97 protein-coding genes (1 of these 97 only partly in view) are annotated in these 102008 nt (G+C 67.8%); 56 read left to right on the top strand and 41 right to left on the bottom strand.

The annotated features are described in order from the left end of the window. Positions 1-59: 59 nt before the first annotated feature. The 3 genes from B2G71_RS06645 to B2G71_RS06635 all read left to right on the top strand — a co-directional run bounded on the left by B2G71_RS06645 (position 60) and on the right by B2G71_RS06635 (position 2498). A complete protein-coding gene (locus B2G71_RS06645; RefSeq protein ID WP_098104923.1) occupies positions 60-1094 on the top strand; it encodes a phosphoribosylglycinamide synthetase in 1035 nt (344 codons plus the stop codon). Beyond that, a complete protein-coding gene (locus tag B2G71_RS06640) occupies positions 1091-1882 on the top strand; it encodes an NTP transferase domain-containing protein (RefSeq protein ID WP_098104922.1) in 792 nt (263 codons plus the stop codon). Before B2G71_RS06645 ends, B2G71_RS06640 begins: the two co-directional genes overlap by 4 nt. Positions 1883-1982: 100 nt before the next feature. Next, positions 1983-2498 (top strand): GNAT family N-acetyltransferase, encoded by a 516-nt coding sequence (locus B2G71_RS06635; protein ID WP_098104921.1) that lies wholly within the window; start codon positions 1983-1985, stop codon positions 2496-2498. 63 nt (positions 2499-2561) lie between these two features. Here B2G71_RS06635 and B2G71_RS06630 read toward each other — a convergent pair whose 3' ends face one another. After that, positions 2562-3515: a hypothetical protein gene (locus tag B2G71_RS06630; protein WP_098104920.1), complete on the bottom strand. Its 954-nt coding sequence runs from the start codon at positions 3513-3515 to the stop codon at positions 2562-2564. Between the two features lie 292 nt (positions 3516-3807). Here B2G71_RS06630 and B2G71_RS06625 point away from each other — a divergent pair, with 292 nt between their 5' ends. Beyond that, positions 3808-3990, top strand: a complete 183-nt coding sequence (locus B2G71_RS06625) for a DUF465 domain-containing protein (RefSeq protein WP_098104919.1) — start codon at positions 3808-3810, stop codon at positions 3988-3990. A gap of 35 nt (positions 3991-4025) precedes the next feature. Further along, positions 4026-5024 carry a TerC family protein gene (locus B2G71_RS06620; RefSeq protein WP_098104918.1) on the top strand — a complete coding sequence of 333 codons (999 nt, stop codon included), beginning with the start codon at positions 4026-4028 and terminating at the stop codon, positions 5022-5024. A 1-nt stretch (position 5025) separates the two neighbouring features. On the opposite strand, the gene B2G71_RS06615 is transcribed toward B2G71_RS06620, so the two are convergent. Next, positions 5026-6351 (bottom strand): DUF2254 domain-containing protein, encoded by a 1326-nt coding sequence (locus tag B2G71_RS06615; RefSeq protein ID WP_098104917.1) that lies wholly within the window; start codon positions 6349-6351, stop codon positions 5026-5028. A 93-nt stretch (positions 6352-6444) separates the two neighbouring features. Here B2G71_RS06615 and B2G71_RS06610 point away from each other — a divergent pair, with 93 nt between their 5' ends. After that, positions 6445-7341 (top strand): DMT family transporter, encoded by an 897-nt coding sequence (locus tag B2G71_RS06610; protein ID WP_098104916.1) that lies wholly within the window; start codon positions 6445-6447, stop codon positions 7339-7341. Here B2G71_RS06610 and B2G71_RS06605 read toward each other — a convergent pair. Further along, entirely contained in the window at positions 7338-9455 is a 2118-nt protein-coding gene (locus B2G71_RS06605; protein WP_240530027.1) for a prolyl oligopeptidase family serine peptidase, read from the bottom strand. The two genes, B2G71_RS06610 and B2G71_RS06605, sit on opposite strands and share 4 nt — an antisense overlap. 90 nt (positions 9456-9545) lie before the next feature. On the opposite strand from B2G71_RS06605, the gene B2G71_RS06600 reads away from it, so the two are divergent. Further along, a complete protein-coding gene (locus B2G71_RS06600; protein WP_098104914.1) occupies positions 9546-10094 on the top strand; it encodes a pseudouridine synthase in 549 nt (182 codons plus the stop codon). 120 nt (positions 10095-10214) lie between these two features. On the opposite strand, the gene B2G71_RS06595 is transcribed toward B2G71_RS06600, so the two are convergent. After that, positions 10215-12707, bottom strand: a complete 2493-nt coding sequence (locus B2G71_RS06595) for a TonB-dependent receptor (protein WP_098104913.1) — start codon at positions 12705-12707, stop codon at positions 10215-10217. Between the two features lie 326 nt (positions 12708-13033). On the opposite strand from B2G71_RS06595, the gene B2G71_RS06590 reads away from it, so the two are divergent. Next, entirely contained in the window at positions 13034-13861 is an 828-nt protein-coding gene (locus B2G71_RS06590) for a phytanoyl-CoA dioxygenase family protein (RefSeq protein WP_098104912.1), read from the top strand. Between the two features lie 24 nt (positions 13862-13885). On the opposite strand, the gene B2G71_RS06585 is transcribed toward B2G71_RS06590, so the two are convergent. The 3 genes from B2G71_RS06585 to B2G71_RS06575 form a co-directional block, all read right to left on the bottom strand. Further along, on the bottom strand, positions 13886-14863 hold the full coding sequence (locus tag B2G71_RS06585; RefSeq protein ID WP_098104911.1) for an enoyl-CoA hydratase/isomerase family protein: 978 nt from the start codon (positions 14861-14863) through the stop codon (positions 13886-13888). Between the two features lie 100 nt (positions 14864-14963). Continuing rightward, a complete protein-coding gene (locus B2G71_RS06580) occupies positions 14964-15515 on the bottom strand; it encodes a carboxymuconolactone decarboxylase family protein (protein WP_168176286.1) in 552 nt (183 codons plus the stop codon). 193 nt (positions 15516-15708) lie between these two features. Then, positions 15709-16545, bottom strand: a complete 837-nt coding sequence (locus B2G71_RS06575) for a glucose 1-dehydrogenase (protein ID WP_098104909.1) — start codon at positions 16543-16545, stop codon at positions 15709-15711. A gap of 157 nt (positions 16546-16702) precedes the next feature. On the opposite strand from B2G71_RS06575, the gene B2G71_RS06570 reads away from it, so the two are divergent. From B2G71_RS06570 to B2G71_RS06540, 7 genes are read left to right on the top strand one after another with little or no spacing between them, the layout of a single operon-like run. Then, on the top strand, positions 16703-17671 hold the full coding sequence (locus B2G71_RS06570; RefSeq protein WP_098104908.1) for an aldo/keto reductase: 969 nt from the start codon (positions 16703-16705) through the stop codon (positions 17669-17671). A gap of 8 nt (positions 17672-17679) precedes the next feature. After that, positions 17680-18528: an alpha/beta fold hydrolase gene (locus B2G71_RS06565; RefSeq protein ID WP_240530026.1), complete on the top strand. Its 849-nt coding sequence runs from the start codon at positions 17680-17682 to the stop codon at positions 18526-18528. Between the two features lie 32 nt (positions 18529-18560). After that, complete coding sequence (locus tag B2G71_RS06560; RefSeq protein WP_098104906.1) at positions 18561-19841, top strand: amidohydrolase family protein; 1281 nt, start codon at positions 18561-18563, stop codon at positions 19839-19841. After that, positions 19838-20368 carry a VOC family protein gene (locus B2G71_RS06555; protein ID WP_098104905.1) on the top strand — a complete coding sequence of 177 codons (531 nt, stop codon included), beginning with the start codon at positions 19838-19840 and terminating at the stop codon, positions 20366-20368. Before B2G71_RS06560 ends, B2G71_RS06555 begins: the two co-directional genes overlap by 4 nt. A 10-nt stretch (positions 20369-20378) precedes the next feature. Next, positions 20379-20732, top strand: a complete 354-nt coding sequence (locus tag B2G71_RS06550; RefSeq protein ID WP_098104904.1) for a hypothetical protein — start codon at positions 20379-20381, stop codon at positions 20730-20732. Between the two features lie 16 nt (positions 20733-20748). Then, the gene (locus B2G71_RS06545; protein ID WP_098104903.1) at positions 20749-21990 is read left to right on the top strand and encodes an SRPBCC family protein; all 1242 of its coding nucleotides are present in this window, start codon (positions 20749-20751) and stop codon (positions 21988-21990) included. Positions 21991-22010: 20 nt separating this feature from the next. Continuing rightward, on the top strand, positions 22011-22835 hold the full coding sequence (locus tag B2G71_RS06540) for a phytanoyl-CoA dioxygenase family protein (RefSeq protein ID WP_098104902.1): 825 nt from the start codon (positions 22011-22013) through the stop codon (positions 22833-22835). A 55-nt stretch (positions 22836-22890) separates the two neighbouring features. Here the strand turns inward: B2G71_RS06540 and B2G71_RS06535 are convergent, their stop codons facing one another. The 5 genes from B2G71_RS06535 to B2G71_RS06515 all read right to left on the bottom strand — a co-directional run bounded on the left by B2G71_RS06535 (position 22891) and on the right by B2G71_RS06515 (position 29019). Then, on the bottom strand, positions 22891-23193 hold the full coding sequence (locus B2G71_RS06535; RefSeq protein ID WP_098104901.1) for a hypothetical protein: 303 nt from the start codon (positions 23191-23193) through the stop codon (positions 22891-22893). 1 nt (position 23194) lies between these two features. Then, positions 23195-26104 carry a pitrilysin family protein gene (locus B2G71_RS06530; protein ID WP_098104900.1) on the bottom strand — a complete coding sequence of 970 codons (2910 nt, stop codon included), beginning with the start codon at positions 26102-26104 and terminating at the stop codon, positions 23195-23197. A 96-nt stretch (positions 26105-26200) separates the two neighbouring features. Then, on the bottom strand, positions 26201-26656 hold the full coding sequence (locus B2G71_RS06525; protein ID WP_098104899.1) for a nuclear transport factor 2 family protein: 456 nt from the start codon (positions 26654-26656) through the stop codon (positions 26201-26203). 114 nt (positions 26657-26770) lie between these two features. Continuing rightward, positions 26771-28270 (bottom strand): glycine betaine ABC transporter substrate-binding protein, encoded by a 1500-nt coding sequence (locus tag B2G71_RS06520; RefSeq protein WP_098104898.1) that lies wholly within the window; start codon positions 28268-28270, stop codon positions 26771-26773. Further along, positions 28267-29019, bottom strand: coding sequence for an ATP-binding cassette domain-containing protein (locus B2G71_RS06515; protein ID WP_240530025.1), 753 nt, complete (start codon positions 29017-29019; stop codon positions 28267-28269). Before B2G71_RS06515 ends, B2G71_RS06520 begins: the two co-directional genes overlap by 4 nt. A gap of 209 nt (positions 29020-29228) precedes the next feature. Here B2G71_RS06515 and clpB point away from each other — a divergent pair, with 209 nt between their 5' ends. Continuing rightward, complete coding sequence (gene clpB, locus B2G71_RS06510; RefSeq protein WP_098104896.1) at positions 29229-31808, top strand: ATP-dependent chaperone ClpB; 2580 nt, start codon at positions 29229-29231, stop codon at positions 31806-31808. A 168-nt stretch (positions 31809-31976) separates the two neighbouring features. Here the strand turns inward: clpB and B2G71_RS06505 are convergent, their stop codons facing one another. Then, positions 31977-32735 (bottom strand): SIMPL domain-containing protein, encoded by a 759-nt coding sequence (locus B2G71_RS06505; protein ID WP_098104895.1) that lies wholly within the window; start codon positions 32733-32735, stop codon positions 31977-31979. A 97-nt stretch (positions 32736-32832) separates the two neighbouring features. On the opposite strand from B2G71_RS06505, the gene B2G71_RS06500 reads away from it, so the two are divergent. Continuing rightward, entirely contained in the window at positions 32833-33252 is a 420-nt protein-coding gene (locus tag B2G71_RS06500) for a VOC family protein (protein ID WP_098104894.1), read from the top strand. A 39-nt stretch (positions 33253-33291) separates the two neighbouring features. Here the strand turns inward: B2G71_RS06500 and nhaA are convergent, their stop codons facing one another. After that, positions 33292-34533: a Na+/H+ antiporter NhaA gene (nhaA, locus tag B2G71_RS06495; RefSeq protein ID WP_098104893.1), complete on the bottom strand. Its 1242-nt coding sequence runs from the start codon at positions 34531-34533 to the stop codon at positions 33292-33294. Between the two features lie 104 nt (positions 34534-34637). On the opposite strand from nhaA, the gene B2G71_RS06490 reads away from it, so the two are divergent. The 5 genes from B2G71_RS06490 to B2G71_RS06470 all read left to right on the top strand — a co-directional run bounded on the left by B2G71_RS06490 (position 34638) and on the right by B2G71_RS06470 (position 40674). Then, positions 34638-36095 (top strand): glycosyl transferase family protein, encoded by a 1458-nt coding sequence (locus tag B2G71_RS06490; RefSeq protein WP_240530024.1) that lies wholly within the window; start codon positions 34638-34640, stop codon positions 36093-36095. Beyond that, the gene (locus B2G71_RS06485) at positions 36092-37198 is read left to right on the top strand and encodes a hypothetical protein (protein ID WP_098104978.1); all 1107 of its coding nucleotides are present in this window, start codon (positions 36092-36094) and stop codon (positions 37196-37198) included. Before B2G71_RS06490 ends, B2G71_RS06485 begins: the two co-directional genes overlap by 4 nt. A gap of 47 nt (positions 37199-37245) precedes the next feature. Further along, positions 37246-38160, top strand: a complete 915-nt coding sequence (locus B2G71_RS06480) for a sulfite exporter TauE/SafE family protein (protein WP_098104892.1) — start codon at positions 37246-37248, stop codon at positions 38158-38160. Continuing rightward, positions 38157-38909 carry a TIGR02186 family protein gene (locus tag B2G71_RS06475; protein ID WP_098104891.1) on the top strand — a complete coding sequence of 251 codons (753 nt, stop codon included), beginning with the start codon at positions 38157-38159 and terminating at the stop codon, positions 38907-38909. Before B2G71_RS06480 ends, B2G71_RS06475 begins: the two co-directional genes overlap by 4 nt. Positions 38910-38982: 73 nt before the next feature. Further along, positions 38983-40674: an ATP-binding protein gene (locus B2G71_RS06470; RefSeq protein ID WP_098104890.1), complete on the top strand. Its 1692-nt coding sequence runs from the start codon at positions 38983-38985 to the stop codon at positions 40672-40674. 16 nt (positions 40675-40690) lie between these two features. Here B2G71_RS06470 and B2G71_RS06465 read toward each other — a convergent pair whose 3' ends face one another. The 3 genes from B2G71_RS06465 to B2G71_RS06455 form a co-directional block, all read right to left on the bottom strand. After that, complete coding sequence (locus B2G71_RS06465; protein ID WP_098104889.1) at positions 40691-42151, bottom strand: MATE family efflux transporter; 1461 nt, start codon at positions 42149-42151, stop codon at positions 40691-40693. Further along, positions 42148-42882: a 7-carboxy-7-deazaguanine synthase QueE gene (locus B2G71_RS06460; protein WP_098104977.1), complete on the bottom strand. Its 735-nt coding sequence runs from the start codon at positions 42880-42882 to the stop codon at positions 42148-42150. Before B2G71_RS06460 ends, B2G71_RS06465 begins: the two co-directional genes overlap by 4 nt. Positions 42883-43056: 174 nt before the next feature. Beyond that, on the bottom strand, positions 43057-45897 hold the full coding sequence (locus tag B2G71_RS06455; protein ID WP_098104888.1) for a valine--tRNA ligase: 2841 nt from the start codon (positions 45895-45897) through the stop codon (positions 43057-43059). A 140-nt stretch (positions 45898-46037) separates the two neighbouring features. Here B2G71_RS06455 and B2G71_RS06450 point away from each other — a divergent pair, with 140 nt between their 5' ends. The 4 genes from B2G71_RS06450 to B2G71_RS06435 are packed head-to-tail and all read left to right on the top strand — an operon-like array spanning position 46038 to position 49566. Next, the gene (locus tag B2G71_RS06450; RefSeq protein WP_098104887.1) at positions 46038-47153 is read left to right on the top strand and encodes an MlaE family lipid ABC transporter permease subunit; all 1116 of its coding nucleotides are present in this window, start codon (positions 46038-46040) and stop codon (positions 47151-47153) included. Beyond that, positions 47150-47983 (top strand): ABC transporter ATP-binding protein, encoded by an 834-nt coding sequence (locus tag B2G71_RS06445; RefSeq protein WP_098104886.1) that lies wholly within the window; start codon positions 47150-47152, stop codon positions 47981-47983. The genes B2G71_RS06450 and B2G71_RS06445 overlap by 4 nt, the downstream gene beginning before the upstream one ends. A 9-nt stretch (positions 47984-47992) precedes the next feature. Beyond that, positions 47993-48931, top strand: coding sequence for an MlaD family protein (locus tag B2G71_RS06440; protein WP_098104885.1), 939 nt, complete (start codon positions 47993-47995; stop codon positions 48929-48931). Positions 48932-48966: 35 nt separating this feature from the next. After that, positions 48967-49566 carry an ABC-type transport auxiliary lipoprotein family protein gene (locus B2G71_RS06435; RefSeq protein ID WP_098104884.1) on the top strand — a complete coding sequence of 200 codons (600 nt, stop codon included), beginning with the start codon at positions 48967-48969 and terminating at the stop codon, positions 49564-49566. A 53-nt stretch (positions 49567-49619) separates the two neighbouring features. On the opposite strand, the gene B2G71_RS06430 is transcribed toward B2G71_RS06435, so the two are convergent. The 7 genes from B2G71_RS06430 to crcB are packed head-to-tail and all read right to left on the bottom strand — an operon-like array spanning position 49620 to position 54118. Continuing rightward, on the bottom strand, positions 49620-50354 hold the full coding sequence (locus tag B2G71_RS06430) for a hypothetical protein (protein WP_098104883.1): 735 nt from the start codon (positions 50352-50354) through the stop codon (positions 49620-49622). Next, on the bottom strand, positions 50351-51049 hold the full coding sequence (locus tag B2G71_RS06425; protein ID WP_098104882.1) for an ATP12 family protein: 699 nt from the start codon (positions 51047-51049) through the stop codon (positions 50351-50353). The genes B2G71_RS06430 and B2G71_RS06425 overlap by 4 nt, the downstream gene beginning before the upstream one ends. Continuing rightward, positions 51046-51249 (bottom strand): hypothetical protein, encoded by a 204-nt coding sequence (locus B2G71_RS06420; protein ID WP_098104881.1) that lies wholly within the window; start codon positions 51247-51249, stop codon positions 51046-51048. Before B2G71_RS06420 ends, B2G71_RS06425 begins: the two co-directional genes overlap by 4 nt. Beyond that, complete coding sequence (locus tag B2G71_RS06415) at positions 51246-51896, bottom strand: HAD-IA family hydrolase (protein ID WP_098104880.1); 651 nt, start codon at positions 51894-51896, stop codon at positions 51246-51248. Before B2G71_RS06415 ends, B2G71_RS06420 begins: the two co-directional genes overlap by 4 nt. Before the next feature lie 4 nt (positions 51897-51900). Next, positions 51901-52503, bottom strand: coding sequence for an FMN-binding negative transcriptional regulator (locus B2G71_RS06410; protein WP_098104879.1), 603 nt, complete (start codon positions 52501-52503; stop codon positions 51901-51903). Then, the gene (locus B2G71_RS06405; protein ID WP_098104878.1) at positions 52503-53714 is read right to left on the bottom strand and encodes an RluA family pseudouridine synthase; all 1212 of its coding nucleotides are present in this window, start codon (positions 53712-53714) and stop codon (positions 52503-52505) included. Before B2G71_RS06405 ends, B2G71_RS06410 begins: the two co-directional genes overlap by 1 nt. Continuing rightward, positions 53711-54118 (bottom strand): fluoride efflux transporter CrcB, encoded by a 408-nt coding sequence (crcB, locus tag B2G71_RS06400; RefSeq protein ID WP_098104877.1) that lies wholly within the window; start codon positions 54116-54118, stop codon positions 53711-53713. Before crcB ends, B2G71_RS06405 begins: the two co-directional genes overlap by 4 nt. A 249-nt stretch (positions 54119-54367) precedes the next feature. Here crcB and rpsU point away from each other — a divergent pair, with 249 nt between their 5' ends. The 10 genes from rpsU to B2G71_RS06350 all read left to right on the top strand — a co-directional run bounded on the left by rpsU (position 54368) and on the right by B2G71_RS06350 (position 62337). Continuing rightward, entirely contained in the window at positions 54368-54574 is a 207-nt protein-coding gene (gene rpsU / locus B2G71_RS06395; protein WP_098104876.1) for a 30S ribosomal protein S21, read from the top strand. A 132-nt stretch (positions 54575-54706) separates the two neighbouring features. Beyond that, positions 54707-55234, top strand: a complete 528-nt coding sequence (locus tag B2G71_RS06390) for an FKBP-type peptidyl-prolyl cis-trans isomerase (protein WP_098104875.1) — start codon at positions 54707-54709, stop codon at positions 55232-55234. 194 nt (positions 55235-55428) lie between these two features. Further along, a complete protein-coding gene (locus B2G71_RS06385) occupies positions 55429-55722 on the top strand; it encodes a hypothetical protein (protein WP_098104874.1) in 294 nt (97 codons plus the stop codon). A 109-nt stretch (positions 55723-55831) separates the two neighbouring features. After that, entirely contained in the window at positions 55832-56134 is a 303-nt protein-coding gene (gene gatC, locus B2G71_RS06380) for an Asp-tRNA(Asn)/Glu-tRNA(Gln) amidotransferase subunit GatC (protein ID WP_098104873.1), read from the top strand. 169 nt (positions 56135-56303) lie between these two features. Continuing rightward, on the top strand, positions 56304-57791 hold the full coding sequence (gene gatA, locus B2G71_RS06375) for an Asp-tRNA(Asn)/Glu-tRNA(Gln) amidotransferase subunit GatA (protein WP_098104872.1): 1488 nt from the start codon (positions 56304-56306) through the stop codon (positions 57789-57791). A 1-nt stretch (position 57792) separates the two neighbouring features. Continuing rightward, positions 57793-58254 carry a purine permease gene (locus B2G71_RS23705; RefSeq protein WP_141521513.1) on the top strand — a complete coding sequence of 154 codons (462 nt, stop codon included), beginning with the start codon at positions 57793-57795 and terminating at the stop codon, positions 58252-58254. A 36-nt stretch (positions 58255-58290) separates the two neighbouring features. Next, a complete protein-coding gene (locus tag B2G71_RS06365; RefSeq protein WP_206049320.1) occupies positions 58291-58629 on the top strand; it encodes a HigA family addiction module antitoxin in 339 nt (112 codons plus the stop codon). After that, positions 58626-60122, top strand: coding sequence for an Asp-tRNA(Asn)/Glu-tRNA(Gln) amidotransferase subunit GatB (gene gatB / locus B2G71_RS06360; protein WP_098104869.1), 1497 nt, complete (start codon positions 58626-58628; stop codon positions 60120-60122). The genes B2G71_RS06365 and gatB overlap by 4 nt, the downstream gene beginning before the upstream one ends. Before the next feature lie 62 nt (positions 60123-60184). Next, positions 60185-61006 (top strand): 4,5-DOPA dioxygenase extradiol, encoded by an 822-nt coding sequence (gene ygiD, locus B2G71_RS06355; RefSeq protein WP_098104868.1) that lies wholly within the window; start codon positions 60185-60187, stop codon positions 61004-61006. 536 nt (positions 61007-61542) lie between these two features. After that, positions 61543-62337 (top strand): GntR family transcriptional regulator, encoded by a 795-nt coding sequence (locus tag B2G71_RS06350; protein ID WP_168176285.1) that lies wholly within the window; start codon positions 61543-61545, stop codon positions 62335-62337. A 19-nt stretch (positions 62338-62356) separates the two neighbouring features. Here B2G71_RS06350 and B2G71_RS06345 read toward each other — a convergent pair whose 3' ends face one another. From B2G71_RS06345 to B2G71_RS06335, 3 genes are read right to left on the bottom strand one after another with little or no spacing between them, the layout of a single operon-like run. After that, positions 62357-62761 (bottom strand): nuclear transport factor 2 family protein, encoded by a 405-nt coding sequence (locus tag B2G71_RS06345; RefSeq protein WP_098104866.1) that lies wholly within the window; start codon positions 62759-62761, stop codon positions 62357-62359. A 22-nt stretch (positions 62762-62783) separates the two neighbouring features. Next, positions 62784-64943, bottom strand: a complete 2160-nt coding sequence (locus B2G71_RS06340) for a molybdopterin dinucleotide binding domain-containing protein (protein WP_098104865.1) — start codon at positions 64941-64943, stop codon at positions 62784-62786. A gap of 6 nt (positions 64944-64949) precedes the next feature. Beyond that, positions 64950-65549 (bottom strand): hypothetical protein, encoded by a 600-nt coding sequence (locus tag B2G71_RS06335; protein WP_098104864.1) that lies wholly within the window; start codon positions 65547-65549, stop codon positions 64950-64952. Positions 65550-66251: 702 nt separating this feature from the next. Between B2G71_RS06335 and B2G71_RS06330 the strand changes: the two genes are divergently transcribed. The 4 genes from B2G71_RS06330 (at position 66252) to B2G71_RS06315 (ending at position 70695) form a co-directional block, all read left to right on the top strand. Beyond that, entirely contained in the window at positions 66252-68648 is a 2397-nt protein-coding gene (locus B2G71_RS06330; RefSeq protein WP_168176284.1) for a TonB-dependent receptor, read from the top strand. Positions 68649-68730: 82 nt separating this feature from the next. Then, positions 68731-69252 (top strand): nuclear transport factor 2 family protein, encoded by a 522-nt coding sequence (locus B2G71_RS06325; protein WP_168176283.1) that lies wholly within the window; start codon positions 68731-68733, stop codon positions 69250-69252. A 7-nt stretch (positions 69253-69259) separates the two neighbouring features. Further along, positions 69260-70135 carry an SDR family NAD(P)-dependent oxidoreductase gene (locus tag B2G71_RS06320; RefSeq protein WP_098104861.1) on the top strand — a complete coding sequence of 292 codons (876 nt, stop codon included), beginning with the start codon at positions 69260-69262 and terminating at the stop codon, positions 70133-70135. Next, positions 70132-70695 (top strand): nuclear transport factor 2 family protein, encoded by a 564-nt coding sequence (locus B2G71_RS06315; protein WP_168176282.1) that lies wholly within the window; start codon positions 70132-70134, stop codon positions 70693-70695. The genes B2G71_RS06320 and B2G71_RS06315 overlap by 4 nt, the downstream gene beginning before the upstream one ends. Positions 70696-70707: 12 nt before the next feature. Here the strand turns inward: B2G71_RS06315 and B2G71_RS06310 are convergent, their stop codons facing one another. From B2G71_RS06310 to B2G71_RS06280, 7 genes are all read right to left on the bottom strand, one after another. Beyond that, a complete protein-coding gene (locus B2G71_RS06310; RefSeq protein ID WP_098104859.1) occupies positions 70708-71931 on the bottom strand; it encodes an MFS transporter in 1224 nt (407 codons plus the stop codon). 54 nt (positions 71932-71985) lie between these two features. Continuing rightward, entirely contained in the window at positions 71986-72747 is a 762-nt protein-coding gene (locus B2G71_RS06305; RefSeq protein WP_098104858.1) for an SDR family oxidoreductase, read from the bottom strand. Then, entirely contained in the window at positions 72744-73658 is a 915-nt protein-coding gene (locus tag B2G71_RS06300) for a nuclear transport factor 2 family protein (RefSeq protein WP_098104857.1), read from the bottom strand. Before B2G71_RS06300 ends, B2G71_RS06305 begins: the two co-directional genes overlap by 4 nt. A 41-nt stretch (positions 73659-73699) precedes the next feature. Beyond that, positions 73700-75490 carry a thiamine pyrophosphate-binding protein gene (locus tag B2G71_RS06295; protein WP_098104856.1) on the bottom strand — a complete coding sequence of 597 codons (1791 nt, stop codon included), beginning with the start codon at positions 75488-75490 and terminating at the stop codon, positions 73700-73702. A gap of 50 nt (positions 75491-75540) precedes the next feature. After that, the gene (locus B2G71_RS06290; RefSeq protein ID WP_098104855.1) at positions 75541-75951 is read right to left on the bottom strand and encodes a PaaI family thioesterase; all 411 of its coding nucleotides are present in this window, start codon (positions 75949-75951) and stop codon (positions 75541-75543) included. Between the two features lie 12 nt (positions 75952-75963). Next, positions 75964-76395: a PaaI family thioesterase gene (locus tag B2G71_RS06285; RefSeq protein ID WP_168176281.1), complete on the bottom strand. Its 432-nt coding sequence runs from the start codon at positions 76393-76395 to the stop codon at positions 75964-75966. 61 nt (positions 76396-76456) lie between these two features. Continuing rightward, positions 76457-77263: an IclR family transcriptional regulator gene (locus B2G71_RS06280; RefSeq protein ID WP_098104853.1), complete on the bottom strand. Its 807-nt coding sequence runs from the start codon at positions 77261-77263 to the stop codon at positions 76457-76459. 260 nt (positions 77264-77523) lie between these two features. Here B2G71_RS06280 and B2G71_RS06275 point away from each other — a divergent pair, with 260 nt between their 5' ends. The 5 genes from B2G71_RS06275 (at position 77524) to B2G71_RS06255 (ending at position 81941) form a co-directional block, all read left to right on the top strand. Continuing rightward, positions 77524-78696, top strand: coding sequence for an LLM class flavin-dependent oxidoreductase (locus tag B2G71_RS06275; protein ID WP_098104852.1), 1173 nt, complete (start codon positions 77524-77526; stop codon positions 78694-78696). A gap of 25 nt (positions 78697-78721) precedes the next feature. Next, positions 78722-79192 carry a VOC family protein gene (locus B2G71_RS06270; protein WP_098104851.1) on the top strand — a complete coding sequence of 157 codons (471 nt, stop codon included), beginning with the start codon at positions 78722-78724 and terminating at the stop codon, positions 79190-79192. 29 nt (positions 79193-79221) lie between these two features. Continuing rightward, entirely contained in the window at positions 79222-80799 is a 1578-nt protein-coding gene (locus B2G71_RS06265) for an AMP-binding protein (protein ID WP_098104850.1), read from the top strand. Between the two features lie 10 nt (positions 80800-80809). Next, positions 80810-81553 (top strand): enoyl-CoA hydratase/isomerase family protein, encoded by a 744-nt coding sequence (locus B2G71_RS06260; protein ID WP_098104849.1) that lies wholly within the window; start codon positions 80810-80812, stop codon positions 81551-81553. Positions 81554-81641: 88 nt separating this feature from the next. After that, positions 81642-81941: an antibiotic biosynthesis monooxygenase gene (locus tag B2G71_RS06255; RefSeq protein WP_098104848.1), complete on the top strand. Its 300-nt coding sequence runs from the start codon at positions 81642-81644 to the stop codon at positions 81939-81941. A 22-nt stretch (positions 81942-81963) separates the two neighbouring features. Here B2G71_RS06255 and B2G71_RS06250 read toward each other — a convergent pair whose 3' ends face one another. Next, positions 81964-82593: a carboxymuconolactone decarboxylase family protein gene (locus B2G71_RS06250; protein ID WP_098104847.1), complete on the bottom strand. Its 630-nt coding sequence runs from the start codon at positions 82591-82593 to the stop codon at positions 81964-81966. Between the two features lie 92 nt (positions 82594-82685). On the opposite strand from B2G71_RS06250, the gene B2G71_RS06245 reads away from it, so the two are divergent. Continuing rightward, a complete protein-coding gene (locus B2G71_RS06245) occupies positions 82686-83621 on the top strand; it encodes an aldo/keto reductase (protein ID WP_098104976.1) in 936 nt (311 codons plus the stop codon). An 8-nt stretch (positions 83622-83629) separates the two neighbouring features. On the opposite strand, the gene B2G71_RS06240 is transcribed toward B2G71_RS06245, so the two are convergent. Continuing rightward, a complete protein-coding gene (locus tag B2G71_RS06240) occupies positions 83630-84220 on the bottom strand; it encodes a septal ring lytic transglycosylase RlpA family protein (RefSeq protein WP_098104846.1) in 591 nt (196 codons plus the stop codon). Between the two features lie 89 nt (positions 84221-84309). Between B2G71_RS06240 and B2G71_RS06235 the strand changes: the two genes are divergently transcribed. From B2G71_RS06235 to B2G71_RS23695, 6 genes are all read left to right on the top strand, one after another. Continuing rightward, the gene (locus B2G71_RS06235; protein WP_141521512.1) at positions 84310-84930 is read left to right on the top strand and encodes a hypothetical protein; all 621 of its coding nucleotides are present in this window, start codon (positions 84310-84312) and stop codon (positions 84928-84930) included. A gap of 88 nt (positions 84931-85018) precedes the next feature. Next, positions 85019-87976, top strand: coding sequence for an excinuclease ABC subunit UvrA (gene uvrA, locus B2G71_RS06230; protein ID WP_098104844.1), 2958 nt, complete (start codon positions 85019-85021; stop codon positions 87974-87976). Between the two features lie 43 nt (positions 87977-88019). Then, a complete protein-coding gene (locus B2G71_RS06225; RefSeq protein WP_098104843.1) occupies positions 88020-89000 on the top strand; it encodes a sulfotransferase in 981 nt (326 codons plus the stop codon). A gap of 222 nt (positions 89001-89222) precedes the next feature. Next, positions 89223-89534 carry a GIY-YIG nuclease family protein gene (locus tag B2G71_RS06220; protein ID WP_098104975.1) on the top strand — a complete coding sequence of 104 codons (312 nt, stop codon included), beginning with the start codon at positions 89223-89225 and terminating at the stop codon, positions 89532-89534. 437 nt (positions 89535-89971) lie between these two features. Then, complete coding sequence (locus B2G71_RS23700; protein WP_141521511.1) at positions 89972-91009, top strand: hypothetical protein; 1038 nt, start codon at positions 89972-89974, stop codon at positions 91007-91009. 241 nt (positions 91010-91250) lie between these two features. Next, the gene (locus B2G71_RS23695) at positions 91251-91691 is read left to right on the top strand and encodes a CHRD domain-containing protein (RefSeq protein WP_168176280.1); all 441 of its coding nucleotides are present in this window, start codon (positions 91251-91253) and stop codon (positions 91689-91691) included. Between the two features lie 89 nt (positions 91692-91780). On the opposite strand, the gene B2G71_RS06210 is transcribed toward B2G71_RS23695, so the two are convergent. The 3 genes from B2G71_RS06210 to B2G71_RS06200 form a co-directional block, all read right to left on the bottom strand. Beyond that, positions 91781-93058, bottom strand: coding sequence for a sensor domain-containing diguanylate cyclase (locus B2G71_RS06210; RefSeq protein WP_098104841.1), 1278 nt, complete (start codon positions 93056-93058; stop codon positions 91781-91783). Positions 93059-93468: 410 nt separating this feature from the next. Continuing rightward, positions 93469-94617 (bottom strand): GGDEF domain-containing protein, encoded by a 1149-nt coding sequence (locus tag B2G71_RS06205; protein ID WP_098104840.1) that lies wholly within the window; start codon positions 94615-94617, stop codon positions 93469-93471. 60 nt (positions 94618-94677) lie between these two features. Further along, on the bottom strand, positions 94678-95148 hold the full coding sequence (locus B2G71_RS06200; protein WP_098104839.1) for an Lrp/AsnC ligand binding domain-containing protein: 471 nt from the start codon (positions 95146-95148) through the stop codon (positions 94678-94680). A 99-nt stretch (positions 95149-95247) separates the two neighbouring features. Here B2G71_RS06200 and putA point away from each other — a divergent pair, with 99 nt between their 5' ends. Next, entirely contained in the window at positions 95248-98835 is a 3588-nt protein-coding gene (putA, locus tag B2G71_RS06195) for a bifunctional proline dehydrogenase/L-glutamate gamma-semialdehyde dehydrogenase PutA (protein ID WP_098104838.1), read from the top strand. Between the two features lie 42 nt (positions 98836-98877). Here the strand turns inward: putA and B2G71_RS06190 are convergent, their stop codons facing one another. After that, complete coding sequence (locus B2G71_RS06190; protein WP_098104837.1) at positions 98878-99765, bottom strand: TauD/TfdA family dioxygenase; 888 nt, start codon at positions 99763-99765, stop codon at positions 98878-98880. A gap of 283 nt (positions 99766-100048) precedes the next feature. On the opposite strand from B2G71_RS06190, the gene B2G71_RS06185 reads away from it, so the two are divergent. The 3 genes from B2G71_RS06185 (at position 100049) to B2G71_RS06175 (ending at position 101428) form a co-directional block, all read left to right on the top strand. Beyond that, on the top strand, positions 100049-100318 hold the full coding sequence (locus B2G71_RS06185; protein ID WP_098104836.1) for a GlsB/YeaQ/YmgE family stress response membrane protein: 270 nt from the start codon (positions 100049-100051) through the stop codon (positions 100316-100318). Between the two features lie 51 nt (positions 100319-100369). Next, positions 100370-100624, top strand: coding sequence for a hypothetical protein (locus B2G71_RS06180; protein ID WP_098104835.1), 255 nt, complete (start codon positions 100370-100372; stop codon positions 100622-100624). Between the two features lie 201 nt (positions 100625-100825). Further along, on the top strand, positions 100826-101428 hold the full coding sequence (locus B2G71_RS06175; RefSeq protein ID WP_098104834.1) for a superoxide dismutase: 603 nt from the start codon (positions 100826-100828) through the stop codon (positions 101426-101428). A 111-nt stretch (positions 101429-101539) separates the two neighbouring features. Here B2G71_RS06175 and B2G71_RS06170 read toward each other — a convergent pair whose 3' ends face one another. Further along, positions 101540-102008 carry the end of a DUF5694 domain-containing protein gene (locus B2G71_RS06170; protein WP_098104833.1) on the bottom strand. It continues 620 nt past the right edge of the window, so 469 of the gene's 1089 nt are visible here — the last part of the coding sequence; its start codon lies off the right edge, out of view — the gene reads right to left on this strand; its stop codon occupies positions 101540-101542.

Genomic DNA, 102008 nt, shown 5'->3' with positions numbered 1-102008 from the left:
CAGGTTGCTCATGCTCAGTCTCCTTGCGGAGCCTGAATCATATCGCCGCCTGGCAATCAATGGGTCCTGAGCCTAGCCGTATCGCCCGGATTCCCGAAGCCGCGAAGGCGCAGCTGCGGGTCCTGTTCATTGCCAAGCACGTATTCTGGCAAGGCGGGTTGCACCACGAGGACGGCAACCACGCGGCCTATCATTGCGAGATGCGCGAGGCGCTCGAATCGATCGGCCTCGACCGGCTCGAACTGGCGGACAGCTATGACGCGCTCTTCGCCGATCCGGGCTGCGACTTCGTGTTCCCGCTGCTCAATCGCGGCGGCTTCCTCAATTCGGAGATGCTGCTGCCGCTGCTGGCGACCCGCCTCGGCATCCCCTATCTCGGCGCCACGCCGATCCTGCGCGGCCTTTCTGACGACAAGCATCTGGCCAAGCTCGAAGCGCGGTCGCGCGGCGTGCCGACCGCGCCCTGGGCGGTCTATCGCCGCGGCGCGCCGGTTCTGCCCGAAGGGTGCCCCGAGGCCGAACGACTGGTGATCAAGCCCAATGCCTCCTCGGCGAGCTGGGGCGTGCGCGACGCGGGTGACTGGGCCGGCACGCGCCGCGCGGTCGAGGAAATCCACGAGGAAGGTCACGACGCCATCGTCGAGCCATTCCTGGAGGGCAGCGACGTGGAGGTTCCGGTGATCACCTGCGGCGGCATGCCCTCGATCCTGCCGATGATGCTGTTCGAACAGGCCGATCCGGCGCATTTGCGCACGTATTCGGAAAAGCGCGATCTCGTGGCGCGAGAGGACAAGTACCGGCTCGTCCCCTTCGAGGGCGAGCAGGGGGCGGACATCATCGCCGCGCACACGCGGGCGATGGCGGGCGCGTTCTTTCCGTTCGATTATGGCCGGTTTGAATTCCGTTTCGACGAGCGCACCGGCTCGCTGCACTTTCTCGAGGTCAACCTGAACTGCAACCTGTGGTCGCAAAAGGTCTTCGGCCGGTCCGCCGCGCGGCTCGGCTGGACCCATGCCGACCTCATCGAGACCATTCTGTGCGAAAGCCTGCAGCGGCAGGGCGTGATACAGGCGGAGGAATTGCTGGCGGCATGAGTTCGGGGGGCAAGTTTCGCGCGGTCGTGCTGGCAGGGCAACGCAAGGGAGTGATCAACCCCCTGGCGATGCGGTTCGGCACGACCAGCAAATGCCTCATTCCCATCAATGGCCGCCCACTGATCGAATACGTCCTGGCGACGCTGGGGAACCATCCGCTGATCGAGGAGATCGCGGTCTCGATCGACGGCGATTCCGCGCAGGCCGTTGGCGAGGCCGCCGCGCGAGCGGGCGGCAAGGTCAAGGTGCGGCTCGTAGAGGCGCGCGACAACCTGGCCGACAGCGCCATCGCCGGCGCCGAGGGCGCGGCGGGCCCGATCCTCTTCACCACCGGCGACAACGTGCTGCTGGCGCCGTCCTCGATCGACGTCATCGCCAATGCGCTGGCGAGCGCGGAAGTGGTCATCGCCATGGCGCGCAAGGAATCGGTGCTCGCCGCGCATCCCGAGGCGCAGCGGCGCTTCTACGAGTTCTCCGACGGCGCCTATTCGAACTGCAACCTCTATGCAGTGAACGGACAAGGCGCGCTCAAGGCCGCCGAAGTGTTCCGCGAGGGCGGCCAATTCGCGAAAAACCCGGCGCGGATCGCCAATGCCTTCGGCATCGGCAACGTGCTGCTGATGCGCGCGAAGCTCGTTTCGCTCGAGGCGGCGATCAAGCGCGTGGGCAAGCGCATCGGCGTCAAGATCATCCCGGTCATCCTCGCCGACGGCTCGCAGGCGATCGACGTCGACAACGACCGCACGTACGGCGTGACCGAAGAGCTTCTCGCGCGCCGCGGCGCTTAGGCCGCTGGCGGCAATTAAGCGGTTTTGCTTGTTTTCGATCAACGCCGGGTACGCAAATCGGCTATAGGGGAGCCGTCAATTCTCTCGAAGGAGTCCGATCATGAACCTCTCCGAACTCAAGCCGCTCGAAACGCGTTCGGGCATCGAGCTCGATGTCAGGCCCGCTCGCGAGGAAGACGAAGCCGCGCTCGCCGCGTTCTTCGACCGCGTCAGCGACGAGGATCGGCGCTTCCGCTTTTTCGCGGCCGGCGAGCATGTCAGCCACGACCAGCTCGCGCCGCTTGTCCACGCCGACCACTTCCGCTCGGAGAGCTACGTCGTGCTCAATCGCGCGACCGGGGAGATCGTCGCTTCGGGCCTGCTCGCCTGCGACGGCCCGCTCGACACCGCCGAAGTCGCCATCTCGGTCTGCAAGAGCCATCGCGGCAAAGGTATCGGCTGGGCACTGCTCGACCTGCTCGCCGAGGAAGCCCGCACGCGCGGCGTGCGCCGCGTGCTTTCGATCGAGGACCGTGAGAACCACGCGACGATCGAGCTGGAACGCGAAAAGGGATTCGTCGCCGAAGCCTTCGAGGGCGATCCCTCGCTGGTGGTGCTCTCCAAGACGTTCCGGTAGTGGCACGCGGGCGAAGCGCATCCGCGCTTCGCCTGTCGAGCGATCGGGCCCGGGTTTGGCGCCTCAGCGCTTTTCGTACTTGACGAGGCCCGCGCCCAGCCGGTTGGCGCCAAGGTTCACCTTGTCCTGCGACCAGTCGGCGACGAACACGCTGCGTCGGTCGACTCCGGGCGCGAAGCGCGCGTCGTTGTCGTCGATCAGCAGGCCGTTCGAGGTGTTACGGATCGTCTCGGCGCCCACCGCGATGAAGGCCGAGTAGTTTTCCTTGTCCTTGCCCTGGACGAACCAATTGTGCTCGATCTTGCCGACCGATCCCGCGGGCAGGTCGATCATGTAGTTGGTTGCGCGGCCCGCCGAATCGTCGAAGCTGCAGTTGAACACGCCCACGCGCGCCGCCCGGCTCTTGAGGTAGTGGCCGCCGCGTCCGGCTTCGAAACGTGAACGGGTGACCGTCAGCGCGCCGTAGTCGCCGATGTAGATCGAATGCGCACAGCCGCCGCCGCCCTCGCAGGTGCCGAGCCGGGTGAACGTGGACTTGTCGACGGCGATCGTCGCGTTCGGGTCCTCACCCGCGAGAATGCCCTGCTCGCTGTCGCGGAACCAGCTCTGGGTGACCGCGAGATTGCCTTTCTCGAGGCGGATGCCCGCGCCGTTCTTGTCGGGCACGCGCATGTTGGCAAAGACCATGCCCTCGATCCTGGCGCTGTTGCCACGCAGCACCAGCGCCGCCTTGTCCTCGCAGGTGACGCCGTCGAGCACGCTGCGTCCCGGCACCGCCGCGACGTAAGTCACCGAGCCTGCGTTCTGCACCGCGCAATCGGCAAAGCGCATCGGCGCGAAGCGGATCGTGCCGGTTCCGCCGCCGATCGCGTCCACCGCTTCTTGCAGACGAGTGTAGCTGCGGCCCGTCTCGACCCAGGTGTAGGACGCTTGGCCAGGCTGCTGGGCGATGCCGGAGACGTGGAGGCCGGCCGCGAGCGCGGCGGCACCGATGGCGAGGGTGAGAGCGCGTTTCATGGTTTAGGCCTAGCACCGGCCGGTTAACCAACCGCGAATCTCCCAAATCGCTTGAAACCCTTTGCCAAGATGCGCATTATGGGGATGCGGGCCGGGCCCCTCTGGCGCGGCGCTTTCGTTTCCTGGGGAGAAATCCCGCGCGAAACTGGCGCCACGTGATGTCGGACCGCATCGGATGAGACCGATGCGCCGGCGTACGGGTTGCCCTGGAAAACCAAACCGGCCCCGGAACCCCGAGCGCCCGGCTCTTCCGATCGAACCATACGACACCTGTTCGATAGGGAGCTTTACAATGACCGACCGCTTCTTCCGCTTGCTCGAGCGTCTGCAGAGGACCGACGGCCTGCTGCGCCGCATCGAGGCAAGCCGCACCGGCAATCCGCTGCTGGTCGCGCGGCTGCGGCGCCACAAGCAGGCGCTGCGCGCGCGCCTTTCCCGCCTCCAGGCCTATCCCCCGGCGCTTCCGGGCCTTTGAGCGCCGGTGCCTGACTTGGATGCGAGGGTAATCCCATGGAATTCCTGACCGCCGACATGCTCGGCACGCCGGCTTGGTTCTGGCTGGCCTTCGCCGCGATCGTCCTCCTGCTCACGGCGTTCGACCTTGGCGTCCTTCACAAGGAGGACAAGGCGATGGGCATCCGCGAGTCGCTAAGGCTCTCGGTCTTCTACATCGCCATCGCCATGGTCTTCGGCGCGTGGGTCTGGGCCGAGAAGGGCGGGACCGCCGCGAGCGAGTACTACACCGGCTATTTCATCGAGAAGGCGCTCTCGATCGACAACGTCTTCGTCATCTCGATGATCTTCGGCTACTTCGCGATCCAGCCCAAGTACCAGTACCGCGCCCTGCTGTGGGGCATCCTCGCGGTGATCGTGCTGCGCGGCCTGATGATCGCGGGCGGCGCTGCGCTCGTCGCGCAGGCGCATTGGGTGCTCTACATCTTCGCCGCGTTCCTCGTCTTCACCGGGGTGAAGATGCTGTTCACCAGCGACCACGATCCCGACATCGGCAACAATCCCGCGATCCGCTGGATCTCGCGGCACATGCGCGTGACCAAGCAGCATCACGGCCAGCGCTTCCTCGTGAAAGTGCCCGACGAGAAGACCGGCGCGATGGTCTGGGCGGCGACGCCGCTGCTGCTCGCGCTGGTCGTCATCAACCTGGCCGATCTCGTCTTCGCGGTGGACTCGGTGCCGGCGATCTTCGCGATCACGACCGACACCTTCATCGTCTACACGTCGAACATCATGGCGATCCTCGGTTTGCGCGCGCTCTACTTCGCGCTGGCCGCGATGGTGCACCGCTTCGAGTACCTCAAGTATGCGCTGGCGCTGGTGCTGGTGTTCATCGGTGCGAAGATCCTGATCTCGGACTTCGTGCTGCAGACGAAGTTTCCGCCGCTCGTCAGCCTCGCGGTGACGCTGGTGCTGATCGCGGGTGGGGTGGTCTGGTCGTTGTGGAAGACGAGGGGCGAGGGTGTGCAGGGCGGCTCGCCCGGCCCCACCGCTTGAGTCAGGTGCTCGCCTCTGGGAACGCCGTGCGATAGCGTGCCCGCACGTCGTCGAGATCGGGACCGGCGAGCGAGAGGCCGGCCTGCTCGATGAACCGCGCCGCCTCGCGGCGCACCAGCTCGTGGCGCGCCTCGCCCTCGACCGAGCCGGCGGCGGCGCACAGCGAATCGAGCGTCACCAGCGCCGCCAGCCGATTGCTGGCAAGCGCCGACCGCGCCGCGCCGAAGCCGCGTTCGAGGTAATGGGCGAAACCGTCGCGCAGCGGAAAGACGCGGCGCTCCTCGCCCTGCGGTTCCGCCTCGCGATTGACGAGCGAGCGACGGCCCAGCGCGATCGTCGCGGCGCTCAGCCAGTGCACGGCGGTGATCGCGGTGAACGGGTCGTTGATCCCGGGTGAAAGCGCCCGCAGCGCGATCTCGACGAGTTCGTCGATCGGAAATTCGATGTCCTGCTCGGGCGTGCGCGAGGCGCCGACGGCGAAGCAGTCCGCCACCGCGTCGCGCGCCTCGTCGGGCAGATCGCCGGTGTCGGCGCCAGCAAGCGGCTTGCCCGGATAGATGAAGTCGCCGGTGCGCACGCGCAGCCAGAGCCGGATCGAATGCTCCTTCGCGGCCGAGCGCAACCCGTCGAAGTCGATTACGCGGACATAGCCGGTGCGGCGTGCGTCGATATGCGCGCCCACCGAAGGCTCGTGCCCCGCCGGCTCGGCCTCGCCCTCTTCGGGAAAGCGCCGGGGAATCGCATCGATCACGCCGCCGCCGATCTGCTCGATCACGGTGTTGATACGGATGCTGGAGGGGATGTGGTGAAGGAAGTAGACCAGCACCGCGACCGCGACGATCATCAGCCCAAAGGCGACGAGCAGCGACAACTGCGGCACGAAGCCCGGCGCGCTGGTGGCGGTCGCGTCGGCCACGAAGAGCGAGGCCTCGTCCTCCGACCGTACCGCGCGCAGCACCGTGATCGAATAGACGAACGTGCCGATGAAGGTCGCGAGGCTGAGCTGGTTGCCCTTGTCCTCCATGAAGTTCGTCAGGATGCGTGGGCCGTATGTGCCGCTGGCATAGGCGACCGCCGCGATCGTGATCGAGAACACGGTCGAGGCGACGCCGATCATCGAGCCCGCGAGCACCGTCAGCATGTTGCTCGCGCCGTCGGGCCGCGCCGGGCTGATCGCCGACCACGCGCTGAGCGACTGCGCCGCGCCGATCCGGTCGACGTGGACCAGCAGCAACGCGAGCAGCAGCGCGCCGGCCGCGAACAGCGCGGGGTAGAACCAGTAACTCGCGTTGATGTCGAACCACATCGAGCGAAGCCGTGCGATCATTCTGCCCTCCTGCGTGGTGTATAGAGCGTCTGGACCATTGGCGTTCCCCGCGAAAGGACTTTACGCCGGGGGCACAGCCTCTAGGGGGCGGCGATGGCCAGCGCCTCTTCCTCTTCGCTCCACCGGCCCGGGCATGACTGGTCGCCGCGCCATCTGGTCGCGCTGCTGACCGCCAATTTCGCGCTCGCGCTCGGGCCGTGGCTGGTCCGGCTCGCCGATACCGGGCCGGTCGCCGCGGGCTTCTGGCGGCTGACGCTCGCCTTGCCGGTGCTGTTCGCGCTGGCCATGCGCGAACCGGCCGGCCAGCGCCGCATCTCGGGCGGCACCTTGCTGCTGATCGCGGGCGCGGGCGTGTTCTTCGGACTCGACATCTCGAGCTGGCACATTGGCATCGAGACGACAAAGCTCGGCAATGCCTCGCTGTTCGGCAACGCGGGCAGCGTCATCCTGATGGCCTGGGGGTTGATCGCCGCGCGTCGCGCGCCGCGCCTGCTCGAACTCGCCGCGATCATTTCGGCGCTTGCCGGAGCGGCGCTGCTGATGGGCGGCTCGCTCGAGATCAGCCACGCGAACTTCGTGGGCGACCTGTTCTGCCTGCTCGCGGGCCTGTTCTACGCGTTCTACATTCTCATGCTGCGCCCGGCGCGGGCCCGGCTCGCCCCGTTTTCGGTGCTCGGCGCCTCGACGCTGGCGAGCGCGCCGGTCATGCTGGGGATCGCGGTGCTGCTGGGCGAACGGCTCGTGCCGCATGACTGGACGCCGCTGCTCGCGCTCGCGGTTTCGAGCCAGGTGATCGGGCAGGGGCTGCTGGTCTATTCACTGCGCCACTTCCCGCCGCTGGTGATCGGCCTCGCGCTGCTGACCCAGCCGGCGATTTCCTCCACCATCGGCTGGCTCGCTTTCGGCGAGACGCTCAGCGCGGGCGACGTGCTCGGCATGATCCTGCTCGCCGGCGCGCTGGTTCTCGCGCGCGCGGGGGACAGGGGCTAGTCGGCGCCCAGTTCCTTGTTCAGATAGGCGTGGAGCAGCGCGGCGCGCACCGCGTCCTCGGCGTGGTCGGCGCCAACCGAGTGTCCGCCCTCACGGTATTCGTGGTAGTAGAACGGCTGCCCGTACTCCGCGAGCCGCGCGGCCATCTTGCGCGCGTGGCCGGGATGGACGCGGTCATCCTCGGTCGAGAGGTAGAAGAACGGCGCGGGGTAGTCGGTGCCCGGCTTCAGCGCCTGATAGGGCGAGTACTTCGAGATGAAGGCCCAGTCGTCCGGCACGTCGGGGTTGCCGTATTCGGCCATCCACGAGGCGCCCGCGAGCAGGTGCGAATAGCGCTTCATGTCGAGCAGCGGCGAGCCGATGATCGCCGCGCCGAACAGATCGGGCCGCTGCGTCATGGCCACGCCCGCGAGCAGTCCCCCGTTCGAGCGGCCGGAGACCGCGATCTTGCCTTTCGCGGTCATGCCACGCGCGATCAGGTCCTCGGCGACGGCATAGAGATCGTCGTAGGCGTTCTGCCGCTTTTCGCGCAGCGCCGCCTCGTGCCAGGCCGGGCCGTATTCGTCGCCGCCGCGAATGTTGGCGAGCACGAACGCGTTGCCCTCCTCGGCCCAGTACAGCGCAAGGGGGCCGGCGCGGTAGGGCTGCGTCGTGAGATAGGTCGGCGTCTGCGCCGCGCGGAAGCCGCCATAGGCGTGCATCAAGAGCGGCACCGGCCCCTTCAGCCCCTTCCTGGTGACGAGGAAATAGGGAACCTTGGTGCCGTCCTTCGAGGTCGCGAAGTGTTGCGCGACGGCGAACTGCGCGGCGTCGAACTTGGCGGGTAGCGACTGCACCGCGTCCGCCTCGCCGTCCGCCGAAACCGCGTAGAGCGTGGGCGGCGAGAGGAACGATTCGGCGGTGACGAAAGCCAGGTCCTGTTCGTCCGCGTGGGCGGCGAATTCGAGCGTGGCGTTTTCGGGCAGCGCCGCCGGCCTTTGCGTCCACGACCCGTCGCCAGCGGGGGTGAGGACAACCAGCTTGCCCGCGACATCGTCGAGCAGCTTGATCCAGATCGCGTTGTCGGTGGTCGTGACTTCGGTGACCGACTGCCGGCCGCTCGGGGTGAAGACCACGCGCGGTCCGTTCGAACGGCTCGCCAGCATGTCCTCGATGTCCCACGAAACCACCGAGCCCGCCGGAATCTCGCCCAGCGGCTCGTTGAGATAGCCGAGCATGCGGCCCGCGATCAGGCCCTTGATGCTCGCGGTCTCGGGCACCGGCGTGCGCACCAGCACTCCCGGCGCCTGCTGGATGAAGAGCTGCGAGTTGTAGAACGAGGTGCCGCGCGAAACGAACACGCGGCGAGTGTCACCGTCCATCAGGGCAAAGCTGGAAACCGAGATGTCTTCGGGCTTCCCTTCTTTCACCAGCGTCGCTTCCGAAAGCGGCGTGCCGCGTCGCCAGCGCTTGACGGTCATCGCGTAGCCGCTCGTCGTCATCGAGCCTTCGCCCCAGTCGGTGCCGATGAGCAGCGTGTCGGCGTCTTCCCAGGTGACATCGGTCTTGGCGAGCGGGACCTCGAAGCCGTTCGGGACGAAAGCACCGGCCCGGCGGTCCCATTCGCGCACCACGTCGGCGTCGGTGCCGCCCGGGCTCAGCGAGACGAGGCAGCGACGGTATTCGGGTGCGAGGCAGTCGGCGCCATGCCAGACCCACGACTTGCCCTCCTGCTTGCCGAGCGCATCGACGTCGATCAGCACCTTCCACTCGGGTTCGCCGGACAGAAACGACGCGAGGCTCGCCTCGCGCCAGAGGCCGCGCGGATGCGCGGCGTCGCGCCACAGGTTGGTGACGACGTCGCCCATGACTTGCGCGGGCTCGGCGATCTGCGCGGGATCGTCCATGATCGCCTTGGCGCGCTTGCGGTCGGCCTCGAAGGCGGGCGATTGCGTGAGCGCGTCCATCGTCGCCGCGTTCCAGGCTTCGACCTGTTCGAGCGCTTTTTCGCCGTGGATGTCCTCGAGCCAGACGTACGGGTCTTCGGGCGTGGCGGCGATGAGCAGCGGCGCGGCCGCGACGGCGGCGGCGAGCAGGGACTTGCGGGCTGGGGACATGGCAGGGGTTCCAGACATCTCGGGTTCTTTTGTGTCCCGGTTCTATAACGACGTTTCGGGCATGGCCAGCCTTGCGCTCTTGCCGTCATCGGCGCATCGCGTGCGGCGATGGCCCGGCTGATCCTTTTCAACAAGCCCTTCGAGGTGCTCTCGCAGTTCACCGACGCGAAGTCGCCGACGCCGCGGGCGACGCTTTCGGACTACATCGACGTGCCCGGCGTCTATCCGGCGGGACGGCTCGACCGCGACAGCGAGGGACTGCTGCTCCTGACCGACGACGGCCGCTTGCAGGCCCGCATCGCCGACCCGCGCTTCAAGCTCGACAAGCGCTATCTCGTGCAGGTCGAGGGTGAGCCCGACGAAGCGGTGCTCGAAGCGTTGCGGCGCGGCGTGATGCTCAAGGATGGCAAGACCCTGCCGGCCAAGGCCGAGCGGATCGAAGCGCCCGACCTGTGGCCGCGCGACCCGCCGGTGCGCTTTCGCAAGACGGTGCCCGATTGCTGGCTGGCGGTGACGCTGCGCGAGGGAAGGAACCGCCAGGTCCGCCGCATGACCGCCGCGGTCGGCCACCCGACTCTGCGCATCGTGCGCTGGTCGGTGGGCGAATGGGCGGTCGAGGGTTTGACCCCGGGCGAGTGGCGCGAGGGAAAGGTCTGAGCATCCAATCGTCGTCACGGCTCGCGCCGGGATGACGGAGGCGGACGGAAAGCCGCCGGTCCGCGGAAGACGCGCGTTGCGTCCAAGCGCAGATGCCCCCGGTTGTCTCCCCGCCCGGCCCTAGGGCCGGAAGGTCAGCCGCAGCCAGACTTCGCGACCGTTGTCATAGGAGCACCAGATCTCGTCGCTGCCCGCCGGGCCCTTGGTCGGACCACCGCGAATGCCGCCGGGGAAGAAGATCGCGCCGGCATTGTTCGAGTTGAAGCACAGCCCGCTGGTGAACTGGTTGGTGAGGTTGTTGCCGATCAGCGAGACTTCCCATTTGTCGTCGGCGCCCGCCAGGCGGACGTTGGCATTGAGCTTGAAGAACTCGCCCTGATAGAAATCCTCGCGCCGCCCGAGGTTGGTGAGATAGCGCGACGAATACTGGCCGCTGGTGCCAAGGCCCAGCTTGACCCTGTCGCTGACCGGCAGTTCGTAGTCGATGCCGAAGGTCGCCTGCCATTCGGGTGCGCGGCTGAGCGGCGTGCCGGTGAGGTCTTGCGCGGCGTACTGGAACGGCGCGCCGGTTTCGGGGTCGGTGAAGTAATTGCCCGATGCGAGCGCGATCGCGTCGTTGGCGCCGTCCGAGCCGTTGGGATCGAGGAAGCGCGGCGTGAGGTTGCAGCCCTCGTCGAAGGTCTGCCCGCCCGCGCAGGGCGCGCCCACGAAGCTGGTGAACTTGGCCTTGTTCCAGTTGATCGCGGCGGTGAAGCGCAGTCCGTCGACGGCGTCGGGGGCGTAGCTCATGTCGAAGTCCACGCCGTAGACGCGCGCGGTGCCCGCGTTCTCGGTGCTGAGGACCGGCAGCCCGTTGGAATCGGCGGGCTGGTTCACGCCCACCTGCAAGCCGTTGTACTTGTAATAGTAGCCGGCGAGGTTGAGGTTGACCTGCCGGTTCGCAAGCCGCGTCTTGAGGCCGATCTCGCCGCCGCGCACGCGCTCGTCGCCGTAGGAGTTGTCCTCGCCCGGCGCGATCGGCTGGACGATGTTGTACGAGCCCGACTTGTAGCCCTGCTTGAGCGAGCCGAACAGCGTCAGGTCGTCGGTCGGGGTGAAGGTCAGCGTCAGTTCGGGTGACCAGTTCTTCGAGGACAGGTCGGGCGCGGTCGGGATGACCGTGCCCACGCCCGGATAGGTCGTGGTCATGTCGATCGAGCGGCGCTCGTCGGTGTAGCGGACCCCCGCCGAGACTTCGAGCTGCGGGACGATGTCGTAGAGAACCTGACCGAACCCGGAGATCGATTCGATGTCCATGTCGAACGTTCCGCTCACCAGCCGGCTGGGGAAGCCGAGGAAGGTGTTGCCGGGCAGGGCCGCGCGATCGAACACGTCACCCTTCTGGTAGAAGCCGCCGAGCAGGAAATTGAACGGCCCGGCATAGTCCGAACTCAGCCGCAGTTCCTCGGTGAAGTCCTTGCGGTGGTAGAACTTGGAGGCCGCGAAGGGCGAATAGGTGCCGAACAGCGAGCCTGCGGTCAGCGTGCGGCTCTTGATGTCGTAGTAGCCGGTCACCGATGTCAGCGCGAGTTGGGACGAAAGGTCGTAGTTGAGCTCGAGCGTTCCGAAGGCCTGCTTCAAGCGCGTGAACGGCTTGCCCTTGTTGGGCAGCCCGCCGTAGGCGACCGGGTTGAGGTAGATCGCGGCGGTGTCGCGATCGGGCTTGCAGTCCTCTCCGGGGGCGGAGGTGGAGGGCAGCGCGAGGCCGATGCTCGGCAGATAGTTCTCGGTGCCTTCGGGGCACGCCTTGTACTGGAACGGGCCGCCGCCCTCGGTGTATTCGTTGGCGTAGTTGAGCTTGAAGCGCGCCGAGAACGGGCCGCCGACGGGCTTGTAGAGCAGGGTTCCGCGCAAGTAGACGCCGTCGCCGTTGCCGAGCCGGTCGCGCGGCTGCTGCGCGCCCAGCGCCTGGATCGCGGCGGCGTTGTTCTTGAAATAGCCCTGCGTCGTCGAATAGGCGCCGGCCACCCGGAAGCCGAGCGTATCGGTCAGCGGGGTCGAGAACACTGCCTCGCCGCGCATCGTCTGGGCGTAGGCCTCGTAACTGAGCGTGGTGCGCAATTCGGTCTCGGGTCCGGGATCGGCGGTGCGGATCGAGATCACGCCGCCGGGCGAGTTCTTGCCGAAGAACAGCGCCTGCGGGCCCTTGAGAACCTCGACCTGGGCCATGTCGAAGAGGCCGATCGAATAGGCCGTGCCCTGCGTGAACTGCATGCCATCGATGTTGAGCGAGACCGACTGATCGATGCCCGGATCGAGCGAGGTCGTGCCGATGCCGCGGATCGAGACTTGCGCGCCGTTCTCGAGCACCGACTGGCCGAGCACGAAGCCCGGGGTCAGCCGCGTCACGTCGTCGAGATCGACGACTTGCGCCTGCTCGAGCGCGCTCTGGGTCAGGACATTGGCGACGACCGGGACCTTGAGGATCGATTCCTCGCGCTTGCGGGCGGTGACGATGATCTCCTCGCGCCCCGCGCCGGCGGCTTCATCGCCGGCCGCCTGCGCGATGGCCGGCGTGGTGCTCGCCAGTGCGCCCAGCGCCGCTCCGGCCCAAAGGATATGCCTCCTGCGCATTCGTTCCCCCTCCTCGTCCGGTCCGCGCGGGACCGTTGTTTTTCCGGTTATTGCGAAGAACCTACGCGTCCGGGCCCGGCTTTGCCGTCGCTAAGCGTGGACTGGGCCGAGCGTTCGTTCCAAATTGTCCGCGGCCGGTACGGTTCCAGCCCCGAAACGCGCGGTTTTGGGGGCGCGTCCGCCCGGCGCGCGCGCTCGGAAAATTGGAACAGATCGCCCCTCGCGTGTCAGGCTTTTTGCCCGGCGGGCGCGGATCGCGCGGTAGACACGGCGCTCCACGCGGCGAGACGTGCCGCAGGTCACCGGCGCCGCAAAGGAGAAGGGCCATGCCGCGAACGGCCACGACAAAGGCGCCGTCCGTCCGTTGCCGCGACGTGACGGCGCGGGAGGTTTGCCACTACATCGAACAGGGCTGGGCTTTCCTGCCGCGATTGCTTTGCGCCGAGGCGGTGGGCGCGTTGCGCGCCATGGCCTGCGCCCGCATGGGCGAGGACGGGCAGGGCAATGCCGTCGCGCCGATCGACCAGCCCTTTTTCAACCCGGAGGCGACCGAGGGGCCCGACCATCCGCTGCTCGGGCCGATCATTCGCGCGATCGGCGCGAGCGCGCGGCGCCTGCAGGATCGCCGTCCGGGGGTGGGCGTGCGCTATTTCGGCGACGTCTTCGCCGCCAAGCTGCCGACGGCCCGCGAGACGCGCCACCCCGGGGCGGGCGCGACTTACTGCCATCAGGACTTCACCAACTGGGCGGTCGACCGCTCGGGCGGGATGACGTTCTGGATCGCGCTGGAGGACCTGGCGCCCGAATCGGGCACCATGGCGTTCCACTCGGGATCGCACCGGCTCGGCGCGCTTGGCCACTACGACGCTTACGAGGAGGGACGCGACCTGCTCGACGACTATCCCGAGCTGGCCGAGCGCTGCCCGGCGCAAGGGCCCTTCGCCTATCGCGCCGGGGATGCGACGGTGCATTCGGTGATGATGGCGCACAGCGCCGGCGCGAACCTCACCGACCGTCCGCGCTGGGCCTGGCTGGTCATGACCAATCCGGCCGACGTGCGCTGGACCGGCGCGCCGCCGCAGGCTTACGACACCAGCGCGATGCGCCACCTCCAGCGGCTTGACGACGAGACGCGCTTTCCGCTGATCGGCTGAGCCGCCCGGTGCGCGCGGCGGTCGTTACTCCGGCGATCCGCCCTGGGCGCGGCCACGGTAGCTGAGCCGCCATTCGGGCGGGAACTGGCTGTCGTTGTCACGCACCGCGGCGGCCAGGCCCTTCTCGAAGGTCTCGCCGTTCACCGCGATCGCGCCTTCGTCTTCCTTGACCAGCGGCAGCATGCCCTCGAGCCAGCCGGACAGGATCGAGCCCATGTATTCGCCCTGCTGCTGCTTGAAGACCTCGAAGAAGGTTTTTTGCATCACGATCGTGTCCGCCGGGCGGTTCTTCGCGCAGGCGAGCGCGTATTTCATCGTCTCGGCCTCGAGCGCGTCGCGCGGGACGACCGCGTTGACGAAGTGGCACTCCTTCATCTCCTGCGCGGTGAAGGGGCGGCCGGTGAAGACCATCTCCTGGAACTTGCGCAGCCCCATGGTCAGCGCCCACTGCCACATGCGCGCGGCCCAGCCGACGTAGCGGAAGGCCGAATGACCGAACAACGCATCGTCCGAGGCGATGACGATGTCGGCATCGGCGGCCTGGTAGAAGTGCCAGCCGTAGCAGTATCCCTTGGCCTCGATGATCGAGATTTTCTTGAAGTCCTGCAGGCTTCGGAGGCCGAAGCGGGCGTCGGCGTAGAGATTGGTGACGTTGGCGATGTAACGGTAGGAATCGCGCGGCGGGTATTTGACGTCCTCGCTTTCCTCGATGCGGAACTCGTGGAGCGGCGAATAGTCTTCGTCCTCGTTGAACATGCCCGCCATCTCGGGAAGGTCGGCGCCGCTGCCGAAGTGCTCGCCGACGCCGCGCACGATCAGCACCTTGACGTCATCATCGACATTGGCGCGCAGCACGAGGTCGGCGTAGCGCTGGCGCGCGGCGACCGTCGGCGCGTTGAGAAAGCCCGGACGGTTGAGCGTGATCGTGGCGATCTTGGTCGCGGGGTCCTTTTCGTAGAGGACGATCTCCTCGGCCGAAGGGCGCGGCGCGGTGTCGCTCATCAGGCTATCTCCATTGCATTCCGGCGCAGCGGACTAGCCGCCGGGGCGCGGCGGCGAAACGCGAAAGCGTGGAACAGCCGCCCCGCCGTTCCAGTTTGGCTCACGTGTATTCGCGAATCTTGTTGAAGTCCTGGAAGTCGGGCTCGAGCTGGATGCCGAAACTTTTGCACAGCATCGCCATAGTGATGTAGCAACCGGCGAGGAAGACGACTTCCATGCGCTGTTCGTCCGAATAGCGCTCGCCCAGCGCCGCCCAGGTCTCGTCGGAGATGACCTGGTCCTCGCGCAGTTCGTCGGTGGCGCGGATCAGGACCCTGTCGAAATCGGTCAGGCAATCGCCGGTGCCGGTCTGGAAAGCCTCGATCTCCTCTTCGGAGAGCCCGGCCTTCTGCGAGATCGCGATGTGGTGCGTGCGCTCGTAGGTGTCGCCGCTCATCCACAGCATGCGCATCACGATCACCTGGCGGTCGCGCGGCGGCAGCACGGTCTTGGCGATCACTTCCTCGATCCAGCGCACGAACCACTGGTAGTTGCGCGGGCTGTTGACGATCACGCGCGAGAAGACGAGGTGCTTCCACTCGCCCACGAGCGCGGCCTGCTCGGGCGTCATCGCGTCGATCTCGACGGGGGGAATTCGCATCTTTTCGGTCATTGCACGGCTCCCGGTATCATGGCCGGGAACAGTGTTCCGCGCGCGCCGCGATTGCATCCGGCCCGCGCGGCGAAGGTTGGAGCGAATGGAGGCCATGTCCCAAGGATTGGGCGTGAGACAGGTAGCCGCGTTGCCGGCCCCTCCTGCCACCATCGCTCGGCCTGGGCTTGTCGACGCCTCCGGTGGAGCGGCGCTAGAACTCCGCTTCAACCTGGGCCCGGGCGGCCATGATCGCGCCGATCTGGCTATAGGGATCGCCCGCCGTGAGGCCACCGTCGATCGCCATGATCTGCGCGGTCACTTGCGGCGAGCGCGCACCCGCGAAGTAGAGCACGCCTTCGGCGATGTCGCGCGGCGTGGCCTGGCGCTTGAGCGGCTGGAATCGCATCCGCGCCTCGCCGACCGCCTCGCGCAGCCGCCGGGTCTTTTCGTCGTCGTCGCCGATCGCGAACGTGCCCATGTCGGTGGGTACGTTGCCGGGGCAGATCGCGTTGACCCGGATGTTGGCCTCGGCAAGCTCCAGCGCGGCGCACTTGGTGAAGCCAACCACCGCGGTTTTCGAGGCGCGGTAGATCGGCAGGCCCCAGCCCGCACGGGTGCCGCCGATCGAGGAGATGTTGACGATCGAGCCGCCGCCGCGCGCGGCCATCGCCCTTCCGGCGAACTGCGTGCCGAGCATGGTGCCCAGCACGTTGACTCGCATCACCTTGTCGAAATCGCCGAAATCGGCATCGAGCAGGCTGCCGTAGGAATTGTCGCTGAGCCCGGCGTTGTTGACCATGGCGTCGAGACCGCCGAACTCGCTGAGCGCGAAGTCGACCAGCGCCTCCACCTGCGCCTTGTCCGAGATGTCGGTGCGGCAAAAGCGCGCCGCCGCGCCCAGCGCGCCGGCCGCCGCGCGGCCTTCGTCCGCGAGCACGTCGGCGATGACGACATGGCCGCCTTCCGCCACCAGCAGCTCCGCGATCGCCCGGCCGAGCCCGCGCGAGGCCCCGGTCACGATCGCCACCCTGCCTTCGAATTCCGCCATCGTTCTCTCCCCTCGGTCCGGCCCGGCGATCTATCGCCACAGGCCTGTCTATGACCGAATCCGAACTTTGGAAGGGGGAGGCGCTTGTTCTAACCTTGGACCGTGCGGGATTGCGCCCGCCGACATTCGCAATGGTAAGGGGAGTCAAGGAACGGACATGCAAAAACGCAAACTCGGCGACGGCCTGGAAGTCTCGATGGTGGGGCTCGGCTGCATGAGCATCAGTGGCGCCTATGGTCCCCGCCTCCCGCAAAACGAGGCGGACGCCTTGCTGCGCGCGGCATTCGAGCACGGCATCACCTTCTTCGACACCGCCGAGATCTATGGCCCCTATCTCAGCGAGGAGATGCTCGGGCACGCGCTCGCGCCGATCCGCGACGAGGTGGTGATCGCCACCAAGTTCGGCTTCGATCTCGGGGCGCGGTGGGAACCGGGCAAGTCCTCGCAGGCCTTCAACAGCAAGCCCGAGCATATCCGCGAGGTCTGCGAGGCGCAGCTCAAACGCCTGCGCACCGATCGGATCGATCTGCTCTATCAGCACCGCGTCGATCCCGATGTGCCGGTCGAGGATGTCGCCGGGACCGTGGGCGAGCTGATCCGTGAGGGCAAGGTGAAGCATTTCGGCATGTCCGAGGCACCCGCCGAACTTATCCGGCGCGCGCATGCGGTGACGCCGCTCGCCGCCTCGCAGAACGAGTATTCGCTCTGGACCCGCGATATCGAGGCCGAGCTGCTGCCGACGCTGCGCGAACTGGGTATCGGGCTGGTGCCGTTCAGTCCGCTCGGCCGCGGCTTCCTGACGGGCGACATTGCGCCGGACTCGGTGCCCGACGAGGACTGGCGCTCGAAGATGCCGCGCTTCACCGGCGATGCGGCGCAGACCAATTACCGGCTCGTCAAGGCGCTCTCTTCGCTCGCGGAGGTCAAGGGTTGCACCACCGGGCAGCTCGCGCTCGCCTGGGTTCTGGCGCAGGGTGACGACATCGTCCCCATTCCCGGCACGCGCAGGATCGAGCGCATCGCGGAGAACGCCGCCGCCGCCGAGATCGTCCTTTCGGCCAACGACCTCGCGGCGATCGAGGACGCCTTCCCGGCGGCTGAAGTGGCCGGCGCGCGGTACGGATGAGCGCGGCGATGACCCTCGCGCGCGAGCCTGCGGCGATCCTCGCCGAACTCGATGCGCGCGCACGGCGGATCGAAACGCCGTGCGGCGAAGGAAGCATGGTCTGGCGCGTCTGGGGCGAGGGCGAACCGCTCGTGCTCGGCCATGGCGCGCAGGGTTCGTGGCAGCACTGGGTGCGTAACATCGACGCCTATGTCGCCGCCGGGCGGATGGTGATCGCGCTCGACCTGCCGGGCCACGGCGATTCCGCCATGCCCGCGCGGAGCGATCACGCGGGCGTCGCCGGGCCGATGGCGCACGGCTTGCGTGAGATCCTGGGCGCGCGGCTGCCGGTCGACATTTGCGGCTTCTCGCTCAGCGGCACCGCCTTCGCCTACATGGCCGCGTTCCATCCGGGCGTGGCGCGCCGGCTGGTGCTGGTCGGCTGCGGCGGGCTCGACACGCCGCACGGGGCCATCGACCTGGGCCGTGTCAGCGGCCTGACCGGAGAGGCGCGCAGGGCGCGGCTCAAGGCCAATCTCAATGGGCTGATGCTGCACGATCCCGATAGCGCCGACGATCTCGCCATCGCCATGCTGCTGCCCAACGCCAAGGCGGCACGGCTGGATATCTCGGGCTTCGTCCTGCCCGACAAGCTGCTCCGGATTCTGCCCGAGGTCGCGGCGCCGGTCGATGCGATCTGGGGCGAGTTCGACAGGCCGCACCCCGATCCGGCGATGCAGGAAGCCGCGTTGCGTTCGGTGAGGCCGCAAGCCGGTTTCCGCGTCGTCGAGGGCGCGGGGCACTGGGCGATGTACGAGCGGCCCGCGGCATTCGACGCCGCGCTGCTCGGCATCCTGGCGACGCCGCCGACAGGCTGAGGGGAGGGGAGAGCGATGCGAAAGGACAAGAAATGGTGACCTTCACCAATGCCCGCGTCTTCGACGGAACCGCGCTGCTGCCCGGTACGCGCACCGTCGCGATCGACGGAGACCGCATCGCCTCGGTCAGCGAGGAGCCGGGCGGGGCCGACGCGATCGATCTTTCGGGCATGACGCTGATGCCCGGGCTCATCACCTGTCACTTCCACCCCGACTTCTACAAGTTCACGCTGGCGATGGGCATGGCGGGCGAGCCCCTGGGCAAGGAACTACCTCCCGGCGTGCTCATGGCGATCGCCATCCGCAATGCCGGCGTGCTGCTCGAAAGCGGGTTCACCGGCTATGTCGGCGCGGCGTGCAGCAACGACATCGACGCCTCGCTCAAGATGGCGATCGAGCAGGGCATCATGACCGGCCCGCGCATTCGCGCCTGCAGCCAGCACATCGGCACCACCGGCGACGTCAACGATTCGAAGGCCTGGTGGCGCCGCTTCGACAGTCCCGGAACCGACGTCTTCGTCGACGGCCCAGACGCGATGCGCAGCACCGTGCGCGAGTTCGTGCGGCGCGGGGCCGAGACGATCAAGATCTTCACCACCTCGGGCCATGCCGGGCTGCCCTGGCCGGTCGAACGCACGATGGAGCGCGACGAGATCGAGGCGGTGGTCACCGCCGCGCACGGTCGCGGCGCGATGGTGCGCGCCCATGTCGCGACCCGCGCGATGATCCGTGAATGCGTCGAGATCGGCGTCGATATCATCGATCACGGCGACGGCATCGACGAGGAGATCATCGTGCTGATGGCCGAGCGCGGCACGTTCTGGGTGCCCAGCATGGTCTACCCCTCGTGCATGATCGGGCTCGGCTGGGCGGGCCCCGAGGAAGCGGCCGCGCAGGAGAATGTCGCGAAAATGCTGCCCATCGCGCAGGCGGCGGGCGTGCGCATCCTCACCGGCGATGATTATTCCGGCGTGTTCCGCGAGGTGATCGAGGACGATCCGCTCGACCACAAGGTCGGCGACTATGGCCGCGAGTTCGCTTTCTATCAGGAGCGCACCGGGCTTCCCGCCGAAGTGCTGCTCTCGTGGGGCACGAAGAACGCCGCGCAGGCGCTGACCGGCGGGCGCGACACGCTCGGCGTGATCGAGCCGGGCGCGCTTGCCGATATCGCGATCTTCGAGGGCGATCCGCTCGCCGATCTGTCGATCCTCTCGCGCCCGGCCGAAACGCTGCGCGCGGTGATGCGCGACGGGGCGCTCGTGATCGACCGGCTCGACAGACCATCGCAACATATGAGGGAGGCCGCCGAATGATCCCCGCGGATCGCAACAAGCAATACATGCAGCTCTGCTGGGTCGTGCCCGATCTCGAGGCGTCGATCGCGAAGTGGGTCGCGCAGAGCGGGGCGGGGCCGTTCTTCACGTTCGAGGACGTTCATTTCGAGGGCGGGCGCTATCGTGGCGCGCCGTCGGACATCGCGCCGCACCGCGCCGCGATCGGCCAGCACGGCGACATGCAGATCGAGCTGATCCAGCCCACGCAAGACGTGCCCGGGATATGGTCCGAGGTCGTGCCGCACGGCGGCTTCGGCTTCCACCACACCGCGCTCTATTGCGAGGACTACGAGGCGGAAAAGCGGGCGCTGCTGGCGAATGGCGCGGAGCTGGCTTTCGAGGGCCTGATGATGGGCGCCACGACCGGCTACCTCGATACGGTGGCGACGCTCGGCTTCATGACCGAGCTTATCACCGCCAACCCGGTCGCGGAGCAGGTGTTCGGCGCATTTCGCACGGCGGCCGAGGGCTGGGACGGGTCCGATCCGATCCGGACGCTCGGGTGAGGCGCGCGCGATGACCGATCACTCGCTTCCCGAGGGCTTCGCCGATCTCGAACGCTTCGTGCCCGAATGGGTCCAGCCCGACGCGGAACACCGGCTCGCCAAGCGGCTCTCCACCGACATGGACGCGATAAAGGCATTCTACGGCGCGATGCTCGCGCGCGGCGAGGCTGCGCTTGCCTGGCTGCGCGGCCATGAACTCGGCACGCTGCCGCCCGAGGGCGAGAACCTCCTGCGGCTGATGCTGATGCTCGCCGAAGTCGCGCCCGCGGTCGAATGGTACAACGACCAGCGCGTCTACGACGGATTCCCGGTCGAGCGGCTGCGCTACATCCACCAGATTTCCGACACCGCCGCGCAAGTCTGAGCGAAGGAGAGGCGCGATGAACGAGATGGCCAAGCCGCCGGTTCCCGGCATCGGCATCACCGCCAAGTACCCCGAGATCGGCACCGGGCCCTGCGATACGGCGATCTACCACGAACCCGAAATCTACGAGAAGGAGATGGCCGCCATCTTCCGCCGCTCGTGGTACATGATCGGCCGCGTCGAGCAGATCCCGAAGTCGGGCGATTTCTTCACCTACTACCTCCCGACCTTCCGGCTCGAAGTGCTCGTGTGCCGCGATCGCCACGGCGAGGTGAACGCCTTCCACAACGTGTGCACCCATCGCGGCAATGTCGTCGAACACCGCCGCGAAGGGCATTCGAGCGGCCTGTTCGTGTGCCGCTTCCACGGCTGGTCGTTCGATCTCGAGGGCAACCTCGCCAAGATCCGCGACGAGGAAGGTTTCTTCGGCGTCGACAAGGCGTGCAACGGATTGAAGCCGATCCCGATGGGCATCTGGGAAGGCTTCATCTGGGTCTGCCCCGAGGACGAGCCGTACCAGAGCCTGGAGGACTTCCTCGGCGACCAGGGGCGCGACACCGCCGGCTATCCCTGGGGCGCGTGCAGCCAGTTCTACCAGACCGAAGCCGAGGTGAATTGCAACTGGAAGCTGGTGAACGACAGCCCGGCGGAGGTCTATCACATCCCCGTGCTGCACCCGAAGTCCGCGGCGCCGACGATGATGGCCTCGGGCAACGTCATGGGCCGGCTGCTCGATACCCGGGTTCGCGGCAATCACCGCACCAACTCGCACTATTCGGTGCTCGGCGAGCCCAAGCCGGTGCAGAAGCTCGCCTATTTCCACGCCGCCGCCGCGCAGAACGTGGTCCAGGAGCAGCTCGACTACGAGATGCCCGTCGGCATCAACCCGACGCGCTCGCCGTTCTGGACCGTCGACCTCATCATGTTCTTCCCGACGATCGCGTTCACGCTCTCGGCGGGCATGTACACCGCGCACCAGGTCTGGCCGCTGGGGCCAAACAAGAGCATCTACCAGCAGCGCGTCTTCGTGCGGCCCGCGCGGACCGCGGCCGAGCGGTTCGGGCAGGAAAACACGATGGTCGAATTCCGCGACATCGTGATGGAGGACTTCTCCACGCTCGAACGCATCCAGCGCGCGCTCGACAGCGGGCAGATCAAGCAGTTCCATTACCACGACCACGAAATGGCGCTGCGTCACCAGCACCACGTCGTGACCCGCATCCTCGCAGACTACGACCGCGAGCAGGCCGCCGCCTGATCGCACGGGAGACAACGACCATGGCCACCAACGCAGACATCGCCACCGCCAGTCCTTGCCGTGAAATCACGCCCGGGGAAGCGGCGCATTACCAGGAGAAGGGTTGGGTGCTGCTCAAGCAGTTCATCAAGCCCGAAACGATCGCCGACCTGCTCGCCAAGGCGAAGGGGATCATGGGCGAGGACGGCGACAGCAATCCGCCCTACGGCATTGACCAGCCCTATTTCAACGCGATGCTGGCGAGCGGGCACGACGATCCCAAGGTGCGCCCGATGCTCAACGGGATCGGTGCGGCGGCAAAGCGGCTGATGGCGCGCAAGGCCGACGTGCCGGTGCGCCTGTTCAACGATTTCTTCGCGCCCAAGCTGCCCGCGAACAAGCAGACACGCAACCAGGGCAACGGCCCCACCAGCTTTCACCAGGACTACATCACCTTCGCGGTGGACCGCACCGGCGGCATGACCTTCTGGATTCCGCTCGAGAGCTACGGGCCGCAGGCCGGAACGATGTCGTTCATCGAGGGCTCGCACAAGCTGGGCGTGCTGGGCAACTACACAAGCTACGACGGCAAGGACATCCGCGAGGTCTGGCCCGAGCTCGAGGACCTGCCGATGAGCGAGCAGGTGACTTACGAACTGGGCGACGTGACCGCGCATTCGCACCTTACGGTGCATGGCGCGGGCGCGAACCTGCTCGACCGCCCGCGCTGGGCCTATCTCGTGCTGCCGCAGCCCGCCGACGCACGCTGGAACGGGGCGCCGCCCGAAGCCTTCGATCCCGCCGCGCACGGCATGACGCCCTACGGAACGTTCCCCGATGAGGCGTTCCCGATCATCGCGGACTGACGGCGCAGCCCCAGGCCCCGCTCGCACTTGCGCCGGGCAGGGCCGGGCGGGGCGATCAGCCCTGGCGGGTGCCGGTGAGCTTCATCGTGCCGAACATGCCGGCCTTGATCTCGCCGTCGAGGCTGTCACCCTCGATCGTCGCCCGGCAGTCGAGGTCGATCGGCATCGGCATGGTCATCTTCATCTGCCACTTGAGCGTATTGCCCTCGATCGTGCCGTCCTTGACGTCCATTGAGCCCATCGGCCCGCTGATCGCGCCGGTGAAGCCGTTCTCGCCTTCGGGAACGACGGTGAAGGTGCCTTGCTGGTCGCCCATCGGCGTCTTGGTGGTGCAGGCGTAGGTTCCGGCGACGGTCATCTCATTCTCCAGTTTCGGCGGGCTCGGCTGCGGGTTCGTCCGCGCTTCCGGCATCGTCCGGGGCCTCGCCCTCGCGGACTTCGACCGGCAGGCCGAGGCTCTTTAGCTGCGGTTCGACCACGCTGCGGTCACCCACGACGACGAACGTGAGCTGGTCGGGCTTCAGGTACTCGCTCGCGGCGGCATCGAGGCTCGCCTTGTCGGCGGCGCGATAGGTCTGGGCGAGCGTCTCGTAATAGTCGTCCGGCCTGCCGAGGCGCGTGTTGACGCGGATCGCCGAGGCGACAGCGCTGTTGGTCTCGAGCTGGTCGGGAAGGCTGAGGATGCTGCCTTCGGTCACCCGCTGGAGCTCCTCGTCCGATACCGGCCGCGAGGCGGGCAGCGCACGCAGGTCGGAGATGACCGCCGCGATCGATTCGCCGGTCTTGTCCGCCTGCACCGGCGCGATCACCGCGAAGGTACGCGGACCGGTCGACGAGGTGATGAAGCTGTAGACCCCGTAGCTCCAGCCCTTGTCCTCGCGCAAATCGGCGTTGAGCCGCGAGAGCAGCCCGTCGCCGATCACCTGGTTGGCGAGTTCGATCGTCTCGGTGCCCTTGGTCGTGCCCTCGATCGGTAGGACGCGGCCGGCGAAGATCACCGACTGCGGCGAATCCGGGCGGTCGAGCAGCACGATGCGCGGGCTCGGCGTCGGCACGGTGGCCGCGAGATCGAGCTTGGGCGCCGGACTCTTCGGCGCCTTCCAGCCACCGAACGCATCTTCGAGCAGCGGCTTGAGCTGCTCGGCGGTGAGATCGCCGACCACGGTGATACGCGCCAGATCGGGCCGCAGCCACTTGTCGTGCGCCTTGCGCAGCGCCTCGGGAGTCAGCGCCGCGAGCGATTCCGCGTCGCCGAGCCCGTCGCTGGGCTGCGCGTAAGGATGCGAGCCGAACAGGATCGGCATCAGCGAGCGGTAGGCGAGGCGGTTGGGCGTCGCCTTGGCGCTGGCGAGCTGGGCCAGAGCCTGCTGCTTGACGCGCGCGACGTCCTCGGGCCGGAACGCGGGATCGAGCACCAGCGTCGCCATCAGATCGAGCGAGGGCTCGAGATTGGCGGTGAGCGTGGACAGCGTGACGCTGCTGGTATCGACGCTGCCCGAGAAGTTGATCGAGGCGCCGAGCCGTTCCTGCGCTTCGGCGATCTGCGTCGCGTCGAGCTTGCTCGTTCCTTCCTCGAGCAGGCCGAGCATGATCGACTGCGTGCCCGGCGTGTCGAGCGTGTCGGCGGCGTAGCCCGCGGCGAAATCGAGCGCGACGATCGCCTTGGGCACGGCGGTGCGTCGCGCGAAGGCGACCGGAATGCCGTTCGAGAGCGTGAAGTGCTGCACTTCGGGGAAATCGAGTTCGGCGACCGGAGTGACCGACGGCATCGTGCGTTCGGGCGCGGGCGGAAGCGGCGCCGGCTCGGCCCTGGGGTCGGGTGGCGGCGGCGGGGTCGTGCCTTCGTCGCCCCAGCCGCCCATCGTCGCGCCGTCCTCGGTGCGCTCGCCCGGGATCACGTCGAGCTCGTAGACGGGACGGCTGAGCCACTTGTTGAGTGCGGTCTTGATCCGTTCGGGCGTCAGCGCCGCGATCTCGGCGAGGTCCTTCTTGTACTTGGCCGGATCGCCCGAATAGAGCTCGCCCTCGGCCAGCGTCGCGCCCTTGCCGTAGAAGCCGCCGACCACTTCGAGCGCGCCGATCTCGGACGAGAGCGTGCTCATCACCGCGCGGCGCACTTCGTCCTCGGTCGGGCCTTCGCGCAGGTAGTCGGCGATGACCTTTTCGAACGCGGCTTCCGCGACCGTGCGATCGACACCGGGTTTCACGTCCATCGTCGCCTGGAGGTAGCTCGCTCCCTCGAACGTCTGCGCCGACGCGGTCACCGCCACGGCGAGTTCCTGGCCGCGCACCAGCACGTTGTCGAGCCGCGAGCTGGCAAGCCCGCCGAGAATGTGCATGCCCACCTCGAGCGCGTTCGCGTCGGGTGCGTTCAGGCCCGGGCCGGTCCAGTTGCGCGAGAGCCGGATCAGCGGCACGCGGTCGGTCATCTCGCGCGATTTGGGCGCGGCGAGCGTCACCGGTCCGGCCTCGACCGGCGCGACCTTGGGGCCGCTCGGAATCGCGCCGAACCACTTCTCGACCTTCGGCCTGGCGGTGGCTGCGTCGATGTCGCCCGACAGGACGAGCACGACGTTGTTGGGCGCGTAGTGATCGCGGAACCAGTTGCGCACGTCGCCCAGCGTGGCCGCGTCGAGATCGGCCATCGAGCCGATCGTCGAATGGCGGTAGGGATGGCCGACGGGAAACAGGCCTTCGGACTCGGCGTAGCTCATCAGGCCGTAGGGTTGGTTGTCGCCCTGCCGCTTCTCGTTCTGGACGACGCCGCGCTGCTTATCGAGCTTGTCTTGGGTGACGGCGGGCAGGATGTAGCCCATCCGGTCGCTTTCGAGGAACAGCGCGAGATCGACCGCGCCGGTCGGCACCGTCTCGACATAGTTGGTGCGGTCGAGCCAGGTCGAGCCGTTGTTCGATCCGCCGACCGCCTCGAGCGGGGCGTCGAAGCTCGGCGCGTTGGGCGAACCGCCGAAGAACAGGTGCTCGTAGAGATGCGCGAAGCCGGTCTTGCCGCGCGGCTCGTGCTTCGAGCCGACGCGGTAGTACGTGGTGACGCCGACGATCGGCGCCTTGCGGTCGGTGTGGACGAGAACCGTGAGGCCGTTGTCGAGAACGAAGCGCTCGTAGGGAATGTCGACTGCGCCGACCAGTTGCGTCGGATCGACGCCTTCGGGCGCGGCCGCCGGTGGCGGCTCGGCGGCGAAGGCGACCGGTTCGAGAGCGAGGGTGGCGAGAGAAAGCGCCGCGAGGGCGGAAGCAAGGGTCCTGCGCATGGCGGTGTTATCTACCAGCTTTTCCCGCGCAAGCCAGAGCCTAGCCGACGAGCACCCGACGCGGCTCGACCGGCGTGGCCGCCGTGCGCGGCGAGGTCATCCGCGCTGGAAGATCTGGCCGCTGTTGAAGAACGAGATGCGCCATTCGCCCTCGGCATCGCGCGTGCACTCCATCTGCACGTCGGCGACGGCGAGCGGATCGGCATAGCCCTTGAAGGGCGGCTCGCCCGCCTTGGCGAAGAACACGAGCATGAAGCCGACGCTCGCCTTGTCGTCGGCCTCGAAGCTGACTCGCAGGCTGGTGATGATATGGCGCATGACGAGCACCGCCCCGGCTTCGCGCTGCGCGGCGATGCGGCCATTGTAGAATGCCTGCACCGCTTCGATCCCCTCGCGCCATTCGCCGCCGACGAAATAGCGCACGTCGCTGGTGAGGCAGTCGCGCTCGGTCATCTTCTCGCCGTTGTTGACGTCGAGTTCGTCGCCCCACTCGTAGACCGCCTGCTTGATCGCCAGGACCGCGGCGGCCTGCTCGGGAGTGAATTTCGCCATGATCTGTCTTTCGCCTCTCGCCGGATGATTTGCCGTCAGGCTAGGCAAGCGCGGCGGGCGCGCCAAGTCCTAATGTACAGCACTGTTGATTTCGCCGGGGTTGTTTCGGTTCGCCTAGCGCGCGGGCCGCAGCCCGCGCGGGACGACCGCGGCCTCGACGAGGTGGAACGCGCCTTCGATCGCCAGCGCGAGCAGAGCGGCGGGAACCGCGCCTTCGAGGATCGTCGCGGTGTTGTTGAGGCGGATGCCGGTGAGGATCGGCTGTCCGTAGCCGCCCGCGCCGATGATCGCGCCGAGCGTCGCCAGCCCCACCGCGATGACCGCGGCGGTGCGCACGCCCGCCATGATCGTCGGCAGGGCCAGCGGCAGTTCGATCCGTCGCAGCCGCGCCCAGGTCGAGAGGCCCAGCGCCTCCGCGCTCTCGCGCAGCGGACGCGCGATGCCGGTCAGCCCGGCATGGACGTTGCGCACGATCGGCAGCAGCGAATAGAGAAACAGCGCCGCGATCGTCGGCGCCGCGCCGATGCCGAGCAGAGGAATCAGCATGACGAACAGCGCGAGGCTCGGGATCGTCTGGAGCAGCCCGGTGGCGGGGATCACCAGCGCGCCGATCCGTCGGCTGCGCGCCGCCAGCACGCCGAGCGGGATCGCGACCACGAGCGCTCCGGCGAGCGCGATCGCCACCAGCCGCAAGTGCTCGATCGTGCGCAGGCCGATGCGTTGCCACAGGCCGGGCGGCGCGGCGCCTTGCGGCGCGGCGAGGCCGAGCGCGGCGCGCGCCGCCGCGCGCTCGCTCGCGCCGTCCATCACCACCATCCGGTTGAGCCGCTGCATCGCCCGCTCGTCGATCCGGCCGGCGAGCGCGTCGAGCGCGGCCACGGCGCGCGGATCGAGGTCGCTGCGATAGACGAAAACCGCGTCGTAGGCGGGAAAGAAGCGGCGGTCGTCCTCGAGCAGCGTGAGGCCATGGGCGGCGATCTCGGCATCGGTGGTGTAAACGTCGATCACGTCGATCTGGCCGTCGGCGAGCGCACGATAGGCAAGGTCGTGGTCGATCCCGCGCACTTCGATCGCGCCGAGGCCATAGGCGGCGGACAAGGCGCGCCAGCCGTCGGCACGGTCGACGAACTCGTTCGAAACGGCGACGCGCAACTCGGGATGGCGAGCGAGGTCGGAAATCGTGCGCAGGCCATGGCGTTCGGCGACTTCGGGGCGCATCGCCAGCGCATAGCCGTTGGAAAAGCCGATCGGCTTCGACACCGCGAGCCCCTGCCTGGCGAGCGCGGCGGCAATTCCGCCGTCGCCGGCGAGCTTCTCGGTCGAAAGGATCTCGAAGCGCAGCGTGCCGGTGTAGTCGGGATAGAGATCGACCTCGCCCGCCCTGACCGCGTCGAACAGGATGCGGCTGCCGCCCAGTTGCCGCCGGTGCTCGGCGGCGACCCCCGCGTCCTCGAGCGCGATGCGCGCCATTTCGCCCAGGATCACGCTTTCGGTGAACGCCTTCGAGCCCACGACGGTGTCGGCGCGGGCGGGGATGACGCCAAGCACCAGACCGCCGATGACGGCGATCGCCGCCAGAAGCAGAGCGAGCACCGCTGCGAACAGCTTCCTCACAGCGCTTCCTCCGCCGCCAGGAACTCGGCAACGAAGGGATCGGCCGGATCGCGGACCAGGTCGTCTATGGCGCCTTTCTGGATGATGTGCCCGTCGCGCATCAGCGCGGTCGTGCCGCCGAAGAAGCGCGCCTCGCCAAGCGCGTGGGTCACCATCGCCACCGTCTTGCCGAGCCGCGCGAAGATGTCGCGCAGATCGCCGGCGAGGCGGACGCGGGTGATCGGATCGAGCGCCGAGAGCGGCTCGTCGAGGAGCAGCACGTCGGGATCGAGCATCAGCGCGCGCATCATCGCGACGCGCTGGCGCTGGCCGCCCGAAAGTTCGCCGGGGAAGCGATCGAGCTGGTCGGCGGCGAGGTCGACCAGCTCGGCCAGTTCGGTGAGGCGCGCGTCGATGCGCGGCCGGTCCCAGCCGAGTTCGCCCGCCATCAGCACGACGTTGCCGCGCGCGGTGAGGTGGGGGAACAGACCGCCTTCCTGGATCACGTAGCCGAGGCGCGGGCGCAGCGCGCGCCAGTCGCTCACCGGCGCGCCGCGAAAGCGCAGGCTGCCGCGATAGCGGGCAAGGCCGATCAGGCAGCGCAGCAGCGTCGATTTTCCGGACCCCGAAGGACCGAGCAGGACGAGCGTCTCGCCCTCGGCGATGACCAGGTCGGTCGGCGCCAGCGCCTCGACCTTGTCATAGCTCACCGCGACGCCTTCGAGTTCGAACATGGCCGCGAGGGTAGCAAGTCCCGGAAAACTTTCCACCGTGGCGGACTTTCGATGGCCCTTGAGGCTTCCGCAGCCCAGGACAGTTCCTAAATACGGCGAAGCCGGCTCTTGCTGCGGCCTTGACCGAGCGCAAGGCGCAGGTGGTATCGGCGCCGCTAGGTCATCGGACCGGAAAATCTCTCCGCAACCCTTGTGTTGCAAAAATACAACACTACATCCTTCGTATCAGGAGGAAAGACCAAGCCATGAATCTCGAAAAGTTCACCGACCGCGCCAAGGGTTTCCTGCAGGCGGCGCAGACCGTTGCCATTCGCTTGAATCACCAGCGCATCCAGCCCGAGCACGTCCTCAAGGCGCTGCTCGACGACAGCGAGGGCATGGCCGCCGGGCTGATCCAGCGCGCCGGCGGCAATCCCAAGATCGCCGTCACCGAACTCGACGCCGCGCTCGCCAAGGTGCCCGCGGTCTCGGGCGGGGGCGCCTCGGGCGCGCCGGGCCTCGACGGCGATACGATCCGGGTGCTCGACCAGGCCGAGCAGGCCGCCGAGAAGTCGGGCGACAGCTACGTCACCGTCGAGCGGCTGCTGCTCGCGCTCACGCTCGCGACCAACTCGCCCGCGGGCAAGGCGCTCAAGTCCGCCAATCTCACCCCGCAGGGGCTCGAAGAGGCGATCACGCAGCTTCGCGGCGGCCGCAAGGCGGATTCCGCCTCGGCCGAGGAAAGCTACGACGCGATGACCAAGTATGCGCGCGACCTCACCGAGGCCGCGAAGGCGGGCAAGCTCGATCCGGTGATCGGCCGCGACGAGGAAATCCGCCGCACCGTGCAGATCCTCGCGCGCCGGACCAAGAACAACCCCGTGCTGATCGGCGACCCCGGCGTCGGCAAGACCGCCATCGCCGAAGGCCTGGCGCTGCGCATCGCCAACGGCGACGTGCCCGACAGCCTCAAGGACCGCTCGCTGATGGCGCTCGACATGGGCGCGCTGATCGCGGGCGCGAAGTATCGCGGCGAGTTCGAGGAGCGGCTCAAGGCCGTGCTCGACGAGGTGAAGAACGCCGAGGGCCACATCATCCTGTTCATCGACGAAATGCACACGCTGATCGGCGCGGGCGCGTCCGAGGGCTCGATGGACGCGGGCAATCTGTTGAAGCCGGCGCTCGCGCGCGGCGAGCTGCACTGCATCGGCGCGACCACGCTCGACGAGTACCAGAAGTACGTCGAGAAGGACGCCGCGCTGCAACGCCGTTTCCAGCCCGTCTTCGTGGACGAGCCGACGGTCGAGGATACCATCTCGATCCTGCGCGGCCTCAAGGAGAAGTACGAGCTGCACCACGGCGTGCGCATCACCGACGGCGCGATCGTGGCGGCGGCGACCTTGTCGAACCGCTACATCACCAACCGTTTTCTGCCTGACAAGGCGATCGACCTCATGGACGAGGCCGCGAGCCGCATCCGCATGGAAGTGGAATCGAAGCCCGAGGAGATCGAGGCGCTCGACCGGCGCATCGTCCAGCTCAAGATCGAGGAGCAGGCGCTCCAGAAGGAAAGCGATTCCGCCTCGCAGGACCGGTTGACGGCCTTGCGCGACGAACTCGCCAATCTCGAGCAGCAGTCGTCCGAACTCACCACCCGCTGGCAGAACGAGCGCGACAAGATCGCGGCCGAAGGCAAGCTGAAGGAGCAGCTCGACCAGGCCAAGATCGAACTCGAGCAGGCGCAGCGCTCGGGCGATCTCGCCAAGGCGGGCGAGCTTTCCTACGGCACGATCCCCAAGCTCGAAAAGCAGCTCGGCGAGGCGCAGGCGCAGTCGGCCAACGCGCTGCTGCGCGAGGAAGTGACCGAGGACGACATCGCGGGCGTGGTCTCGCGCTGGACCGGCGTGCCCGTCGACAAGATGCTCGAGGGCGAGCGCGAGAAGCTGCTCAAGATGGAGGAGATTCTCGGCGAGCGCGTGATCGGGCAGTCGCAGGCGGTCTCGGCCGTCTCGAAGGCGGTGCGCCGCGCGCGCGCCGGCCTGCAGGACCCGAACCGGCCGCTGGGCAGCTTCCTGTTCCTCGGGCCTACGGGCGTCGGCAAGACCGAACTCACCAAGGCGCTTGCCGGCTTCCTGTTCGACGACGACACCGCGATGGTCCGCATCGACATGTCGGAGTTCATGGAGAAGCACGCGGTCGCGCGCCTGATCGGCGCGCCTCCGGGTTACGTCGGCTACGAGGAAGGCGGCGTGCTCACCGAGTCGGTGCGGCGCCGGCCCTATCAGGTCGTGCTGTTCGACGAGGTCGAGAAGGCGCACCCGGACGTGTTCAACGTGCTGTTGCAAGTGCTCGACGACGGGCGGCTGACCGACGGGCAGGGGCGTCAGGTGGACTTCACCAACACGCTGATCATCCTGACCAGCAACCTCGGCAGCCAGTACCTGACGCAGATCGAGGACGGCAAGGACGTCGAAAGCGTCGAGCCGCAGGTGATGGAAGTCGTGCGCGCGCACTTCCGGCCCGAGTTCCTCAACCGGCTCGACGAGATCATCCTGTTCCACCGCCTGGGGCAGGACCACATGGGGCCGATCGTCGAGATCCAGGTCGACCGGGTGCAGAAGCTGCTCAAGGACCGCAAGATCGTGCTCGACCTCACCGATGCGGCCAAGCGCTGGCTGGGGCGGGTCGGCTACGATCCGGTCTACGGCGCGCGGCCGTTGAAGCGGGCGGTGCAAAAGCACCTGCAGGACCCGCTGGCCGAAAAGCTGCTCGCGGGAGAGATCCCCGACGGCGCGACGGTTCACATCGACGAGGGCGACGGTGCGCTGGTGATCAGCGTGGCCTGACCGGCGAAACCATAGCCGGGGCCACCTCCTGATCCGGTCCCGGACGCGGAACGGGCGGCGCCTCTCGCGAGGGCCGCCCGTTCTTCGTTTGCGGTCGTGAAGCGCGGCTGGCGGCTGTCCCGGTGCGCGCGGGGACGAACACCCGCCGCGCGGAGCGGCGCAAGGCGTTCAGCGCAAGTAGAAATCCACCGTCGTGACCACGCGCACCTTCTTGTAGGGCGAGCCGGCCACGCCCCATTCGCCGCTGTTGTCGCCATCGCGCGCGTCGATCGAGAAATAGCCTTGTGTCGCGCTCTTGATCGCGCCGACCGTCGTGCCGCTGTCCTTGGCGAACTGCTCGGCCGCGGCGCGCGCGTCCCTGGTCGCCTCCGCGACCATGGCGGGCTTGATGTCGTTGAGCCCGGTGAAGGTATAGGCCATGCCCGAGCCGTCCTCGAGCATGACGCCGCGGCGCACCAGTTCGAATTGCCGCTTCACCGCGGCCTGGGCGCGCTTGATGTCGTTCGAGCGCAGGCTCATGCGCTGGCGCACGGTGAAGGTCTGCACGCCGTTGTTGGTGTATTGCGAAACGTTGACGCCGGTCGGTTGCAGGGCATCGGCGGGAAAGCCCAGTTCGCCGAAGAAGGCGCGGATCTCGCGCGTGTCGCGGTCGACAGAGGACTGGGCCGAAGCGAGGTCGCCCGCGCTGGCCGAATAGGTAATCGTCCAGGTCGCGAGGTCGGCGGTGACGTCGCGCTCGGCAAGGCCGCGCACGGTGACCGCGCGATTGGCCTGCTGCGCGCGCAACAACCCGTCTCCGAGCAGATAGCCGCCGGCGATCAGACCGATCGCGACGATGGCGCTGCCGCCCAGCCAGACGCCGGTGGTCGGCCTGCGGGCAAAGAAACCGGTGGAGCGGTCGGGATCGTCTCGGCTATCGTCGGTCATGGCGGGCACTCCCCTCTCGAGTTCGCCCCGCGATACGCAATCCCGGCTTTCCGCGCGATGAACCGTGCAATGCCGTCGATGAAACGAAGGACTATCCGTGACGAAATACCTCCACACCATGATCCGCGTGACCGATCCCGACGCGACGATCGCGTTTTTCGAGCTGATCGGCCTTCAGGAAGTGCGCCGGATGGAGAGCGAAAAGGGCCGCTTCACGCTGATCTTCCTCGCCGCACCGGGCGAGGAGGGCGTCGCCGAAGTCGAACTGACACACAACTGGGACCCGGAGGAATACGACGGCGGCCGCAATTTCGGCCACCTCGCCTACCGCGTCGACAACGTCTACGAGACCTGCCAGCGGCTGATGGACGCAGGCGTGACGATCAACCGCCCTCCGCGCGACGGGCACATGGCCTTCGTGCGCACGCCCGACGGGATCTCGGTCGAACTGCTCCAGGACGGCAACCTGCCGGTGGCCGAGCCCTGGGCGAGCATGCCCAACGTCGGAAGCTGGTAACCCTCCCGGCCGCTGGCCGGGCTCAGGGCAGATCCGGCTTCAAGGCAGCTTCGGATCACCCGGCTCGGCCGGACTTTCCATCGCCTTCTCGCCGGGCGCCGGCGTCGTCGAAAGGCGCAGGATCGCGTAGCCGAGCAGCGACGACAGCAGCGAGCCCACGAGCACGCCGAGCTTGGCTTCCTCGACGAGGATCGGATAGCGCGGAAAGGCGAGGGCGCCGATGAACAGGCTCATGGTGAAGCCGATCCCGCACAGCACAGACATGCCCCAAAGCTGCGACCAGCTCGCGCCTTCGGGCTTGGGGGCGAAGCCGATCCGGTCGGACGCGACGATCGCGGCGAGGATGCCCACCTGCTTGCCGAGGAACAGGCCCAGCATCACCCCGAGCGGGATCGGATCGAGCAGGCCTTCCATACCGATGCCGCCCAGCGCGACGCCGGCATTGGCGAAGCCGAAGACCGGCACGATCAGATAGCTGTTCCACGGCACGAGCGCGTGTTCCAGCCGCAGCAACATGCTGTCGCCGCCCTTGCTCACGCTCAGCGGCACGCAGAACGCGGCGAGAACCCCGGCGATCGTCGCGTGGATGCCCGAGTTGAGCACGCAGAACCACAGGCCGAGCCCCAGCACGCCGAACAGCAGATAGCTGTGCAGGCGGTATCGGTTCGCCGCGATCAGGGCGATCAGGAACAGCAGGCCGCCGACGCCCCAGGCGAGCTTGATCTCGGCGGTGTAGAAGATCGCGATGATGGTGACGGCGCCGAGATCATCCACGATCGCCACGGTCAGCAGGAACAGCCGCAGCGAGGCGGGGACGCGCTTGCCCAGCAGCGCCAGCACGCCGACCGCGAAGGCGATGTCGGTGGCGGCGGGGATCGCCCAGCCGCGCTGCATCGGCTGCGCCGTGCCGGCGACCGCGAGATAGACCACCGCGGGCGCCAGCATACCGGCGGCGGCGGCCAGCACCGGCAGGCGCCTGCGTCTGGCGTCGGACAGTTCGCCGTCGAGGATCTCGCGCTTGATTTCGAGCCCGACGACGAAGAAGAAGATCGCCATCAAGCCATCGTTGATCCACAGGTGCAGCGTGTCGAGCTTATAGACCGGCGTCCAGGGAAGCTTGTCGTGGAACAGGTCGTGATAGGCATGCTGCAGCGGCGAATTGGCGGCCAGGATCGCGGCGATCGCCACCGCGATCAGTAATATGCCGCCGGCGGCCTCGCCGCCCAACATTTTGCTGATCTTCGTGGCCAGCCGGTTTGCCCAATGTCTCTCGAGGCTCATGCCCGTCCCCTTTGTCTAAACGCCCGCCGGTTGCAACCCAATAGGTTTTCAAATAGGCAATATTACGTATCGTTAAGAAAAATTGACGTTCCGCGGGGGTGTATTTGGGGCCGGTAGATGTCCTGCAGCGGGGGCTCGATGCGCTGCAGCTTGTTGAACACGAGTTGTTGCTGTTCGCGGCATTCTGGTTCGTCGTCGGGGCTGCGGACGAATTTGCGGTTGATCTCGTATGGCTCTGGCTGAAACTGACCGGGCGCATCGAGACCGAGCCCCCTGTCGCGGACAGAAACACCGAGCCCTTGTCCGGGCGAGCGGCGGCCTTCGTTCCGGCATGGCAGGAAGCGGACGTCATCGGTCCGATGATCCGTCACACGCTTTCGGCATGGCGGCAGGATGCATTCACCCTCTACGTCGGGCTCTATGTCAACGATTGGGCGACGCTGGAAGCGGCGGTCGCGGCGGCGGGCGACGATCCCCGCGTACGACTGGTGATCAACGATCGCGCGGGACCGACGACCAAGGCCGATTGTCTCAATCGCATCTATGCCGCCTTGTGCGACGACGAGGCCCGTAGCGGCGAGCGGTTCGCGAGCATCGTCCTGCACGATTCGGAGGACATGGTGCATCCCGCCGCGCTCGCGCTCATCGACGAGATGCTCGGGCCGATCGACTTCGTGCAGTTGCCCGTGCGCCCCGAGCCGCAGGCCGCCTCGCCGATGGTCGCGGGCCACTATTCGGACGAATTCGCCGAATCGCACGCCAAGGGCATGGTCGTGCGCGACGCGATCGGCGCGGCCATTCCCGCCGCCGGGGTCGGCTGCGGGTTCGCGCGCGAGGCGATCGCCGATCTCGCCCGCCGGCGATTCCAGCAAGGTCGCGACGGGCCGTTCGAGGACGACTGCCTGACCGAGGACTACGAACTGGGCCTCACCGTTTCGCGCGGGCGGCGCGCGCGCTTCGTCCGCCGGCACGACGTCTACGGCGAACTCATCGCGACGCGCGCCTACTTCCCCCCGAGCCTGGAAGCCTCTGTCCGCCAGAAGACCCGCTGGATCCACGGTATCTCGCTGCAGGGCTGGGACCGCCTCGGCTGGTCGCTCAATCCGATCGACATCTGGATGACCCTGCGAGACCGCAATGGACCGCTGACCGCGCTGGTGCTCGCCGTGGCCTATGTGCTGCTCGCGATCGAGGCCGTCCTCGGCGTCGCGCGGCTCGCTGGCTGGCAGGACGCAGTGGCCTTGCCGCCGCTGCTGCGCGCGATGATCGCGATCAGCTTCGCCAGCCTCGCCTGGCGAGCGCTGTGGCGCTTCTTCTTCACTGCCCGCGAATACGGTATCGGCGAGGGACTGCGCGCGATCGTGCGTATCCCCGTCTCGAACGTGATCACGATCATCGCCGCGCGGCGGGCGCTCTTCGCCTATGTCGGCACCCTGTTCGGGCGGCGCCTGCATTGGGACAAGACGCTCCACGCCGCGCATCCGGCGAACGCGACGCCGCGCTCCGCCGATATCACTCCGGCGACGGCGACGGCGACGGCGACGGCGAGGGCGCTGCCGTGACTCTCCGCCGCCTACGCGGACGGCCGCTGCTGGCGCTGATCGTGATTCTCGGCTCGTGGATCGTGGTTCGAGACCTGACCTGGACGGCGCCCGTCTATCTGCGCGATGTCGGCCTCGGCTCGCCGCAGATCGCCGTCGAGCCGGGGCCGGGCGCACCGGGGCTTGCCTTCGGCGGAGCGCCCGGTTTGCCCGATGCGTCGCCCAGGCCCGCGGACCGCGCGTCCGGGGCCGCGACGGCGTCCGTGGCGGCCGATGCCCGCTGGCCTGCCGCCGCCGCGCCATGGCCACGCCGAAGCGACCTCGTCGCGTTCATGGACACGCCTGACCGGCCCGGCGCCGACGCGGCGGCGCGGCAGGAGCTGGTCTTGATGGAGGCCTTTGGCCAGGCGGAGGCCATGTATCCCCTCCCGAGTTTTCGCGATGCGCCGAAGCCGAAGGGCCGGTCTCCGCGCTGGTCGGCGGACGGCTGGCTGCTGCTGCGGCGCGACGGGCGCGCAGAGCTGGCCTCGGGGCTGTTGCCCGCCAGCTATGGAGCGAGCCAGGCCGGCGCGGTCTTGCGCTATAGCCTCGACGAGGCGAGCGGCCATCGCCCGAAAGCCTATGTGCGCGGGACGACCACGTTGCGCGGGCCCGACGAGGTCCAGGCCGCTATCGGCCTGTCGACGAGGCCGGTTCCGGGAGTGCCGATGGTGCTTGCCGCGGAAGTCCGCGCGACCGAGGGCGATGCGGGCAGCCGCGTCCAGCCCGCGGCCTTCGCCGTGTCCGAACTTGCGCCGATCGCGCTTCCGCTCGCGCTGCGCGCCGAGATCTATGCGCAGGCCGGCTTCGTCGGTGGAGAATTCGCGACGCTGTTCGCCGACGGGCAGCTTCGCGTCGATCGCGAAGTGGCGCGATGGCGCGATGCGACGGCGCGTATCGGCGCCGGCGGCTGGGCAGGCGCGCAGAAAGGGGCCGCGCGCTTCGACCTGGGGCCCAGCGCGATGCTGGCGTTCCCGCTTGCAGACGCGGCGACGGCACGAGTGGCCGTCGACTGGCGCATGCGCGTCGCGGGCGATGCCGAGCCCCGCTCGGGTCCCGCCTTGACACTATCCGCAGGTTTCTGAAACGCGCCTTTTCTCCGCCATCGTGCTGCGGTAGCGAACATGGCGAGATGGACGTCTACCTTCCGATCGCGAACCTTTCCGTCAACGGCCTGGTCATCGTCGGCCTCGGCGCGCTGACCGGCCTGCTTTCCGGAATGTTCGGCGTGGGCGGCGGATTCCTGACGACGCCACTGCTGATCTTCTACGGCGTGCCGCCGACGGTATCGGCCGCCTCGGCCGCCAGCCAGGTGACGGGCGCCAGTGTTTCGGGGGTTTTCGCGCACTTCCGGCGTGGCGGCGTGGACTTCCAGCTCGGTTCCGTGATGGTCGCGGGCGGGATCATGGGCACCGCGATCGGAGCCGCGCTGTTCAGCCTGCTGCAGTCGCTCGGCCAGATCGATACGGTGATCAACGTGCTCTACGTCGTGCTGCTCGGCTCGATCGGCGGGCTGATGGCGAACGAATCGATCCAGACGCTGCGCTCCGAGCGCACCGGGCAGAAGATCGCCGCGCGCAAGCGCCGCCACCATCCGCTTGTAGCCAGCCTGCCGATGCGCTGGCGCTTCTATCGCTCCGGGCTCTACATCTCGCCGCTGGCACCGCTGATCCTGGGCATGCTGACCGGTATCCTGACGATGCTGATGGGCATCGGCGGCGGCTTCGTGCTCGTTCCGGCGATGCTCTACATCCTGGGCATGAGCGCCAATGTGGTCGTCGGCACCTCGCTGTTCCAGATCCTGTTCGTCACGATGGCGACGACGATGATGCACGCGATGACCACGCGCGCGGTCGACATCGTGCTCGCCGGGCTGCTGCTGTTCGGCTCGGTGACGGGCGCGCAGCTCGGCGCGCAGTTCGCGCAGAAGGCAAGTCCGGTGAAACTGCGGCTGGTGCTCGCCGTGCTGGTGCTGCTGGTGGCGCTGCGCATGGCCCTGGGGCTCGGCTACCGGCCCGACGAAATCTACACGGTCGCGCCGCTGTGAGGAGGCTCGCGGCCCTCTTCCTCCTGCTCGCGCTGGGCGCCGCGCGCGACCCGATCCTGGTGCCCGAGGTCTCGCAGCACGAGATCCGTCTGCGTCAAGGCTTCACCGGCACCGAGCTGCTGCTGTTCGGCGCGATCCTCAATCCGCAGGGCGCGCGCGCCGCGCAGGACTACGACATCGTCGTCGTGCTCAAGGGGCCGACCCAGTCGATCGTCGTGCGCGAGAAGTCCAAGGTTGCGGGCATCTGGATCAATGCCGACAGCACCGAGCTGCGCTCGGCACCCTCGTACTACGCGGTGGCCTCGACCCGGCCGATCTCCGAGATCGTCGACGACAAGACCGCGGCGATCTACGAACTCGGCCTCAAGTGGCTCCAGCTCTCGCCCATCGGGGCGATCGACACCGAGGAGCAGGCGCGCTTCGCCAAGGGGCTGGTCGAACTCAACGAGAGCAACGGGCTCTACCGCCAGGAAGAAGGCGCGGTGAAGGTGAGCGAGCAGGTGCTCTACCAGGCGCGCATCCAGCTTCCCTCGCAAGTGCCGACCGGGACCTACACCGCCGAGACCTTCGCGATCACCGACGGGCGCGTGGTCGCCTCGGCGAGCAGCACGGTTGTCGTCCAGAAGCTGGGGATCGAGCGCGCGATCGCCGATTTCGCGCAGGACTACGGCTTTCTCTATGGCTTGCTGGCGGTGGCGATCTCGGTCTTCATGGGCTGGGTCGCGGGACGGCTCTTCGCGCTCGTGTGAGGCGCCGGTTAGGCCGATGTTAACGGCGATAATCTAGGCCCGGGCTTGCTTTCGCGAATGCCCAGGGTGCCAGATGACCGAATTGAGTTCGAACGAATTCCAGACCTCGCGAGTCGCCGAAGACCGCGAAGTCACGACGCAATCGGGCATCGAGCGGGTCGACAACGCGCACGAGCCGATCGGCATGGTGCTCGAGATCGGCGGCTCGGGCAGCCGGATCGCGCTCGATCTCAACCGGCTGTCCGAATGCTCGTCCGACGCGGACCCCTCGGTGGCGCTGTCCGGGCAGGTCGGCAGCCAGGTCAAGGTGCGGGTCGGCAATAGCTGGCTGCTCGCCAGCGTGCGCAGCCAGAAGAAGGACACCAAGATCCCCGGCGGCATCCTCGCCTCGGCCGACTTCCTCGGCGAGGGCGACGAGGAGCGGCTGACCGGCAAGATCCACAAGTTCCGCCGCGGCGTCACCGTCTATCCGATCCCCGGCGCGCTGGTCTATCCCGCCACCAGCGAGGACTTGCGCCAGATCTACGCCAGCGACGGCCGCTCGACGATCCAGATCGGCAACGTCTATCCGACCAGGGACATCCGCGCGGGGCTCTATGTCGACGCGATGCTCGGCAAGCATTTCGCGCTGCTCGGCTCGACCGGCACCGGCAAGTCGACCAGCGCGGCGCTGATCCTCCACAAGATCTGCGAGCACGCGCCCGAGGGCCACATCCTGATGGTCGACCCCCACGGCGAATACAGCGCCGCGTTCCGCCATTCGGGCATGATCCTCGACGTCACCAACCTGCAGATGCCCTACTGGCTGATGAACTTCGAGGAGCATTGCGAGATCCTGCTCACCTCGCGCGGCGACGCGCGGCAGGAGGACGCCGAGATTCTCGCCAAGTGCCTGCTCGAGGCGCGGATGAAGAACCGCCTCGCAGAGCAGATGGGCAAGATCACGGTCGACGCGCCGATCCCCTATCTCCTGTCCGATCTCACCACGATCATCAGCAACGAGATGGGCAAGCTCGACAAGGGGCGCACCAGCGCGCCCTATCTGCGGCTCAAGAACAAGATCGACGAACTCAAGACCGATCCGCGCTACCAGTTCCTGTTCTCGGGAATGCTGGTGGGCGATACGATGGCCGAGTTCCTCGCCAAGATCTTCCGCCTGCCGGCGCGCGGACGGCCGATCACGATCATCGACGTCTCGGGCGTCCCCTCCGACATCACCTCGACCGTGGTCGCGGTGCTCAGCCGCCTGGTGTTCGACTTCGCGGTCTGGGGTCGCGAGGAGCGCACCCGCCCGATCATGCTGGTCTGCGAGGAAGCGCACCGATATGTTCCCAACGAGAAGAACGCCGACGGCTCCTCGGTCGGCAAGATCCTCTCGCGCATCGCCAAGGAGGGCCGCAAGTACGGCATCTCGCTCGGCCTGATCACACAGCGCCCCTCCGACCTCGCCGAAGGCGTGCTTTCGCAGTGTGGCACGATCATCGCGATGCGCCTCAACAACGACCGCGACCAGGCGTTCGTGCGCGCGGCGATGCCCGAAGGCGCGCGCGGGTTCCTCGATTCTATCCCCGCCCTGCGCAACCGCGAGTGCATCATCTGCGGCGAGGGCGTCTCGATCCCGATCCGCGTCTCGTTCGACGAGCTGGAGGACTACAAGCGCCCGGCTTCGGACGACCCCTCGTTCGTCGATCTGTGGAACCAGAGCGGCGGCGACGAGGAGATGGTCCTGCGCACGGTCCAGCGCTGGCGCGCGCAGGGGCGGTAGCGCCCGCCTCCTGCGCTCAATCCGCGATATGCCTGAAAGCGCCTGCCCGTTCGCGGCGGCGTGTCCAGACGTAGGCGAGGCTCATCAGCGCGACGGCGGCGACCGAGCCGAAGGGGAAGGCCCACCACAGCGCCTCGGAGCCGATCACGGGATAGAGCAGCGAATAGAAACTCAGCCGCGCGCCGTAGAGCGCCACCGCGAAGACGATCAGCGGCAGGATGACGACGCCGTAGGCGCGCATCGTGCCGACATGGATCATCGTCACGCCGACCAGGACGAACGACCAGGTGACGATCATCTGCATGTGCCGCGCCACGGGAATCGCGCTGCTCTCGCCGCCGAGGAACAGCGCCAGCAGCGGACGGTCGAAGACGACCAGCAGCACCGCGAGCACGCCCGTCATCACCACGTTCGCGCCGATGCCCTTGAGCGTGATCTCGCCTACGCGCTTGTTCTTGCCCGCGCCAACGTTCTGCGCGACCATCGTGCTCACGCCCGAGCCCAGCGCCATCGCCGGCATCTGGATGTAGTTCCACAGTTGCAGCGAGGCGCCGTAGGCGGCGGCGGTATCGAGCCCCTCGCGGTTCACCAGCCCCATCATCACCAGCCCCGCCGACGCGATGATCAGCATCTGCGCGCCCATCGGGATGCCCTTGCCGACGACGTAGGCCAGTTCGCGGCTGCTCGGGATCAGGTAGCGCAGTTCGGGGCCGCGCAGCCGCAGCGGCAGGTCCTTGCGGTAGATGACGACGATCATCGCCGTCGCGCCGATGAAGTTGGCGATGCCCGTGGCGATCGCAGAGCCGGCGATGCCGAGCGCGGGGATCGGCCCCGGTCCGCTGATCAGCAGCGGGTTGAGCACGATGTCGAGCAGCACGGTGAGCAGCATCGCGTAGAGCGGCGTCTTCGAATCGCCGACACCGCGCATGCCCATCGAGACCAGCAGCATGATCGTGCCGAGCGGCATCGTCACGAAGATCACCCGCAGGTAGGCGAGCGCTTCCAGCTTGCTCGCCTCGGGCGTCGAAAGCGCGTCGAGCATCGCGGGGGTCCAGATCCAGCCGGCCAGGCCGGTCGCGATCGCGATCAGCGAGCAGAACCCCAGCCCCGTGCCGAAGCTGCGCCGCATCGCCGGTACGTCGCGCGCGCCGAAGTGCAGGCCGACGCGCACGGTCGTCGCCATGCCGAAGCCGAACACCGCCGAGAACAGCAGGAACATCACGTTGTTGGCGTTGGCGGTCGCGGCCAGCGCGCTCTCGCCGATCAGGCGGCCCACCCAGATCGCGTTGATCGAGCCGTTGAGCGACTGGATCACGTTGCCGATCAGCATCGGCACCGCGAACAGCAGCAGGGTCTTGAGGATCGGGCCCTGGGTGAGGTCACCCTTCATCGGCGCATCGACCCGGCGCGGCGCTTCGAGCGGAGCCGCCCCTTCGGACGCCGCCTTGGTCGCGATCACGGGCGGCGCCTCGTTCATGTCCCTCGTGTGTCTCCAAACAGATGGATATGCAAGCGGTCTGTGAAGCGGTAACCGAAGCGCGGACAGGCTTCGGCGAGCCACTGCCCGCGCGCGCGCAGGCTCTGGCTGTCGCGGCCCTCGGGCATCACGAACACGCGCTCGGGCGCGATCGCGTATTCGCGGCGCAGCGCCTCGATCGCGTCGAGGTCGTCGGGCTCGGAGACGACGAACTTGAACCAGGCGCGTTCGTCGGCGGCGTAGGCGGCGAGCCGCTCGGGCACGAGCGCAAGATCGGCCGGATTGCCGCTGTGCGCGAGCTTGGGGCTGACGTTGAACTGCGCCACGAGCGGGTCGAGCGCGGGGTGCGGCGCGACGGTGCCGTTGGTCTCGATCTCGACGCGCACGCCGGGCAGCAGCGCCAGCATGCGCGCGAGCGCCGCGCCCTGCAGCAGCGGCTCGCCGCCGGTCACGACCAGCCGCGCCTGCCCGAGCGCGGCGATCCGCGCGGCGACGTCGGCCTCGTCGAGCGCGATCTGGTTGGCCTTGCGCTCGAAGGCGCGCGCGTCGCGGTGGGGGCGGTTGTCGCCGGTGAAGCGCCAGGTATAGGCGGTGTCGCACCACGCGCAGGCGAGGTTGCAGCGCGACAGTCGCACGAAGGCGCAGGGCGCGCCCGCCGAGATGCCCTCGCCCTGGATCGAGGCGAAGATCTCGGGCTCGCCCGGCACGGTGCAGGCGAGCGTCAGCGCCACGGCGCGGCCCCTGGGGTGACGCACTTGACGGTGTCCTGACGAAACCGTCCGGCCCCCGCAATCGCGGGGTTTTCGCGGACGGGGCAAAGGCGGTCGGGCATGGGCATCGCCCCCCTTACTGGCAGAGGTCGCGCGCGTAGGAAATCGCCAAGACGACGCCCCGCCGCTCGTGCCCTATCCCAGCCGCTTGAGCGCCGCGCCTAGGCGCTCGGCCTCGGCGGCGTGATGGGCATGGTCGGCGCGCGCCTTCTCGACCGCCTCGGGCTTGGCCTTCTCGACGAACTTGGGGTTCGCGAGACGCCCTTCGAGCGCCGTCGCCTCCTTGAGCGCGGCGGCCCGCGCCTTCTCGAGCCGCGCCTTCTCGGCGGCGATGTCGATCACGCCTTCGAGCGGGATGACCAGCGTCGCGTCGCCCGCGCCGATCTGCATCGCCGCGCCTGCGGGCGCGGGCTCGAAGGCGATGCCGTCGAGCCGCGCGAGCCGGTCGATCGCACCCGGATTGCGTTCGATGACGGCGCGGGTCGCGGCGGAGGGATCGGCGAGATAGGCGCTGAGCCGCGCGCCCGGCGCGATGCCGAGTTCGGCCTTGGCGCCGCGCAGGTTGCTTACGAGCGCGATCAGCCACTCGACTTCGGCCTTGGCCTCGGGATCGACCGTGGCGGCGGGGGTGGGCCATTGCGCCGTGATCAGCGGATGGTCGGGCCGGTCGCCCATCTTGCTCCACAGCTCTTCGGTGACGAAGGGCATGAAGGGGTGGAGCATGACGAGGATCTGGTCGAGCACCCAGCCGGCGACCCGCTTGGTCTCCTCGTCGAACTGGCCCTTGATAAGCTCGATGTACCAGTCGCAGAACTGGTCCCAGACGAAGTGGTAGATGGTGTTGGCGGCGGCGTCGAAGCGCAGCTCGGCCATGGCCCTGTCGAGTTCGGCGAGCGTCTCGACCACTTCGCCCACGATCCACTTGTTGACCGCCGACGTCGCCTGCGGAGCCTCGACCGAGGTGCTCGCGCCGATGCCGTTCGACTGGCAGAAGCGCGCCGCATTCCAAAGCTTGGTGGCGAAGTTGCGATAGCCCTCGACGCGCTTCTCATCCATCTTCACGTCGCGGCCCTGGCTTTCCATGGCGGCCATGAAGAAGCGCAGCGCGTCGGCGCCGTACTGGTCGATGAGGCCGAGCGGATCGACGACATTGCCCTTGGACTTCGACATCTTCTGCCCGTCCGCTGCGCGCACGAGGCCATGCAAGTAGAGCCGCTTCCACGGCACTTCGCCCATGAAGTGCATCCCCTGCATCGCCATCCGCGCATCCCAGAAGAACAGGATGTCGAAGCCGGAGACCAGCAGGTCGTTGGGATAGTGCTTCTTCAGCAGCGGCGCGTCCGCGTCCGGCCAGCCAAGCGTGGCGAAGGGCCACAGCGCTGAGGAGAACCAGGTGTCGAGGACGTCGTTGTCCCGAACGACAGGAATTTGTTTTCCCTGGCGGCCGGGATGATTTGGGTTAGCAAAAACATCGACAAACCATTGACGATAAGATTCCCAAGTATCGCAAATGCAAAAATCGATACCGGCTGGATACAGCTTCCTAAGGTCGACAAGAGCCGTATCAAGCGAGGCGGCAACAACGATATTGGGATTAGTTATCTCTGGCGGCTTCTTTCCGTCGATTGTGAATCCTGATTGGAAGGATGTGCTTTCGAATGAGGATAGAATTTTAGGAGCATACCACGCCGGAATCCGGTGCCCCCACCAGAGCTGGCGCGAAACGCACCAGGGCTGGATGTTCTCCATCCAGTTGAAGAAGGTCTTTTCCCAGCTCTTCGGCACGATCTCGATCGCGCCGGACTTCACCGCCGCGATCGGCGGCTGGGCGAGGGTCTTGGCGTCGACGTACCACTGGTCGGTCAGCCAGGGTTCGATCACCACGCCGCCGCGATCGCCGTAGGGCGTCTGGATCACGCGCTCCTCAACCTTTTCGAGCAGGTCGTCCTCTTCCATCAGCTCGACCACGCGCTTGCGCGCCTCGAAGCGGTCGAGGCCGATCAGATCGGAGGGCACGAGGCCGTCGGCGGTCTGGCACACCTTCGCCTCGGCATCGAGCATGTTGAGCATCTGCGCGGGCGCGATGCCGGCGCGCTTGCCCACCTCGAAGTCGTTGAAATCGTGGCCCGGCGTGATCTTCACCGCGCCCGAGCCGAGTTCGGGGTCGGCGTGCTCGTCGGCCACGATCGGGATCTCGCGCCCGGTGATCGGCAGCGTCACCTTGGCGCCACGCGCGAGCAGCGGCTTGTAGCGCTCATCGTCGGGATGGACCGCGACCGCCATGTCGGCCAGCATCGTCTCGGGCCGCGTGGTCGCGACCGAGATATGGCCCGAACCGTCGGAAAGCGGATATTTGAAATGCCAGAAATGGCCGTCGATCTCGCGCGTCTCGACCTCGAGGTCGGAAATCGCGGTGCCCAGCTTCGGGTCCCAGTTCACCAGCCGCTTGTCGCGGTAGATCAGGCCTTCGTTGTAGAGGTCGACGAACACCTTCACCACCGCCTCGGTGAAGTGCGGGTCCATGGTGAACTGCTCGCGGCTCCAGTCCATCGAGCAGCCGAGGCGGCGGAGCTGGCCGGTGATCGTGCCGCCGCTCTCGGCCTTCCACTGCCACACCTTATCGACGAACTGCTCGCGGGTGTAGTTGGTGCGCTTGTCCTGTTGCAGCTCCAACTGGCGCTCGACGACCATCTGCGTGGCGATGCCCGCGTGATCGGTGCCCACCACCCACAGCGCGTCCTTGCCGCGCAACCGCTCGTAGCGCACGACGATGTCCTGCAACGTGTTGTCGAGCGCGTGGCCGATGTGCAGCGATCCGGTGACGTTGGGCGGCGGATTGACGATGGTGAAGGGCGCGGCATCGGGCCGCTCGGGGCGGAACAGGCCGCCTTGCTCCCAGTGCGCGTACCACTTCGCCTCGATCGCGGCGGGATCGAAGGTCTTGTCGAGCGTCGCTGTGATGGTGTCCTCGGTCATGGCGCGGGCCTTTGCCAGCGCCCGCGCGCGCGCGCAAGATGGCCGCTGGTTTCACGCGCGCGCGCCGAGGGCAGGGCGCATCCGTCGCGGAAGGGGAACCACTTGCCGCCTCAGGGTTTTTCGCCCATGACGGGGGACCGATGCGCGAATGGGCTGACTACACGCTGTCCGAACAGGGCGAAGGCGGCGGCGCGACGCTCGCGCTGCGTGGACCCTTGCGTGTCTATTCGCTCGGCCGCCTCGACGCCGAACTCGATGCGATCGAGAGCGGCTATGACCGGGTAGACCTGTCCGAAGTCACCGATATCGACACCACCGGCGCCTGGCTGGTCGATCGCCTCGCGCGCGAGCACGAGGCCGAGATCGTCGGCGAGAGCGAGCAGGCCCGCCGCCTGCTCAAGGCGGTCGCCAGCGTCCGGGCGGACGAGCCCGAGTTCGAGCCGCCGCCGAACCTGCTCATGCGCACGCTCGGCGAGATCGGCGACCTGATCCTCAACTGGGGCCGGGGCATCGTCGATATCCTCTCGTTCCTCGGCGCGCTGATCGTCAGCTTCGGGACGCTCACGCGCCACCCCGGCCGGATGCGGTGGACGGCGATGGTCCACCACATGCAGTACATCGGCATCAACTCGCTGTGGATCATCGGGCTGATGAGCTTCCTGATCGGCATCGTCATCGCCCAGCAGGGGGCGGCGCAGCTCGCGCAGTTCGGCGCGGAGATCTACACGATCAACCTCACCGGCCGCCTGTCGATGCGCGAACTCGGCATCCTGATGACCTCGATCATGGTCGCGGGCCGTTCAGGTTCCGCCTTCGCCGCGCAGATCGGCACGATGAAGCTGACCGAGGAAGTCGACGCGATGCGCACCATCGGCGTTTCGCCGATGGAAACGCTGGTGGTGCCGCGCGTCGCCGCCTCGATGATCATGCTGCCGCTGCTCGGCTTCTATTCGGCGGTGATCGCGATCGTCGGCGGCGCCTTCATCTCGAACTTCGCGCTCGACATTCCCTTCCTCACCTTCATTCAGCGCACCCAGGAAGTGGTGCCGATCACCGACGTCTGGGTCGGGCTGATCAAGGCGCCGGTCTTCGCGCTGATCGTCGCGCTGGCGGGCTGCTATCACGGCATGCAGGTCAAGTCGAACGCCGAGGAAGTGGGCCTCAGGACCACGCAGTCGGTCGTCACCGCGATCTTCACCGTGATCGTGCTCGACGCGTTCTTCGCCATCTTCTTCACCAAGATCGGCTGGGAATGAGCATCGATCCCGATCACCAGTGCCCGATCGTCGTCAAGGGCCTGACCAACGCCTTCGGCGGCTACGTGGTGCACGAGGATCTCGATCTCGAGGTGCGCGCGGGCGAGATCATCGGCGTGGTCGGCGGCTCGGGCACCGGCAAGTCGGTGCTGATGCGCTCGATCATCGGCCTCCAGCGTCCGGTCGCGGGCGAGATCACGGTCCTGGGTCACGACATGGACCAGCAGCAGGCGGACGATGAAATCGATATCCGCTCGCGCTGGGGCGTGCTGTTCCAGGGCGGAGCGCTGTTCTCGACGCTGACCGTGGGCGAGAACGTCGAGGTTCCGCTCAAGCAGTTCTATCCGCGCATGACCGAGGAGCTGCGCCGCGAGATCGCGCAGTTCAAGGTGCGGCTCTCGGGCCTGCCCGAAGAGGCCGCGTTCAAGTATCCTTCCGAGCTTTCGGGCGGCATGAAGAAGCGCGCCGGGCTTGCCCGCGCGCTCGCGCTCGATCCCGAGCTGCTGTTCCTCGACGAGCCGACCGCCGGGCTCGATCCGATCGGTGCGGCCGCGTTCGACCAGCTTACCAAGGAACTGAAGGAAACGCTGGGCCTCACCGTGTTCCTTATCACCCACGATCTCGATACGCTCTACGAGATCTGCGACCGGGTCGCGGTGATCGCCGACAAGAAGGTCATCGCGGTGGGAACCATTCCCGAACTGCTCGCGCTGGATCATCCCTGGATCCAGGAATATTTCAACGGACCGCGCGGCCGCGCCGCGCTCGCGACGCACGAACGCGGCGAGGAGCATGCGGCAATGGACAAGTCCCTGGACGGAGGGCCATAAGGCAAGCGAATGGAAACACGGGCAAACCACGTCTGGGTCGGAGCCGTCACACTTGTCCTGCTGGCGCTGGTGGCGGCGTTCGTCATCTGGATCGCGCGGCTGAACGAGGGCGCGCAGAACCGCTACGACATCTTCTTCAAGCAATCCGTCGACGGATTGGCCAAGGGGTCGGAGGTCGCCTACGCGGGCGTGCCGGTGGGCCAGGTCAGCCAGATCGAGCTGTGGCCCAAGGACCCCAGCTTCGTGCGCGTGCGGATCGAGGTGGATGAAAAGGTGCCCATCACCATCGGCACCACCGCGACCATCCAGGGCAGCTTCACCGGCGTTTCCGACATCCAGCTCGAAGGCGCGCAGAAAGGCGCGCCGCGGATCGAGGAGCCCGGGCCCGAGGGCGTGCCGGTGATCCCGACCAAGCGCGGCGGCCTGGGCGAACTGCTCGCCAACGCACCGTTGCTGCTCGAACGGCTCGCGACGCTGACCGAGAACCTCAACCTGCTGCTCAACGAGGAGAACCGGCGCTCGCTCACGGGTATTCTCGCCAACACCAACCGGATGACCGCCGACCTCGCGCAGGCGACGCCCGAGTTCAAGAACGCGATGGTCGAACTGTCGGCCACGCTCGACCAGGCGACCAAGACGCTCGCCGCTTTCGAGGGCGTCGCCGGCAAGGCGGATGCGCTGCTCGGCGACGAGGGCTCGAGCCTCGCCATCCAGCTTCGCCGGACGCTGGCCTCCGCGCAGAAGGCGATGGACACGCTCGACAAGACGATGGACACCGCGCAGCCCGCGCTGCGGCAGGTTTCCGAATCGACGCTGCCCGCCGCCGAGGCCGCGATCCGGGACTTGCGCGCGACCAGCAAGGCGCTGCGCAACGTCACCGAGAAGATCGACGAACAGGGCGCCGGCGCGCTGCTCAAGGGGCAGAAGCTGCCGGACTACGAGCCGTGAGTCAGGGAACCGTGAGGAAGGAAGGGTTGCACACCATGCGCGCATCACGTCGCTTGCGGGGCGCCGCGTTCGCCATGGCCGCGAGCCTTGCCCTGTCGGGCTGCCTCGGGCTCGGCGGCAAGACGCCCGACCAGCTCATCTCGCTCACGCCGCGCCTGTCCGCCGATCCCGGCGCGACCTCGAGCGGTAAGATGTCCGACGCGATCGTCGTGCTCAATCCCGATACCGACCGCTCGCTCGATATGCTGCGCGTGCCGGTGCGCGTCGATGCGGCGACGATCGCCTACCTCAAGGACGTCGCCTGGGTCGAAAAGCCGGCGCGTCAGTTCCGCGCGCTGCTCGCCGAGACGCTACGCGCGAAGACCGGCCGCATCGTCGTCGAGGGCGGCGATTTCGAGGTCGCGGGTCAGACCATGGTCGGCGGACGGCTGCTGAAGATGGGCTACGACGCGCCGAGCCAGTCGGTGGTGGTCAGCTTCGAGGCGATGCGCTCCAATGCCGACGGTTCGGTCAGCACGCGGCGGTTCGAAAAGACCATTCCCGGCATCCCGCCCGAAGCCGTGGGCGTCGCCCCCGCGCTCAACCGCGCGGCGAACGACGTCGCTGAAGAGGTGGCGGAGTGGGTCAAGGGCTGACCTGATCGCACCGGCGGGCGTGGACTGAAGGATCGCGCGCGGGCGGGAGGCGGTCAGCCGCGCGCGGCGCAGGCTGCGATCACCGCGTCGATCCAGGCGCGCGCCGTAGCGTCTTCGCCGATGTCGCAGACGAATTCCTGACCGCGCCTGGCGCTGTCGAGCTCGTCCCCGGGAAGCCAGCGCGCCGGGTTCGCGTGATAGCTCAGGCCGCGCGCGCGCAGCCAGCCGGGCACCCGCCAGGTGTTGAGCGGCCCGCCGGGGCGCGTCAGGCGCAGTGCGGGCGAGGCGTTGCGCGCGGTCGCGCCGGGGCCGAAATAGAGCGCGTTGTTGCGCGGCCATTCGCCCGCAAGGTGCGGATGCGCGCGCGGCGGCTCGCGCCATGCGGGATGCGCGCGCACCGCCTCGGGCGCGCCGCAGGCGGCGATGCGCAGCCAGCCGAAGATGCGGTGATGGCGCTCGCCGGTTCCGGGCTCGGCGAAGAGTCCGAAGAACGCGAAGACGTCGCCCGGTCCGACGCCGTGCTTGCGCAAGTGGCCCTCGGCCGCGCCGCATTGCCCGAACCAGACATGCCCTTCGGCGAACATCGGATCGTCGTGGCACAGCGCCTCGCCGCCGATCCTGCCGCGCGTCGCCGCCGCGACCGTCTCGCCGAGCCCGCGATCGGCGTACGTGGTCGCCGAGCGGTCGGCCGCCGGGATCGGCAGCGAGACCGGGACGCCGCCGACGATCGGGGAGGGCGCGCGCCCGGCGGTGCTGTCGAAGCCCTTGCGGCTGAGGATGAGCTTCATTCCCCCCGCGCGAGCGCGGCGAAGCGCATCGCCTGGCGGAACGCCTCGAGCCGGGTCGCGCGCGCCGCCTCGGCCTCGGCATCGCGGCCCCACAGCTCGGCCTGCCAGTCTTCCTCGAGATTGGCGGCGGCCCACAGTGCTTCGGCGTCGGCATCGGGCTCGAGCGCGGCGAGCGCGACGACGAGCGAAGCGGACAGGCTCGCGAGCATCGTCAGCGCGGCGAGCGCGAACGGGTCGCACGCCTCGAGCACCGCGGCCATGCGCTCGCGCGTCTCGGCGCTCAGCGGCGTTGCGATCACGCCCGAGACGCGCGGGAAGCGCACGTCCCAGCGTGCTTCGGCGCGGGCGAGCAGCGGCTCCCAGACGTCGATCTGGCGCGCGTGGAGCGCATCGCCTTCATCGCCGCGATAGCACAGCGTGTCGGTCTCGGCGTAAGTGAGCAGCGCGCGCGCGGCGTTGTTGCGGTCGGGCGCGACGACGTCGAGCGCGTAGTCGGCCAGGTCGCGCAGCACGAAGGCCGTGGGATCGACCTGCTCGCCCTGCGCCGCCCATTCCCCGGCCATGGCCCGCGCCAGCGCCGCGCTCGGCACGCGCTGCGGCTGGCCGGCCTGCGTCTTCACGCCGCGCCCGTCGAGCGCGACCTGCCACTCGCCCTCGTGCTCGACCGGCCGCGCCTCGCGCCAGAACCGCTTCATCTCGGGCTCCGCCAGCGCCGCGCGAGCAGCAGGGGGATCACGAAGGTGTCAATCAGGCCATTGGCGAGCAGCACATAGCCCGCCCATGCCGGCAGCGCGATCGACTCGGCCGCGATCAGCATGCCGATCACGACCTGCACGACGCCGGCGATCCGCACCGCCTGGATCGCGAAGAACCGGTCGCGCGCGGGATCGCTCATGCCGTGAGGTACCTTGCGAGGTCCTCGGGCGTTTCGGCGACGAATTCGGCGCCCGCCTCGCGCAGTTCCTCGGGATGGTGATAGCCCCAGTCGACCCCGATCGCGCGTACCCGCGCATCGCGCGCCATGATCATGTCGTACGCGGTATCGCCGATCATCACGGCCTCGTCGGGCGCGGCGCCGGCTTCGAACAGCGCCTGTTCGAGCATCGCGGGATGCGGCTTGGAGGGATGGCGGTCGGCGGTCTGGAGCGTGACGAACAACTCCGCGATGCCGTTGCCGGCAAGACAATGCGTGAGCCCCCGGTCCGACATGCCGGTGGCGACGCCGAGCGTCCAGCCCGCCGCCTTCAGCGCGTGGAGCACCTCGGCGATGCCGGGAAACAGCGGCTGCGAGAGGCGGCCATCGGCGCGCGCGGCGCGGAAGGCGTCCTTGTAGGCGTCGACCAGCGCGCCGCGCGCGGCCTCGTCGGCCTCGGGCAGCAGCCGCGCGATCGCCTGCGGCAGCGACAGCCCGACCGCGCGGCGCACCTCCGCGCGCGAAGGTGCCGTGAGCCCGGCGCCCGCGAAGGCCGCTTCCATCGCCTCGCAGATCGAGGCCTGCCCGTCGATCAGGGTGCCGTCGCAATCGAATACCGCCAGCTTCATGCGATCACCCCGCGATCTCGCGCATCAGGCTGGCCATGCCCATCGCGCCCTGATCTTCCAGCCCCAGCGCGATCCGCTCGCGCTCGTCGGCGGAGCTGGTCTGCGACAGCTTGAAGGTCGGCCGCCACGCCGAGACCTCAAGTTCGAAGCCGACGATCCCGCCGAGCAGTTCCTGCACGCGCCGGGGCTCCATCTCGCTCATCCGCCAGGGCTCGCCGCCGACGATCCGCGCTTCCTGCCGCGCTGCGACCGCCTCGAGAAAGCCGACGAGGCCCTCGGGCGCCATCTTGCGCACCCGGCCTTCCATCTCGATCGCGACGTAGTTCCAGGTCGGCGCCTTCTCGGTATGGGCATACCATCGCGGCGAGACGTAGGCCTCCGGGCCGTTGACCACCGCGAGCGCGCTCGCGCCCGCGAGATGTTTCGTCAAGGCATTGCCGCGCGACAAGTGGAACTGGATCGCGCCGTCGCCGGTCCACAGCAGCGGCGTATGCGCCACGCGCGGGCCGTCGGGCGTCTGCGCGAAGACCATGCCGAAGCCCACTTCCTCGACCAGCGCTTCCCACAAGGCGCGCTCCTCGTGGCGGAAGGCGGCGTTGGGATGCATCAGCGCTTGCCCTTCTTCGGACCGGACGGCTTCGCGCCCGAAGCCTTGCGGCCGCTCCCGCGCGGGCCGCCGGGCTTGGAGCCTCCCGGCTTGCCGCGAGCGCCCTTCGCGGAGGCGGGACCGGGACCGCGCTTGCGCCGCTCGCCGCGCCGTTCCTTGCGCACGTCCTTGGCATGGGCCTTGGCGGCGCGCTTCCTGTCGTCGCGGGTCGGTTCGGGCGGGGCCATCTCGACCTCGATCTCGCCGTCGGCCTCGTCGAAGCCGAGCTGCGCCATGCTCGCCGCGAAGTGCTCGGGCAGGGGGGCGGTGACGTCGAGCGGGGCGCCGTCGGGATGCTCGATCACCAGCCGCCGCGCGTGAAGGTGCATCTTGCGGCTGATCGAGCCGGTGAGGAACGCGCCTTGCCCGCCGTACTTGCCGTCGCCGACGATCGGATGGCCGATCGCGGCCATGTGCACGCGAAGCTGGTGCGTGCGTCCGGTGAGCGGGTGCAGCTCGACCCAGGCGGCGCGGTTGCCGGCGCGGTCGACCACGCGATAGCGCGTGCGCGAGGGCTGGCCGCCCGCTTCGTCGACGTGCATCTTCTCGCCGCCGGTGCCCGGCTGCTTGGCGAGCGGCAGTTCGATGAGACCGTCCGAGATCTCGGGCACGCCGACCACCAGCGCCCAGTAGATCTTCCGCGCCGAGCGGCCGGAGAAGCGCTTGGAAAAGAACGCCGCGCTGCCCGGCGTGCGCGCGATCAGCAGCACGCCCGAGGTGTCCTTGTCGAGCCGGTGAACGAGCCGCGGGCGCGGCCCGTCGCGGTTGAAGGCGTCGAGCAGCCCGTCGACGTGGCGCGTCGTGCCGCTGCCGCCCTGCGTCGCGAGCCCCGGCGGCTTGTTGAGCACGATCGCGGCGCGATCCTGCGCCAGAACCATCGAATCGGCGAGTTCGAGTTCTTCCTCGGTCAGCTCGCGGCGCGGACGCGGGGCCTTGCCGCCGGGCCTCGCCTCGCCGCCCGGCGGCACCCGCAGGACCTGTCCCGCCGCGAGCCGGTCGGCGACGTCGGCGCGCTTGCCGTCGACGCGGATCTGCCCCGTGCGCGCCCAGCGCGAGACGGTGGCGAAGCCGACCTGCGGCATGTGGCGCTTGAACCAGCGGTCGAGCCGCACGCCGTCGTCGTCGGCGCCGACGGTGAACTGGCGGACCCGCTCCTCGCCCGGCGCGCTCATGCGCCGATCCGCATGACAAGAAGGCCCAGCCACAGGCCGATGAGCCCCGCCGCGACCGAGAGCACGACATAGAAGCTCGCGGTGCCGACGTCGCCGCGCTCCATCAGCGAGATCACGTCGAGGCTGAACGAGGAGAACGTGGTGAAGCCGCCCAGCACGCCCACCGCCGCGAACAGGCGGGTCAGCTCGCCGTGGCTGCCGAAGCGCGCCAGCCAGCCGACCAGCAGCCCCATCGCGAGGCTGCCGAGCACGTTGACGGTCAGCGTGTTGTAGGGAAAGGCACCCGCGCGCACGGGGCCCAGCGCCATGACCCAGAAGCGGCCGACGAGGAAGCGCAACCACGCGCCGAGGCCGCCACCGAGGGCGACGGCAAGCGATGCGGCAAGGAATGAGGGCTGATGCATTGGCCCGCGCCGTACACTGCCTCTTGCGCCAAGCCAAATCCTAACCAAATAGAAGGGCAGTACGCATCGGCCGCTCGCGGCGGCCCGCTCGCCTGCTTTCGGCTTGCAAAGCCCTGGCCCTTTTGCTAGCGGCGGCGCGTTCGTGTCGGCTCCTTTGGGGGCTGGGCACCGTTTTGCGTTCACAATTTCCCCGGTTGCCCCGCGCTCGGCGAGGCGCTTTGGTCACTAATTCAATGAGGTGGTTCGTTTATGCAGATCATGGTTCGCGATAACAATGTCGATCAGGCCCTTCGTGCGCTGAAGAAGAAGCTGCAGCGGGAAGGTGTTTATCGCGAAATGAAGCTGCGCCGCCACTACGAGAAGCCCTCCGAGAAGCGCGCCCGCGAAAAGGCCGCGGCGATCCGCCGCGCCCGCAAGCTCGAGCGCAAGCGCATGGAGCGCGATGGCTCGCGCTGATCGCGCGTTGCGGCCGCGGCGGGAATTCGCCTCGATCGCAGCGGCACGCACTTGAAGGCCGGCGACGGATCGGCCATGAGGGCGCGGATTGAGTTCCGCGCCCTTTCGCGTTTCTGACAGGACCTGCCGACGATGACCGAGATCACCCGCGTTCCCCTTCAGCCGATCGCCAAGGGTTCGCTCACCAAGCTGTGGGTCGGCATCGCCGCCATCGCGCTCGCCGCGGGCGGTATCGCCTATGCCGCGCTGCCCACCTCGGTCGACGTGGTGACGCTGCGCCCCGGCTCGGGCGAATCGCCCACCGCCGACGACGTGGCGCTGGTCAACTACAAGGGCACGCTGCCCGACGGTAAGGTGTTCGACGAGGGCGAGCAGGCGGTCTTCCCGCTTTCCGAGGTTGTTCCCGGCTTCACCAAGGCGCTCGAGCAGATGCAGCGCGGCGGCAAGTACAAGGTCGAGATTCCCTCCGAGCTTGCTTACGGCGACAAGGCGAGCGGGCCGATCCCCGCCAATTCGGACCTGACCTTCGAGATCGAGCTGCTCGACTTCAAGAGCCGCGCCGAGATCGAGCAGCAGCAGCGCATCCTCCAGCAGCTCCAGCAGATGCAGATGGGCGGCGGCATGCCCGGCGGCGCGCCGGGCGCGGCGCCGCACCCCTGACCGCGCGGCGCGCGCGCCGGTGAAGCGCTTGGGCGGACCGCGCGGGGATCTCTCCGGCGGGCCGCGCGGACGCTTTCCCGGCAAGGCGCCCAGGGCCGGTCGCGTCCCGGCCATCATTCCGCCCCGAGGATGATCCGCGCTTCGACTACGACGGCCGCCTGAGGCCCGACGCCTCCTCGCAACTTGGCGCATTCGTGATCGTGTCGCTCGCACTCGCTTTCGCGCTCGTGGTCGGCGCCGGGGTCGTCCTGCTGCTGCGCCAGGAGGCGCGCCGCGCGCCGGCCGGTGCCGCCGCCGCGCTCGTGGGCGTTCCTTCCGACGCGCGCGAGCAGGCCCGCCGGGCGCGCGAATCGTTCGAGGCGGCGAACCGCAGGTCGCAGGAGGTGTCACGCGAGGCCCGGCGCCGCTCGGAGGAGGCCATGCGCGAGGCCCGCGCCGCGCTCGCGAAGATGCGCGCCGAGGCGGAAGCCGGCGAAGGGGCGGATTGATCCGCCTTCGGGCGCTTCGCTTGCTTGAATGCGCCTTGCCCCGATGCTAGCTGCACCGCTTCCGGCGGGCCGGCGCATCGGGTCCGCGCGTAGCTGATAAAGGACTGGCATGTCGGTCGATACCGCAACCGTGGCGAAGATCGCCGCTCTCGCGCGCATCAAGCTCGGCGAGGACGAGCTGGAGGCGATGGTGCCCGAACTCAACGGCATTCTCGCCTGGGTCGAGCAATTGGGCGAAGTCGATGTCACCGGCGTCGAGCCGATGACCGCGGTGATCCCCAACACGCTGCGCCTGCGCGACGACGTGATCGACGCCGATCCGCTCACCGGCGGCAACAAGCGCGACGCGGTTCTGTCGAACGCGCCCGCCGCCGAGCACGGCTTCTTCGGCGTGCCCAAGGTGATCGAGTGACCGCCGGGGCCGGCCTTGCACTTGCGTCCTTCGACAGGCTTGGGATGAGCGGGCCCTGGGGCCTGCCCGGCTGCCTTGCGAACCACACCAGCCCCGCTCGGGCCGAGCTTGGCGGAGCCCATCGCGCGACCGCCCTTCGATCGGCTCGGGGCGTGCGGAGTACTTCTGAATGACTGACCTTACCGACCTGGGCGTCGCCGCCATCCGCGACGGTGTCGCCGCCGGAGACTTCACCGCGCTCGAAGTGGCCGAGGCGTTCAACGCCAATATCGCCGCCGCGCAGGGGGCCCTGAACGCCTTCATCGTCGCCACGCCCGAAAAGGCGATCGAGGCGGCGCGGGCGATCGACGCCAGGCGCGCGAAAGGCGAGCCGCTCGGCAAGATGGGCGGCGTGCCGATCGGCATGAAGGACCTCTTCGCCACGAAGGGCGTGCAGACCACGGCGGCGAGCCACATGCTCGAGGGCTTCGTGCCCGAGTACGAGAGCACCGTCTCGCAGAAGCTGTGGGACGCGGGCTGCGGCATGCTCGGCAAGCTCAACCTCGATCAGTTTGCGATGGGTTCGTCGAACGAGACGAGCTATTTCGGCAACGTCATCAACCCGTGGAAGCGCAACGATGGCGGCAATGCCTCGCTCGCGCCCGGCGGCTCGTCGGGCGGTTCGTCCTCGGCGGTTTCCGCGCGGCTGTGCCCGGCGGCGACCGGCACCGACACCGGCGGCTCGATCCGCCAGCCCGCCGCCTTCACCGGCATCACCGGGATCAAGCCCACCTATGGCCGCTGCTCGCGCTGGGGCATCGTCGCCTTCGCCAGCTCGCTCGACCAGGCCGGACCGATGGCGCGCGACGTCACCGACTGCGCGATCATGCTCGAGGCCATGGCGGGCTTCGATCCCAAGGATTCGACCAGCCTCGACATGCCCGTGCCCGAATGGGAAGCGAACCTCTCGGGCGACCTTGCGGGCAAGAAGGTCGGCATTCCGCGCGAATACCGCATGGACGGGATGAACCCGGACATCGCGAAATCGTGGGATCAGGGTGCCGAATGGCTGCGCGACGCGGGCGCCGAGGTAATCGACATCTCGCTGCCGCACACCAAGTACGCGCTGCCCGCCTACTACATCGTCGCGCCCGCCGAGGCTTCCAGCAACCTCGCGCGCTACGACGGCGTGCGCTACGGCCTGCGCGACCTGCCCGACGGCGCGGGGCTGCAGGACATGTACGCCGCCACCCGCGCGGCGGGCTTCGGCCCCGAGGTCAAGCGCCGCATCCTCATCGGCACCTACGTGCTCTCGGCCGGCTTCTACGACGCCTACTACACGCAGGCGCAGAAGGTGCGCACGCTGATCGCGCTGGACTTCAGGAACGCCTTTACCGAGTGCGACGTGATCCTCGCCCCCACCGCGCCGAGCGCCGCGTTCGCCTTGGGCGAGAAAACCGACGATCCGCTGAGCATGTACCTTAACGATGTGTTTGCAGTCCCCGCCTCGCTCGCCGGCCTGCCCGCGATGAGCGTGCCCGCCGGCCTCGACAGCGCCGGCCTGCCGCTGGGCCTCCAGCTCATCGGCAACATGTTCGACGAACAGGGGGTGCTGAACGCGGGGCTTGCCATCGAGCAACGCGCCGGGTTCACGGCCAAGCCGGAGAAGTGGTGGTGATATGGAGGTCAGATTCCAACGGATGTATGGGGCTGTCTTTGAGCGGCAACCTACGATCTCAGGCCCTGACCTTGCTAGGATCGTCGTACCAGTAGTTTCGCTGACCATTCTAAGTGCGGTGATTGGAGTTAATGCTGGAAAACTGCCTGACGATGGATCGACTACGCTCTCCATTGCCGGTTCCATAATCGGCATGAGTCTTTTCTATAGCCTGATGGAGCTTGTGTGGGAATCAATTACTCAGCGTCGCGCTTTGCGGACTGTTGTTATCATAATAGTCAACAGTTGTTTGGTTTGGATTTTTGCGCCGGTTTTGGCGTCGATCTCTAAGAATGTGAGCTTGATTGAGGGCGTTTTGTACGGCTGGCTAGTCGCATTCGTCATTTTGGCACTGCTTGCCAATCATAGTCACCAGCCTTCGGTTGGACCGGACGTCTCGGAGTTGGAACAGGAAAAGATATGAGCAATTATCCCATCCAGGGTGCTACGGGTGAGTGGGATGTCGAAATCGTCGACTACCATTGACGAGGGTAACGGTGCGATGGAGCGCATCACGACCTCGCCCGGCGAAATGCTGCGCGAGGAATTCATGGCGCCTCTGGGCCTCTCGGCCAACGCGCTCGCGCTGGCGCTGCGGGTGCCGTCCAATCGCATCACCGCCATATTGAAGGACAATCGCGCGGTGACGGCCGACACCGCGATGCGGCTGGGCCGCTATTTCGGAACCAGCGCCCGTTTCTGGCTTAATCTTCAGCAGGCACACGATCTGTCGCTGGCGAAGGCAAAGCTCGCCAAGCAGATCGAACGTGAGGTCCTGCCGCGTGTGGAGGCAGCATGAGCAACTATCGCATCCAGGGTGCCACGGGCGAGTGGGAGGTCGTGATCGGCCTCGAGGTCCATGCGCAGGTCACCAGCCAGTCCAAGCTCTTCTCGGGCTCGGCGACCGCGTTCGGGGCGGAGCCCAATTCGCAGGTCAGCCTCGTCGACGCGGCGATGCCGGGCATGCTCCCGGTGCCCAACCGCGAATGCATCCGTCAGGCGGTGCGTACCGGCATGGCGATCGACGCCCAGATCAACAAGTGGAGCCGGTTCGACCGCAAGAACTACTTCTACGCCGATCTGCCGCAGGGCTACCAGATCAGCCAGCTCTACCACCCGCTGGTGGGCGAGGGCCGGATCGAGATCGTGCTCGACGACAAGGACCCCGAAGGCTCGACCAAGACCATCGGCATCGAGCGCATCCACGTCGAGCAGGACGCGGGCAAGCTGATGCACGACCAGCACCCGACGATGAGCTATGTCGACCTCAATCGCTCGGGCGTGGCGCTGATGGAGATCGTCTCGCGGCCCGACATGCGTTCGCCCGCCGAGGCAGGGGCTTACGTCTCGAAGCTCAGGAGCATCCTGCGCTACGTCGGCTCGTGCGACGGCAACATGGATCAGGGCTCGATGCGCTGCGACGTCAACGTCTCGGTGCGCCGCCCGGGCGAACCGTTCGGCACGCGGACCGAGACCAAGAACGTCAACTCGGTGCGCTTCGTCATGCAGACGATCGAGCACGAGGCGAGCCGTCAGGTCGACGTCATCGAGGGCGGCGGCACGGTGGTGCAGGAAACCCGGCTGTTCGACCCCGGCACCGGCACCACGCGTTCGATGCGGTCGAAGGAAGACGCGCACGACTACCGCTACTTCCCCGATCCCGATCTGCTGCCGCTCGAACTCGACGACGCCTTCCTCGAGGATTGCCGCAACTCGCTGCCCGAGCTGCCCGACGCCAAGCGGCATCGGTACGAGAACGAGCTGGGCTTGTCGGCCTACAACGCGGGCGTGCTGACCGCAGATGTCGATACCGCGCGCTGGTTCGAACTGCTGCTCGCGCAGACCGCGAGCAAGGCGGGCAAGCAGCCCGCCGAGGTCGCCAAGCAGGCGGCGAACTGGCTCACCTCCGAACTGTTCGGCGCGCTCAACAAGCTGGGCGTCTCGCTTGAGGAATCGCCGATAACCCCCGAGAAAGGCGGCGAACTGCTTGCGCTCGTGGCCGACGGAACGATCTCCGGTTCGATCGCCAAGCAGGTGCTCGAAAAGATGCTCGAGACGGGTGATACGGCAGGCGCGATCGTCGAGCGCGAAGGGCTCAAGCAGACCTCGGACACCGGCGCGATCGAGGCGGCGGTGGACAAGGTTCTCGCCGACAACGCCGACAAGGTCGAGCAGTACAAGGGCGGCAAGCAGGCGCTGTTCGGCTTCTTCGTCGGCCAGACGATGAAGGCGATGCAGGGCAAGGCCAATCCGCAGGTGGTGAACGAACTGCTCAAGCAGAAGCTGGGCTGACGCAAGCGGGCGCGCGCTAATCGCAATTGCCCTCGGGCCGGGCGAATCCCATCTCTGGCGGCATGACGACCAAGCGCATGCCCGCCCTGTTCATCGGCCACGGTTCGCCGATGACCGTGATTTCAGATGTGCCCGAGCGGCGCGCGATGATCGGGCTCGGCCGCGCGCTGCCGCGCCCCAGAGCGATCCTCGCGGTGAGCGCGCACTGGGAGACGCGCGGGCGCACGCACGTGACCACCGGCGCCGCGCCGCGCACGATCCACGATTTCCGGGGTTTTCCCGAGGAGCTTTACGCGATGCGGTACCGCGCGCCGGGCTCGGCCTGGCTCGAGGGGCGCGTCGCCGACCTGCTCGGTGCCGGGCACGTCGCGGCGGACGCGGACTGGGGCTTCGATCACGGCGCCTGGGGCGTGGTCCAGCCGATGTTCCCCGAGGCCGACGTCCCGCTCGTGGCGATGAGCCTCGACCGCGCGCTCGATCCCGCCGGGCACCTCGCGCTCGGCCGCAAGCTCGCGCCGCTGCGTGACGAGGGCGTGCTGATCGTCGGCAGCGGCAACGTGGTCCACAACCTCGCGCTGTGGCGCGCGAGTGCGGGGACGCGGCCCGAGTGGGCGGTGGACTTCCAGCAGCGGATCAACGCCGCGCTCGTCGCGGGTGACGAGGCGGCGCTGACCGAGTTCGCCGCCGACGATCGCGCTGCCGCCGCCGCGATCAACTCGGGCGAGCACTACCTGCCGCTGCTTTATGCCGCCGGCGCCCGGCTGCCCGGCGATGGCGTGACCGTGTTCAGCGACACGATCGACGGCGCGTTGTCGATGACCTCGGTGCTCTACGGCGACCCGGCGCTGGTGCCGGCGGAGGCCCTGCCGGCTGCCGCTGCCTGAAAAACCGCGCCTCGCCTCCCGTTCCGTGCCCCGCAATCGCCTGAAATTGCAGGGATAAGCAGGGCAAACACGGTTTTTGCACTGCCGCATGAGTTCTTCGCACTTGCGGAATCGGGCAGGGCCTGAGACAAAGACCCTGCCTTTCAGGCATCCTCTCCCAAACTTCCAAGGCCCGGGCGCTCGCGTCCGGGCCTTTTTTCGCGCCGGGGCATGGCCGAGACAGGACCGTTGCCCGCGAATCGGCGAGGTTCGCTGCACTGCGGCGGATTCGCACGATCGCCGGGCACGAAATATCCATGCCGCTTGTCGCGCCCGGATGCGCTCCGGGTTTGCGCCGGCCGCGGAAAAATCGCTTGAGACGCGCGGCCTGGCGGAGAGATCGGGTCGGCGAAGCGCCGATCGGCTTCTCCAGTTGTTCTGTGGGTTGTTCCATTGCAAAAGGCTGGGCTCATCGCGAGGGCGGCGACGCCGGACAGGAGACCCGAGTTGACGATGGAACCGCACCGACCGGCCGCCCGTCCGATGACGGCGGCGGCATGAGCGCGAAAGGTGCCGGCGTGCCGACGGACGAGGCGCCATTTGCAAGCGGGGCGGCGGACCTGCCGGCCTATCTCGAGATCGCGCGTGCGCTCAAGGATGCGATCTTCGCCGGCCGCTATCCGGTGGGTTCCTATCTTCCCGCCGAAGCGCAGCTCGCGCGGACCTTCGGCGTCAGCCGCAACACCGTGCGCGAGGCGCTGCGCAAGCTGCGCGAGGAAAAGCTGATTCTCTCGCGGCGGGGTTCGGGAACGCGCGTGCTGCCGCCGCAATCGTCCAACTCGAACTTCATGCACGCCATGTCGCTCAACGATTTCCGGGCCTACGCGCTGAACTGGGACTTCGCGATCGAAGCGGTGGAGCTGCGCAAGATGCACAAGGACCTCGCATCCTGGATCGGCACCGCGCCCGACGAGGACTGGCTGGCGATTCGCGGGCTTTCGCGCACGCACGGCGCGCGGCATCCCGAATGCCGGGTCGAGCTCTACGTGCACCGGGACTATGCCGCGATCAGCCGCCTGGTCCCCTCGCATCCGGGGCCGGTGTTCAAGCTGATCGAGGACATGTTCGGGTCGATGATCGTCGAACTGACACAGGATATCTCGGCCGAACTGGTGACGGGCAAGCTGGCGAAGATGCTTGAGGTCGAGCCCGGCTCGCCGGCCGTGGTCGTGCGCCGCGCGTTCAAGACGGCAAGCGGCAAGGTCGTCGAAGCCGCGCACGAGACCTACCCGGCCTCGCGCTTCCGCTACGAGGTCAACCTCCACCGCGCCGAAGCCAAGCACCCCGGCTGAGGCGCGCGGCCCGGCGCGGTTACGCCAGCACGCCGGCGATCGCGTCGGGTTCGAACAGGAAGGGGCGCAGTTCCACGACCTTGCCGTCGCGGATGCGCCACAGCTCCATCACCGGCACGGTGAAGGGCTTGCGGCTTTCGCGCCCGACGCCGGAAAGCAGCAGGTGGCACACCACTTCGTCGCCGCCCGCCAGATAGTTGCGGATTTCGCATGTGAACTCGTCGAATCCCGCCATCACGCCTTGAAGCACCGCCTTCATGCGCTCGCGGCCCTTGTAGACGCCGCCGTAGGGCAGGGCGGCGCATTCGTGCAACTCGCAGTCCGGGTCGATCACGTTGGCATAGGCGCCGTCGCGGTCTCCGTCCTCGAGGTACTGGTAGAACCGTTTTACGAGCGCGATATTGGCTTGTTCCTGACTGGTCATTCGCTTCCCCGGAAGAAGAGGATCACCGCGCGCGCGGCACGGCAGGCGTGATCGCCACCGGCAGCGCGCCCATGCGCGGCATGCCGGTGTGCGGTTCGAAGTCGTCGTCCCACGCGGTGAGGTGGTTGACGTTGGTGCCGTGGCGGCGCGGGTCGTCGTCGGGTGCGCGGCCGAACCCGTGCATCATCGCCACGACCTTGCGGCGCAGCCCCGCGTCCTCCTCGACGATCGCGCGGACCTGCCCGTGGCGCGAGCGGATGCGCACTTCGTCGCCGCTCGACAGGCCGAGATCGGCCATGTCCGCGCCGTTCATGAACGCGGGATTGTAGCTGCGCCTCAGCGCGCCGCGCGCCTTGACGAAGGTGTTGGTCGCGTTCTGCAGGCGGCTGGGGATGAGCTGGAAGGCGAACCGAGCATCGGTGCCGCGACGCCCGGCCGGGTTCTCGGCGGCGACCTTCGCCAGTTCGGCGAGCATGTCGGCATCGGCGAGTTCGAGCCGGTCGGCGCAATCGGGATCGCGCGGGCCCACGAAGCGGCGCAGGTGCTCGTAGACATGGCCGTCACGATGGCTGCGAACCGCGTCGATCGGCGCGGCCGAGCCCGCGCACATCATCGCGTAGATGTCCATGGTCGTCGGCTCGCGGGTCATGTCGAGTTCGGGGCGGCTGTCCGAGGCCGCGCGCCAGTTGGTGAGCCTGAGCGGCAGGCCGAGCCGCTGCGCCACACGGTAATAGGTCTGCCACGATTCGACCAGATCGGCGCCCTCGGGCGGCGCGACAACCGCCGGGCCGCAGAAGGCGAAGGGATCGGCGGTGCCGTAGCCGGCATGGCCCGAATTGGCGATGATCTCGTTGAGCACGGTGATCGCCGGGAGTTCGAGCTGCATCTTCGTCGCGATCACGTAGTCGGCCAGCCGCGCGGTCGGCGAAAGCACCACGTCGTGGATCACGAGCAGGTCGAGCGCGGCGAGCGCCTCGCGCGTGCGGCCCGACTGCGGCCAGCTCTGCACCGCGCCGCCGTGGAGGAACAGCGCGCGGACCTGGCCATCGCCGGGAGTCAGGATCTCGCCGGGCAGCGCGGCGAGCGGCATGCCGGCGGGAGTCGGCTCGAAGCCCCTGATCCGCGTCTTCTCACCGAAGCCCCAGGCGGGATAGGGCGCGACCGGCTGGGCGCGGAATTCGCGCGGCGGAAGCAGCACGCTGGGGTGCATCGCCTCCTCGCCTTCGGCCGCCCAGAACCCGCGCAAGGTGTTGAGGCACAAGGCGAGATAGCTGGACAGGATGCCGCGCGTCGCCATGCTCGGCCCGGTGCCCAGAGCGACGTCGCCGGTGCGCGCCTCGCCCAGCACGCGGGCCACGGACCGCAAGTCGCCCTCCTCGATGCCCGCGCGCGCGGCGACGTAGGCGGGCGTGAACGGGGCCACGGCCTGCGCCAGCGCCTCGAAGCCGGCGGCGTTGGCCGCGATGAAGGCGCTGTTCGCATGACCCTCGCGAATCATGAGGTGGGCAAGGCCGGCGAGGATCGTCGGGTCCTCGCCGGGGATCGGCTGGAGGTGGATGTCGGCCAGCCGCGCGGTCTCGGTGCGGCGCGGGTCGATCACGACCAGTTTGCCGCCCGCGCGGCGCATGCGCTTGATCTGCATGCCGGGATTCTGCGGCAGGTACTGCTTCGAATTGATCGGATTGCCGCCGACGATCACGCTGACGTCGCGCGCCTCGGGCCGGGTGCGGCCGCCGCTCCAGCGTCCGTGCAGCGCATAGCCGATGGTCATGCCGGGCTGGTCGATGGTCGAGGCCGAGAACAGCATCGGCGAGCCGATCGCCTCGAGGAACGAGATCATCAGCGCCGACGCCGCCGGCTGCTCGATCACCCCGCCCGAAAGATAGGCGGCGACCGCGCGCGGGCCGTGGCGGTCGATGATCGTGCCGAGCCGGTCGGCCAGCTCGCCGATGAGATCCTCGCTGGAAATCTCGACGAACGCACCGTCGGGCTGCTTTTTCAGCGAGCGCGAGAGCCGCTCGGGATGGCGATGCAGCTCAGGCAGCGCGCGGCCTTTCGGACAGGTGTAGCCGTGATAGATCGGCGCGCGGCGATTGCCCTCGACCTTGACCGCGCGTCCACCCTCGACCGTCACGTCGATCGGACAGAAAGCGTTGCACGACCGGCAGATTGTCGTCGCCATGCGCGCTCAGTCCGCTTGGTCGGTCCGGTACCCGAAGTCGTGCTGCGGGCCGATCGCGCCGACCAGGATCGCCCAGAACGACCACCAGGCAACGCCGAAGGTGAACTCGGTCGCGCCCGCCTCGCCGAACTGGTCGACGACGCGCGCGAACAGCTCGTCGCTGACCGTGCCGGAGGCCGCGGCAAGGGTGAATTCGATCACCAGGCGCTGTTCCTCGGTGAAGATGTTGCTCACCTTCCAGTAGGGAATGGCGGCCTGCAGCTCGACTGGCAGGCCGTAGCGCTGCTCGGCCTTGGCGAGGTGCGACTGGAAGTTGAAATCGCACTGGAAATGCATGTTGAGCGTCTGGATCATCAGCTCGCGCAAGTCGGCGCGCTGCGAGGTCCAGGGCAGCTCGAAGGCCATGTGCTGATTGAGCCCGACGATGAGCGAGGCGAGCTTGGGCGCGCGGGCGATGATGGCGAAGCCCGCCGCGGCCTTCGGGATTTCGGGCGCGCCGAAGGCCGGCTGCATGGTCTCGATGAAGGCCTCGAACCCGGCGCGATCCTCCGGGCTCGTGGTGTCGGGCAACTCGTCGGGTGTGAATGCCAGATGCACGCGCGTCATCGCTTCCTTGCTCCTCTGTCCCCACGGCCGGTCCAGGTGGGTCCTGCCGGCTCTACTTAAAGGTCCATACTTATTGGAAGGGAAGCGCAGCGGGGTCAATGGGCGGGAAGGGCCGAACCGTACCGGAAGGCGGCTCACACATGGAATTAGGTGGAATTTTGCCCGAGAAACGTCCGATTATTACGAAATATCGCGATGCAGCATAATTCGATGCAAACCGCCGGTCGGGCGGGGCGGAGGGCCACGCCGCGATTGACAGTCCGGCAATCTGTAAATAAGTCCAGACAACTTAAAAAAGCTGCCGATTGAGCGGCGGAGCGTGATCGCCACGACACAGGGCGTCGCGCGTGAGGAGAGGGGGCTCGCGTGTCGCGGGAACGGATCACCAGATCACTGTCTTGCCCGCCCGTCGGTCAGCCCACGCGGCGGCGTCTCGCGGGCATCGCGTGCGGTGGCATCGCCGCGAACCGGGCCGACCGTAGCGAGAATGTTTCTGGCATCTTGAACCCGCCGCCGATGTGCAGTAGTAAAATGGATATTCGAACAGCGTTCGTATATTCGAATATCCGGGATCGTTTCGTGTCGCGGGGCGAATCCAGGGGCGGGACGGCGGCCGGAACCGCCGCGCGCGCCTGGCCCGAACACCGGTGAGTTGCCCCAAGGGCATAGAACAAAAGTATTTTTGGGATGGAGGATCTTGGCATGAAGAGGAAGATCGTCGCACTTCTGTGCGGAACCGCATGCGTGTTTGCAAGCAGCCAGGCACTTGCCCAGGCCGCCGATGACTCCGACGAGGAGGCAGCCGCGAGCAGCGGCTTCGGCGACATCATCGTCACCGCGCGCAAGCGCGACGAGACGCTCCAGAACGTTCCGGTCGCGGTTACCGCGATCGGCGGGACGGAGATCGCCGATACGCTCGCCAGCGACCTGACCAAGGTCGCCGAACTCGCCCCGCAGGTCTCGATCGGCGAAGGCGGTTCGGGCACCGGCGCGGTCATCGCGATCCGCGGCATCAGTTCATCCTCGAGCGACGCGGGCTTCGACCAGAGCGTGCTCGTCGAGCTCGACGGCGTGCCCTTCAGCCGCGGCACGATCATCGGCGCGCGGCTGTTCGACACGCAGAACGTCCAGGTCCTGTCGGGCCCGCAGGCGCTTTACTTCGGCAAGAACTCGCCCGCCGGCGTCATCTCGATCAATTCGGCCGATCCGACGTTCTCGCTCGAAGGCTATCTGACGGGCGGCTACGAATTCACCGCCGATCAGGCCTACAGCGAGGGCGCCGTTTCCGGCCCGCTGTCGAGCACGCTCGCCGCGCGCTTCGCGTTCCGCGCCAGCACGATGAAGGGCTGGACGCGCAACGTCGCGCCGGTCGTGCCCGGCCTGCTCGATCCCAGCGTGCCCACCGCCGGCGCGAACTACGGCAAGCGCATGCCCAACAGCGACGAACTGGCCGGACGCGTCTCGCTGCTGTGGGAGCCCGAACCGACGTTTTCGGCCAAGCTCAAGTTCACGGTGAACTCGGTCGAAGCCAACACCGGCAACGGCAACTCCGAGCCCTATTGCATCGGCGACACGACCGAGCCGATCACGCTCGGCCAGTTCCCGCTGCCCGGCGCCGATTGCGAGGCGAACCGCGTCACCTCGCACGGCGGCGTGCCGGAAGTCTATGCCCGCAACGCGCGTTTCGCCAACGGCGGCGTGCCTTACCTGGACAAGATCTTCTATTTCGGCGTGCTCGAACTCAACAAGTCGTTCGACAACTTCGACATCGCTCTGACCAGCGGCTATTATGACGAAGACATCAAACTGATGAACACCACCGACTGGTCGCCCTACGCCAATATCTGGGCGGCGGCGCGCTACCAGTATACGCTGCTGAGCCAGGAAATCCGCGTCTCGACCAGCTTCGACGGTCCGCTCAACTTCATGGTTGGCGGGTATTGGGAATATTCCAAGCGGCCCTTCGACAACGTCCCCGAGATCCTGCACGTCTACAATCCGGTCGCCGACAATTACGTCAGCGCGGACATGCACTCGGACACGAAGGGCGAATATCTCTCGGCCTTCGCGGAGGTCAGTTGGAAGATCCTCGAAACGCTCGAACTGTCGGGCGGCGCGCGCTGGAGCCGGGATACCAAGAAGCTCGACCAGGTGAACCTCTCGCTCGGCCCGAATTTCCAGTATCTCTACCCTGTCGGCGAGCACTTCCTGGCGGATTATTCCGACAAGCACGTCTCGCCCGAAGTGACGCTGACCTGGCGGCCCAACACCGACCACACCGCCTATGTCGCGTACAAGACCGGCTACAAGTCGGGCGGCATCTCGAACCCGTTCCTGCTTCCCGCGACCGCCACGCCCGAAAGCGTGCTGTTCCGGCCCGAGATCGCCGAGGGCTTCGAGGCGGGCTACAAGGCGTCGCTGATGGGCGGCACCCTGCGCTTCGACTTCAACGTCTACACCTACAAGTACGACGACCTCCAGGTCGTCTCGGCCGACAACAGCGGCGTCATTCAGGCGTTCAACCTGACCAACGCGGCGGCTTCGCGAGTGAAGGGCGTCCAGGCCTCGCTCAACTGGCAGGCGACCGACACGCTGCGGTTCAACGGCAACCTCGGGCTCAACAGCGCAAAGTACACCAAGTTCAACACCGCGCAGTGCTACAACGGGCAGACCGCCGCCGAGGGCTGTCTCCCCGCCGATCCGAACAATCCCAACTCGATCAAGGTGCAGGATCTTTCGGGCACGCGGCTGGTGCGCGCGCCCAAGCTGACCTTCAGCTTCGGCGGTGACTACAGCCCCGAACTGGTGAGCGGACTGAAGACGACGATCTCGGCGTCCGGGTCCTATTCGGGCGACTATCAGGCATCGACCGACAATGCGCCCGGCGGGCGGCAGAAGGCCTACTGGATCGTCAACGCGGCGCTCAAGGTGGGTTCGGAAGACGGCGCCTACGAACTGGCGCTGCTCGGCCGCAACTTGACCAACAGCTACTACAAGCTGCAGGCTTACGCCTGGACCGCGGCGGGCAATCCCGACCAGTATGTCGGGTTCTGGAACCGTCCGCGCGAAGTCGCGCTGCAAGGCACGGTGCGCTTCTGATCCGGACGCGGCGGGCGGCGCGCCGAGACGACGCGCCGCCCGCCGCCCGGGCCTTGTCCGCAAGCACGCTGGGAGCGATCCGATGAGCGATTTCGTGAGCGTGGAGGCGCAGGTCCGGCAACTGCACGCGCGCTATACCGATGCCGTCTGGCGCAAGGACGTCGCCACGTTCGGAGATTGTTTCACCCGGGACGCCGAATGGCGGGTCTCGGGCCTCGTCCTCAACGGCCGCGACACGATCGCCGGCTTCATGAGGAAGGTATTTCCCGAATACCGCCGTATCCTGCTCACGTTTCGCACGCCGCTGGTCGAACTGACGGGAAAAGGCCGCGCCAATGCCCGCACTTACGTCAGCGAGCAGAGCGTGCTCGCCGACGGCACCGCCTACGGGCCGATGGGCACCTATTACGAGCGGCTGGTCGAGGATGAGGACGGGCACTGGCGGTTCGCCTGGCGGCTGTTCCTCACCGACTATATCGGCCGGCCCGACTTGTCCGGCCAGTTTTTCGACAACCCCGATTACGGCGCTCCTCCGGCGATGCCGCCGCGCGATGCGCCGAGCTATGACCGCAGCGGCATCCTGACTCGTGACCGCGAGGCCTGAAGGCGCCATGATCGATCCGGCACCGATCCTCGATCTTGTCGGCCTCGAAGGCCGCAAGGTGATCGTGGCGGGCGCGGGTGGCGGCGGCATGGGCACCATGATCGCGCGCCTCGCCGGGCTGGCGGGGGCGACGATCGTCGCGGCGGACCGTTCCGCCGAGGGGCTCGAGGCGGCGATCGCGCCGTTGCGCGCCGAGGGCATAACGGTGGCCCCGGTGGTCGCCGACATCGCCAGCGAGGAGGGCGTGGCGGCGATCATGGCGGGCGCGAGGGACGCGCCCGGCGCGCTGTACGGACTGGTGACGGTCGTCGGCGGCGTTCCCGACCGCTATTGGGGCCCCGCGAGCGGGGTCACACGCGAGGACTGGCACGCGGTGCTCGATCTCAACCTCGATACCATGTTCTTCCTCTCGCAGGCGGTTGCGCGCGAGCTGCGGGCCGCGCGCAGGCCGGGCTCGCTGGTGGCGATCTCCTCGATCAGCGGGCTTGCCGCCACGCCGTTCCACATCGCCTACGGCGTCGCCAAGGCGGCGGTCAATTCGGCGGTCAAGACCATGGCGGTCGAACTGGCCGCAGACGCGATCCGCGTCAACGCGGTGGCGCCGGGCGCGATCCTCACCCCCACCGCCGCGGTCGAGCCCGATCCCGAACGCGACCGCTGGGCGGTGCCGATGGCACGGCAGGGCCGGGCCGAGGAGATCGCCGCGACCGTGCTGTTCCTGCTCTCGGACATGGCGGGCTACATCACCGGGCAATGCCTCGCGGTCGACGGCGGCGTGAGCGTCAAGTGGTCGCATCTCGATGCCGACAACGTGCCCGCCTATGCGCGCGACCGAAGCTGGCTGGAAAGCTGGCGCCGCGAAGACGAGGAGCCGGCGCGATGATCCGAAGCACCACCCAGATCGCGGCGGAGTTTGCCGATCGCGAGGCCATTCGCGATTGCATCTACCGCTATTGCCGCGGCATCGACCGCCTCGACGTCGACCTGATCCTGTCGGCCTACTGGCCCGACGCCAGCGACGAGCACGGCAATTTCGTCGCGCATTCGGCGCAGGAATTCGTCGACCACGCGGTGCCGATCATCCGCTCGATCGAACTGACGACGCACTTCATCGGCAACATCCTGATCGATCTCGATCCGGACGGCGCCACCGCCTTCGTCGAATCCTATATCCAGGCGTTCCACCGCATGCGCCGCGAGGATGGATCGCGCTACGACCACATGTCGGGCAGCCGCTTCATCGACCGCATGGAGAAGCGCGAGGACCATTGGCGCATCGCCCGCCGCGTCGTCGTGCGCGACTGGTTCCGAGAATTTCCCGATACCGCCGCCTGGGACAAGGGCGAGCTGGCAGGGGAACTTGGTTACGGCCGCGACCGCCCGCTCAGCCTCGGCCTGCGCAAGCCCGAGGACCCGAGCTACGCGCTGATGCGCCGGGGCTGACGGGCGCCCCCCTCAGTACGAGGGGCGCCGCAGCGTCGCCACCGCCAGCGCGCTCGCCACCATCAGCGCGATCGTTAGCGTGAGGAACTGCGAATAGCTGCCGAAGTGATCGTGCGCCGCGCCTGCCGCGAGCGGGCCGATCGCGCCGCCCGCCGCCATGGCGGTGACGATCGAGCCGAAGATCACGCCATAGTGCTTCAGTCCGAACTGGCGCGTGGCGAGGAAGGCGATGACGTCGACTTCGGCGCCGACGGTGAAGCCGAACAGGGCCGAGGCGATCGACTGGCTCACCGGATCGGCGCCGTCGAACAGCAGCAGCAGGCACGAGATCACCGGCAGCATGAACGCCGCCGCGCCGACGAGGCCGGGCGGGAAGCGGTCGAGCAGGAACCCGGTGCCGAGCCTGCCGATGATCGAGAAGACGCCGACGAAGGCGGCCACGCCAGCCGCGCCGAGCGCGCTCGCGCCTTGTCCCATCAGGATCGGGACATAGTGCACGATCATCCCCACCGCGGTGAAGGTGAACAGCAGGCTGGCGAAGAAAAGCTGGTAGAACGCGGGCGAGCGCAGCGCCTGCTCGACGCTCGCGCCGGGCAGGTCCGCCGCCGCCGGGCGATGGTGGTCCTCGTCGGGGGTCTTCACGTCCTGTGCGCCCCGGAAGAACAGGAACACCAGCGGGAACACCGCCACCGCCCAGATCACGCCGACCAGCATGAAGGCGGTGCGCCAGTCGAAGGCGATGATCAGCGATGTCGCCACGAAGGGCACCACCACGGCGGAAAACGAGGCGCCCGAGAAGGTCACCGCGAAGGCGATCCCGCGCGACTTCTCGAAGCGGCTGGCGATGGCGCTGGTCCAGACCGTGGCCTGCATCCACAGATTGGCGAAGGCGACCAGGCCCCACAGCACGTACCAGTTGGTCAGCGTGCCCGAGGCGGTGCCGAGCAGGCCGATCGAGGCGGGCATCAGCAGCGTGCCGGCAAGCGCGACCCGGCGCGGGCCGAGCCGGTCGACCACCATGCCCATCGGGATCGCGAAGAGCGCGCCGACGAGCCCGGCGATGGTCAGCCCGAACGAGATTCCCGCGCGTGACCAGCCGAATTCGCGTTGCAGCGGCTCGAAGAAAGGGCCGACGCCATACGTGTGGAGCACCGCGCTCGAATAGCCCAGCGCGCCCACGAGCGGGAGGAACCAGAACCGACGCCACTCCTGCGCGGCCCCTGCTTGTATGTGCACCTGAGAGGTCTCCCGGATATCTCTATGAATTCATGAAGGAATGAAGGCGCCCGTTCAGAGCATGAGCTGGCCGCCGTCGGCGTTGAGCGTCTGGCCGGTGACGTAGCGGCTCTCGTCGCTGGCGAGGAACACCGCGACGGCGCCGATCTCGGTCTCGGCATCGCCGAAATGACCGAGCGCGACGTCGGCGCACAGCTTTTCCAGCTCGTCCGGGCGGCTTTCGAAATAGGCGCGGCCCGTCTCGCCCAGCGAGGCGGGGTTGAGCACGTTCACGCGGATGCCGTGCTTGCCCCACTCGCGCGCCGCGCTTCGGGTGAGGGCGCGGATCGCCTCCTTGGCGGCGGCGTAGGAGCCGATCCCGGCCATCGGCTGCATGCCCATCTTCGACCCGAAGTTGATCACCGCGCCGCGATGCTCGCGAAGCTGGGGGAAGGCCTCCTGCATGTGCAGCAGCGTCGCGACCGGGCCGGTGGAGAGCGCGAGGTCCATGTCGGCCTCGGTGATCTCCTCGAGAGGCACGCCCGAGCGGCGCGCCTGCGCGTTGTTCACCAGCACGTCGAGCCGTCCGAAGCGTTCTACCGCGAGGGCGACGGCGGCCTGCGCGTTCTCGCGGCGGGCGGCGTCGCCCGCGAAGATCGCGACCCGGCCGCCGCGCGCCTCGATCGCTTCGCGCGCGGCTTCGAGCCGGGCCGCGTCGCGTCCGGTGATGACCACGGCGGCGCCCTGCGCGCAGAAGGCCTGGGCGATGCCGAGCCCCACGCCCTGGCCTGCGCCGGTTATGAGCGCGACCTTGCCCGCGAGCCTGCCCGCGCTCATGATCTGGCGACGTCCGCGATGGCGACGCCGGGCTCGGACCAGAAGGCGCGGCCGAGCCGCTGGCCGGCCGAGGGGGCGGGGTCTTCGATATCCTTGCCGAAGCCGAGCACGCCTTCGAAGCGTCCATCCTCGGCAAGCGGATAGATCGTCGCGGTGCGGCACTGACGCGCCGCGCCGCCGCCGGGTTGCACGATCCACACTTCCTCGGAAAAGACGAACCAGTCGGTCACCCGGCGGTTGACCACCGAGACGTGTTGCGGCCGCATCTCGGCATGCCAGCGGGTGAGGTAGCCGGCGGCGGCTTCGGCGCCGCGCAGCTCGGTCACTTCGCCGCCCTCGGTATCGGCAAGGTAATCGCGCTGTGCCCAGACGCATTCGGGCGTGATCAACCCCATGACCTTGGCGATGTCGCCCGCGCAGAGCGCTTCGAGCAGCGCCTCGTGGTTCTCGAGATTGGCGAGCTGGCGATCGGGCAGCGGCAGCGCGCCCGCGCTGTCGGAGGCGGGCTGGGGCGTGATATAGTGCCGCTCCCAGGCGTATTCGCCGGTGATGCCGCTTTCGTCATCGGTGACGAACATGGTCACCGTCTGCGCCGTGATCGGCTTGTTCGCCGCCACCCAGAAACGCGTGGGCACGTTCTCGATGAACACGAACCAGTCGGTCGCGAGCTGCGAGAGCACCCGGCTGGCCTTGGGTTCGGCGTTGCTGACCGAGCCCTTGTACATCTCGTCGATGGTGTCCCAGCCCGAGAGGATCGCAACTTTGCCGGGCTGGAGCGGCATGACGAAATGCGGGTGGGGGGCGACGGTATCCATCACCCCCACCATTTTCGTGCCGTACTCGCTGCGCATGTGGCGCTCGGACTTGACGAGGCTGGCGAGCTGCGGCTCGACCGAATGATTGATCGACATTGTGTGTTTCCCTCTCCCGTTTTCTGCGGCTCTGCCTTGGGTCAGTAGCCGCTGCTGTTTTCGGTCGCGCCGCCGCCGCCGGATTTCGATGCGGCGGGCGCTTCGCCCGGCACCCCGAGGAAGTCACCCTCCTCGCCGAACCAGGCTCGGAACTCGGCGAATCCGGGGATGCCCTCGAAGCTGGAGCTGGCCATCTGGTCGACCTCGACGTGGATCACCGCCGGCTTGCCCGAGGCGAGCGCGCGCTTGACCGCCGGGCCCAGGTCCTCCGCCTTCTCGACGTATTCGCCGTGCGCGCCGAAGCTCTCGGCGGTCTTGTCGAGCCGCACAGCCGCGCCCCAGCGGGCCTCGGGGGTCGAGGTGTTCTCGCCGAAGTTCGCCTTGTACGAGGCGGCTTCCAGCCCCCAGGCGTGATCGACCGAGACGACGCAGATCACCGGCAGGTTCTTGCGCACCGCGGTCTCGAGTTCGGAGATGTGGAACAGGAACGCCGAATCGCCGGTCAGAAGGAAGGCGCGGCGCTCGTTTCCGACCGCGAGCTGCGCGCCCATCGCCATGGGTAGACCGTTGCCGATCGCGCCCCAGTTGGAACTCCACATCGAGTCGCGCGGCACATATTGCATCAGCGCCGATGCCCACATGCTCGCGCCGCCGCCGTCGCGCACAAGGATCGAGTCGGCGGGCATTGCCTTGGAAGTCTCGATGGGCACCAGGCCGGGATGGATCGGCATCGAGGTCTTGGGCACGTAGTCCTCGATCGAGGCCTTGTGCGCGTCGCGCGCGGCGGTCCAGTCAGACAGCTTGGCGGGCAGCGCGCGCGAGACGCCGGCGAGCGCCTCGGTGAGCTGCGGCACGATGTCGCGCAGGTCGCCCACCAGCGGCACGTCGATCGGCCGGTTGACGCCCATCGCATCGGCGTCGCGCTCGACGTAGATCCACTTGCGCGTCTCGTTGCCGGTCTTCCACGCGTGGCCGCGCCCGTAGTTGAGCGCTTCGCCCAGCTCGGTGCCGATCGCGAGCACGACGTCCGACTGCGCCGCGATCTCGGCTCCGGTCGCCGAGCTGTAGGGGAAGGTGCGCGCCTCCATCCCGGGCAGCACCGCCTCGACCGCGTTGGTCTGGAGGATCGGGCAGGCGAGCCGCTCGGCCAGCGCGGTCAGCGCCTCATGCGCGCGGCTGACGAAGCCGCCCTGGCCGAGCAGCAGCACCGGCGCCCTGGCGCCTTCGAGCAGCGCCCTGGCCTCGGCGATCGAGCGCTCGTCGGCGCGCTGGTGGACGAGCCGGTACTGGTGCGGCCGGAGCACCGGCGAGCCGTCGAACTTGGCCTGCATCACGCCGAGCGGCAGTTCCACGAAGGTCGGTCCGGGCACGCCGCCGAGCGCCTTGCGGAAGGCTTCCTGCATGATCTCGTCGGTCTGCTGCGGATATTCGATGGTGCCGGCGAACTTGACCGTGTTCTCGAACAGCGGCGGCTGGCTCATGTACTGCATCATCCCGCGCCGCACCTTCTGTTCGTAGAAGCGCTGGCGGTTGGCCATGATGCACACCGCGGGCACGTTTTCCTTCATCAGGAAATTGACGCCCGCCATGATGTTGGCGACGCCCGGGCCCTTGTTCATGCACAGCACCGCAGGCTTGCCGGTCATGCGGTAGAGCCCGTCGGCGGTGAGCGCGGCGGCCTGTTCGTGGTGCGGCGAGACGATGCGCATGCCGCGCCGCTCGGCCTCGATGAACATGCCGAAGAAGCTGGGGTCGGGGATGCCGAAAAGCGTGTCGACATCCTCGGCCTGGATCAGATCGAGCAGGCGTTCGTACATCGTCTGCGTGCCCATGGGTCTCTCTCTCCCGTTTGGTTGGTTCGGACTTGTCGGTCGGGGTGCGGCTAGGCGGCTTCGAGCGGCGCGATCGCGACGTTGACGATCGCCGTCGCGCAGGGCTTGTCCTCGCTCTCCTGCCACAAGGTCGCCTCGAGGTTGGCGAGGCGCCGCCCGGCGCGCACGATCCGGGCCGAGGCGTAGGCGGGCCGTTCGAGCGCGGGGCGCATGTACTCGACCGTCGCGTTGACCGGCGAGAGCTTCGCCGGCCCGCGCCCGGCGCGCAGGTCGGCGTCGATCGTCGCGAGCGCGGCCATCTCGAGCAGCGCGGCGACGGCGCCGCCGTGGAACATGCCCGGATTGCCGCAAAGCTCGCCACTGTAGTCGAGCGTCAGGATCGGGCGCGCGGCGTCCCACGAATCGATACGGACGCCGATCGTTCCAGCGTAGGCGGGCAGGGTGATGTCTTGTGCGCTCATTGGGTTTGTCTCCTAAAGCAGCGCGAACGACGCGGTGACGAGGCAGGCCGGATCGGACGGGTCGCGCTCGTAGGCGATGCCCCGGCTGAAGGCGAAGCCGGGCACGATGCTGAGGCATTCGCTGCGGCACACCAGCGTGGCGCCGCGTTCGGTCGGGCGGACGAAATCGGCACGCAGGTCGACGGTGACTTGCGGCAGGTAGCCGCCGCGCTTGAGCATGATCGCGATGCCCGCCGAATTGTCGAGCAGCGTCATGATCGCGCCGCGCGCCATGGCGCCGGTGTCCGGATCGTCGACCAGCCGCTCGTTCCAGGGCATGGCGAGTTCGATCCAGTCCGCGTCGTGCGCGTGATAGCGCTGGCCGAGCAGGGCGTTATGGCCCTTGTCCACCAGAAACGCATCGAGTTCGGCGGGCACGAATTGCCAGTCGGAGACGGTATTCAAAGAGCTGTTCCTTCCGCTTGGATGGTGGGGGACGCCTGCGCGCATCGAATCGCCGGGGAAATCACCGGGCCGGCTCGGCCCCGGTGCTGTGGCCGAGCGAGGCGGAAATGGCGCGCGCGGCCTCGCGCACCTGCTCGCGCAGTTCGCTTTCGTCCTGGATCATCCGCCCGCTCGGGCCGGCGATGATCAGCGCGCCGAGAATTCCGGGAGAATTGTCGCGGACCGGCGCGGCCATGCCGGTGATCCCCTGGACCATCTCGTCGGCGACAATCGAGAAATCCTCTTCGCGTGCCTCACGGATGCTGGCGAGCAGCCCCTCGCGATCGACCAGCGTGCCGCTGATGATGCGATTGAGCGGCGTGGTCTCCAGATACTCCTTGACCTCTTCGTCGGACATGGCGGCGAGCAGGATGCGCCCGCCGGCAGTGCAATAGAGCGGGCTGCGATCGCCGATTCCCACCGAAATGCGGAGCGCGCCGCGGCTCTCGACGAGTTCGACGTAGGTCATCATCGCCGGTCTCTCGCCGGTGGAGACGCCGTAGAAAACGGTTTCGCCGGTCACCCGGTTGAGATCGCGCATGCCCGCGCGGATGTAGTCGTTGAGATGGTGGCGCTGGCGGGCCGAGAGGATCGAACCGGCCAGCTCGAAGGCGCTGCCGCCCAGTCGATAGGCGCCGTCGGCGGCAATGACGTAGTTCATGTCGACGAGGCCGCGCAGCAGCCCGATCAGGCTGGTCTTGGGCGTGCCGAGCTGGCGACTCAGTTCGGCCAGCCCGATCGGCTGTTCGGACCGGCTGAGAACCTGGATGATCTGGAGCACGCGCGCCACCGAAAGGGGCGCGCCGCCGCTGGCGGGCTTGGCCGTCATGCCTTGTTCCTCATCCCTTCCCCTATCCCCGGCGCCCGGTTGAAATGGCGTACGCTTGTCTTGCGGCCTTGCCAGCGCCGATCAAGCAATCTATAGATAGACACATATACGAATACTATTCGGATATACGAATATCGCGACCGGTGTCAAGCCCGCTCGTGGCCGCGCAGGAAATCTGCCGGACGTGGGCGTCGTCACCAGGCAAAAGCGCCCGCCGGACGGGACTCGCCCGCACGAAGAACAGGTCGAAGGGACAGGAAATGAAAGTCAATCTCGGTATCGCGTCGCAGAATTCCGCCGACTGGGAGCGCATCATCGCCGGCGACACCGACAGTCCGCCCGCGACGGATGACTGGCGCATGGTCGAACAGGCGCTCGCGCTCGGCGATCTGGCGGAACCGCTCGGCTTCGACGGCATCTGGGTGCCCGAGCACTTCGGCACGCCCTACGGCATGACGCCCAATCCGATGCAGGTGCTCGCCTATTTCGCCGGACGCACCAAGACCATCGGCTTCGGCACGCAGATCATCGTCGTGCCCTGGTGGAACCCGGTGCGGCTGGTGCACCAGATCGCCTACCTCGATATCCTCTCGGACGGCCGCTATCGCACGATCGGCCTCGGTCGCGGCGTCGCCAAGAGCGAGTTCGACTCGCTCGGCATCCCGCGCGAGACCAGCATGAAGCGCTTCGAGGAGACGATCGATATCCTCGAACTCGCCTTCACGCAGGACCGTTTTTCCTACGAAGGCGAGATCTTCCAGATTCCCGAGACCGAGCTGCGCCCAGCGCCCAAGAGCAAGGACCTGTTCTCGCGTCTTTACGGCGCTTCGGCGACCGGACCCTCGCTCGAGATGATCTCGCGGCGCGGGGTCAAGCCGCTGTTCGTCGGCAACAAGCCGCTCAGCGAGGCCGCCAAGGACGTGCGCAAGGTCAACACCATGCGCAAGGAAGAGGGCCTGCCGCCGTGCCAGCCCAAGAACATCCTGTTCACTTATTGCGTCTCCGACAAGTACGAGGCGGAGAAGGCCGACGAATACCTCGCGGCGGCCAACCGCGACGTCCAGCTCGCCTACGGGCTCAACGATCCGGCGAACTTCGCGGGCGTGAAGGGCTACGAAAGCTATGCCGCGCGCACCGGCACCGCGACCGCGCCCGACGCCAACAGCGCGCAGGGCAAGCCCGCGCCAAAGGGCTATGACCAGTCGAACCTGATGATCGGTACGCCCGAGGTCATCATCGAGCGGATTCGCGAGAGCCAGCAGGCCTGCTCGTTCTCCGAGATCACCCTGATGCCGCAGTTCGGCACGATGCCCTACAGCGAGGCGGCCGAGAGCGTGAAGCTGTTCGCCCGCGAAGTGCTGCCGGTGGTGCACGAGATGGACGCGCCGCTCCATGCGTCGGCGCTGCCAGAGGACGAAACGAGCGACGCCTGAGCGTCGCCGCCGGGGGAGAGGAAACATGGCTGACGATAAAGTGAGCCCGGATACGCGCGCCGGTTCGAGCGCCGATCTGTGGGTATGGGGCGACGCCGAGGTGCAGCCGCGGTTGCTCCATACGATGTTCCGGGTAGGGGACTTCGAGGCGTCGCTGCGCTTTTACTGCGACACGCTGGGGATGACGGTGCTCGATCGCTTCGACGTTACCTCGCGCCGGGCGACGGGGGTATTCCTGGGCTACGGCAATTACCGGCAGTCCGCGTTGCTCGAACTGACGCAGAAGTGGGACGTGGACGGCTACACGCACGGCGACGCCTTCGGGCACGTCGCGATCGGCGTGCCCGATCTGCCCGCGCTCGTCCGCACGATCGAGGCGGCGGGCTATGAAGTGACCGATCAGCCCAAGGTGCTGATGGAAGGCGGCCCGATGGTCGCCTTCTGCAAGGACCCGGACGGCTTCGCGGTCGAACTGATCCAGATCCGCAAGGATTGAATTTCCGGGGTTTTGCGGATGCAGCGACGATGACGACCTTTCATGACTTCTTGCGCGCGGGTGCCGAACGCCACGGCGAGCGGCTGGCGCTGATGATCGACGACGCGCGGCTGAGCCACGCGGATCTGCTCGCGCGCGGCGAGGCGGCGGCCGCGGCGCTCGTCTCGGCGGGGCTGGGCCCGCATGACAGCGTCGCCCTGCTGATGGACAACTCGCTCGAATGCGTGCTCGCCTGGCTGGCGAGCAGCCTGGTGGGCTGCACCGAAGTACCGCTCAACCCGCAATATCGCGGCGACCTGCTCGAATACCTGCTGTCCGACAGCGAGGTGAGCGTGGTGGTCTGCGACGCCGCCTATCTCGGCCATGTCCTCGAACTCGCCGACCGCCTGCCGCATCTGCGCATGGTGCTGGTGAACGGCGGGGCGCAGGATACGCGCGCTGGCCACGCCGGCATCGCCGCGCTCGATCTCGACGGCGATCCGCAAGGCTTCGCGGGCGTGGACGAGGCGCCCGAGCGCATCATCCTGTACACCTCGGGCACGACCGGACGCTCGAAGGGCGTGGTCCATTCACAGGCCGCGATGCTCGGCCTTTCGCGCTACAACGCGCAGGTCATGGGTTACGGCCCCGACGACCGGCTGCTCAACTTCTTTCCGCTGTTCCACCAGAACGCGCGCTACACCGGCGTCATTCCGGCGCTTTGCGCGGGCGCGGCGATCCGTATCCAGCGCCGGTTGAGCACGAGCACCTTCTGGCAGACCTGCCGCGAGGACGGAATCACCGCGTTCAACTATCTCGGCTCGGTCCTGCGGATGATCCTCAACGTCACCGAGCCCGGCTTCGGCCCCGAGGCGCACTCCATCCGCAAGGCTTTCGGCGCTGGCGCCGCGCCGGGCGTGTGGGAGGCCTTCGAGGAGCAGCTCGGCATCGCGCTTTACGAGACCTACGGGCTCAGCGAGGCGCCGATGGCGACGCTCAACGTGCCGCAGGCGCGCAGCCCGCGCGGCTCGGCCGGCCGCGCGAGCGACCTGTTCGAGGTCGCCGTGTTCGACGAGGCCGACGTGCCGGTCCCGGCGGGCACGATCGGCGAGATCGTGCTGCGCCCGCGCCGCGCCAACGCCTTCATGCTCGGCTATCACAACCAGGCCGAGGCCACCGTCGCGGCGCTGCGCAACCTGTGGTTCCACTCGGGCGATCGCGGCATGCTCTCGCAGGACGGCGACCTGTTCTTCGAGGAACGCGCGAAGGACTCGATCCGGCGGCGCGGCGAGAACATCTCCGCCTGGGAAGTCGAGAGCATTCTCGAAAAGCACCCCGACGTCGCCGAGGCGGCGGTCTACGGCCTCGTCTGCGAGGACGCCGACGAGGAAGTCGCCGCCAGCATCGTCGCCGCCGGCGAGGGCGCCGATCTCGACGCCATCTTCGCCTTCGCGCGCGAGCGCCTGCCCATTTTCGCCGTGCCGACGCTGATGCGGCTCGCCACGGACCTGCCCCGGACTCCCACCGCGAAAGTTCGCAAAGAAGAACTGCGGCGGATCGCCCGGGATTCCTACACGCCCATGCCGCCTTCGGGTCGCCCCCAGGCTGCGACGGCCACTGAACGATGAAAGGCAAGACATGACCTACCAGCCCGACGCCCGGATCGCGATGGACATCGCGGACGGGGTCGCGACGATCACGATCAATCGTCCCGAAGCCAAGAACGCCCTGACCAAGTCGATGTACGCGACGGTGCGCGAACATTGCCGCGCCGCCGAGGCGGACGACGCCGTCTCGTGCATCGTGGTCACGGGCACCGACGGCGCCTTCGCCGTCGGCGGCGATCTCAAGGAAATGCTCGACGCGCTCGAGAACGATCCGGGGCGCCTGCTCGACTACGACGACTACCTGCCGTTCGAGGCGCTGCGCACTGTTGCCAAGCCGACGATCGCGCGGATTGACGGGCTGTGCATGGGCGGCGGACTGACCATGGCGCTGATGTGCGACTGCCTCGTCGCCAGCGACCGCTCGCGCTTCGCGATCCCGGAGGCCAAGGTCGGCATCGTCGACGGCCACTTACCGCGCCTGCTGCGCGAGACGGTGCCGCCCGCCAAGCTGCGCTACTGGATGTACAGCGGCGCGATCTTCTCGGCGGCCGAAGCGCTCGAGGGCGGACTGCTCACCAAGGTGGTCGCGCCCGAGGCGCTCGACGAGACGGTGGCGAAGATGGTGCGCGAGATCGGTTCGAGCTCGATCGAGGCGATCCGCCATCTCAAGGTCGTGCTCAACGAGACGCGCCCGCTCTCGCCGATGACCGACGCCTACCTGACGATGCTCCAGCCGCACACCCGCGAACGGCTGATGGCCTTCGCCAAGAAGTAGCCGGGCCCGAAGAATCGCCGGATCGCCGCGCTGGCAGGCGATCCGGACCACACTCCCCCTGCAAACCGGAAATCCAAGGAGACAAGACATGGCGATCGGTGGACTCGTACGGCTGGTGCCCAAGCCCGGCGCCGAGGCGGAACTGCTCGAGCGGGTGCGCGACATCGTCGAGGACGTGCGCGGCGAACCCGGCAATGTCGTCGCCTATGTCCTGCGCGACGATGCCAATCCCGACGACGTGCTGATGTTCGAGCTCTTCGCCGACGACGCGGCGATCGCGGCACACCGCGCCGCGCCGCATTCGCACGAAAAGGGGCCGAAGATCGCCGCGCTGCTGGCCAAGCCGATGGAATCGCAGTTCGTCGAGACGCGCGAGTCGCTCGGCTAGCTTGCGCCGCGCATGCCGTCCGTCACGCCGGGCTCTCGCTCGGCGCGACGGGCTTGCCCGCGAAGAAGTCCTTGAGCTTGTCGGGATCGGCCGAGAAATCCTCGGCGAGCTTCACTCGCGCGACATTGGTGGTCCAGGCGGTGATGACATAGAGCATCGCCGTCGCCATCAGTTCGACCAGCCCGGGATAGCCGATCAGTTCGACAAGCCTGTCGCGCGTCGCCGGTTCGAGCGTCGCGGTACCGAGCAGTTGCACGCAGGCGTCGTGGACGGCGCGTTCCGCCTCGTCGGCGAACGGCGGCGTCGCGCCCGCGCGCACCGCGTCGATCAGCTCTTGCGAGATCCCTTCGTTGCGCGCGAACGGGACGTGGAAGTCGAACTCCACCATCGCGCCGAGCCGCGCCGAAACCACCAGGACGATCACTTCGCGCAAGCGGCCCGGCAAGTCCTTGCGGGCGCGGATATCATCGCCCAGTCTGAGCATGAGCTGGCCGAATTCGGGGAACTGCATCCAGGCATTGTAGAGATCGGGAAGGCGCTTGGTCTGCGGGCCGCCGGTATAGAAACCGCGCGGGCCGAGCGTGAGTTCGTCCCAAAGCTTGCGCTGCGCGGGGTCGAGACCTTCGCTGGTGACGTGGGGAAATCCGGTCATGGCCTTTGCGCCTCCTCTCGTTTGCCGCCAGCCTGTTGGAATGCGCGGGGCAGGTCAACCGATCATGTCCGCCGATGGAGAGGGAGAGGAACATGCGTCTTTGCAAACTGGGCTCGACCGGGCTCGAGATCGCGCCGCTGGTGCTCGGCGGCAACGTCTTCGGCTGGACCGCGGACCGCGATACCAGCTTCGCGATCCTCGACGCCTTCGTCGAAGCCGGGTTCAACGCGATCGACACCGCCGACGTCTACAACCGCTATGCGCCGGGCCTCGTCGGCGGCGAATCCGAGACCGTGATCGGCGAATGGCTGCGCGCGCGGGGCAACCGCGAGCGGGTGGTGCTGATCACCAAGGGCGGCCTGGCGATGGCCGAGGGGTGCGAGGGGCTCGGCCGCGACTACCTGCCGCGCGCCTGCGAGGCCTCGCTGCGGCGCCTCGGCACCGACTACATCGACGTCTATCTCGCGCACGCGCCCGATCCGGACACGCCCATCGGCGAGACTCTCGAAGCCTTTGCAGACCTCAAGGCGCGCGGGCTGGTGCGCCATGCCGGTTGCTCGAACTATTCGGCCGCGCAATTGCGCGAGGCGCTCGACCCGGCGGGCGAGGGCGGGGCGCGCTACGAGGTCGTGCAGCCGCGCTACAACCTTGCCGAGCGCGACGCCTACGAAGGCGAGATGGAAGACCTCTGCGCCGCGCGGGGGCTGGGGGTGATAACCTACTACGCGCTCGCCGCCGGGTTCCTCACCGGCAAGTACCGCAGCGAGGCGGACCTTGCCGGCAGGGCACGCTCGCGCGTGGTCTCGGGCTTCGTCAATCCCGAGGGGCTGGCGCTGCTCGCGCGGATCGACGAGGTGGCCGCGCGTCACGGGGCGAGTCCGGCGCAGGTCGCGCTTGCCTGGATCATGGCGCGCCCCTCGGTCGCCGCGCCGATCGCCAGCGCGACGAGCGTCGACCAGCTTCGCGACATCGCGCGCTCGGTCGATATCGCGCTGAGCGCCGAGGACATGGCTCTGCTGGAAGGCTAGGGCGTCTTCTAGAGGCTGCCGACCCCCGCCTCGAACTGCGCGCGCAGCGAGGCCAGCGCGCGCGGCGAGATCGGCGGCAGCATCCTGGCGGGCTTGCCCTGGCGCAGCGCCGCGCGATCCGCCTCGTCGGGCGATACGACGCGCACCCGCACGCCGGACTTGCCTTGCGCGCGCACGCCGAGCAGTTCGGCCGCGCCCTTCGACAAGTCGATGATCCGCGCCTTCTCGGTGAATGGCCCGCGATCGTTCACGCGCACGAGGATGCGCCGTCCGGTCGCGAGCGCGGTCACTTCGACGTAGCTCGGCAGCGGCAGCGTGCGATGCGCGGCGGTCACCCAGTCGGCCCGGAAGCGCTCGCCGTTGGCGGTCTGGTTGCCCGACTCGTTGCCGTACCAGGTGGCATAGCCGAGGAAGTCGTAGGTCGGGTCGGCAGCGGGCGTGTAGGTCGTACCGCGCACGGTGTAGGGCGGGCCGATCCGCACGGGCATGTCGCTCACCGGGCGATAGCGCGTGCCCGATGCGCAAGCGGCGAGCGCGGTCAGCGCGAGCGCGGCGGGCAGCGCGCGCAACACGCGGGCGGAGAGGCTGAGGCGGTCCATAGGCGCAGTCTAGGCGAGATCGGCGGCCGAGGCACCTGCTTGATCGGCGCGCACGGCTCGGCCTAGAACCGCGGGCGAGGGGACAACGTTTGGCCACGCAGGATATCCCGGTAATCGCCGTGCTCGGCGCGTGGGGCTCGGGCTCGAGCGCGGTCGCGGGCTATCTCGATCGCTGCGGCGCGCATAGCTGCCCGCCGCATTTCCGGACCAACGATGCCCGCACGTCGAATTCGCACGAGCCCGAGGCGCTTCGCGCGATCCTGCTCGACTGCTTCGACGAGGAGGCGCTTTCGCCGAAATACGGCAAGGCGAACTTCGCCGCCGACTTCGCGACGTGGATCGCGCGGGAGAAGGACCGTGCCGCCGCGCAAGGGCGTTCGCATATCGTCATCAAGCATCCGCTGCTCTGCCTGCTCGTCGCCGAACTCGAGACCGCCGTCGCGCCGCGCTTCCTTCTCGTGACGCGAAGCCTTGCGCGGATCGAGGCGACGCGCGCACGCCGCCAGTGGCCGTCGGTCTTTGGTGCGCAGGGCGCGAGGCTGCTGTACCCGCGCGCCGCCGCGGGGCTGCTGGAGACCGAGGCCGGTTACCTGGCGCTGCGCTTCGAGCGCTTCCTATGCGACGAGGCCCTGCGCGGCGCGGTGCTGGCCTATCTGGGAATGACCCCGAACGCGGAGCAAGCGGCGGCGGCGCGCGAGTGGCTGGAATAGCCGCGCGGCATTGCAATCGCGCGATCCACAACCACATCCCGGCGAGCCCCCTTGACCCACGCGAACATTTCCGGAACACCGCCGATCCATGAGCCTTACCCACATCACCGTGCGCGGCGCGCGCGAACACAATCTCAAGGGCTTCGACGTCGAACTGCCGCGCGACAAGCTGATCGTGATCACCGGGCTTTCGGGGTCGGGCAAGTCGAGCCTCGCGTTCGATACGATCTATGCCGAGGGGCAGCGCCGCTACGTGGAATCGCTCAGCGCCTATGCGCGCCAGTTCCTCGAGATGATGCAAAAGCCCGATGTCGAGCATATCGACGGGCTCTCGCCCGCGATCTCGATCGAGCAGAAGACCACCAGCCGCAATCCGCGCTCGACCGTCGCCACCGTGACCGAGATCTGGGACTACATGCGCCTGCTTTGGGCGCGCGTGGGCATTCCCTATTCGCCCGCCACCGGCCTGCCGATCGAGGCGCAGACCGTCTCCAACATGGTCGACCGGGTCATGGCGCTGCCCGAGGGCACGCGGCTCTACCTGCTCGCGCCGGTGGTGCGCGGCCGCAAGGGCGAATACCGCAAGGAACTGGCCGAATGGCAGAAGGCGGGCTTCACCCGCGTGCGCATCGACGGTGAGATCCACGCGATCGAGGACGCGCCCGCGCTCGACAAGAAGTACAAGCACGACATCGAAGTGGTGGTCGACCGGATTGCGGTGAAGGACGGCATCCAGACGCGGCTCGCGGACAGCTTCGAGCAGGCGCTGCGTCTCGCCGACGGGCTGGCCTATGTCGATCTGGCCGACAAGAATGTTTCAGACGTCATCCCAGCGAAAGCTGGGATCGCGGGCAGTGGTGCCGGAACTCCAGCGACCCCAGCTTCCGCTGGGGTGACGGGCAAGAATCTCAAGGGTGCCGGGCTACCGCCCAACCGCATCGTCTTTTCCGAGAAGTTCGCCTGCCCGGTCTCGGGCTTCACCATCGAGGAGGTCGAGCCGCGCCTGTTCTCGTTCAACGCGCCGCAGGGCGCCTGCCCGGCTTGCGACGGGCTGGGCGAAAAGCTGCTGTTCGACCCGCAACTGGTGGTGCCGAACGAGGCGCTGACGCTCAAGCAGGGCGCGGTCGTGCCGTGGGCCAAGTCGAACCCGCCGAGCCCTTACTACATGCAGGTCCTCGGCAGCCTTGCCGAGCACTTCGGCTTCGAACTGACGACGCCGTGGCAGGACCTGCCGGGCGAAGTCCAGATCGTGATCCTTTACGGCACGGCGGGCAAGCCGGTGCCGCTGACTTTCAAGGACGGCCGCAAGAGCTACACCGTCAACAAGGCGTTCGAGGGCGTGATCGGCAATCTCAACCGCCGCATGCTCCAGACCGAGAGCGCCTGGATGCGCGAGGAGCTGGGCAAATACCAGACCGCGCAGCCGTGCGAGACCTGCGGCGGCAAGCGGCTCAAGCCCGAGGCGTTGAGCGTGAAGATCGCCGGCTCGGACATCGCCGACGCCGCGCGGCTCTCGGTCGCGGACGCGCACGGCTGGTTCGGCGAGCTGCTCGGCAAGCTGACCGAGCAGCAGCAGCAGATTGCCAGGGCGATCCTCAAGGAAATCAACGAACGCCTTGGATTCTTTAATAATGTCGGGCTCGATTACCTGAACCTCGATCGCACTTCAGGTACTCTTTCGGGCGGGGAATCGCAGCGCATCCGGCTCGCCAGCCAGATCGGCTCGGGGCTGTCGGGCGTGCTCTACGTGCTCGACGAGCCCTCGATTGGCCTCCACCAGCGCGACAACGACATGCTGCTCGAAACGCTGAAACGCCTTCGCGATCTCGGCAACACCGTGATCGTCGTCGAGCACGACGAAGACGCGATCCGCGCCGCCGACCACGTCGTCGACCTCGGGCCCGGCGCGGGCGTGCACGGCGGCGAGATCGTGGCCGAGGGCACCTTGAAGCAGGTGCTCAAATCGAAGCGCAGCCTCACCGCCGCCTACCTCAACGGCACCCGCGAGATCGAGGTGCCCAAGGTCCGCCGCAAGGGCAACGGGCACAAGATCACGGTCGAGAACGCGCGGGCGAACAACCTCACCGGCGTTACCGCGAGCCTGCCGCTCGGCACTTTCACCTGCGTCACCGGCGTCTCGGGCTCGGGCAAGTCGAGCTTCACCATCGACACGCTCCACGCCGGCGCGGCGCGCGCGCTCAACGGCGCGCGGGTGATCGCCGGGCCGCACGACCGGATCACCGGCCTCGAAATGTGCGACAAGGTGATCGAGATCGACCAGTCGCCGATCGGCCGCACCCCGCGCTCGAACCCGGCGACCTACACCGGCGCCTTCACCCAGATCCGCGACTGGTTCGCCGGGCTCCCGGAGAGCGAGGCGCGCGGCTACAAGGCGGGGCGCTTCAGCTTCAACGTCAAGGGCGGGCGCTGCGAGGCGTGCCAGGGCGACGGGCTGATCAAGATCGAGATGCACTTCCTGCCCGACGTCTACGTCACGTGCGAGGAATGCCACGGCAAGCGCTACAACCGCGAGACGCTGGAAGTGAAGTTCAAGGGTCACTCGATCGCCGACGTGCTCGACATGACGATCGAGGACGCGGAAGAGTTCTTCAAGGCGGTCCCGCCGATCCGCGACAAGATGCACATGCTCAACGAAGTCGGGCTCGGCTACGTCAAGGTCGGCCAGCAGGCGACGACGCTGTCGGGCGGTGAGGCGCAACGGGTCAAGCTCGCCAAGGAGCTGTCGCGCCGTTCCACCGGGCAGACGCTCTACATCCTCGACGAGCCCACCACCGGCCTGCACTTCGAGGACGTGCGCAAGCTGCTCGAAGTGCTCCACCGCCTCGTCGACCAGGGCAACACCGTGGTCGTGATCGAGCACAACCTCGACGTGATCAAGACCGCCGACTGGCTGCTCGATCTCGGCCCCGAGGGCGGCGTGCGCGGCGGCAAGGTGGTCGCCGAGGGCACGCCCGAGCAGGTCGCCAGGGCCAGGGGCAGCTACACCGGCAAGTACCTCGCGCCGCTGCTGGCGCGCGCGACCTAGCCGCGCACGGGGCGCGCCAGCCAATAGCCCGCCCGCCCGGCGGATGCTCGCGAAACGCTCTCGCTTCCCCGACAATCGCGGCGCGCGCGCTTCTATCCCCCGCGCGCTCGGGTTAGGGCTTGGCCCTGCAAGGATTCGCCACCAGAGGAGGCCCGTCATCGCGGGACGACCCGTTACCGCCACCCGCCCCGGCACGCCGACGCGCGGCCGGGCGGGGCGCGGCACCACCGCGCTGTTCTTCATCGTCGGGCCGCTGCGCACTGGCTCGTCGCTGCTCTCGCGCTGCATCGACGACCACCCGCAGGCGATCTGCCTGTGCGAAAGCGAGATCAACCGTGCGCTCTTCGCGCCCTATTACCTCAAGCTCCATGCCGAACGCATGGTCGGCCACGGCGCCGGCTTCGACGAGATCATGCGCCTGCTCGACCGCAAGGAGCAGAACTCGCTCGAGCACTGGCTGCGCTGGCACGTCGAGGCGATGCGCGTGTTCCAGCGCAAGTACGCCAAGCCGAAGGTCCTCGCCTTCGGCGACAAGAGCCCCGACTATTTCGCGGCGCCGCCGCTGGTCGACCTGATCGCCAACCGCACGCGGGCGATCTACACCACGCGCAATCCCCGGGCGATCCTGCGCTCGATCTGGCGGCAGGACGTGCCCGAAAAGGAGAAGGAGCAGCGCTGGCGCTTCCTCAAGGACAACATCCGCGCCTGGACGCCGCACTGGGACCGCGCCAACGTGCTGATCTCGCGCTACGAGGACCTGGTGACAGACCCGGTTCCGGCGATGGCGCGCGTCTACGAATTTCTCGGGCTGGAGCCCTCGACGCGCTTCCTCGAACCCTTCGAGCGCCTCCACCCGCGCCGCTTCCTGTGGGACACCGCGATCGACTGGAAGACCGGCGCCTTCAAGGACTTCGACCCCCGCCGCGCCGTGATTGCCGACGAGGACCTGACCGAGGAGCAACGCGACCGTGTCTACTGCGACCCGCTGATCGTGGGCTTCATGGAGCGGTTTGGCTATGGGTGAGGATATCTCGCAGACCACTCAGAACGCGTGGCAGGGCGAAACCTTTGGGTGCTGACGATCTGGTTCTGAGTGTTGGTTGGGCGCTCTCCAATTTCCACGCCGTCGAAACGGGACTTTCTCGATGCTATGCATTTGGATAGCTCCGCCGGGTCGATACAGGGATCGTGCATTCGCCTTGCTTCGTCATTCCCGCTCAGGCGGGAATCCAGTAGCGACATCGAAGTGAAGCGAGACTTCGCCCCCACCGTCTACATTATGGCTTCGGCGCGAAACGGTACCTTATACGTGGGCGTTACGTCGAACCTCGCCCAGCGGATTGCCCAGCATCGCGCGGGGACTTTCGGCGGCTTTTCTTCGAGGTGTGCCACGCGGCGGCTCGTATGGTTTGAGCCGCAAGCAACGATGGAACACGCGATCGTGCGCGAGAAGCGGATGAAGAAATGGAGACGTGACTGGAAGATACGGCTTATTGAAGAGACGAATTCGAACTGGAACGATCTGGCACTCGAATTCGGATTTGACGCGTTGTGCTAGCTGGATTCCCGCCTGCGCGGGAATGACGAAGGCATTGGGGCTCGCGCCTCTTCACGTAAGAGCGTGCAGCCTGCAATTCAGCCGCGCCCTGGGAGGTCGGTTCTTGGTGCGCATGGTGCTCGCGGAAACCTGCCGGACGCGAGGTCGCCAGCCGCTCCCGGATCGTCGCTGCGACGGGCGGCATCGATCTCTTTCCTACACCACCTCACCTCGCATAAACTCCCCGGTTCCCCTCCACGCACACCACGAGGCGAACCATGGCCGACCCTACCGCATCGCATTGCCCCATGCCGTCCGGGCAGGGGTGGATAGCCGCCGCGGGCGAGAGCGGGGCGCGCGGGGAGGTGCCGGGCCTTCGACAGGCTCAGGCCGAGCGGGTGGGGGTGGCTTCGCATTCTGAGCGGGTTGGGTTGGCTTCGCGGTCTGAGCGGTCGGGGGTGGCTTCTCCGGTCCTTCGACAAGCTCGGGACGAGCGGACGGGAGCGGCTGCGCCGGATGCTCGGGCGGTCACTCCGGGCCCCGCGCCCGCGCACGACCCCTGCCACAACACCTGGACGCGCGAGCGCAAGGCGGCGTTCCTTCATCATCTCGCCGAGGCGGGGAATGTGCGGGCGGCGGCGGCGCGGGTGGGGATGTCGTTTCAGTCGGCCTATCTGGCGCGGCGGCGCGATGCGCTGTTCGCGCAGGGCTGGGCGGCGGCGCTGGTGCTCGCGCGCGAGCATGCCGCGCAAGTGCTCGCCACGCGGGCCTTCGAGGGGGTCGAGGAGGAGATCTGGTATCGCGGCGAGCTGGTCGGCACGCGGCGGCGCTTCGACGCGCGGCTGCTGCCCGCGCATCTCGCGCGGCTCGACCGGCTCGCCGATGAGACGTGCGCGGGCGAACTGGCGGCGCGCTTCGACGACGTGGTGGCGCAGGTCGCGGGGGTGACGCTCGACGAGGGCATGCTCGATCCGCGCGCGCCCGAGGGTTCGGCCGAGCGGGTCGTGCCGATGGCGCGTGACGACTATGCCTTCGAGGCCGCCGAGCGCGTCGATCGCGAGGTGCGCAAGGACTATTACCGCGCGGCGGCCGAAGCCGAAGCGCTCGATCCGGAAGCGCGCGTCGAGGCGATCGCGCGCGCCGAGGACGAGCGCGTCGCGGCGTTCCGGCAGGCGCGCGACGCGGCGCTGGTCGACTGGGACGAATGGCGCGCGCGGGCGCTCGCCGCCGTCGATGCCGCCGCCGCCCGCTGGCCGGGGGACGCCGCGACGAAGTCCACGACATCTCCCGGCGGTCCGCCGGGGCGCGAAGGCGGTGCCCGCTCGGGGGACGATCCGGCCCACCGCTCGCGCGCGGCGTCTTTCGATGCCGGGTGCGAGCGCGACTCGGGGCCGTGCCTGGCGATCCCGCTCGCATGGCGCGGGGCGCCGGCGGACTTCGGGCGGTCTGTGGGCTCGTCCGAAGGCCACGCTTCGCTGTGCTCCGGGCCGGGATGATCTGGCCGGGACGCGGATGGCCGGAGGGCGGCGCGGGGCCGCGCGCAGGATCGTCAGGGCCCGGCCTGCGATCCTTGCCCGCCCGGACGGCGCGCGGCCCCGGCGGCGAAGGATAATTGCCCGGCTCGCGACGAATTTGCGCTTTTGCAATGTGTTCGCCGCCGCGAAGGCTCTAGGGTGCGACTCGCGGGGGGATCGTCGCGGTCGGGGAGCGGCCGCACCCCTGGAGAGAGGACCGATCATGAACACCATGCACCGCAAAGCCGCCGCTGCCGTCGCCACCGCCGCCGCGCTGGGCCTCGCGCTCGCGCCGGGGCTGGCCGCCGCCGAGACCGTCAAGCTTCATGCCGATCTCACCGGCGCTGCCGAGACCGGCGGCGGCGATGCCGACGGCTCGGGCCACCTGATGGCCGAGATCGACCCCGAGGCGGGCGATTTCTGCTTCGTGCTCGGCGCCGAGGATATCGGCGAGCCGGTCGCCGCGCACATCCACGAAGGCGCGGCGGGCGTCGACGGCAAGCCGGTGATCACGATTTCGGTGACCGGCATGGAGATGGACGAATGCGTCGCCGCCGAGCCCGATCTGCTCAAGGCGATCGTCGCCAATCCGGCGGGCTACTATGCCAACGTCCACACCGGCGACTATCCCAAGGGCGCGGTGCGCGGGCAGCTTTCGAAGTAGCGGGCGGGGCAGGGCGCCGGTTCCTGCTCAGCACTGCGTCAAGAGCGTCACCCTCGCCGGGTGCAGGATGAGCGCGCGGCGGGGCCGGCTCAGCCGGCGGCGGCGAGGCGGGGCGCTTCGGGGCGGGCCTCGCGCTCGCCGCGCCGTTCGGAGCAGCAGACGCGGTTCTTGCCCGCGGCCTTCGCGGCGTAGAGCGCGGCGTCGGCCATCGGCACGACGTCGGCCGGGCTGGTCGAGGTCTCGGGCACGGTGGCGACGCCGAGCGAGGCGCTGATCGCGCAGCCGTGGAACTCGGACAGGCTCTCGATGCGCAGCCGCAGTGTCTCGGCCTTGTGCGCCGCGTCCTCGAGCCCGCAGTTGGGCAGGATGACCATGAGCTCCTCGCCGCCGTAGCGCGCGATCACGTCCGAGGGCCGCAGCGCCGCGCCGAGCTGCGCCGCCACGTCGCGCAGCACCACGTCGCCCTTGGCGTGGCCGTGCTCGTCGTTGAGCTTCTTGAAGTTGTCGAGGTCGATCATCAGCACCGAGGTCGCGCTGCCGGTCCGTTCGGCGAGGCTCACGTAGCGCTCGAGCGCGTCTTCCATGTAGCGTCGGTTGTACAGCCCCGTCAGCGGATCGCGCAGCGACTGGGTGCGCAGCTTCTCGCGCAGCGCGATGTTCGAAAGCGCGAGCGACATCGAATCCGCCAGCGCCCGCGCCACGCGCCGGATCTGCGTCAGCCGCCGCGCCGCCTCCTCGCCCTCGCAGCCGAGCACGAGCAGGCCGAACACCTGCCCGCGCGCCATCATCGGCACTTCGGCCGTCGCGGCCGTGCCGATCGCGTGCATGCAGCACAGCGAGTGGTCCGCGGGATCGTTGATGTGCTGCTTGCCGCGCTTGAGCGCCCAGCAATTGCCCGGCAGCAGCGCTTCGGCCGGACGGAAACCCTCGGTAGCGTTCCAGCACTTCGCGAGATCGAGCCGGTCGCGCGAGTTGTTGAAGACGTAAAGCGCGCCGCTGAACCCGGGAAGCAGCCGCTGCGCCGTCGCCATCAGGATGGCGCCGGCATCGTCATGGTCCTCGGCCGCCTGGAGCATGTCGGTCATCGCGAACAGCTCCTGGATCTGGCGCCGGGTCTCGTGCGCCTCGTTCATCGCGGAGCGCTGATCGGTGAGTTCCTCGATCGCGCGGCGGGCGTAGAGAAGCCCGAAGGCGAACGTCGTGCTCGCGGCAAGTACCGCGGCCATCGCCGCGGCTCGCGAATAGGGCGGCGGCGCCAGGACGGCGATGCCGGCCGCCACGATGCAGACGGCCTGGACCGATTGAACCAGCGTTCTTCGCAGGTAGGTGAAGCGTCGATCGCCGTTGACTTTGCTCGGACTCCGCATCGAAATATCCCGACTTGCCCGGGACAATACTTAATCCGACAGGGTGAATCGGCTGTTAAATTCTCCGATTTCGTCGCGTTTGATTGATCGAAATCGGGTTTTTCCGGATCTGTCAGATTCCATATGTTAGTGAATTGATATAGCGTGCGAATTTGAAACTGCTTGGGCACTATGAGGAAATGGTCGGACCGCATCGATCGCTCCGGAATGCCGGTTTCCAGACCGATGCGGACAATTCCTGGCAAAGTATCGAGAAGTAAAAATAGTTAAGTCCGGCTGAAGCGCCGCATGATATCGAACGGCGCGAATCATGATTTTCGCGCGCGCGACCAGAGCCGTGGTCACGTGTCCCGATCCGATCCGACCGGACACGATCACCGTCGCGTCGGCCGGGCGGGTGGGCGGGGCTCTCAGATGTGCGGTTGAGTGGGCATGTCCGCCCGAACGACGCGGTTTCGTCCGCTTTCCTTGGCGGCATAAAGCGCCTCGTCGGCCGCCTTGAGGGCATGGCGGGGCGTTTCGCGGCGATGGACTTCGGCGATACCGGCGGAGAAGGTTATCTGGCCGAAGGGGATATCGGTCGATCGGTTGACCATGCGCCGCGAGGCGAGCGTGCGGCGCGCATCGTCGAGCAGGGTCCAGGCCTGGTCCATCGTCCAGCCGCGCAGGAGAATAACGAATTCCTCGCCGCCATGACGCGCCACGTGGCATTTGTCTTCGGAAAGCTTGGCGAGCGTATTCGCGATCATGCGCAGGACGCGATCGCCGGCCTCGTGCCCGTGGGTGTCGTTGATCCTCTTGAAATGATCGATGTCGCAGAACGCGACGCAGAGCGGCTCGTCGGCCTGTCGCGAGGCTTCGATCTCCTCCTTGAAGACCGCTTCGAAGGCGCGCCGGTTGGGAAGCCCGGTCAGATGATCGATCTCCGCTTCCTTGCGCGCGTCGGCGAGGCACTTCTGGAGCGATAGTGTCTGCGCCTCGCTTCGCGCCAGCTCGGTCTGGACCTCGCGTGTCCGGGCAAGCATGTCGCGCGCGATCTTGGCGAGCTGGCTGAGTATTTCGCCGGGGTCCCGGCTTTCCCCCATGTCGCTGACGCTGGCCTCTAGGGCGGAGTTGTATTCGTGCGTGGCGGTCTTGGCGGCGCTGGCGGTGGTCGCGAACTCGTCGATCACTGCTTCGATCTTGCCCATCATCGCGAAAAGGTCCGCCTCGGACTCCGAGCGTCCCGAAGTCCTGGCGGCATCTTCCAGCCATTCTAGCGTGATCTGGTGGCGCGCCTTGACCCGGCGTTCGACGAGCTTGCTCAGGCGTGGATTTCGCCCCGTCATGATCTCGTACGCAATCCCCAGGCTCCAGCCGCTGACCTCGAGGTTGTGCGTGACAAGGAAGCTGCCGATGTCCTCGATGAGCTGCCGCCGCCGCCGTTCGCGCGGCGTGAGCGCGGACTTTTCCGGCTCGATCGCGCGCTCGTCATCCTCCGCGAGCGGAGCCGGACTCTGGCCAAGACCGAGCCAACGCAGAAATCCGCCGCCTGGGGCACTGGTTTCGAGACCGGACATGCTTTGTTCAACGGCAGTTCGGCGCAAAAATTTAGGCTCGCACCCGAGGAAAAGTCGAATCTAGCGCACGGCTTCCTTGACCGATTCCATCGCCACGAAGGTCGATGTGCTTGCAACGAAAGGAAGACTGCTGATCTTCTCGCCCAGGATCTCACGATAGCGGCGAATGTCGCTGGTCCGCACCTTGAGCAGATAATCGAAATTGCTTGCGATCATGTGGCATTCCTCGACCTCGGGAATGCGGCGCACCGCCTCGTTGAAGGCGAGCAGCGCGCTCTCGCGCGTGTCGGTGAGCTTGATTTCGGTGAAGGCGATGTGATCGATGCCCAGCCGCGCCGGATCGACCACGGCACGAAAGCCGCGAATGACGCCGCTTTCGATGAGCCGCTTGAGCCGGACCTGACAGGGCGTCTTCGACAGTCCGACCCGTTCGGCCAGCGCGGTCACGGTGATGCGGCCGTCTTCGCCGAGGATGCGGAGCATCTTCTTGTCGAAATGATCCAGATCGACTGCTCCGGGCGCTGATTTCATTCTCATGTCCTGTCTAGATCTGGAAATATAGATGGTATTCCCTGTTTTGGAGATCAATCAGGTGAGATCGCCTTGCTCGGAATAGACTATGGTTTCGCCATGGTCACGCCCACGTTCGCCGCCTTCGCGCCGCCGCTTTCGGACCCCACGCCGCTGCGCGCCGCCATCTCCGCCGCGACGCGCCGCGAGGAAGCTGCCTGCCTGCGCCCTTTGCTCGAAGCCGCGACGCTGCCTGACGATCAGCGCCGATTTGCGGCGGCGACCGCGCGCGACCTGATAAAGGCGGTTCGCGCGAAGGACCGGCGTGGCGGCATGGAGTCGCTGGTCCAGGAATACTCGCTGTCCAGCCAGGAGGGCGTCGCGCTGATGTGCCTTGCCGAGGCGCTGCTGCGCATTCCCGACGACGGCACGCGCGATGCGCTGATCCGCGACAAGATCTCGGGCGGCGACTGGCAGTCGCACCTTGGGGGCGGGCGCTCACTGTTCCTGAACGCGGCGACCTGGGGGCTCGTGGTGACGCGCCGGGTGGTCTCAACCGTCGACGACAGCGGGCTGTCGAAAGCGCTGAGCCGGCTGCTCCGGCGCGCGGGCGAGCCGGTGATCCGCAGCGGCGTCGAAGTGGCGATGCGGTTGATGGGCGAGCAGTTCGTGATGGGCGAAACCATCTCCGAGGCGCTCAAGCGGGCGCGCGAGAAGGAGGCACGCGGCTTCCGCTTCAGCTACGACATGCTCGGCGAGGCGGCGGCGACCGCCGAGGACGCGCGGCGCTATTTCGTCGACTACCTGCGCGCGATCCATGCCATCGGCCTGTCAACGCGCGAGCGCGGCCTTCACGAGGGCGCTGGGATCTCGATCAAGCTCTCCGCGCTGCATCCGCGCTACAGCCGCGCGCAAGGCGAGCGGGTGATGACCGAACTGCTGCCCCGCGTGCGAGAACTGGCGATCCAGTCGCGAGGTTACGGCATCGGCTTGAATATCGACGCCGAGGAGGCGGATCGGCTGGAGATATCGCTCGACCTGTTCGAGGCGCTCGCGCTTGATCCCGCGCTTGCCGGATGGGACGGGCTGGGCTTCGTGGTGCAGGCCTACGGCAAGCGCTGCCCGCTGGTGATCGACTGGCTGGTCGATCTCGCGCACCGGGCCGGGCGGCGGATCATGGTGCGGCTGGTCAAGGGCGCTTACTGGGACGCCGAGATCAAGCGCGCCCAGGTCGACGGGCTGGCCGACTACCCCGTCTATACCCGCAAGCTGCACAGCGACGTCGCCTACATCGCCTGCGCGCGCAAGTTGCTCGACCACCGCGACGTGCTGTTCCCGCAGTTCGCCACGCACAACGCGCAGACGCTGGCGAGTGTGCTGGCGATGGCCGGGCCCGACTATTCGCCCGAGGACTACGAGTTTCAGTGCCTCCATGGCATGGGCGAGGCGCTCTACGAGGAAGTCGTCAGCAGGCTGAAGCGGCCGTGCCGCATCTATGCGCCGGTCGGCACGCATCGCACCCTGCTCGCCTATCTGGTGCGCCGCCTGCTGGAGAACGGTGCCAACTCCTCCTTCGTCAACCGTATCGCCGATCCGGATGTGCCGGTCGAGGACCTTGTCGCCGATCCGGTCGCGCTGGTGCGTGCCATGCCCGAGCCGGGCGCGCGCAATCCGCGTATCGCGCTCCCCCACGCGATCTACCCCGAGCGCGAGAATTCGGCCGGAATCGACCTTGGCGACGAGCCATCGCTGCAGCGCCTCGCGGCGCAACTTCAGAGTGTCGGCCGGACGCATTTCGAGGCGCGCCCGACGACCGGCAGCGGACTTGCGCGCGCCGTGTGCAATCCGGCCGATCACGGCGACGTCGTCGGCACTGTCCATGAGGCAAGTGAAGCCGAGGCGCTCGACGCGATCGGCCGGGCGGCCGCATGCGGCTGGGCGCGCATTCCTGTCGATGCGCGGGCGGCCGCGCTGGAGCGGGCGGCGGATCTCATGCAGGCGCGCATGGAAACGCTCATGGGTCTCGCCATGCGCGAGGCGGGCAAGTCGGCCGCCAATGCGATTGCGGAAGTGCGCGAGGCGATCGATTTCCTGCGCTACTATGCCGGGCAGGCGCGCTTGCAGCTCGAGGGCGCACGGCCGCTCGGCCCGGTCGTGTGCATCAGCCCGTGGAACTTTCCGCTCGCGATCTTCACCGGACAGGTCGGCGCCGCGCTCGCCGCGGGCAATGCCGTCCTCGCCAAGCCGGCGGAGGAGACGCCGCTGATCGCGGCGCAGGCGGTCGCCATCCTGCACGAAGCCGGAGTGCCCGACGATGCCCTGCAGATCGTCCCCGGCGCGGGCGACATCGGGGCGGCGCTGGTTTCCGCGCCGGAGACCGCGGGCGTGATGTTCACCGGTTCGACCGAAGTGGCGCGGCTGATCCAGCAGACGCTCGCCGCGCGGCTCTCGCCCGAGGGGCGGGTGATCCCGCTGATCGCCGAAACCGGCGGCCAGAACGCGATGATCGTCGATTCCTCGGCGCTGACCGAGCAGGTCGTCGCCGATGTCCTGGCCTCCGCCTTCGACAGCGCCGGGCAGCGCTGCTCGGCGCTGCGGGTGCTGTGCCTGCAGGAGGACGTGGCCGAGCGTACGATGGAGATGCTGCGCGGCGCGCTTGCGGAACTGCGCGTCGGCAGCACCGATCGTCTGGCGGTGGACGTCGGCCCGGTCATCTCCGCCGAGGCACAGGCGGGGATCAATGCGCACATCGAGACGATGCGCGCGAAGGGCAAGCGCATCACCCAGATCCCGCTGCACGCGCAAGCGGGGCAGGGGACGTTCGTCGCGCCGACGATCATCGAGATCGACGCGCTCGGCGAGCTTGGCCGCGAAGTCTTCGGTCCGGTGCTTCATGTGCTGACCTTCAGGCGCGAGCGCATCGATGCGCTGATCGACGAGATCAACGCGACCGGCTACGGCCTCACCTTCGGCCTGCACACACGGCTCGATGCGACGGTGGCGCGCGTGACGGACCGGATCGAGGCGGGCAACGTTTACGTCAACCGCAACCAGATCGGCGCGGTGGTGGGCGTGCAGCCGTTCGGCGGGCGCGGGCTCTCGGGCACCGGTCCGAAGGCGGGCGGGCCGCTCTACCTCGGACGGCTGGTCCACGATGCGCCTCCCGTGCTCCCGGCGAGCCCCGCTCCGCCCGATCCCGCGCTTGCGGCGCTGGTCGCATGGCTCGAGGAAAGCGGGCTGACGGCGATCGCCGAGAAGGCAAGCGGGTTCGCCGAGGCGTCGCCCAACGGGCTCGAACTGGAACTTCCCGGCCCGGTCGGCGAGCGCAATCTCTATCGCCTCGAGCCGCGTGGCGAAGTTCTCGTGCGCGCGGCGAGCGAGGAGGGGCTTTGCCTGATGCTCGCCGCCGTGCTGGCGGCGGGATGCCGCGCGCGGATCGATGCCGGGCAGGACCTGCCGTCCGGTCTGCCGCAGGCGGTGAGTTCGAGAATATCCCCTCTCGGCGAGGCTCCGGTCTCGGCCGTGCTGGTCGAGGGTGACGCCGTGACGGTGCTTGCGACGCTGGCCGAAGTGGCCGCCTGGGAGGGCCCCGTGGTGCCGGTCCACACGATCCAAACCTGCGACCCGCGCTGGCTGGTCGAGGAGGTCTCGACCTCGATCAACACCACTGCGGCGGGCGGCAACGCGAGCCTGATGATGATCGGCTGAGGCGAGGAGGCCGGCGGGCTCCCTCGCGCGACGGCCGGCCGCTCAGGCGATCTGGAAGATCCGCGCGATGTTTTCCTCGCTCGCGGGGACGCCGGGGCGCTCGGTCCCCGCGATCGTGGTGCGGTGCATGACGCGACCCTCGTCGGTATAGGGCACGACCCGGTGCATCACGCCCTGGTTGTTCCAGATGACGAGATCGCCCAGCTTCCACTTGTGGGTGTAGACGAAATCGGGCTGCGCCGCCCACTGCTGCAGCCGCGTGAGCAGCGCGCGGCCGTGCGGGCCGGGCATGCCGACCACTCCGTCGGCGTGGGTGCCCAGCAGCAACGACTTGCGGCCGTCCGCGTGGGTCCATACCAGCGGCTGCTCCATCACCGCGGCCATCGCCTTGTACCGCGCGCGGCGCTCTTCGCTGGGATGGCCGTGAACCGGGCGGACCGCCGCCTCGACCGAATGGATCACGCGCAGGTTCTCGATCTCGCGCTTTTCCTCCTCGGGAAGCTTCTCCCAGGCGGCGTAGAGGTTGGCGAACTCGGTCGCGCCGCCGCTTGCGGACAGTTTGCGCGCCGACAGCACCGTCGCCTTGGGCAGCGGCTGGTCTATGGTGACCCCATCGACGTGCCAGAAGAACGTGCCCAGCACGTAGTCCGGCTCGGAGTTGAATTTGCTGTCGAGCGTGATCTTGTAGACGTCGGGTGAGGTCGCGTCCGAGCCCGGCACCTGCCTGGTGAAGTTGACGCGGTCGCCCAGCTTGTCGGTGAAGGCGAGCTGCAATTCGTCGCTGACGTCGATCCCGGGGAACACGAGCACGCCGCGGGTTTCGAGTTCGCGGCGCACCGTCTCGATCGTGTCGTCGTCGAGCAAGTGCGCCTTGTCGACGTGGACGATGCCGCCGATCTGCGGCTTTGCGGCTTCGACGGTGATGGCCATGACTCGATCCTTCTCCAAGGTTATTATTGAGCACCTGTACAGCACCGCTCGCGGCCCCCTGTCCAGCCTGGATTTTGGCGCTTGGTCGGTTCGCCAACGCCCTCGTCATCGGATGGGCGCGCTGGCGACCTTGCCGGCGGGTGCGTAGCCCCCGGGGCTCTTTTTCAAGTAAGCGCAAGCGCGTGTCTCGGGCACCGGGCGACGCCGGGAGATTTCACGGCTCTGGAACCAACCTTTGACCGGCCCGTTATTGGGGGCAGGTACGAAACTGGAGTTGCAGACTATGACCCTTATTCTCATCCTTCTGGTCGGTGGCGTCATCGGCTGGCTCGCGAGCATCCTGATGCGCACCGATGCGCAGCAGGGCATCTTTCTCAACATCGTCGTCGGCGTCATCGGCGCCTTGATCGCCGGTGTCATCGTCACCCCGCTCATCGGCGGCGCGCCGATCACCAGCGGTTCGTTCGACATCCTTTCGCTGTTCGCCTCGTTCCTTGGCGCAGTGATCCTTCTGGCGGTCGTCAATCTCTTCCGCCGCGGCTCGATCCGCTAAAGGCCCGGTTCGGCCTTAACTTCTAGCAACAGGGAAAAGAGGACCAATCCTATGAAACTGATCACCACGCCCCGCCTTGCCGCCATCGCTCTTGCGACGACGACGCTCGGCCTCGCGGCCTGCAACGACCCGGCAGACGATGCGATGGAGCAGAAGGCCGATGCGGTCGAAGCCCAGGCGGAGATGACTGCCGACGCCCTCGATGACCAGGGCATGGATGCCCAGGCCGAGGCAGTCGAGGACGCCGGCGAGGCGAAGGCTGACGCCCTGGAAGAAAAGGCCGATGAAATCGAGGACGCGAACTGACTTCGCATGCTCGGTGAAGCACGAGGGGGACGGCGCCGCGGCGCCGTCCCTTTCATTTTCAGCGAAAGGCGAATTTACCGCCAGGGCTCGGGTTGAATTGTCGCCGGCACGTCCAACATAGGCGCCACGTCCTTTCCTGCGGGTCCGAGTTCTCGGTTCCGCTCTCGCCGCAAATCCAACAACACAAACAGGAAAGATACCATGACGATCTCCCTTATGCCGCTGCCCTATGCCCAGGATGCGCTTGAACCGCACATCTCGTCGACCACGCTCGAGGTGCACCACGGTGCGCACCACAAGACTTACGTTGACAAGCTCAACGCCGCGATCGAGGGCACCGACGAAGCGGGCAAGCCGCTCGAGGACATCGTCAAGGCCGCCAGCGGACCCAAGTTCAACAACGCCGCGCAGGTCTACAACCACGGCTTCTACTGGCACTCGCTGTCGCCGGAGAAGACCGAGCCGAGCGAGAGCCTTGCGACCGCAATCAAGAACGACTTCGGTTCGATGGACGCACTGCTCGAGGCGCTGACCAACGAAGCGGTCAATCACTTCGCCAGCGGCTGGGCCTGGCTGGTCGTTGACGGCAGCAAGCTCAAAGTCATCTCGACGCACGACGCCGGGACGGCGATCACCGAGAACGTCAATCCGCTGCTGACGATCGATGTGTGGGAGCACGCCTATTACGTCGACCAGAAGAACAAGCGCCCGGCTTACGTGAAGGCCGTGCTCGACAACCTGATCAACTGGAAGTTCGCGTCGGACAATTTCGACCGCGGCACGCCCTGGGTCTACCCGGCCTGATCGGTTCGACCGAGCTGAAATCGCGAAGGGCCTCGCTCTGGATGGGAGCGGGGCCCTTTTGCTTGCGCGCGGCGCGCGCCTGCCTGGCTCTTCAGGCGGATGCTGCGATTGTCATCGGAGCACCGCCATCACGTCGACCAACTCGACGTCGCGCATTTGACCGAGATAGGCCTCGTAATAGCCCTTGTGCGACGCGCCGACGATGGCGAGCATCCGCGTCCCCGGACGGCGTCCCAGCACCTCTCTGATGTTCGCGACCATGCGCAGGTTGCGGGTTTCCCAATAGGATACGTAGCGTCTGCCAAAAGCCTGGGCAGAAGGTTCGGACAGTGCGGGCCCCCAGTCCGACTGATAGGCTTGCACCGCATAGGATGGGTCGTTCAACGCACGATAATAGTCGAGCAGACCATCGGCTCGGCCGAGGCCGCTTTCCAAGGTCCGGCCTTGCCTGTTGCGCGCTTTCGTCGCCGCGTTATCCCAGGCTTTCGATAAGGCGGCCCCATACGCGTCTTCGTCCTTCAGCTCTCCAAGATAGATAGACTGATCGTCCACGCTCCACACCCGCTCCAATCCCGCACGC

Origin of the sequence: Novosphingobium sp. PC22D (assembly GCF_002556635.1) — a bacterium.
In the GTDB taxonomy this organism is placed as follows: Bacteria; Pseudomonadota; Alphaproteobacteria; order Sphingomonadales; family Sphingomonadaceae; genus Novosphingobium.
Note: the sequence above shows the minus strand (reverse complement) of the source record. Positions and strands in the feature narration are given on the sequence as shown.

Bases quoted from the DNA above. Each gene is read 5' to 3' on its own strand.
- B2G71_RS06630 (WP_098104920.1), bottom strand. From the start codon at position 3,515: ATGAAACGCGCTCTCACCCTCGCCATCGGTGCCGCCGCGCTCGCGGCC.
- B2G71_RS06340 (WP_098104865.1), bottom strand. From the start codon at position 64,943: ATGGCGACGACAATCTGCCGGTCGTGCAACGCTTTCTGTCCGATCGAC.
- gatB (WP_098104869.1), top strand. From the start codon at position 58,626: ATGAGCAACTATCGCATCCAGGGTGCCACGGGCGAGTGGGAGGTCGTG.
- ygiD (WP_098104868.1), top strand. From the start codon at position 60,185: ATGACGACCAAGCGCATGCCCGCCCTGTTCATCGGCCACGGTTCGCCG.
- B2G71_RS06555 (WP_098104905.1), top strand. From the start codon at position 19,838: ATGATCCCCGCGGATCGCAACAAGCAATACATGCAGCTCTGCTGGGTC.
- B2G71_RS06635 (WP_098104921.1), top strand. From the start codon at position 1,983: ATGAACCTCTCCGAACTCAAGCCGCTCGAAACGCGTTCGGGCATCGAG.
- B2G71_RS06445 (WP_098104886.1), top strand. From the start codon at position 47,150: ATGAGCATCGATCCCGATCACCAGTGCCCGATCGTCGTCAAGGGCCTG.
- B2G71_RS06325 (WP_168176283.1), top strand. From the start codon at position 68,731: ATGAGCGATTTCGTGAGCGTGGAGGCGCAGGTCCGGCAACTGCACGCG.
- B2G71_RS06180 (WP_098104835.1), top strand. From the start codon at position 100,370: ATGAAACTGATCACCACGCCCCGCCTTGCCGCCATCGCTCTTGCGACG.
- B2G71_RS06210 (WP_098104841.1), bottom strand. From the start codon at position 93,058: ATGCGGAGTCCGAGCAAAGTCAACGGCGATCGACGCTTCACCTACCTG.
- B2G71_RS06255 (WP_098104848.1), top strand. From the start codon at position 81,642: ATGGCGATCGGTGGACTCGTACGGCTGGTGCCCAAGCCCGGCGCCGAG.
- B2G71_RS06345 (WP_098104866.1), bottom strand. From the start codon at position 62,761: ATGACCAGTCAGGAACAAGCCAATATCGCGCTCGTAAAACGGTTCTAC.
- B2G71_RS06480 (WP_098104892.1), top strand. From the start codon at position 37,246: ATGGACGTCTACCTTCCGATCGCGAACCTTTCCGTCAACGGCCTGGTC.
- B2G71_RS06290 (WP_098104855.1), bottom strand. From the start codon at position 75,951: ATGAGCGCACAAGACATCACCCTGCCCGCCTACGCTGGAACGATCGGC.
- B2G71_RS06595 (WP_098104913.1), bottom strand. From the start codon at position 12,707: ATGCGCAGGAGGCATATCCTTTGGGCCGGAGCGGCGCTGGGCGCACTG.
- B2G71_RS06350 (WP_168176285.1), top strand. From the start codon at position 61,543: ATGAGCGCGAAAGGTGCCGGCGTGCCGACGGACGAGGCGCCATTTGCA.
- B2G71_RS06640 (WP_098104922.1), top strand. From the start codon at position 1,091: ATGAGTTCGGGGGGCAAGTTTCGCGCGGTCGTGCTGGCAGGGCAACGC.
- B2G71_RS23705 (WP_141521513.1), top strand. From the start codon at position 57,793: ATGGAGGTCAGATTCCAACGGATGTATGGGGCTGTCTTTGAGCGGCAA.
- crcB (WP_098104877.1), bottom strand. From the start codon at position 54,118: ATGCATCAGCCCTCATTCCTTGCCGCATCGCTTGCCGTCGCCCTCGGT.
- uvrA (WP_098104844.1), top strand. From the start codon at position 85,019: ATGAGCCTTACCCACATCACCGTGCGCGGCGCGCGCGAACACAATCTC.
- B2G71_RS06305 (WP_098104858.1), bottom strand. From the start codon at position 72,747: ATGAGCGCGGGCAGGCTCGCGGGCAAGGTCGCGCTCATAACCGGCGCA.
- B2G71_RS06530 (WP_098104900.1), bottom strand. From the start codon at position 26,104: ATGCGCAGGACCCTTGCTTCCGCCCTCGCGGCGCTTTCTCTCGCCACC.
- B2G71_RS06470 (WP_098104890.1), top strand. From the start codon at position 38,983: ATGACCGAATTGAGTTCGAACGAATTCCAGACCTCGCGAGTCGCCGAA.
- B2G71_RS06600 (WP_098104914.1), top strand. From the start codon at position 9,546: ATGGCCCGGCTGATCCTTTTCAACAAGCCCTTCGAGGTGCTCTCGCAG.
- B2G71_RS06560 (WP_098104906.1), top strand. From the start codon at position 18,561: ATGGTGACCTTCACCAATGCCCGCGTCTTCGACGGAACCGCGCTGCTG.
- B2G71_RS06610 (WP_098104916.1), top strand. From the start codon at position 6,445: ATGGCCAGCGCCTCTTCCTCTTCGCTCCACCGGCCCGGGCATGACTGG.
- B2G71_RS06625 (WP_098104919.1), top strand. From the start codon at position 3,808: ATGACCGACCGCTTCTTCCGCTTGCTCGAGCGTCTGCAGAGGACCGAC.
- B2G71_RS06205 (WP_098104840.1), bottom strand. From the start codon at position 94,617: ATGTCCGGTCTCGAAACCAGTGCCCCAGGCGGCGGATTTCTGCGTTGG.
- B2G71_RS06415 (WP_098104880.1), bottom strand. From the start codon at position 51,896: ATGAAGCTGGCGGTATTCGATTGCGACGGCACCCTGATCGACGGGCAG.
- B2G71_RS06200 (WP_098104839.1), bottom strand. From the start codon at position 95,148: ATGAAATCAGCGCCCGGAGCAGTCGATCTGGATCATTTCGACAAGAAG.
- B2G71_RS06535 (WP_098104901.1), bottom strand. From the start codon at position 23,193: ATGACCGTCGCCGGAACCTACGCCTGCACCACCAAGACGCCGATGGGC.
- nhaA (WP_098104893.1), bottom strand. From the start codon at position 34,533: ATGAGCCTCGAGAGACATTGGGCAAACCGGCTGGCCACGAAGATCAGC.
- B2G71_RS06590 (WP_098104912.1), top strand. From the start codon at position 13,034: ATGCCGCGAACGGCCACGACAAAGGCGCCGTCCGTCCGTTGCCGCGAC.
- B2G71_RS06435 (WP_098104884.1), top strand. From the start codon at position 48,967: ATGCGCGCATCACGTCGCTTGCGGGGCGCCGCGTTCGCCATGGCCGCG.
- gatA (WP_098104872.1), top strand. From the start codon at position 56,304: ATGACTGACCTTACCGACCTGGGCGTCGCCGCCATCCGCGACGGTGTC.
- gatC (WP_098104873.1), top strand. From the start codon at position 55,832: ATGTCGGTCGATACCGCAACCGTGGCGAAGATCGCCGCTCTCGCGCGC.
- B2G71_RS06505 (WP_098104895.1), bottom strand. From the start codon at position 32,735: ATGACCGACGATAGCCGAGACGATCCCGACCGCTCCACCGGTTTCTTT.
- B2G71_RS06605 (WP_240530027.1), bottom strand. From the start codon at position 9,455: ATGTCTGGAACCCCTGCCATGTCCCCAGCCCGCAAGTCCCTGCTCGCC.
- B2G71_RS06275 (WP_098104852.1), top strand. From the start codon at position 77,524: ATGAAAGTCAATCTCGGTATCGCGTCGCAGAATTCCGCCGACTGGGAG.
- putA (WP_098104838.1), top strand. From the start codon at position 95,248: ATGGTCACGCCCACGTTCGCCGCCTTCGCGCCGCCGCTTTCGGACCCC.
- B2G71_RS06580 (WP_168176286.1), bottom strand. From the start codon at position 15,515: ATGACCGAAAAGATGCGAATTCCCCCCGTCGAGATCGACGCGATGACG.
- B2G71_RS06365 (WP_206049320.1), top strand. From the start codon at position 58,291: ATGTCGAAATCGTCGACTACCATTGACGAGGGTAACGGTGCGATGGAG.
- B2G71_RS06570 (WP_098104908.1), top strand. From the start codon at position 16,703: ATGCAAAAACGCAAACTCGGCGACGGCCTGGAAGTCTCGATGGTGGGG.
- B2G71_RS06430 (WP_098104883.1), bottom strand. From the start codon at position 50,354: ATGAAGCTCATCCTCAGCCGCAAGGGCTTCGACAGCACCGCCGGGCGC.
- B2G71_RS06250 (WP_098104847.1), bottom strand. From the start codon at position 82,593: ATGACCGGATTTCCCCACGTCACCAGCGAAGGTCTCGACCCCGCGCAG.
- B2G71_RS06390 (WP_098104875.1), top strand. From the start codon at position 54,707: ATGACCGAGATCACCCGCGTTCCCCTTCAGCCGATCGCCAAGGGTTCG.
- B2G71_RS06280 (WP_098104853.1), bottom strand. From the start codon at position 77,263: ATGACGGCCAAGCCCGCCAGCGGCGGCGCGCCCCTTTCGGTGGCGCGC.
- clpB (WP_098104896.1), top strand. From the start codon at position 29,229: ATGAATCTCGAAAAGTTCACCGACCGCGCCAAGGGTTTCCTGCAGGCG.
- B2G71_RS06260 (WP_098104849.1), top strand. From the start codon at position 80,810: ATGACCTACCAGCCCGACGCCCGGATCGCGATGGACATCGCGGACGGG.
- B2G71_RS06620 (WP_098104918.1), top strand. From the start codon at position 4,026: ATGGAATTCCTGACCGCCGACATGCTCGGCACGCCGGCTTGGTTCTGG.
- B2G71_RS06320 (WP_098104861.1), top strand. From the start codon at position 69,260: ATGATCGATCCGGCACCGATCCTCGATCTTGTCGGCCTCGAAGGCCGC.
- B2G71_RS06300 (WP_098104857.1), bottom strand. From the start codon at position 73,658: ATGTCGATCAATCATTCGGTCGAGCCGCAGCTCGCCAGCCTCGTCAAG.
- B2G71_RS06405 (WP_098104878.1), bottom strand. From the start codon at position 53,714: ATGAGCGCGCCGGGCGAGGAGCGGGTCCGCCAGTTCACCGTCGGCGCC.
- B2G71_RS06420 (WP_098104881.1), bottom strand. From the start codon at position 51,249: ATGAGCGATCCCGCGCGCGACCGGTTCTTCGCGATCCAGGCGGTGCGG.
- B2G71_RS06575 (WP_098104909.1), bottom strand. From the start codon at position 16,545: ATGGCGGAATTCGAAGGCAGGGTGGCGATCGTGACCGGGGCCTCGCGC.
- rpsU (WP_098104876.1), top strand. From the start codon at position 54,368: ATGCAGATCATGGTTCGCGATAACAATGTCGATCAGGCCCTTCGTGCG.
- B2G71_RS06175 (WP_098104834.1), top strand. From the start codon at position 100,826: ATGACGATCTCCCTTATGCCGCTGCCCTATGCCCAGGATGCGCTTGAA.
- B2G71_RS06540 (WP_098104902.1), top strand. From the start codon at position 22,011: ATGGCCACCAACGCAGACATCGCCACCGCCAGTCCTTGCCGTGAAATC.
- B2G71_RS06315 (WP_168176282.1), top strand. From the start codon at position 70,132: ATGATCCGAAGCACCACCCAGATCGCGGCGGAGTTTGCCGATCGCGAG.
- B2G71_RS06440 (WP_098104885.1), top strand. From the start codon at position 47,993: ATGGAAACACGGGCAAACCACGTCTGGGTCGGAGCCGTCACACTTGTC.
- B2G71_RS06190 (WP_098104837.1), bottom strand. From the start codon at position 99,765: ATGGCCATCACCGTCGAAGCCGCAAAGCCGCAGATCGGCGGCATCGTC.
- B2G71_RS06465 (WP_098104889.1), bottom strand. From the start codon at position 42,151: ATGAACGAGGCGCCGCCCGTGATCGCGACCAAGGCGGCGTCCGAAGGG.
- B2G71_RS06450 (WP_098104887.1), top strand. From the start codon at position 46,038: ATGCGCGAATGGGCTGACTACACGCTGTCCGAACAGGGCGAAGGCGGC.
- B2G71_RS06330 (WP_168176284.1), top strand. From the start codon at position 66,252: ATGAAGAGGAAGATCGTCGCACTTCTGTGCGGAACCGCATGCGTGTTT.
- B2G71_RS06225 (WP_098104843.1), top strand. From the start codon at position 88,020: ATGCTCGCGAAACGCTCTCGCTTCCCCGACAATCGCGGCGCGCGCGCT.
- B2G71_RS06185 (WP_098104836.1), top strand. From the start codon at position 100,049: ATGACCCTTATTCTCATCCTTCTGGTCGGTGGCGTCATCGGCTGGCTC.
- B2G71_RS06585 (WP_098104911.1), bottom strand. From the start codon at position 14,863: ATGAGCGACACCGCGCCGCGCCCTTCGGCCGAGGAGATCGTCCTCTAC.
- B2G71_RS06245 (WP_098104976.1), top strand. From the start codon at position 82,686: ATGCGTCTTTGCAAACTGGGCTCGACCGGGCTCGAGATCGCGCCGCTG.
- B2G71_RS06550 (WP_098104904.1), top strand. From the start codon at position 20,379: ATGACCGATCACTCGCTTCCCGAGGGCTTCGCCGATCTCGAACGCTTC.
- B2G71_RS06525 (WP_098104899.1), bottom strand. From the start codon at position 26,656: ATGGCGAAATTCACTCCCGAGCAGGCCGCCGCGGTCCTGGCGATCAAG.
- B2G71_RS06265 (WP_098104850.1), top strand. From the start codon at position 79,222: ATGACGACCTTTCATGACTTCTTGCGCGCGGGTGCCGAACGCCACGGC.
- B2G71_RS06645 (WP_098104923.1), top strand. From the start codon at position 60: ATGGGTCCTGAGCCTAGCCGTATCGCCCGGATTCCCGAAGCCGCGAAG.
- B2G71_RS06410 (WP_098104879.1), bottom strand. From the start codon at position 52,503: ATGCATCCCAACGCCGCCTTCCGCCACGAGGAGCGCGCCTTGTGGGAA.
- B2G71_RS06425 (WP_098104882.1), bottom strand. From the start codon at position 51,049: ATGAAGCGGTTCTGGCGCGAGGCGCGGCCGGTCGAGCACGAGGGCGAG.
- B2G71_RS06545 (WP_098104903.1), top strand. From the start codon at position 20,749: ATGAACGAGATGGCCAAGCCGCCGGTTCCCGGCATCGGCATCACCGCC.
- B2G71_RS06240 (WP_098104846.1), bottom strand. From the start codon at position 84,220: ATGGACCGCCTCAGCCTCTCCGCCCGCGTGTTGCGCGCGCTGCCCGCC.
- B2G71_RS23695 (WP_168176280.1), top strand. From the start codon at position 91,251: ATGAACACCATGCACCGCAAAGCCGCCGCTGCCGTCGCCACCGCCGCC.
- B2G71_RS06455 (WP_098104888.1), bottom strand. From the start codon at position 45,897: ATGACCGAGGACACCATCACAGCGACGCTCGACAAGACCTTCGATCCC.
- B2G71_RS06295 (WP_098104856.1), bottom strand. From the start codon at position 75,490: ATGGGCACGCAGACGATGTACGAACGCCTGCTCGATCTGATCCAGGCC.
- B2G71_RS06565 (WP_240530026.1), top strand. From the start codon at position 17,680: ATGACCCTCGCGCGCGAGCCTGCGGCGATCCTCGCCGAACTCGATGCG.
- B2G71_RS06615 (WP_098104917.1), bottom strand. From the start codon at position 6,351: ATGATCGCACGGCTTCGCTCGATGTGGTTCGACATCAACGCGAGTTAC.
- B2G71_RS06335 (WP_098104864.1), bottom strand. From the start codon at position 65,549: ATGACGCGCGTGCATCTGGCATTCACACCCGACGAGTTGCCCGACACC.
- B2G71_RS06270 (WP_098104851.1), top strand. From the start codon at position 78,722: ATGGCTGACGATAAAGTGAGCCCGGATACGCGCGCCGGTTCGAGCGCC.